We start from the raw sequence: 115343 nt of genomic DNA on the forward strand, positions 1-115343 counted from the left end.
GGCATATTGTAGCCGACACCGCCGTCTTCAAGCTGCTGGAGCACATACATCCGTTTCTGCGCCGAAGACACCGGGTAGGTATCTTGTGTTTGCGCAGGCTGAATCGCTTCATACGGGCTCTCTTCCAATTCCTGAATAACCGAAGCGAGCTCTTCCACCGTCGGCCGGGCGAAGATGTCCTGTAACGGCACCTGAACACCGAACTCCTTGGCGATGCGGGAGATGAGAGCCGTCGCTTTTAACGAATGGCCGCCCCGCTCAAAAAAGTGATCCCGGATGCCGACGGGGCCGTTTTTCAGCACCTCTTCCCAAAGGGCGCAAAGCTTCATTTCCGTGACGTTCCGCGGGGCTGTGTACGCCCGTCTGTCTGCCGCTCCGCCGGGAGCCGGCAGCGCGCGGCGGTCAAGCTTTCCGCTCGGCGTGACCGGCCACTCGGTCATCTCTATAAACTGAGCCGGCATCATGTAGGCCGGAAGGCGTGTTGCAAGCTCCGCCCGCACGTCATCGCTTTTTCGTCCTTCAATATAGGCGTAAAGTGCGGTTTCGCCGTGTTCGGTCCGGGCGGTGACTGCCGCCTCACGAATGCCGTCGATGCGCCGGATCGCCGCTTCGATCTCCCCCGGTTCAATCCGGTAGCCGCGGACTTTCACTTGTCCGTCTGAACGGCCGAGCCATTCGACAAGGCCGTCTTCTGTCCATCGTGCGATATCACCCGTCTGATACATGCGTTCTCCCGGATAAAACGGATCATCGAGAAAACGCTCCTCCGTCAGCTCAGGCCGGTTCAGATAGCCGCGGGCCACTCCTGTCCCTGCGATGTACAGCTCTCCTGCCACGCCCGCAGGCTGGATGGTTCCCCCGCTATCTAATACATACAGACGGGCACCAGGAACGGGTTTTCCGATCGGAAGCCGCGTCCGTCCGCTGTCCCGTTTTCGGTCACAGACGTAAAAGGCCGCATCGACCGTCGCTTCTGTCGGCCCGTAGCCGTGAATAAGCATGGTCTCAGGCAGAAGATCGGCAAACCGGGAAGCCGTAAGCGGGGAAAGAGCTTCCCCTCCGGCAAACACGCGTGTCAGTGTTCTGCCGAGGCGTGTTCTTGTTTCTGCAGGCTCAGTTTCCAGCGCGTCTAAAAAGCTGTTGACCATCGCCGGAATAAAATGTGCGGTCGTCACCTTTTCAGAAGAAAAAGCTTCAATCATCTGCACTGGATCTTTCTCCCAGCCGGCCGGAAGCAGATACACGGAGGCGCCGGATATCGTCCACCAAAACAATTGCCAGATGGAGGCGTCGAATGAAAAGGATGATTTCAGCACGATAATATCCTCTTCCGTTAACGGAAACTGCCCTTGCATCCCTGATAAAAAGGCGGCGGCTTGACGGTGTTCAACAGCCACTCCCTTCGGTGTTCCCGTCGAACCGGACGTATAAATGATATAAGCGAGCGAATCAGCATCCGCTTCGTCAGAGACAGCCCCTGTCTCCGCCTCACCTGTAAGGGCAGAAAGAGACACTTCTAGCGTTTCGCCGGAAAAACCGGGAACGGATAACCCCGACTGTTGAAGCAGGAGACAGGCGCCGCTGTCGTCAAGCATATAGTGCAGCCTGTCCTCCGGATATTCCGGGTCAAGCGGCACGTAGGCGCCGCCTGCTTTTAACACGGCAAGCACTGAAATCACCATCTCTGGCGAGCGTTCAGCGAGCACACCGATCATGCTTTCTTTGCGGACGCCTTTTTGTCGGAGCCGGACGGCAAGCCTGTCCGTGTACTGATCGAGCTCGGCGTACGTCAGCATACCGCCCGGAAAACGGAGCGCCGGACGATGCGGCGAAAGCGCGGCGCGGCGGGTAAACAGCCCGTGAAGCGTCGGGGCCGGCGGTTCAACCGCTTCTGTATGGTTAAATGCATCCATCATACTTCTGGCTTCACACGCATCCAGCAATGCGATCTCGGAAGCGCCGATTTCAGGGTCGGAAATGACTGAGTTCACCATATGCCGTAAAAATGTTTCAATATTCTTCATAAAAACACGATCGTATATACCGGTATCAAAGTTTAAGCGGATATAAAGAGAATTTCCCGGAATCACCTTTATGCTGCATCCGTAGTTTGTGACTTCTTCCATCGTGAAATCCTCTACCGCAAAATCAAATGAACCGGCCTGACTCACATTTTCAATTTCACGCTGGGCCGGCACATTTTCAAACACGATAATATGGTCAAACAGCGCTTGCTTCAGAGGGCTTTGCGCCTGAATGTCATACAGCGGATAATAGCTGTAAGCTTCTGCTTGCAGCGTCTCCTGCTGCAAATGCCTGACAAGCTCCAGAAAAGAAAATGAACCGCTTTTCACCCGTACGGGAATCGTATTAATAAACAGTCCCACCATTTTTTCCACGCCTGCGAGATCCGACGGCCGGCCGGAAATGACAGAACCGAAAACGGCATCATCACAGCGGCTGACACGCTGCAGCAAAATGCCCCACAGTGCCTGGAACACTGTATTCAGCGTTGCTCCAGCCCTTGCCGCAATGTTCTTCAGCTCATTTGTCTGCTCTTCAGAAATGGTGAAAACCGCCTGCTCAAGTTCGCCGTTTGGTTCCGCGGATTTTTTCGGAAGAGACGCCGATTGCTCAAGATCGGCAAGTCTCGTTTTCCAAAAAATCTCGGCTTCTTTACGATCCTGCTTCATGAGCCATTTAATATACTTCCCATATGGCTGAACAGGCTCGAGAGACGGAAGCCGTCCGTCTCCCAGAGATTGATAGATCATCAGAAATTCCTTCATGACAATTCCGAAGCACCAGCCATCCATGACAATATGATGATGGCTCCATATACAAACATAGCGTTCAGGCGCTTTTTTCAAAATGGAGACTCTCATGAGAGGATCTGATTGCAAATCAAAGCCTTTATCTTTATCTTCTTTTCTGAACCGGTCGGCATATTTGTCTTGCGCCTTCTCGTCCAAATGAGAAATATCATGAAACTGAACGCGGCTCGGCCTGTTTTTCAACACGACTTGGCGGGGCTTCGCCACATTCTTATGAATAAATGTCGTACGGAAAATATCGTATCGTTCAAAAACAGCATCTATACTTTTTTGGAATCGTTCCCGGTCAAGCTGTCCGCTGATCGTAAACACCGCTTGTTCGAAGTAGGCTCTTGAGTCATGATCCAACAGAGAATGAAAAAGCATGCCCTCCTGCATAAAAGACAAAGGATATATATCTTGTATTTCCGGTTGCTGCCCCATTGCGCCACTCCTTTTCTATAGTTTGTTGACGGCTCCCATAATGTCATTCAGATCTTCCAGCGTTAACTCCTCGTCACTGAAATCAGCGGCGCTCCATTCACGCTCCTCTTTGCCTGTGCAATGCGTGATGATCTGCTTGAGAAAGGTATGAAAATATCCCGTCAAAACTTCAATCGTTTCTTTTTGATACTGAAAACGGTTGTACACGACATGCATGCTGAGACATTCCGACGATACGGAGCCGCTGATATCAAGTGTGTACGGACGTTCCCAGTCTGGGCTGACTTCATTTCCCGCTTTTACGGGAGAAACACCGAAGCCGCTGGAACGGATTTCCCGGTCAAACTGTCCCAGATAGTTAAAACTGATTTCAGGAGAATCAGATTCAGTCTCTCCCCAGAGTTTGCTTATATATTTCAGCACCCCGTATCCCGCTCCTTTATGCGGTATGCGGCGCATCATGTCTTTTGTCCGCTTAATGTGATAGCCGAGACGCTCGCCGTCATCAGGCTGATCTTGAAAACTTGCGTCAACCAATACCGGATAAATTGACGTAAACCAGCCGATGGTTCTGCTGATATCAAGATGCTCCAGGTGCTCTTCCCTTCCGTGGCCTTCCATGCTGATTTTGAATGTCTCGTTTCCGGTCCATCTGTTCAGCGCTAGGCTTAACGCGGCAAGCAATAATTCGCCCGTCTCTGTTGTGTATGCTCTGTTTGCTTCCGTTAACAGCTGCTCAGTCTCCTGTTTTGTCAATGTAACGGTCATCACATCTGTATCTTTCAGAAGATTGGAAGAGGTGCGGGCATCTTTCGGAAGCGGTTTGACCGCCGCTTTTTCTCTTTCGGACCAGTAGTCTGCTTCCTGTAACAGCCGGCGGCTTTTTGCATAATCAGAGATTTGCTTTGCGTAAGTCTGATAGGAATCGGTTTTCGCCGGAAGCGCGGTTTCTTTTCCTTCGAGCGCCTGCCTGTAGCACGCGGTGAGATCTTCAAATAAAATCCTCCATGACACTCCGTCAATGACAAGGTGATGAATGGAAAGCAGCAGATGATCGCCATCAGCGGCATGAAATAAGCCGACAGCTACGAGCGGACCCGTCTCCAGCCGAATGGAAGTTTGAATACGGGCGGCCGCCTGTTCAATTGCGGCGTGCTCCTCTTGTAATGAACCTTTCTCTCTTACGTCATGCGTTTCAAACGTAAAGAGTTCTTCTTCAGAAAGGTTTTCTGCTCTGTTATATTGAATCACCGATCCGTTTTGTGTGCCGCATACCATCCGTAATGCGTCATGATGAACCGCGAGCTGTGCCAGCGCTTTTCTCATAGCAGATTCATTGATTCTGTCCGCACTGCGGAGCATAACGGACTGATTAAAATGATCATGCGGCAATGATTGCGAAAAGAACCAGTGCTGGATCGGCGTCAGCGGCACGTCTCCCGTGACGGGAGACTGATCAATCACGCGGCGGACTTTCCGGAGCCGCATCGACACTTCTCCCAGTGTCTGATGCTCGAACAGCTCGCGGACGGTCGTTTCATAGCCCTGCTGTTTCAGCCTCGAACATACTTGCAGCGCTTTAATCGAATCCCCGCCGAGATGGAAGAAATGAGCATTGGGGCCGAGTCCTTCAACACCTAAGAGTTCTTCCCAGATGTCAGCCATCATTTCTTCAGTTTCATTTCTCAGGCTGATATCATCTCCAAGGCTTTCATTTAATTCAGGCTGCGGGAGTGCCTTCTCGTCCAGCTTCCCATTCGCCGTCAAAGGCAGTTCATCAAGCTCTATCAAGCGGGCGGGAATCATATATTCCGGCAGAAAAGCTCTGAGAGAGGCCTGAATCTCTGCTTCTTTTATCTTTTCGCTCCCGTGTAGGACCGCGTATGCGTAAATGGAGTGCTGACCGTGCTGATCAGCACGAGTGATCACGGCGGCCTCTTTCACGAAGGAAAGCTCCTGCAGCGCTGATTTTATTTCTCCCAGCTCAATTCTGTGGCCTCTGACTTTTACTTGCGCATCTTTCCGCCCGACATATTCCAGCTCGCCATTTGAGAGTCTTTTGGCAATATCGCCCGTTCGGTAGAGCCGCATGCCGGTATTGTGCGGATTCGTGATGAACCGGGAGGCGGTTAAATCATCCCTGTTTACATATCCCCTCGCGACGCCTTCCCCGCCGATATAAAGCTCACCTGGAATTCCGATCGGCTGCGGATTCATATAGGCGTCCATGACAAAAGCATGAAGGGTTTCCAGCGGTCTGCCGATATTGCTTTTATTTCTCTCAATATCATCCATCTTCAGTTTTTTGCATGTGACGTGAACCGTGGTTTCCGTAATGCCGTACATATTAACAAGCTCCGTCTCCGGGTACTTCTCTTTCCAGCTTTTCAGCATGCCGGGCTGAAGCGCTTCTCCGCCGAAAATGACATATCGAAGCTTCAGCTTGTCCGTATGCCCGGCCTCTTCATGAATGAGTCCGGAAAAAGCCGTCGGCGTTTGATTCAGCACCGTTACGCCTTCACTTTGCAGCAGCTGCCGGTACAAATGCGGATCACGGGCAGTTTCTTTCGGCACGATAACTACCTTTCCGCCGTATAAGAGCGCGCCGAATATTTCCCAGACAGAAAAATCAAAGCAATAGGAGTGGAACAGCGTCCAAACGTCTCCAGAGCCGAAATCAAACGGCAGTCCTTTATGTGTGATAAGGCTGATGACATTGCGGTGTTCCGTCATAACGCCTTTCGGTTTTCCGGTTGTGCCCGATGTGTAAATCACGTAAGCCGGCTGTTCAGGCGTTATCATTTCTTTCGTTCTGTCTGCTGAAACGGATTCAGGCCTATCGATGTATAAAACCGGCAGCCCGTCCATTCCGGATATCCCAAGACCCGATTGCGTCAACAGAACACGCGCGCCGCTGTCAGTCAGCATAAATGAAATCCGCTCGTCCGGATAGTCAGGATCAATCGGCAGATAAGCTCCTCCCGCTTTTAAAATACCGAGAATCCCAATTAGCATATGCAGAGATCGTTCGGTCATAATTCCGACAATCTGTCCGGAGCGGATGCCGTTTTCCGACAGCATATCGGCGATTCGATCCGCCTTTTCATTGAGCTCGCGGTAGGTGAGACGCTCATCGGACATAACGGCTGCAATTTGATCCGGCATTTTTTCCGCCTGTGCTTCAAATAAACTGACGATCGTCTCATGCCTCGGATACTCAGCTGTTTGATTTTCCGCTTGAAGAAGCATCTGCCGCTCGTTTGTGTCCAGCAAATGAATGTCAGACAGCTTCTGCTCATCATCCGATGCGATTTGTCCTAAAAGCTCTTTAAAATGACCGGCCCACCGTTCGATCGTATCTTTTTCAAACAACGCGGTACTGTATTCAAAATGAAAATCCAGTGAGCCGTCCGGCTGTTCCTCGGCATGAAGCGTCAAGTCGAATTTTGAAATGTCATGTTTCACTGCATGTGAAGAAACGGATAAGCCCGGAAGGTTCACTTTGAAATCATCACTGTTTTGCAAAACGAGCATGGCATCAAACAGCGGATTGCGATTGACTTCCCGGTGTGTATCAAGCTTTTGGGCAAGTTCCTCAAACGGGAAGTCCTGATGTTCGGCTGCGCCGAGGGCAAGCATTTTCACCTCTTCTAAATAAGCGCGGAATGTCTTATCCCCTTTCGGCCTGCTTCTCATTGCCACGGTATTTACAAACATGCCGATGACCCCATCAAGCTCAGCGCGGCTTCTGCCGGCCGCAGGTGAACCGACGATAATGTCTTCCTGCCCGCTCAATTTAGAAAGGAACAAGGAGTAGCCTGCCAAAAGAATCATATACAGCGTCGAACCCGTCTCATCCATAAGCCGGCGCAAATTCTCCGCCGTTTCTTTTTGAAGGCGCGTTCGTACAACGGACCCGCTGAAATCAGGAAGCTGCGGGCGCTTTTTATCGAGCGGCAGATCAAGAACGGGAATGTTTTCCCCGATCGCATCCAGCCAATACCGCTCATGTCTTTTGAATTCTTCAGCGGCGAACCGCTCATGCTGCCAGACGGAAAAATCTTTGTACTGAAGTTTTAACGGCCGCAGCTCTTTTCCTCTGTACAAATCCGTCAATTCTTGAATCAGAACGCTCATTGACACACCGTCTGCGATAAGATGATGCATATCAAGCAGCAGAAAATGACGTTCTTCAGTGGCTTTGGCTAAAGTCACTCTCAAAAGCGGCGCTTTTTCCACGTCAAACGGTTTGACGAAAGTTTCCATCGCCTCTTGAAGAAGTGTCCCGGATGGCATGTGAATCTCTGTGAGATCGAGATCGACATGTGAATGTATTTGCTGCATCGGCTCCCCGTTTCGTAAAACAAATGATGTCCGTAACGCTTCATGCCTTTGTAACAGTGCTGAAAAGGCTTCGTGAAGACGATCCCGGTTGAGTCTGCCGCTCAGTTCCAGACAAGCGGGCATATGATAGCCCGTGCTGTCCGCCGCAAGCTGATGAAGGGCATAAAGCCTTTTTTGCGCAAAAGATAGCGGGTACAGGTCCTTTGCCTCCGCAGGCGTGATTTCTGCATATTCTCCTCTTTTCCTCTGTTCTAGGAAGCGGGCCATGCTCTCGATGGTCGGATGTTCAAAAACATGGCGGACGGCAAGTTCAATTTGCAGCCGTTTATGTATGTTTGAAACAAGCGACGCGGCTTTCAGCGACTGTCCGCCGATTTGGAAGAAATCATCTCTCATACTGATGTGTTCCCGTTTCAGCACTTCTTGCCAAATAGACAGCAGCTCAGTCTCAAGCATTGTGCGCGGAGCTTGATAATCACCGGTTCTCTCGGCTTCTTTCGGCTCAGGAAGTGCGGCCCGGTCAAGTTTTCCGCTCACAGACAGCGGCATTTCCGTCAATTTGGTAAAGCTTCCCGGGATCATATAAGCAGGTAATCTCCCGGCCAATTCGGCATGAGGATCAAATGTCACACCCGCGTTTTCCAGTACGACATAAGCTGCAAGCTCCTGTTCCCCGTCCGCCGTTCTGCGCACGGTGACTGCCGCCTCTTTTACCCCGGACAGACTTCTGAGTGCCGTTTCGATTTCTCCCAATTCAATTCTGTAACCTCTTACCTTCACCTGATCGTCAAAGCGTCCCATATATTCAATCGTTCCGTCCGGTAAAAATCGGGCTGCATCTCCCGTTCTGTACAGCCGTTCACCTTTACGAAACGGATGAGAGGTAAAGACTTTGTCCGTCAGCTCTTTTTGCTGAAAATATCCGTCCGCCAGACCTTTTCCGGAAATACACAGTTCACCGACGGCTCCGACCGGCTGCAGCCGATCTCCGTGCATCATATAGACAGAAGTGTTGGCAATCGGGCGCCCGATCGTAATCCGGCTGCTTTTTTGCAGGTTGCGCAGAATCGTCGTGGCCACACTGTTTTCCGTCGGGCCGTATTCATTCAGCAGCTCGGCATTCGGGCATATGTTGCGGCTCGCTTCCACGATATCAGGGGTGGCCGCTTCCCCGGCAAATGTCACCGCCCGAAGCGTCTGCGCATCCTTTTTCGTCAGCGAATCAAGCAGAACGCGATACAGAGACGGAACGATCAGAAGATGGCTCACTCCGTGGCGGGCGATTTTCTGTTTTATTGAAAGGACGTCTTTCGCATCATCTTCATCAGTTAACAGTACACAGGCGCCCGACAGAAGCGGAGTGAAAAGACTCGTTAATGACCCGTCAAATACGTATGAAAAAAGATGAAGCGCTATGTCTCCTCCTGTCATCCCGTATTCTTCACGCCGCCATTGCAATGTATTGCTGATCGCTTTGTGTTGTACAAGCACCCCTTTCGGCCGGCCTGTCGTTCCGGAGGTGTAAATGACATACGCCCAATTTCCGCTGTCAGACACCGGCGGAAGCGGTGCGGTCTGCTGGGAAACCGTTTCCTCCATGATGACGACGCTGCCCTTGAAATGGGGCGGAATGAGGGGGAGCAGGTCTTTTTCAGTCACGAGCAGTGAGGCTTCACTGTCTCTCAGTAAAAATGAAATCCGTTCAGGCGGAAATTCCGCATCAATCGGCATATAGGCGCTGCCCGACTTCCAAATTCCGAGCAGAGCAGCAACTGTACTCATTGATCGGCGCAGCATAACAGCGGTGATCTGATCGGAACGGGCGCCTTTTTCCCTTAACGCATGGGCAATCTGATTCGCCCGCTGATTTAATTTTTTGTAGCTCCAGCTTACCCCGTTATATCTCAACGCCTCTTGGTCAGGCGTTTTTGCCGCCTGTTCTTCAAACAGCCCATGAACGGTTGTCTCAGGGTACGGACGGTTCGTTTGGTTAAACGAATGAATCAGGGCTTCTTCCTCCGGAGGTACGAGACTGATGCTTGATAAAAGCCTGTCCGGATCTTCCGTTACACAGGAGATGACCTCCAGAATATGCCCTTTGATCCGTTTCATGTCTTCCCGATCGTAGATGCCCGCATTGTAGCTGAATTTCACATAAAACTCTTCTCCCGGAACGATGACGACGTTAAGATCGTAATTGGTTTCTTCCGCCATCGAAAAGTTTTCAAGTGAGAGCGCACTGCTTTCCGTTTGCTGCCAGCCGTTTACCGCAGCCTGCATCTGAACCGGATAATTTTCAAAGACAAGGATATGGTTCAAGAGATCTTTTTGCAGACCGCTCTCGTTTTGGATGTCATAAAGCGGATAATAGCTGTGCTCTTCCGCAGCGAGTGACTCTTTTTGCACCTTTTTGAGAAGAGAAGAAAAAGTCATATCCCCAGCCGCGCACACCCTTACCGGCACGGTATTGATAAACAGTCCGGCCATGGATTCAATGCCGGCGATAGCTGACGGCCTGCCGGAAACAACTGAACCGAAGACCGCATCTTCAGTGCCGTTGTAACGATGGAGAAGCAGACCCCAAATGCCCGTAAATATAGTATTCAGCGTGACCCCGATGCCTCGGGCAATGTCTGTCAGTTTTTGCACGGTTTCAGGCTCAAGGGAAAATTGAAAATGCTCAGATGCATAACCGTTTTGCGCCGGCTTATTCTTCGTTTGCGGAACGGAAACGGTTTCTCCGTAATCTTCCAAGCAGCGCGACCAGAACGCTGACGTCTCTTCTTTATTCCGGCTTCGGAGCCATTTGATATAAGTGCTGTAAGGAGCCGGACTGCCGAGGTTTACAGGCCGCCCGTTCCGGATCGCATAATACATGCTGAAGAAATCTTTCAGTACAAGGCCCAAGCTCCAGCCGTCCATCATAATGTGATGATGAGTCCAAACGCATGTATGGCGGTTTTCTCCCGTTTGAAAAAGAGTCAAGCGCATTAAGGGGCCTTTTTGCAGATCAAACCCCTTATGCCGGTCGTTTTCCTTAAATTCGTCAATGATGCTTTGCTGCCGTTCTTCCGAGTAGTCTGAAATGTTCTCAGTCTGTACGGCAGTGTCACGGCGTGAAAGGACAACCTGCTGCGGCCCTTCAAGGTCAGGCACTTCTTTTATGAAAATCGTTCTGAAAATATCATAACGGCTGACAAGCATATCCAGACTTTTTTGGAATGTATCAATGCATAAATCCCCGCTGACTGTAAACGAAATCTGCTCGACATATGCGTTTGATCCGGAATCCAGAAGCGAATGAAACAGCATGCCTTCCTGCATATATGATAAAGGGTAAATATCTTGAATTTCTGTCGCTTGTGTCACGAATGCCACACACCTTTTTATGAAATTAAAGTCCTTTTATGAGATCTTCAATGCTTGATAGTGCTTGAGCGGTCAATTCTGTATGGCTGTAATCCGTTAATGTTTTTTCCCGCTCTTTCTTGCCGGAACAATGGGCGATGATGTCCTCGAGGTGAGTATGGAAACGATTCATGAAGAACTCGATTGCCCCCGGTGCAAATACATCGGTATAAACGGCTTTTACCTCCAGTTGCCCGGCCGCCACCATCGCGTTAATATCCAGATCAAACTCGCGGATGCGCCCGGCTGCTATATCATGCTGCGGCTTGAACGGTGACATCTTCAGCGTCCCCTCAAGACCGTCAAACGCACCGAGATAGTTAAAGCTTATTTCTGGGTCTTTATAAAGAATGTTTCGCGAATATCTCAGCAGCCCGTAGCCGGTTCCGTGATGAGGAACCCGTCTCATCATGTCTTTTACCGTCTTTATGCGATGCGCGGTTTTTTCGCCTGAGCCGTCCGGCACTCTCATATCCAAAAGCACCGGGTAAACAGATGTAAACCAGCCTGCCGTTCTTGACATATCAATGTCAGGAATATGCCCTTGGCGTCCGTGTCCTTCAGTGCTGATAAGCATCTGTTCGGAACCCGTCCACTCATGAAGCGCCATTCCAAGCGCCGTTAAAAGCAATTCATGAACATCCGTTCCGTATGCCTGCTGTGTTTCCAACAGCAGCTGCTTCGTGACTTCGCTGCTTAATATCCACGATGCAGTGCGCGCGTTTTCCTGCAATCGTCCGGCGTTTTCATCAGTTATTTTCGGCAGCGGCGCTGTTTCACCAGACATCACGCTGTCCCAGTATGCGGCTTCCTCCAGCAATGCTTTGCTCTTGGAGATGTCAAAAAGCTCTTCAGCATACTTTATATAAGAATCGCTTTTCGGCGGCAGTTCGATTTGTTTGCCGTCCAATGCCTGCTGATAAGCTGTCTGCAGATCTTCAAGCAATATCCTCCATGACACGCCGTCCGTGATAAGGTGATGAATCGTGATAAGCAGATGGTCGGCTTCTTTCAGCCTGAACACTCCGAGATGAAGCAGAGGGCCTTGATCAAGGCGCATAGCCTGCTGTATTTCTTTTTCCTCAGCAGCTATCCGTTTTTCCGGCTGTGTTTCTTCTGAAAGATCTATGACGTTAAGCGTAAAGATTTCTTCATGCTGCTCTGTGATTCCGCGGTTATATTGAACAACTTCCCCATGCTCATTTTCAGTGAAAGTCATTCGCAGCGCATCATGATGTTCTGTCAGCGCGCAAACCGCCTGATACAGCGCATCTATTTCGAGGCTGTCTTCACTGCACAGCATGACTGATTGGTTATAATGAAGCTCAAACGCACCCGGCTTCTCAAAAAATCTCTGCTGGATCGGTGTCAGCGGAGCGCTTCCTTCTATCGGGCCCTGATCAGCCGTTGCAACAGCCGGCGTGAGGTGTTTCACGAGTTCTGCAATCGTCGGGAACTGAAACAAATCGCGGATCGACATGTTCCAGCCTTCTCCGGCGAGTCGGGCTGACACTTGAAGCGCCTTAATGGAATCTCCCCCAAGCTCAAAGAAAGAGTGATGAATTCCCGCTTTCTGAATATGAAGCACATCTTCCCAAATCCGGCATAGCATCGCCTGTTTTTCATCGCCGGGCGCGACAAATGCCTGTGATGAATGTATCTCTTCTGCCGGCAATGCCGATTTATCAAGTTTGCCGTTCAGTGTCAGGGGCATGCTGTCTAAACCGATAATATGAGACGGCATCATATAAGCCGGGAGCTCCTGCATAAGAGACTGGCGGAGTGATGAGATATCGGCCTCTTTAGGAACGATGTATGCCGCTAACCGGGCTTGTCCTTCGGCATCTTTCATCACGGTAACAGCCGCTTCTTTGACTTGCTCGTGTTTCAAAAGCACACTTTCTATTTCTCCCGTCTCAATTCTGTATCCCCTGATCTTCACCTGCTTATCAATCCGCCCTTTAAAACGAAGAGTTCCATCCGGCAGCCAGCAAGCCTGATCTCCGGTTCTGTAAAGTGTTTCTCCCGTTTGTAACGGGTCACTGAATGCGCCCTCTGTCAGCTCAGGCTGTCCCCAATATCCTTTGGCGACGCCGGCGCCTCCGATATACAGCTCTCCGAAAACGCCAATCGGCTGGACCTGTTTGTCTTTGTTTAAGACGTACATTTGCACATTCGGAAGCGGAACACCGATCGGCACATCATCTTCCCGCGGCTCTTCGCTCATTCCGGCTTCATAATACGAAGAATCAATTGTCGCTTCTGTTACACCGTAGCTGTTAATGATCCGCATTTCTTTCCCAAAGCGTTCATGAAGCGTATAAAAATCTTGCGACTTGATCATATCTGAACCAAGTACCAGTATTTTTACGCTTTGCAGCGCGAGTTTCCGGCGGTATATATATTCCATAAACGGAACAATCAGCGCGGGTGTCGACTCCATAAACGTGATACGGTGCTGATCAATGAGCCGATAAAGCTGCTGCGGCTCAAGCCGGACGTCATCCGGACAAATGACAAGCGTTCCCCCGTTTAGCAGGGCGCGTGCAAGATCCCCTGAAAATACATCAAATGAGAAACTCGCCATCTGCAGCACTCTGACCGGTATAAGATCAAGCTCATAAATCCTGCGCCATGCAAGTGCTGCATGCGTAAAGCTGCGATTTCTGACTTCGACTCCCTTCGGCGTTCCCGTTGTTCCCGAAGTATATATGATATATGCGGTATCATCCGGTGACGCTGCCGGCTGAATATTCTTTGCAGAAATATCGTATTGATCTTCATGATCAAGCTGAATGAGAAATAAATTGTGATCCGTCAGCTGTGAAGCAAGTTCTTTGTATTCTGACTGCACCATCAAGACGGATGCCGCGCTGTCTTTTAATAAATAGCGAATCCGTTCCTCAGGATAATGGGAGTCAACCGGTATATACGCCCCTCCCGATTTCATGACGGCAAGAACACTGACGATCGCTTCAATCGAACGGTTTGCCAATATGGCTGCTCTTTTTCCCGGACCGAATCCATTTTTCTGCAGTGTTCGGGCAAGACGGTTTGCCCGCTCATTGAGCTGCAAATAGCTGATCTGTTGTGCTCCTTCAATAACAGCGGTCTGATGAGGCGTTTCTTCTGCTTTCTCTTCAAACAGCTGGTGAAACAGTTTGTGTTTTTCCATGAATTCGGTTTGTGTGTTATTAAACTCAATCAGTAACTTTTGTTTTTCTTCTTCATCCAAAATGTCAGCTTTCGATAGTGTGACTTCCGGTTCGGCGGCAACATGGCGCAAGAGATTCAGTAAGTGGCCCATCCAGCGTTCAATCGTTTCTTTCATAAAAAGCTCGGTGCTGAATTCCATCTCAAAGCGGATGTTTCCGTCGGATTCAGCCGCTGATAAGGTCAGGTCAAAACTTGATACATCATGTTCGGTATGCTCTGATCGTGACGCCTTCAGACCGGCCAGATTTATCTCCTCTCGCTCCATATTCTGAAGAATAAACATCGCGTCAAACAGCGGATTGCGGCTCATGTCCCGCTGCACGCCGAGCCGTTCCACCAGCTCTTCAAACGGGTAGTCCTGATGTTCATACGCCTCAAGCGCCGCCTGGCGGACTTCCGCCAAATAATCGGTAAACCGTTTGTCTTCTTTCGGCTCCGTTCTGATGGCGAGCGTGTTGACGAACATGCCGAGAATCGGTTCAAGGTCTTTGTGCGGACGCCCGGCAATCGGCGAGCCGACGATGATGTCTTCCTGCCCGCTCAATCTCGCGAGCAGCGTATTGTACGCGGCGAGAAGAACCATATACAAAGTGGAGCCGTGATCCCGGGCGATGCGGTGAAGGCCGGATGCCGTTTCAGCGTCAAGCGTGCACGATACGCTGCCGCCCGCAAAGCTTCTGACAGCCGGACGGGGCTTGTCAGCCGGAAGCTCCAGCACCGGAAGCTCTCCTTCTAGCCGCTTCAGCCAATACGCTTCCTGCTTCTGATACCCTTCTTTCTCCTGAAACGACCGCTGCCAGACGGCATAGTCTTTATATTGAAGGCGCATCGGCGCAAGCGAACGGCCTGCGTACAGCTCGCCGAATTCTTTTATCAAGGTGTTGACGGACACACCGTCAGAAATAATATGATGCATATCCGTTAATAAAAGATGGTGTTCTTCCGATTCTTTCACGAGGGCCGCACGGAAGAGCGGCGCTTCCTCCAGACAAAACGGCCGGACGAATGCGTCAGCTGACTCGGCCTCATCGAGCTGAAACGGCACGCTGTCATGAATGCGCTGCACCGGTTCGCCGTCAGGCCCCGTTTCAAAGGACGTTCTGAGCGATTCATGCCGCTCCACAAGCTCCCGGAACGTCGCCTCCAGCCGGACACGGTCAAGCGGGCCCGTCAGTTCAAGCACAGCCGGCATATTGTAGCCGACACCGCCGTCTTCAAGCTGCTGGAGCACATACATCCGTTTCTGCGCCGAAGACACCGGATAAGTGTCCTGTGTTTTCGCCGGCTGAATCGCTTCATACGGGCTCTCTTCCAAGTCCTGAATAACCGAAGCGAGCTCTTCCACCGTCGGCCGGGCGAAGATGTCCTGTAACGGCACCTGAACACCGAACTCTTTGGCGATGCGGGAGACGAGAGCCGTCGCTTTTAACGAATGGCCGCCCCGCTCAAAAAAGTGATCCCGGATGCCGACGGGTCCGTTTTTCAGCACCTCTTCCCAAAGGGCGCAAAGCTTCATTTCCGTGACGTTCCGCGGTGCGGTGTACGCTTGTCTGCCTGCCGCTCCGTCAGGAGCCGGCAGCGCGCGGCGGTCAAGCTTTCCGCTCGGCGTGACCGGCCATTCGTTCATCTCTATAAACTGAGCCGGCATCATGTAGGCCGGAAGGCGTGCCGCGAGCTCCGCCCGCACGTCATCGCTTTTTCGTCCTTCAATATAGGCGTAAAGCGCGGTTTCACCGTGTTCGGTCCGGGCGGTGACCGCCGCCTCACGAATGCTGTCAATTCGCCGGATCGCCGCTTCGATTTCTCCCGGTTCAATCCGGTAGCCGCGAACTTTCACCTGTCCGTCTGACCGGCCGAGCCATTCGACAAGCCCGTCTTCAGTCCAGCGTGCGATATCGCCCGTCTGATACATGCGCTCTCCCGGATAAAACGGATCATCGAGAAAACGCTCCGCCGTCAGTTCAGGACGGTTCAAATAGCCCCGGGCCACGCCGGTCCCTGCGATGTACAGCTCTCCGGCAACGCCCGCAGGCTGGATGGTTCCCCCGCTATCTAATACATACAGACGGGCACCAGGAACGGGTTTTCCGATTGGAAGCCGCGTCCGTCCGCTGTCCCGTTTTCGATCACAGACGTAAAAGGCCGCATCGACCGTCGCTTCCGTCGGCCCGTAGCCGTGAATAAGCACGGTCTCCGGCAGAAGATCGGCAAACCGGGCAGCCGTAAGCGGGGAAAGAGCTTCGCCTCCGGCAAACACGCGTGTCAGCGTTCTGCCGAGGCGGGTTCTTGTTTCTGCAGGCTCTGTTTCCAGTGCGTCTAAAAAGCTGTTGACCATCGCCGGAATAAAATGTGCGGTCGTCACCTTTTCAGAAGAAAAAGCTTCAATCATCCGCACAGGATCTTTCTCCCAGCCGGCCGGAAGCAGGTACACGGAGGCGCCTGACATCGTCCACCAAAACAATTGCCAGATGGAGGCGTCGAATGAAAAGGATGATTTCAGCACGATAATATCCTCTTCCGTTAACGGAAACTGCCCTTGCATCCCTGATAAAAAGGCGGCGGCTTGACGGTGTTCCACAGCGACTCCCTTCGGTGTTCCCGTCGAACCGGACGTATAAATGATATAAGCGAGCGAATCAGCATCCGCTTCGTCAGAGACAGCCCCTGTCTCCGCCTCACCTGTAAGGGCAGAAAGAGACACTTCTAGCGTTTCACCGGAAAAACCGGAAACGGATAACCCCCGCTGTGCAAGCAGGAGACAAGCGCCGCTGTCCTCAAGCATATATCGCAGCCTGTCCTCAGGATAGTCAGGGTCAAGCGGCACGTAGGCGCCGCCCGCTTTTAACACGGCAAGCACTGAAACCACCATCTCCGGCGAGCGTTCAGCGAGCACACCGACCACGCTTTCTTTGCGGACGCCTTTTTGTCGGAGCCGAACAGCGAGTCTGTCTGTGTACCGGTCAAGCTCGGCGTACGTCAGCATACCGTCCGGAAAACGAAGCGCCGGACAATGCGGCGAAAGCGCGGCGCGGCGGGTAAACAGCCCGTGAAGAGTCGGAGCCGGCGGTTCAGCCGTTTCTGTACGGTTAAACGCAGTTAACACCCGTTTCTTTTCTTTTTCATCCGCCATATCAATATGCCGAATCAGCCGGTTTGGATTTCTAACGGCATTTTCAACGATCGTCAGCAAATGAGTTTGAATCCGTTTAATCGATGTTTCAGTAAATAAAGCGGATTGATAATCAAAATTCAGCTCAATCAACCCCGTATCTGTCCGCTCCTTAATTAAAATGGACAGCTCATTTGCCGTATGCCCGCTGAAAAACATCGCCGTTTCATAATCGAAGCCCTCCGCCTGATGCCACGCGAGAGGCTGGTATTGCATCGAAATCCCGATGATATTTTGCAGATCGTGATGAACCTGCCTTAATTCATTGACAAAAAGATTGTAAGGATATTTCTGGTGCCGCATAACAGACAGCTGCTCTTTTCCTACGCTGCGGACAAAGGACAGGAACTCCGCATCAGGATCTGCCGTCATTCTGATCGGCAGTGTGCTGACGAACATGCCGAGCATATCCTTTTCGAGCCTGGAGCCCCGGTTTCCGTAATAAGTGCCGATGGCAATATCTTTTTTAGCCGTCAGACGGCTGATGCATATGTATAACGAAGCCATAAACAGAGAGATGATGCTGATATTATTTTCTTTGCAAAAACGCCGGATAGATTGTTCTAAGGAGTGAGAAAGAGTGATTGTATCTCTGGAAGCCGCAGTGCTTTGTCTAAGATGAGAGGTTCGTTCCGCCAGTGAAAGGTGTTCCGGAACGGTTCGGTATGTTTCAGTCCAAAATGAACGGTCCTTTTGAAAACGGGAAGACTGTAAGTATTGCTGTTCTTTTTCCATGTAGCTGAGATAGGAAGGCCTGTGATGTTCAGCTAAATCCTCGCCCCGCATGATCTTTTGGTAGATATCAATGAGCTGGTTGCCGAGCAGGTTGAGCGAGATGCCGTCCATGATAATATGGTGAAATTTTGAATAAAGCCAAACTTCTTCGTCTGACATGACAAGCAGAGTAAATTGATACAGAGGTGAATGAAACAGCTTGAACGGAACACGGGTCTGCGTGTCAATCCATGCGTCCCGCTCTGAGTTATCAGTATGAGTAAAATCAACAGTCTCTAGAGAAATCGGCCGATGCCCGGCCAGATACAGCTGGGGTTCTGATCCGTCCCCTTCTGTCAGTTGAAACCTGAGCGAATCATTTTGCGAGATAGAAAAATCTAAAGCATGGCGCAGTACGTCAAAATCAATGTCCCCCCTGAATTTGACGCATGCCGCGAGATTGCAGATACTTGTGCCCGGTTCGAGCAGCTCGGTAAACCACACTCTTCTTTGTGCGTGAGTTAAAGAATAAACAGTGTTCTTCAATGGAATCCCTCCGCTTCAATTTAAGAGGATAAGAAAGTGAAATAATTACAATTAAATTTCGACAGCATATGACTAAATCATCCATATAAGCATTATTTTAAAACATATTTTAGAAATCACAATAAAAAATTAAATTTTCTCTAACATTTTTTAGAATATAGTATATATTCCTCACTTCATTTCTTCATTTCTATAATCTTTATACCATGTAAAACGGTATGTATGCACACTGCAAACTGGTTCTTAAACACTATAATAAGGAATAAAATGTATAATTAATTGCGCTTTTAAAAAGGTTTTTCCTCCTGAAAAGAAGTTTCATGTTAGAAAATGAAAAATCGGTGAACAAGTAAGAAAGTAGTATGTAAAAAAAAGGAAGTATATTGCGATATTACTTTTTGAAAAGATTGATTCATAATCGCAATATAATGTTTTACAGACATCAAAAAAAGCCGAACCCTCTAAGGATCCGGCCCTTCTTATTGATTTGCCAGCACGACTGCGATTTTGTCTTCAATGTCTTTGCCGTCATCTTCGTCAAGCAGCCCGTTTTGAAGCACGGAAAAAATAAGCGTATCTCCTGTTTTTGTGTCTGCATAGCCGGCAATCGAACTGACTGATGTTAGTGACCCGGTTTTCGCTTTAATTTTGCCCTCTGCCGGAGTATTCTTCAGCCGGTTCCGAAGAGTGCCTCCCGTCATTCTGTCGCTTGCACCGGCGACAGGGAGCGAACGAAGGAAAGCCGGGTACCACTTTTCTTTCTGAACCGCATACAAAAGCTCTCCGATTTGGCCGGCGGATACGCCGTTAATATGAGAAACGCCGGATCCGTCTCTTGCAATCAATTCATCCGGATTCAGCCCGAACGATTTGAGCTCCGATTTCATCACGTCCAAGCCCTTTTCCCAGCTGCCCTCCCCTTTTTTCACTTTTCCCATTTCCTTGATCAGAATTTCGGCGTGCCCGTTGTTGCTCAGTTTCATAAACGGGATCAATAATTCTGAAAGAGGCATGGACGTCCGTGATGTGACAAGCTGGGTGCGGTGCGGCATTCGCCCTGTTCTGATTTTCCCTTTTACAGTTATACCCTGTTTAGTAAGCGCTTGTTTCCATAAATCTAAAGCATAGGACGACGGGTCCCACACTGCCGCCCATTCTCTTGCCTTTGCCGAGCCGGCAGGTATGGTTCCCTTTATCGTAATCACATTGCCACCGTGCTCCCGTTCAACCGTCAATTCTTTCTTTTCATCAGAAGCGACGGTTTTCACTTCATTTTTCACACGAACGACGTCCGTATGGGGAGAAATCGAAATACGCGGCTTTTTACCGGGGTGTTTCGCCGGGGTGATTTCTGCAATCACCGTTCCGGTATCATAATCTTCATTTGGGGAAGCGGTAAGAGCTGATACTTGCGCGCCATAATATTGGCCTTCATCACTCCACGGAAGATCAACTGAATACCTGGTATCGTCATACCACGAATCATCCCCGACCAGATCTCCTTTAATGACATGGATGCCTCTGGCTTTGACTTGTTTAGCCATCTTCTCAAAATCAGAAGCCAATAGGGTCGGATCGCCTTTTCCCCTGAGATAAAGGTTTCCGCGCAGCTGTTTTCCTTTCACGGCGCCGTCTGCCCGTACTTCTGTCTTAAAGGTGTAATCTTCTCCGAGAACGGAAAGCGCCGCAGATGCCGTCAGCAGTTTCATCAATGATGCAGGCCTCAGCCGCATATCTTCCCGGCTGCCGAACAGCACCTCCCCTGTTTTTGCTGACCGGACACTGACGCCCGCTGAAGCCCCCTTTAAAGCGGGTTCTTCATCCAGAATGTGTTCCAGCTCTTTTTGCAAAGTATTTTTTTGTTCAGCCGCCTTAGCCGCATCATCAATATAAGGAACTTCGGCAATGATCAAAAGCAGAATCACCGCGCACAAGCGTTTCACATATGTTTTCAATGTTATCCCCGCCTCTTTCCTATTCTTCGTCATGCAAAATGGTGATCCTGGATGACGCAGCCGCTTCTTCGCCCGGTTTCAGAATCTGAAGCCCTGTCAGTGATGCAGGCTGATTCAGATTAAATGCATCTGTAACGGAAGTATAAGGCTCAAGACTGACAAACCCCTGCTTTCCGTCACCGTTATATACCACCCAATGCTTGAAAGACGTGTCCGCTTGATACAAAACGGATAATTGCTCATCCGGATGATAAATAACAGCTTCGTTATTGCCGCCATTCCGTCCGGAAGAAAGAAAAACATCGTCAAACTGTTTATTTTTCAAAGACATTCCATGACGGAACGCTTCTTTATCAGGAACATCCAATAAACGGCCCGTCGGTACGAAACGTTCATTTAATTCCCACATGCGGTCAGCCGTCAAAAATAGACGGGATCGCTCTTCATTGAAAACAAATGTGGAATGATAGCCTAGCCCCCAAGGAAAAGCCTCCGTTCCCTTATTCATAATCAGCGCCCGCTGCGTAAACACATTGTCTTTTAATGTATAGGTCATCCGGACAATGACATCGTGCGGAAATTGTTTATGAACACGGGGAATCTTTGAAAGATCAATTTCTGTTTCGACTGTCATTCCATCCCCCTCTTCTCTCGCTGCCGCCGCTTTCCAATGCTGATTGTGAAGAAAGCCGTGAATATGATTATGTTTATCCTCTTCGTTTATCTCGAATTGATACGCACGCCCGTCAAAACGAAACGTCCCGTCCGTAATCCGGTTCGGCGGGAATAAAACGGGAATGCCGTACAGCATGGGTTTTTTGAGGAATTCCTCCGCAGTTTCCGGTTCTCTCAGAAGCCGCATACCGGTTCTTTTATCCCGAAGCGATATGACATTTGATCCCCACTCCGGCACAATGATGCATTCAGCCTGATCAGTCTCCGCTTTTATGGCTGAAACTCCTAAATAAGTCGTATGTTCAATCGTCATAAGCACCTGCCCTTTCCTTGTTTTCTAGCATGTATAGGAATTCCATTTTCTAAACTCATTTTCCTTCTCTAAAAAAACATCGCCCGTATGAATTGAGCGATGTGCGGTAAAACCTTATTGAATCAGCCGGGTAATCTGTTTTTTCTTCCATACAAACCGGTAATATCCGTATTGCAGCAGCAGGCTGACGACAAAAGCCGCCGGATAACCGACCCAAATGCCGAGAATGCCGAGATTCGTATAATGAGAAAGAATAAAGGCCACAGGCACTTCAATTCCCCAAATCGCAAAAATGCTGATAATCGTCGGCCATAACACCGTACCGCTCGCCCGCATTGTTGCTGAAACAATCTGAGCGTGACCGAAAATCAAATAGCTCCAAAGGGTAATCATAATCAGATTGCGGGCAATGCGGAGTGTATCCTGATCTGTTAAAAACAAAGCCAGTATCTGCCGGGAGAAGGTGTAAATCAGCACAATCAAAACCCCGCCGATCAAATAATTCAGGCCGATCCCGACTTTGATGACCTGCTTCAGCCGGCCGAATTGATTAGCTCCTATGGATTGGGCGGCAAAAATTGAAACGGCGATACCGAGGCTTACCGCCGGCATCTGCACATAACTCGCCACTTGGTTGACAACCCCGTAAGCAGCCGTCGCGTTTGATCCGTAATGATTGACAAATGAAATGACCGCAATTTCAGAAAGTGACACGAGAATCATATTGATGCTCGACGGAATCCCGAGACGGAGTAAAAGCGCGAGCAGCTTTTTGTCCATTTTAAGAGAACGGAGCGCAGTCCGGTCAAATGCCAATGGATGTTTCCTTTTCCGCAAATAAACCATGAGTACGATAAATGTCACGATGTTTGAAATCACGGTTGCATACGCCGAACCGTAAATGCCGAACTTCGGAAGTCCGAAAAGCCCGAGAATCAATAAGGGCAAGAGCCCGATGTTTATGACTGTACTGACGATTAACGTATAAAACGGAGTCTTTGAATCTCCCGTTCCGCGTAAAAATGTCGTATACGCAAAATATAAAAACATCAGCGGCATTGCGCAAAACAAAATGCGCGCATATCTGACACTGATATCTATTACGTTTTCCGGCGTTCCCATCAGCCGCAGAATATCAAGCGTAAACACACTGCCGACAACTGCCAGAACAACACCGAGCATAAAGGTAAAAGTCAGTGTAGTGCCGACAATCGCCTTCATCCTCTCTTCGTTTTTCGCGCCGTATGCCTGACCGATCAGAATGGAACTTCCCGAACCGATTCCGATCGTAAAGGAGATCAGCAGAAAAAACAGCGGAAAAAAAGACGATACGGCAGCAAGCGCATCAACTCCGAGCCACCTTCCGACAAATACCATTCCGACCAATTGGCCGACAGATTGCAATACATTGCTTAAAAGCAGCGGCACTAAAAACAGTGACATCGATCGCCAGACAGACTGGCCGCGGCCTTCCGCTGTTTCTAAATGATCTTGTACTTCCATATGTAGGACTCCTTTTTTGATTTTCTTCCATTTTATTATTCAGCAGACAGCTTGTAAAAACCTTTTGTTCAATGAAACTCTTTATCTTTTTCTCACGTCTTACATGGAAATAAACCATAAAAATAAAAAGTCCGGAAAATATTTCTGAAAAGGTATTGTAATCTTACCGTAATTATTGTAACATTTGTAACATAAGAGAAAGAGATTGATTGAAGGAGAGATTATATCATGAAAAAATGGCTATTATTCCTCACTACTATTACATTGATTCTGTCATTGGGCACTGCGGCGACCGCAAAAAATGCATCTAATGACCTTACACAAAAACAAGCACTTCAGCTGGCCCTGTCAGCGAGAGAGCATTTCTGGAACACGATGAGCGGCGGTGCGCTTAAATCAAACGCAAACTGCACATCTGAACCGTTTGAATATCAAAATCTTCAATACGTATTTATGTGCAAAGACCTCGGAACAAAAGCGAAAGCCGTAAAATATCTGACACCCGCTTTTACAAAGCAAGCGATTGACAAAGGGCTCAAAGATTACCACTTCACTGTAAAAGACGGCAAATTGGCTGTTCCGGTCGGCGACGGAGATAACCTCCTGAATTGGAAAAAAGCAAAAATGACTCTTCTTTCTAAAAAAGGAAGCGTTCAAACATACCGCTTCACTGTACCGACTCTTGACGGTTCCCCGTCAGCAAAACGCGATGTAACATTCGTAAAAGAAAACAACGTTTGGAAAGTCAATCAATTTGATGCTGTCATATAAGAAAAAGCCCGCTTGCTTACAGCGGGCTTTTTTCACATCATTTCCACCAGGTTCTTGCAAAATATTAAACTCAAAAACCCCTTGTATAACAAGGGGTTTTCTGTTTTGCCGACATTATTAATCTGCGCCTATCTTATACAAAAAACGCTCTAGGAGAGATTCTAACTCCCGACCTGCAGTTTAGGAAACTGCTGCACTATCCGCTGTGCTACTAGAGCCTGCTTCTATTATAGTAACGCTGGCGGCCGTTTTTTTCAAGCCTACAGCCCTCCGAACACTTTATAGGCGGCTCTCGTCGTATCTTCATCTATTCCGATATAACGCATTGTAATAGACGGAGAAGAATGATTCAAAATCCTCTGCAGTTCAGCAATGTCTTTTGTCCTCTGATAAAAATGATACCCGAACGTCTTTCTAAGCGTATGCGTCCCGATTTCCTCCAATCCGCAAGCGGCTGCCGCTTCCTTTAATATTCTGTATGCCTGAATCCGGGAAATGGGCTTATTCGTCCGTTTCGATTTAAACAAATAGTCATCCTCTTTCATGTCTTTTGTATAAGCGTATATGTCGGCCTTTAAAGACTCCAGTATCAGAATTTTTCTTTTCTTTCTCGTTTTGCTTTCGGTTGCCCACACATGGTCTTTGTTCCTTACATCCCTCACGCGAAGCGGCAGAACATCAGAAATCCGCAGTGCGCTGTTCATGCCGAAAATAAACAAAAAATAATCACGATCACTTTTCTTCATTAAATACTGTTTGACTTCCTGGATCTTCTCCAAACTTCGGATCGGCTGTACGATATGCATCAAAAAACCCCTTATAATTAGTAAAGTAACATATTGAGCATTATGTTACTATTATAGCCGAAACCTGTTGAATGATAAAGGATAAAGGGCCTTATGTAACATAATATACATAGTGTTACATAAGGGGAATAAGGCATGCAGTTTCATCGAAGTCTTCAAAAACATCATTTTCGACCCGGTGGCGGGCTTTTAAATCAATAGATACTCACGGTATTAAAAAAGAAAAACAACGTCCTTAAAACGAAATCTGAGCATTCGTTTTTTTGTGAGCAACCGAAAAAAATGAAAAAAAAAGACACAATATGAAATTGTGTCCTAGTCTTCATCTTTTACATCAATGTCTTCAGGAAGCGGCTCATTTAAAAACTCTTGAATCATTTCCTTATATTTTTCCAGCTGTTCGAGATGGGTTTGAAATTGTTCCTTGTTGATTAAATATTGCTGTCCGTCATGGACGGCCCTTATTTTATTCGTCAAAACAAGATTGTGCACATATTCTTCAGGAAGACTGGTAAACTCAGCTGTCTCTTTGATTGTTAAATACATGGCTCACGTTCCTTTCATATGTCATGTGAGTGAATTCTGTTTTGTTTATTGTAGCTTATTTTTTGTCTTTATGCTTGTTTCACAGCTTTTTCTGTCCGGTTTCCCATTTAGCCTATTTGCGACTGATTACATTCACACAGAAACTCCGGCTTTTTGCGCACCGGACTATTCCGTTTGTCACTTGTGAAAACAGCACATTTTACTTACTCTATAATTGTAAGCGGAAAACAAAGGAGGCAGACTATGAAAAAGAAAAAGTTTATGAATCTCTGTTTTATCGTTCTGCTCAGTACTTTGCTCGCGGCCGGAAGCATCCCTTATCACGCTCAGGCTAAGAAACACCCGTTTTCCTATGACGACTACAAACAGGTAGATGTCGGCAAAGACGGCATGGTTGCCACCGCCCATCCTCTCGCTTCACAAATCGGTGCCGACGTGCTGAAAAAAGGCGGCAATGCAATTGACGCCGCGGTTGCCATTCAATTCGCATTAAACGTAACTGAGCCCATGATGTCGGGAATCGGCGGCGGCGGATTTATGATGGTTTATGATGCGAAGACAAAAGACACCACCATTATCGACAGCCGGGAACGCGCACCGGCAGGCGCAACACCGGATATGTTCCTTGACGAGAACGGCAAAGCCATTCCTTTCTCCGAACGCGTTACTAAAGGGACTGCAGTCGGTGTTCCGGGAACATTAAAAGGACTTGAAAAAGCGCTCGACAAATGGGGCACACGCTCCATGAAACAACTCATCACCCCTTCCATTAAACTTGCCTCAAAAGGCTTTCCGATCGATTCGGTTTTAGCTGATGCCATCTCAGATTATAAAGACAAATTATCACACACCGCTGCAAAAGACGTGTTTCTTCCGGACGGAGAACCTCTGAAAGAAGGAGACACACTCATCCAAAAAGACTTAGCCAAAACATTTACAGCTATTAAGTACAAAGGCACAAAAGCATTCTATGACGGTGCATTCTCCAAAAAGCTTGCGGAAACAGTGCAGGAATTCGGCGGCTCAATGACAGAAAAAGATATCAAAAACTTCAATGTGACGATTGACGAACCGATCTGGGGGAATTACCAGGGCTATCATATCGCAACTGCTCCTCCTCCAAGCTCGGGCGGTGTTTTCCTGTTGCAAATGCTGAACCTCCTGGATGATTTTAAGCTTTCTCAATATGATATCCGTTCTTGGCAAAAATATCAGCTTCTCGCAGAAACGATGCATTTGGCTTATGCTGACCGCGCCGCATTTGCCGGGGATCCAGAATTCGTCAACGTCCCTCTCAAAGGCCTCTTGAATCCAGATTATATCAATGCCCGCAGACAGCTGATAGATATTGATAAAGTCAATAAAAAACCGAAAGCCGGCGACCCTTGGGCCTATCAGGAAGGTTCTGCAAACTATAAACAAGTGAAGCAGCCGACTGACAAACAAGAAGGCCAAACGACTCACTTCACGGTAACTGACCGCTTCGGCAATGTCGTATCTTATACGACAACGATTGAACAGCTGTTCGGTTCCGGCATTATGGTTCCCGGATACGGCGTTGTGTTGAATAATGAGTTAACAGACTTCGATGCGGTACCTGGCGGCGCAAATGAAGTGCAGCCGAATAAACGTCCGCTCAGCAGCATGACTCCGACTATTTTATTCAAAAATAACGAACCTGTCCTGACTGTCGGCTCTCCCGGCGGAGCAACGATTATTTCTTCCGTCCTGCAAACGATCCTGAACAAAGTTGAGTACGGCATGGATCTGAAAGCGGCGGTCGAAGAGCCGAGAATTTACACAAACAGCATGACATCCTATCGATATGAAAAAGGAGTGCCGGAAGAAGCCCGCACAAAACTGAACGAAATGGGGCATAAATTCGGCAGCAGCCCGGTTGATATCGGTAATGTGCAAAGCATCCTGATCGACCGTGAAAACGGCACCTTCACCGGAGTTGCCGACTCAAGCCGAAACGGAGCCGCAATCGGCGTAAACTTGAAACAATATAAAAAATAACTAGACAAAAAGTCTCGTTTCTCAAGCTGAGAAATGAGGCTTTTGTTTATTCTGCACTGTATTCAGATGAGGGTTTTTCAGATGTTAACGAGGCAAGTGAAAGCACGCTGCACATCGCGATGACAACACCCGCTGATCCGATCCATGTCACTGACGCAAGAGACAGATGAGTGACAACAAGGCCCCCGATGCCCGCCCCGGCCGCCATAGCCAGCTGCATCACGGACTGGTTGAGGCCAAGTAATACACCCGATGATTCAGGCTCCATCGTTGCCAAATGATACTGCTGAGCAGGTCCTGATGACCAGGCGGCGAAGGACCAAAAAATAAGCACTGCCGCCGCTCCGAAAGCAGAATGTGTGACAAACGGCAATAACATGAGCATGATAGCATGAAGCGCCATTCCGCCGGTTAATGTCATACGCGCCCCCCATTTGTCTGCGCTGAAACCGCCTGCTTTAGAACCGGCAAGACTTGCAACACCGAAAATAAGCAGCAATGTACTCAGTATTCCGCTGCCGATATGAGTGACGTTCAGTAAATACGGAGAAAGGTACGTATACGCAACCGAATAGCCTCCGAGCCAAAAAAACGTAATGGCAAGCCCGACAGCCACCTTTCGTTTCTTCAAAAGAGAAAATTGCTGAATGAGCGGCACCGGTTTATCTCCTTTTATCTCAGACAACGCGAAACGTATAATAAGCATAGCAATGATTCCGATTGCCGCAATTCCGGCGAAAACCACCTTCCAGCCGAAAGCTTCAGACACGGTTCTTCCGATCGGAACACCGATAATGAGCGCCGCCGTAAACCCCATAATGACGGTTGCGAGAGAACTTGCCTGTTTTCCCGGGGGAGCGATTTTTGCTGCGATCGTAAGCGCGGTGACCACCACAGTTCCTGCTCCAAGCGCCATGATCACCCGGGCTGCCGCAAATAAGCCGTATCCCTGTACGAGAAATGAAATGATATTTCCGATTACAAACAATCCAAGAGCATAGATCATGAGCTTCCTTCTGTCCAGTTTTGCTGTAAGGGCCATCATGACAGGCGTTCCGATTGCATAAACAAGTGAAAAAATCGTAATCAGCTGCCCTGCTGCTGCCACAGTAACTCCCAAGGAACCTGCAATTTTATCAAGCATCCCGGATATCACATATTCAGACGTCCCCACTAAAAAGCTGATAATTGCCAAAATGTAAATCTTCCAGGTATTTTGCACCTGACACACTCCTTCATTGATGATTTATATAAAGATATATTGTGATATATCGATATAAATAATTGAACAAACAGAAACAAATCGCAATATGTCGATGTGTAGTCGGAAAAAGAAACTGAATCCCTCTTCTAAAGGATTCAGCCCTACATTTCGCGCTGAAAATAATCGGCCATCGCCTTTATCGCATCTTCATCTCTTTTATAATAGGTGTATTTGCCAATCCGTTTTGTTTGGATAAGGCCTGCCCGCTGAAGGATGGAAAGATATTGAGACGCCGTTGACTGTGTCATCTGGAGCTTATCGGTGATCTGGCTGACACATACTCCGATCTCATTCATATCAATGCCATCATGCGGTGCGAAGTGACGGTCCGGCTCTTTCAGCCATTGTAAAATCTCAAGCCGTGACTCATTAGACAACGCTTTAAAAACATCAATAGGTTTCATACGCTTTATTATATCGTGATTTTACGATATGTCAATGTTGTTTTTCTTGAATCTCTATTTTTTGTTTTGTCTCTCTTATGATCCGGGACATAAAATCACTCACATTCTCTTCAAATGTGTTTTCCCGCCCGTATTGCCTTACATGTACAGAATGATGGCGGCACTCTTGATCTCCCACAACCGCCATATACGGTATTTTTTTCATTTGTGCTTCTCTGATTTTATAGCCGAGTTTTTCATCACGCTGATCGAGCTCAGCCCGGATACCCGCTTTCTTTTTGAGAAAACCGGAACGAAAAAAAAATTGGCGTACACAGCTGTTCTGTTTTCTCATTTTCCGTTCGATAATGTTTTTAATCCATTCAGCAGTTCTTCAAACGCCGATGTCAAAAATAAATCACTCCTGTAGATGAATGATATATTCATATTCCGAAAATGTTCAGGAAGCTCATGAAGAAAAAGATTTTTCCTGTTTTGAAAATAACGGACGGCTGATGCAGGCAGAAAGGAGACCCCCATCCCCGCCTGCACCGCCCCAATAATGGCTTCCAACGTACCGAATTCAATGATTTTATGTGCGGGCACTGCCTCTTCTTTCAGTATGTTTTTTATTTTGCGGCGGTGCGAACAGCCCGCGGCAAAATACAGAATCGGCTCTCGCAGCAAGTCTTGCAAACTGCCTTCCCGCTTATTTGAAACCAAGACCAATTCTTCTTGAAATACAGCGACTTGCTCAAGATCTTCATATTCGACCGGTCCGTAAACAAAAGCGCCGTCCAGCTCATAGTGTAGAACGCGCTGCACTAAGGTATGTGTATCACCCGTTGACAGCGACAGCTGTACTTTCGGGTAGCGGCTGCAATACTCCGTGAAAAATTGAGGGAGATGGACGGCTGCCGCCGTTTCAAGAGAACCGATTCGAAGCGGGCCGTTCGGATCGCCTGCCTCTTGCGCTGTTTTTTGCGCCTTATGCAGCAATTGAAGGATTCTGTCTGCGTCTTTTAATAAGTTTTCACCTGCTGGCGTCAGCGTCATTCCCCGATTTGTGCGGTAAAAAAGCTGTGTTTGCAATTGCCGTTCCAGCTGCTGAATCCGGTTTGTCACATTTGATTGAACATAATGCAGGCTTTCTGCCGCCTTTGAAATACTTCCTTTGCGGGCGACAGCCTGAAAAATCTTTAAGTCTCCGCTTTCCATGTAAGGGCACCTTCTTGCTATGATTTTTATTGATAGCCGGCTATCAATTTTCATTTATTTACTGCAGCTGATACAGCCTGTAAAATTTTTCTCATCAATCATAAAGGAGAGAAGAATGATGAATGCCCTTATCATACACGAAAATGGCTTTGATTTCAGGCAGGCACCTGACAAAAGGCCGGGGAACGGCGAAGTAAAAATAAAGCTGAAAACAGCCGGATTAAACCATCGTGATTTGTTTTTAATGAAAAAACACGAAACCGGAAACCATGAATTTATTCTCGGTTCAGACGGCGCGGGAATCGTAACCGAAATAGGACACGGCGTCCGGTCTCATTTATTGAATGCAGAAGTCATCATCAACCCGGTGCTGAATTGGAAGACTGTTGAGGACGTACCAGCCGTCCCTGATATTTTAGGCGGTCCGAACGACGGAACATTTTCACCTTATGTCATCGTTCCTGCGGAAAATGCCGTTTTAAAACCCGAACACCTGACTTGGGAGGAAGCGGGCGTCCTGCCGTTATCAGCATTAACCGCTTATCGCGCCTTATTTACAAAAGGACAATTAAAAAAAGGCGAACACCTTATCCTTCCGGGCATCGGAAGCGGCGTGGCAACATACGCCTTATTCATGGCAAAAGCTATCGGAGCGACAGTCAGCGTCACCTCCCGCAGTGAAAACAAAAAACAAACCGCACTGTCATACGGTGCAGACCGGGCGATTGACAGCTACGGTGACTGGAATGAGGCGCTGAATGGCGAAAAAGCAGATATCATACTTGACGGTGTAGGCCCCGCCTTATTTCAACACTATCTTGACATTATTAAACCGAATGGCCGGATCGTAACATTCGGCGCCAGTTCAGGCGATCAGCTCGGATTTCCCATTCGCTCGCTGTTTTTTCCGCAGATTCATATTCTCGGTACATCAATGGGAAGCAATGAGGAATTCGCGGATATGCTGGAATTGATAAACCTCTGCGGCATCCGTCCCATTATCGACCGCATGTACCCTCTCGGTGAAGCAGCTGCCGCTTTTAACAGGATGCGGGAAGGACGGCAGTTCGGCAATATTGGCTTTCGTGTAGATGTCTAAAAAAAGGAGCGGACCTGTCCGTTTCCTTATTTGTTTATTAGCGTTTCCGCTTGAAATTCAAAATGTTGTTCTTCATCGATTAAAATCTGCCCGCAAATCGACTGCAGACACACAGAGCCCGTCACGTTTTTTAAGGCGTCATAATAAACGGCGGCGATGACTTCCGCCGTCAGCAGCACCGTGATCGACAGCTCAAGGCTTGCAAATCGTCTCAGTCTCCGGAAGAAAACAATCTCTCCGCTCTGTAAAACAAAATTCCATATTTATCTTCCATTTCCATATTTCCTTTATATGACCAATACAAGAAGAAGGAGGTTCCATTTCAATACGAAAAACCGGCTGTTCCCAGCCGGTTTTATAAATAAACCCCTTTATTTACGGTAAAACAGTGCTCCCCATTAAATAACTGTCGACTTCGCGCGCTGCTTCCCGGCCTTCATTAATCGCCCATACAATCAGGCTTTGGCCCCTTCTCGCATCCCCTGCGGCGAAAACACCGTCAACATTCGTTTTATAATCCCCATATGCCGCCTGAATTTTATGATTTGCCGAATCGACACCGAACTGTTTCAATAATGGCTGTTCTGTTCCTTCAAAACCGATGGCGATGAACACCAGCTGAGCAGGCCAGACTTTTTCTGTACCGGGCAGTTCATGAAATTCATACTTTCCGAATTCGTTTCTGACTTTTTCCATTTGGATGGTGTGGATCTCTTGTAAGCGGCCCTGCTTATCGGCCACCATTTTTGTCGTCTGAATTGAATATTCTCTCGGGTCTTTGCCGAACTTTGCCTGCGCTTCTTCATAGGCGTATTCAAGGGTAAAGACGTGCGGCTGTTCAGGCCACATATTGTCGTTCGTGCGCGTCTGAGGAAGTTTAGGATGTTTCCCGAACTGGTGCACGCTGCGCGCTTTTTGGCGCAGCGCGGTTGCCACGCAGTCAGCTCCTGTGTCTCCTCCGCCGATCACGATGACATCTTTCCCTTTAGCGTCTATAAATTGTTTGTCTTTGAAGTTGGAATCTAAATAGCTTTTCGTCGCCAGTGTTAAATAGTCCATCGCATAATGGACGCCTTTTGCTTCCCGGCCTTCAATCAGCAGATTACGCTGCTTTTGGGCGCCTGTGCACAAAATGACGGCATCAAATTGTTCTTTCAGCTCATCTGCCGTTATGTCAACGCCGATTTCGGTATTTGTCACAAAATCTATACCTTCCTGCGTCAAAAGCTTAATACGGCGTTCGACGACATTTTTCTCAAGCTTCATGCTCGGAATGCCGTACATCAGCAGGCCGCCGGCTCTGTCGGCACGCTCGTAGACCGTTACGGAATGACCGGCTTGATTCAGCTGATCAGCGCTTGCCAGACCTGCCGGGCCTGAACCGACGACAGCGACTTTTTTACCTGTGCGTTTCGCGGGAATTCTCGGCTGAATCCATCCATTTTCAAAACCTTTGTCAATGATCGTCCGCTCGATGTTTTTAATTGAAACAGCCGGATCTGAAATGGCCAGCGTACAAGATCCTTCACAAGGAGCGGGACAGACCCGCCCTGTGAATTCAGGAAAGTTATTCGTTTTCAGAAGGCGCTCCAAGGCTTCTTTCCAGCGCCCCCGATAGACGAGGTCATTCCACTCCGGTATCAGATTATAAATCGGGCAGCCGGAGGTAAAACCGTTGATATCAGCGCCGATTTGGCAAAACGGTGTGCCGCAATCCATACACCGCGCCCCCTGCCGCTTTGACGCTTCATCTGAAAATGGAGCCGAATACTCTTTCCAATCCTTTAAGCGAGTGAGAGGGTCCCGCTCAGCCGGTTTTTCTCGTTTTTCTTCCATGAATCCAGTTGGTTTCCCCATGTTCCTCTCCCCTTTCTTACTGTACTACCGCTTGTTTTTGATCTTTGGCAGGCGTTTGGAGGACCTTTGTATTGGCTTCAAAAGCATACATAATTGCGTCTTCTTCTGATAAACCCGCCGCTTTTTGTTCTTCGATGCTGAGGAGCATTTGTTTATAGTTTTTCGGAATGATTTTGATAAAGGTTTCTGCGGCTTTTTCCCAATTGTCCAGGAGATCTGCGGCTTTTTTGCTGTTTGTCAGCGCCGCATGCCGTTTGACCATTTCTTGCACTTCTTTGATCTCCGCCTCATCCGTCAGCTTTTCAAATGAAATCATTTCCATGTTGCATTTGCGTTTAAATGCTTTGGCATCTTCACTCAGGACGTATGCGATACCGCCTGACATTCCCGCCCCGAAGTTTTTGCCGACTTCGCCGAGGACGACAACCCGGCCGCCTGTCATGTATTCACAGCCGTGGTCTCCGATACCTTCTACAACGACATTGACTCCGCTGTTACGGACTGCAAAACGTTCACCGGCGCGCCCGTTAATGTACGCTTCCCCGCTTGTTGCTCCGTAAAATGCGACGTTCCCGATAATAACGTTATCGTGTGTTTCACAATTGAAGGCATCAGGCGCTTTCACGATGATTTTTCCGCCTGAAAGCCCTTTGCCTACGTAGTCATTTGAATCCCCGTTCAAATGAAGCGTCATCCCTTTAGGGACAAATGCTCCGAAACTCTGTCCGGCTGATCCGGTAAAATGAAGTCTGATCGTATCATCCGGCAGGCCTTCCGCTCCGTAGCGTTTAGAAATTTCACTTCCCGTCACGGTTCCGGCTACGCGATTTGTATTATTGATCTTGATTTCAGCTTCCGCTTCCTGACCGGCTTCAATTGCAGCCTGCACCGCCGGAAGAATAACCGTCATATCAAGCGACTCGTCGATTTTATGGTTTTGCGCCGTACGGAAAGTGCGTACGCCTTCAGGCTGGTACAGCAGTGTGGATAAATCAAGCTGGCCCGCTTTCCAATGCGCTTTCGCACGTTCACTGACATGAAGAACGTCTGTCCGTCCGATCATTTCATCAAGCGTCTTAAAGCCTAACTGCGCCATATATTCACGCACTTCTTCTGCGACAAACAGCATGTAATTTACGATATGGTCAGGATCGCCCATGAATTTTTTGCGTAGCTCCGGATTTTGCGTCGCGACACCTACAGGACATGTATCTAAATGGCAGGCGCGCATCATGACGCAGCCGAGAACGACAAGCGGCGCTGTAGCAAAGCCGAATTCCTCCGCACCGAGCAAGGCGGCCATCACGACATCTCGGCCTGTCATCAGCTTACCGTCCGTTTCCAATACTACGCGATCCCGTAAGCCGTTCAGCATCAGCGTTTGGTGAGCTTCTGCAAGACCAAGCTCCCACGGAAGACCGGTATGTTTAATACTCGTTTTCGGCGATGCGCCCGTTCCGCCATCGTAGCCGCTGATGACGATAACATCCGCAGTGCCTTTTGCCACACCGGCCGCAATCGTGCCGACACCGGCTTTTGACACGAGCTTGACGCTGATTCGCGCGCTTCGATTTGCATTTTTCAAATCATGGATCAGCTGCGCCAAATCTTCAATTGAATAAATATCATGGTGAGGAGGCGGTGAGATCAGCCCTACACCTGGTGTAGAACCGCGGACATCCGCGACCCACGGATATACTTTGTTCCCCGGAAGCTGACCGCCTTCTCCGGGCTTCGCCCCTTGCGCCATTTTGATCTGCAATTCATCCGCATTGACGAGATAATGGCTCTTTACGCCGAAACGGCCGGAAGCGATCTGTTTAATCGCACTTCTTCTGTCGTCGCCATTTTCATCCGGAACGAAACGTTTCGGATCCTCGCCGCCTTCTCCGCTGTTGCTTTTTCCGCCAAGCCTGTTCATCGCTATCGCTAAAGCCTCATGGGCTTCCTTGCTTAATGAACCGAACGACATCGCTCCTGTTTTAAAACGTTTCACGATGGACGCAGCTGATTCAACTTCCTCTAATTTTAAAGGCTTGCGGTCTTCTTTGAAGGCGAACAGATTGCGTAAAAATCCGATTCGTTCTTCATCCGCTGCTTGAGAATACTGCTTAAACAGGCTGTAATCATTTTTTCGGCAGGCCCATTGCAGCGTATGGATGGTTTTCGGGTTGAAAGCGTGGTGCTCTCCCCCGTTCCGCCATTGGAATTCACTTCCCGGATCAAGAGTTTGGCTGTAATCATCCTTGTACGCCGCTTGGTGGCGCTGTTTCGCTTCTTGCGCAATCGTCTCAATATCGATTCCGCCAAGCTGAGATGCAGTACCGGTAAAGTATTTGGCGATAACGTCTTCACCGATGCCGACCGCTTCAAAAATTTGGGCGCCCCTGTAACTTTGCACAGTTGAAATCCCCATTTTTGACATCACTTTCACGACGCCTTCTGTTACGCTCTTTCCGTATTTGCTGACAGCTTCTTCATACGGAATATCAAGCCGGCCTTCATCGATTTCCTGCTTATACGTAGCATAAGTCAAATACGGATTGACAGCATCGGCACCATACCCGATGAGAGCCGCAAAGTGATGAACTTCACGCGCTTCCCCGGATTCAACGATAATGCTTGCTTTTGTTCGCAGGCCTTGACGGATCAAATGCTGATGCAGCGCACTGACGGCCAAAAGCGGCGGAATCGGCGTCAATTCCCTACTCATTGCCCTGTCAGATAAAATTAACAGAGATACGCCTTCCTTGATCGCTTTTTCCGCTTGCTGAAACAAATCCTTCAGGCCTTTTTCCAGGTCATCGGAAAACAGCGTGCGGATGTTCTGGCTCTTAATGTCAGGGTGCACAAGTGTTTTCAGCGCATAAAACTGTTCGTTTGATAATACAGGAGTATACAATTTTATGCGGCGTGCATTTCTTTCACTCGGATGCAGCAGATCGCCTTCAGCTCCAAGCCATGTCACCGTAGAGGTCACAAGCTGCTCGCGGATCGCGTCAATCGGCGGGTTTGTGACTTGCGCAAACAGCTGTTTAAAGTAATGAAACAGTGATTGGGCGCGATCGGATAAAACGGCGAGCGGCGAATCATTTCCCATAGAGCCGAGCGGGTCCTTGCCTTCTTTAATAACAGGAATTAAATACTTCTGAATATCTTCATACGTATAGCCGAACGCTTTTTGACGGACGAGAAGATCATCGAATTGTTCCTCTTCCCGGATTTCCGGGTCAGGATTCACTTGAACCAATTCTTCTTCAAGCCATTTTTGATACGGGAATTCATTGGCTATTTCTGTTTTTACTTCTTCATCTGAAATAATCCGGCCTTCCTCTAAGTCAATGAGCAGCATTTTTCCGGGCTCCAGACGTTTTTTATGAAGAATGTTCTCCTGCTCCACTTCAATAACGCCGACCTCAGATGAGAAAATAATATGGTCATCTTTTGTCACATAGTAACGTGCCGGACGCAGGCCGTTACGGTCAAGGATGGCGCCGATCTGTTTTCCGTCCGTAAACGAAATGGCGGTCGGCCCGTCCCACGGCTCCATTAAAGAGCTGTGATATTCATAAAAAGCCCGTTTCGCTTTAGACATGTGAGTGTTTTCTGTCCATGGTTCCGGAATCAGCATCATTGCCGTATGTGCCGGTTTCCGCCCCGCCATCACGAAAAATTCAAACGCATTATCAAGAATGGATGAGTCACTGCCCTCAGCATTTAAAATCGGCAGCACTTTGTGAAGATCGTCTCCGAAGCTTTCTGAAACGAACTGCTGCTCCCTCGCTCTCATCCAATTGATGTTGCCCCGGAGCGTATTGATTTCTCCGTTATGAATCAGATAGCGGTTCGGATGGGCACGTTCCCAAGTAGGAAAGGTATTTGTGCTGAATCTTGAATGCACGAGTGAAAATGCAGATACAAAGGTTTCATCCTGCAAATCCAAATAAAAAGTGTCAACCTGCTCAGGCGTTAACAACCCTTTATAAACAATAGTCTGGCTTGACAAACTTGCGAAGTAAAAATCAAGCTGTTCTTGAACGCCCCAATTTTCCGCCTGCTTCCGGATGACATACAGTTTGCGTTCAAAAGCAAGGCTGTCTTTCAAATCGTTTGCGGCTCCGATAAATACTTGACGCACATACGGGCAAGTGCTTTGTGCCACTGTTCCGATTTTTCCGACATTTACAGGGACGGTTCTCCAGCCGAGAACAATCTGTCCTTCCTGCTCAATGAATGCATTCACCTGTTTTTCGATCTTTTTTCTTTCCTCTTCATTTTGCGAGAAAAAGACCATTCCTACCCCGTAACGGCCTTTTTCCGGCAGCTTCATTTCTCCGCACTCTTTCTTAAAAAAAGCATCAGGGATCTGAACCATCAGGCCGGCGCCGTCACCCGTATTCGGATCACTGCCCTGTCCTCCTCTGTGATCCAGCTGGCAAAGCATCTTCAGTCCTTTTTTGACAATGTCATGTGAAGGTTTCCCTTTTAAATGGGCATACAAGCCGATTCCGCATGCATCGTGCTCAAATTCCGGACGGTAGAGACCTTGTGCTTTCGGCATTTGATTGTAAGTCATAATTCCTCTCCCCCGATCAGTTTCCGTTAATTATCGGTCATAAAATCTGACAACTTTAAATTAATTGTAAGTTTTCAAAACAATATAAACAATATATAATTTAGATCAAATACATCTCAAAATGAGATAGATGGGTGTGAACGCAATGGAATTACGCCAGCTTCGGTATTTTATGGAGGTAGCAGAACGGGAACATGTGTCAGAAGCGGCTGATCATCTGCATGTCGCACAATCCGCCATCAGCCGGCAGATTGCAAATCTTGAAGAAGAGCTGAAAGTCACTTTATTTGAACGGGAAGGCAGAAATATTAAATTAACGCCGATCGGCAAACAATTTTTAGAACATGTTAAAACGGCGATGAAAGCAATTGATTATGCGAAGGAACAAATTGATGAATATCTTGATCCGAATCGCGGAACCGTCAAAATAGGATTTCCGACGAGCCTTGCAAGCCAGCTTTTGCCGACTGTGATTTCGGCATTTAAAGAGGAATACCCGAACGTTGAGTTTTTGCTCCGCCAGGGTTCTTATAAGTTTTTAATCGAAGCGGTAAGAAACAGAGATATAGATGCTGCGCTGCTCGGCCCCGTTCCCACGGAATTCCCCGACATAACAGGCAATATCTTATTCACGGAAAAGATTTACGCGCTTGTTCCGCTGCATCATCCGCTTGCCAAACAGAAAAATATTCATTTAATTGATCTGCGCGGCGACCAATTCGTTTTATTTCCCGAAGGGTTTATTCTCCGAAACATGGCGATTGACGCTTGCAGACAGGCCGGCTTTGCGCCGCTTGTATCGACGGAAGGCGAGGATTTAGATGCCATTAAAGGATTAGTCTCCGCGGGGATGGGAGTTACTTTATTACCTGAAAGCACCTTTGCAGAAACCACACCCCGGTTCACGGTCAAAATTCCGATTGAATTTCCTCAAGTGAAGCGCACCGTAGGCATTATTAAACCAAAAGGAAGAGAACTGGCTCCGTCTGCAAATGATTTCTATCATTTTGTCATTCAATTTTTCTCCAAACTTGAACAATATCAATAAAAAACAAACCCGAGCTTCAAAACGAAGCCTCGGGCTTTTTCATATTTTTATAGATCTTTCTCAGCCGATCGGAATGGATAGTTCAACGTGGCAGACAAACGCTTCCGGATCAATGACTGATTGATCGGTCTGTTTGTGCGGCGTTTCTTTAAATGTCTTCAGCTGGGCTGAGGAATAGTTGACGATGCCGAGTCCGAGCTCTTCTCCCTGCTGATCAAGCAGCCTGACAACCGCTCCGCTGCTGAATCTGCCCTTAATCTGTTCGATATCCTGCGGTGACAGTGCCATATTTCCGTTCGCGACATCGTTGCTGCTTTTCTTTTCCATCACAATTTCGCCTTCGGGGCCGGAATTAAATGCAAGCCATTGTTCTTTGTGGTTTAACGGCAGGGTTCCTTCCGCTTCAAAATAAGTTCCTTCAGCCGCCTCATCTACCGCTTGAAGCAGAATGTCCGGAATGTTAGCCTGCCCGAGAAAGCCTTTAATACCGGAGGCCATCACAATTTTAAAAGCATCCAGTTTCGAACGCATTCCGCCGGTTCCCATTTCACTCCCGGCATCTCCCGCGCTTGCTTCTATTTCCGGAGTGATGTCGCTTACATGTCTGATTCTTTTCGCTTTCGGGTTGCTGCGCGGATTATCATCATATAAACCGTCAATGTCTGATAAAATCACAAGCATGTCGGCATCAATTAAACCTGCCACCTTCGCTGCGAGTGTATCGTTATCTCCGAATTTCAGCCGGTTGACTGTGACCGTGTCATTTTCATTAATAATCGGAATAATGCCTCGTTCCAAAAGGACGTTCATCGTATTGCGCACATTATGGTAGCGGTATTCATCGGAAAAGTCGCTTCTTGTAATTAATATTTGTGATGCGACATAACCGTGCGCTAAAAACAGCTTTGAATAAGCCTCCATTAATAATCCCTGCCCGATGGAAGCAGAAGCCTGTTTTTCAGGGAGGCCTTCCGGTTTCTGAATAAATCCGAGCTTCCGATAACCTGCCGCCACTGCGCCGGAAGATATTAAAATCACTTCATAGCCGCTGTCTTTCAGCTGTGCGATTTGATCCACCAATGCTTCCAGCTTTCTTCTGCTGATTTCCCCGTGCAGGCTCGTCAATGAGCTGCTTCCGATTTTCACCGCGACTCTTTTGATCTTCGTCCGAGACGTCACTGTATCACTCCTGTTTCTTAACGATTATAGTGCTGCCGTTTTTTCAATTGTTTTGCTGATCTCAATAGAACGTTCGGTCGCATGTTTAATGGCTTTGGCAATGGCTTCTCCGCCGCCTTCTGACCTGAGCGCATCGAGGCCGGCTTCCGTCGTGCCGTTTGGAGAGGTGATGTTTTCCCGAAGCACATCCGGTTTTTCACCCGTTTCCATCAGCATTTTAGCAGCGCCCAATAACGTTTGCGCGCCGATTTTGCGGGACAGCCGTTTGTCTAAGCCGGCTTCTTCACCTGCTTTTTCAATAAACTCCATTAAATAATAGAAGTACGCCGGTCCGCTGCCTGCGATGCCGGTGAAAATGTCCATCTGATCTTCCTTGATCACGTACACTTCCCCGAGGCATTCCAAAAGGGATACCGCGGTTTTTGCTGAACCGTAAGAGACATGGTCTCCGAAAGCCGCAGCTGTTGCCGATTCGCCGATCATGCTGGATGTGTTCGGCATCACTCTTACAACTGGCTGACGGTCATGTAATGATTGTTGTATAAATGAGGTTGTTATGCCTGCCAGAACAGACAGGATGATTTGATGAGGTTGGATACGCCGTTTCAGCGTAGCAAGAGCGATTTCAGCATCCTTCGGTTTCATGGCTAAAATAAAGACATCAATGTCTTCGGTTTTCATGCTGTCAAAAGCAATGCCTTGAATTCCGTATTGATGTTCCAATTCAGCGAGTCGCTCTGTATTGCGGCGGTTTGTCACGCAGATGTTTTGATTGGGAATTTTTTTTGCGCGGACCATGCCTGATATCATTCCTTCAGCCATTGATCCTGCTCCGATAAAAGCAACTTTCTTTTGATCTAAGATCGGTAACATCTCCCTTGTTCGTATTTTGTTCGTATTTTTCACACGTTTTTTATGTTACCACTTCAGGAGTCGATGTCAAGTTTGAAGGTTTTATTGATATGTATTGTTCCGAGCCTGTTATTATGTATAATGAATCACAGAACAAACCTTTAGAGCCCGGGAGGCCGGGTGCGTTCCGGCCGGATTTAAAAATTATCTGAAATGGCTTTTTCTATCAGCTTTTTGCAGCGGTCAAGCTCTGTCTTCAGCTGTTTTTTGTAAAGCTTCGCAGCTTCATAGTCTTTAAATTGATAGAGAACGACTTCCTGGAGTTTGGCTCCCTCTTTTTTCACTTTTACTTGCTTTAAAATCCCGTCATCCAAAAGTTCGTGAAGTGAACGGTACACCTCGGTATGATTCGGCTTAAAACCGATGGGTTTAAATTCCGAACGCAGCACCTCGAGAAGCTTCAGTCCGTAAAGCCGTTCCTGCTCTGTCATTGTAATCATGTAAAGCTTTAAAAAGGCTCTTTGTTTCACTAAAAAACCGGTTGAACTTCTTTTTTCTTCTTTCAATATGTGCACACCCTTCCTTCCAACAAATTATTCCATGTACTAAATATTCTCTTTATATTCCGTTTTCCCTTTTATTGTTCGGACAGTTTGGTTTGTATTGATTTGTTTTTTGGAGGCGGGAAAAATAATCTTAGTGAACATTTGGTACATAGTTTATTTAGTTTAATTATAGCTTATATCGGTTTCTTTTTCACTCTTTTTTCTGCAAAAACGGATCTTTATGCCTATTTATTCGGGTTGCGAAAACAAAAAAAGACCCGTCACGAAGACAGGTCCCCTTTTGTTTAAGGATTAGTTGACCACAAACCGGCCGTTTTGATGAAAATGCGCGGATGTAATTTCAATTGAGCAACCATATATTCTGCAAGATCCTCAGGCTGCATGACTTTTTCCGGATTGCCGTCTGTCAGATTTAATTCAATAGACATGTCGCTTGCAACCGTGCTCGGAGTCATTGCGCTGACACGTATATTGTGTTTTCTGACTTCCTGCATGAGAGATTCGGTCAGACCGAGAACGGCAAATTTAGAAGCGCTGTACGCACTTGTCGCCGCGGCGCCTCTTTGGCCCGCCGTAGAAGAAATATTAATGATATCTCCTGATTTTCTCTCAATCATTTCAGGAAGAACGGCGCGTGTCACGTGGTATACACCCATTACATTAACTTGAATGATGTCTTCCCACTCTTCAGGCGTAAGATCCAAAAATCCGCCGAATTTGCTGATTCCGGCATTGTTAATCAGGATGTCAACCTCACCGAGTTCTTCTTTAATAGAGGAGACGGCTTGTTCAACCTCTTTTTGGTTTTTCACATCGGCAGCAGCGAATGATGCCTTTACACCAAGGGCTTTCACTTCTTCCGCAACCTTTTCGACATTTGCTTCTGTACGTCCGATTAAACCGATATTGACTCCTTCTTTTGCTAAAGCGATAGCGGCGGCGCGGCCGATTCCTCTGCCCGCACCCGTGATAAGAGCCGTTTTGTTTTGTAGGCTTTCCATGTCTTTCACCCTTTCTGAATGTCCTTATGTACGATTTCACATTATAAGCAGAAAAAAAACAATTAGCAAATAAAATGATTCAACACGATCCGTAAAGGGTATCAACTGAAAAAAAGGAGTGAAAAGCAGATGATCATCATTTTGTATATCAGTGCTGCCGTTGCGGCTGCCGCATTAATTTATGCAGCCGTATCCGCCGTGCATTTTAAAAGAAACACAGCGCCTGATATAAAGAAGATTAACGCCGCAACAGCGTCTATGCAGACGTCCGTTGAAGAAATCAAAACAGAAACCCGTTTGTTATCACAAAAGCAGAAAGAACTGCAGGAAGACTTTCTTACTAAAAAAACAGCCGTGCAAACGACGGCAGCCGAAGTTAAAGGAACGCCTCACGTCCTGAAAATGCTCTGGAACGCCGGTAAAAGCGGTTTATGAGCGTGCATGTCATCCGACGTTTTTGATGACACTAAGAGAAACTGGCGGATTCAAGGAGGCATAACATGATTTGCGATCGTGAGCGGCTTGCGCATTTTTTGCAGCAGCTCAAAGCATTATCATCTTCGGAAGGATTTACAAAATCGGATTTGCTGACTCCGGAGTTCCATTTAGCCAAGGACGGAGATCTGGATATGTATGATTCGCCTCATAATGAGTATATCAACCCACATGCTGCGGTTGTCATCTCCGGAATTACACCCGGTTTTTTTCAGATGCAGCGGGCTTACAAAAAAGCGGCACAGCTTTTAAAAAACGGCGAATCTCTTGAGGTGATAGCATATGAGACAAAAAAAGCGGCCGGACTTTCCGGTTCCATGAGGCAGCACATCATCGAAATGTTTAATGAATGCGGTCTGCCGGCCGCGCTTCACGTTGAGGATTCATCCCGGTTATTTGATTCAAAACGGGAGCTGCTTCATACGACATCCGTTATTAAACACCCTGTTTTTTATAAACAGAAAAACTATACGGGACACCGGCCGGCAATCAGCAGATCAGCTCTTCTCAGCCGTTACGCGCTGACATGTTTTCCGGATGAAATAGAAATGATGAAAAAGGACATTCTGCTTATCCCTCTCGGTAAAGCAGCAGAATCGGCCTGCCGCATGCTGAAGAAGAACGGCAGAATGGGCCATGCGGTCATTCTGGAAGGTTTCCCGCATCCGTCCGGAGCAAACGGACATCGTTTCAAACAATTTCACGAAAACCAACAATCGTTACGTGAACAAATTCAGCGGTTTGCCGGGTTTCTTCAGAAGCTGTAAAAAAACGCCCCGAATTTTCGGGGCGCTGCTGTTAAGAAGCGTATTCAGGCAATGCTTTATTGTGTTTTGCCGTTTTCTCTTCAGGTATTTTGATTTGATTTGTCAAGATTGCACTTACGAAATAGAGCGCTGCGAAAATCCATACAACGCCTTGTGCGCCGACAAGCCCGATGAACGCCCAGGCAAGCGCGGGGCCGACAAATGCCGACAGGCCCGCAGCCAGATTTAACACAGACATGGCGGCACCTTTATTGCTGCCGGCCGCCGTCGGCACGATAGCCCCGATCGGAACGAACCCGGCGAGGAGCCCTCCCCATATAAAACCGACTATGCTGACGAAAAGCAAGTTCCCATGTGATACAACAGGAGCATAATATAATAAAAGAGTAAAAATGCCGCAGCCCACTCCTCCGAACCACATGACGGTCTTTTTCCAGCCGAAGGCATCGCCGACTGCGCCGAATATTAAGTTAAAAACGATATTTCCGAGAAAGATCGTTCCCCAAATTTGAAGCCATACATTTGTAGAAATGCCGTGCTGCGCCATATGCATCGGGAGGAATACCGGAAATCCGTATGTTCCGATGCTGTTAATGATCCGAATGATCCCCCCAGAGAGCACGCGCGGATTTTCAGCAAGGATGGTGATTCCCTTCATTAATTCCTGCGCCTTTTCCCGCTTATCTGCCTTTTTCTTTTCAAAGCGGTCCCTATTTAAAATCAAAGCAAAAAACGCGCCGAGACATACCCAGAAAATTGAACTCCACAGCGTATTCAAATAGCCGAAGGATTTGATGGCCCAGCTTGAATACCAAGCACCGAATACAAACATCCCGCAGCAATATGCAATCCAGAACCAGCCGACCGCCGTACTGAGCCTGTTTTTCGGCGACCGGTAAATCACCCATGTCAAAAATGAATAGGCAAACAGCGGGTAACCCAGCCCTTTAATAAAATACGTGACATACATCACCGGCAAATTAAGATTCTCAAATCCGTATGCGATAAACGCGGCTGTTCCGATGACGTAAAACAACAGCCCCATAAACATCGTCCGCTTTGCGCCGAAGGCTTCGAGGCAGACCCCTGAAAACCACGACGCCACAGCAAGAGAAATACCGTAAACCGTAAACAAGGATGCTGATTGCTGTACCGTCAAGCCGTTTTCAACTAAAAACGGGCTGAGCCAGCCTTGTTCAAGGCCGTCCCCCATCATAAACAGCACGACCCCTAAAAATCCCCAGGCGAGCTGTTTTGGAATTCCTATTTTATTAAGCATTTTTGTTCCTCCTCAGCAATCTTTCATGTTGTCATCTCATCCCCAAGTCAGGCTTTCACCGCCGGCTGAAAATGAGTAAATAATTTTTGCGTATGTTTCCATTCTTCATATAGGAAGAGATCCGTCTGATCCGCTTCCGGCTCAATTATCTTTGTGCGGGTCGAAAGCTCTGCTTTCACACCGAGAGCTTCGTTGCAAATCATCACCGCTCCCATTGCGGATGCCTGGCTGAACCCCTCTCTCTTATAGATTTTCTTTTGAAGAAGGTTAGCAAGAAACTGCGTCAAAGCATCACTTTGGAAACCGCCGCCGCACACCTTCACATAATCTTGTGAAAAGGAAGCCGCCTCTGTTAACGCCTCATAGTTCCATTTGATTGAAAAAGCGATTTCCAGCAGTGCGGCTTTAACAAAATGGGCTCTGCTTAAGTTTTGGGACAGGGGAGCGTCAAATATAAATCCGCCTTTTGCCAGTGCGTTTTTCTCAGGCGATAAATAGGAGCCTAACGCAGAAATACAGGCATGATCATGTTTCGGCAGACTTGCGATTTCCCGTTCCATGACGCTGTAGGATTCATTCGGATAAAAAATGGATTTTAATTTTTGATAATTGAGTCCTGTTACACCCGGATTCGTTTCAAGAAGCCATTGACCTTCTTCTGTATGGCAATTCAGCCATGCATTCTCTAAACTTTCGGTTCCGGTCTCCGCTGTTATCTTTGTAATCGGCGTCGTTGTGCCGGATACGATGACGATATCTCCCGGCTTTGCATCTGCACTTTTGATGGCAAGCTGTGTGTCTCCCCCGCCTGCAATCACAGGCACTCTTTCAGAAAGACCGAGCACCGCCGCTTTCTTAAACGTTAACATTCCGACAACCGCCCCAGATCGGACGAGTGAAGGAAGAATGGCAGAAGGCACACCGAAGATGTTGCATAATTTCTCTGACCACGCCTTTTTCCTTACGTCAAACAGCAGTGTTTCAGCAGCCTGTGACGGTTCATAGCTTAAAATTCCGCTCAGCTCAAATGTCACCCAGTCACTGACGCTTGTGATGCACTTCACTTCTTTCCATAAAGACGGCTGTCTGGCTTTTAATCCGACAAGTTTCATGGCGGAAAATAAAGCGCTCGGAAGACGTCCGGTTTGCTGATGCACTTCTTCTTCTGCTTCAATCCCGCCTTCCCATTCACGCCCTCTGTTATCAATGTTGGGCAGACCGAGAAATGCCTTTTTATCTTTATTGATCAGAACGATTCCCTGCCTCTGGCTTGTTGAGGTGATTCCGATCAATGTAATATGAGGGCTCTTGGCAATAGCCTTTCTTGCCATAGCGCTGATTTGCATCCATAACCCTTCCGGTGAGAAATATCGTCCGTCCGGATAAAGCGGATCCGTCACATATTCAATGTCTTCCCTTTCAAGCGCGGTCACTTCGCCGCCGGCAGTCACGACCGCAACTCGCGCATTCCCCGTCCCGATGTCAAATACAAGGTAGCCTTTTTGTTCAGCCATTACAGCCTCCTCCTTCCGTTTCAAGTTCTCTTTTGTTATAAAGTTCACGTATTGAGCAGGTTTGATCTTGTTTCCATTTGAAAAGCGCTTCATTTAAAATCTTCACATGATGATCTTCCACTTCAAATGTTGCGCCCGCTAAATGGGGAGTCGCGAACACATTCGGCAAAGAGATCAAATCATAATCAGAAGATTCAGGCGGTTCATGATAAAACACGTCAAGGATCGCTCCCTTAATCCGCCGTTCTTTCAGCACCCGCAGCAGCTCTTCCCTGTCTGTAACCGCCGCTCTTGACGTATTGACAAAAACAGCTTCCTGTTTCATCAATTGAAAGTGCCGGGCGCCGATAAGGCCGATGGTTTCTTCTGTGCGCGGCAAGTGAACGGAAACAATATCACTTTCAGAAAATACCCGTTCAATCGTCGTTTTTTCATACTCCCGGTTTTCATGACGGACAAATGGATCATAGTAAAGCACCTTGCAATCAAAAGCGGCCAATAGCCGGGCGATTCTCTGTCCGACAGCACCGAAACCGATAAGGCCGACTGTTTTCCCCGTCAGCTCATTTCCTCTGAATTTGACGTAAGCCTGCAAATAATCACCATTCCACTTCCCGTCCTTCAGCCACTGATGGGAAGAATACGTATGACGCAAAAATGAAATCACATTTCCGATAAACATTTCAGCAACGGCCTGGGCATTGCGGGCCGGTGTAAAGAAAACGGGGATTTTTCTTTTAGTCGCCGCCGCAATATCCACATTAGACGGCATCCCTCTGCAGACACCGATAAAAGCGGAATCCGGCAATATGTCAATAACACGCTCAGACACCTCATCAAGTTCGGTAATAAGCCCCGACGCGTTTGTCTCTTGAATCATTCGGATTAATTCATCTTCCCGATAGGCCCGGCCGTGCTTCTTCCACGGCCGGTGCACAGTCCGGCCGAACAGCTCAGTCAGCTCCTTCAGCCCCTCGTCGTGATATGGCGCGGTAATTAAAACCGTCATGGTGCAAAACATCCTTTTCACATAAATTTTTTCATAAAAAAAATCTCTTTCCTCAAAGAAGGAAAGAGATTCATATACCGTCTTTATACGCTTGAAGCGCACAAATATGTATAGACCATTCTTTCCTATCTTTCAAGCATACGCTTGCTGGAATTGGCACATTAAATGTTGCCGAGGTTTCATAGGGCCAGTCCCTCCACCTCTCTGGATAGAAAATAAAATGATGAAATTGTCAGGCTGTTTAAAAGAATAAACTCATCATAGAAAAGTCTTTCCGTGATGTCAACACTTTTTTCTGAATTGACGTTCGATTTTGAAATGTTATAATGCTTACATTATAAACAAAGAGGAGAAATGGGCTATGAATTCTGCTGCAACACAGCCGAACGGGGTCTTTAAGTCGGTGTGCTCCCTAGACTGTCCCGATCAATGCGGCTTGCTTGTGACAAAAAAAGACGGAAAAATCATTAACATTCAGGGAGACCCCGATCACCCGGTCACATCAGGGAATATTTGCAACAAAGTCAGACACATGGCTGAGCGTATTTATGATGAGAAGCGCGTAACCGTTCCATTAAAACGGATCGGTAAAAAAGGTGAAGCCGCGTTTGCGCCTATTTCCTGGGAGGAAGCAATCAATACGATCAGTTCGCGCTGGAAAGAGCTTATTGCCGAAGAAGGAGCGGAAAGCATTCTTCCGTACAGCTTTTACGGCAATATGGGAAAACTGGCGGCAGAGGGAATGGACCGCCGTTTTTTCCATCGTCTCGGAGCGAGTCATCTCGAACGGACGATTTGCAGCAAAGCCGGATCTGAAGGTTATAACTATACAATGGGAGAAGGAGCGGGTACTGATCCGGAGGAGACCATACATGCAAAGCTCTTTATTTTTTGGGGGATCAATGCCGTCAGCACGAATATGCACCAAATCATGATTGCTCAAAAAGCCCGGAAAAAAGGGGCTAAAATTGTCGTTATCGATGTACATAAGAACCAAACCGGCCGGCTTGCCGATTGGTTTATTCCCATTCGCCCCGGCACAGATGCCGCACTCGCCCTCGGTATCATGCATGTCTTATTCGACGAAAACCTTCACGATGAAGCATTTCTCACAGAATACACCGAAGGCAGTGAAGAATTAAAAGCGCATGTTAAACACTATGATCCGGAAACGGTTTCTTCTATTACAGGCATTAAAGCCGACGATATCAGACGCCTTGCGAGAATGTACGGGGAAACCTCCCCTTCCCTTATCAGGATTGGAAACGGCATTCAGCACCATGACAATGGCGGAATGATCGTCCGCACCGTCGCCTGCCTTCCGGCTGTTACAGGACAGTGGCTCAACACCGGAGGAGGCGCAATCAAGCACAACAGCGCGGTATTAAACTATAACAGACAAGCGCTCCAGCGGCCTGATCTGCTTTACGGCCGGAAGCCGCGATCATTTAATATGAACAGGCTCGGAAGCGTTCTTTTAGAAACAAAACCGCCCGTGCGCTCCCTGTTTATTTACGGTACGAATCCCGCAGTGGTTGCGCCGGAAGCGAATAAAGTCAGAAAAGGCCTGCTGCGGGAGGATTTATTTACAGTCGTTCACGATTTATTTTTAACGGAAACCGCCAAATATGCGGATATCGTGCTCCCTGCTTCATCCGCTTTTGAAAACACGGATTTTTACACGTCTTACTGGCATCATTTTATTCAGCTGCAAAAACCGGTGATCGAACCCTACGGGGACAGCAAATCGAATACGGAAGTGTTCCGTCTGCTTGCCGGAGCAATGGGATTTACCGAGCAGGAGCTTCAGGATTCCGATGAAGAATTAATCAGACAGGCGCTGGACTTTCCCGACAATCCGTATATCGAGGATATTGATTACGAGGCGCTCTCACGCCATTCCTTTATGAAAGCCAAACGGAAAAAACCGCTTTTTCCGGGAAAGCTCAAGACACCGAGCGGAAGAATTGAATTATATTCGGAAAAGATGAAACAGGACGGTTATCCGGCGCTGCCGACACACATCCCTCTTGAGAGCGATGACGATTTTCCGCTTTTATTTGTCCCGGGACCGAATCATAATTTTTTAAATTCGACATTTTCAAATAACGAAAAACACGTAAAACTGGAAAAAGCGCCAAAACTTTTTATTCATACAGAAGATGCTGTACGCCGGAACATAGAAGACGGAGAAACCGTTAGAGTTTGGAATCACCGCGGAGAGTGCGAATTGACTGTTTCGGTCGGCGAACAGGTGCTTCCCGGCGTTGCGGTGAGCCAAGGTCTTTGGGCCGATATGGATGATAAAAAACAGCTCGTCAATTCACTCACGCCCGATCGGCTGGCGGATATGGGCGGAGGTGCTGTTTTCTTCTCCGGAAAGGTGCAGGTGGAAAAGCTCAGCAATCAAAACCGTCCGCAATAAACGCCCGGCGGTTTTGCTGAAGGCTGAATCCTTCGGCCGGCTTCACCGTATAAAAAATGATTACGTTTATTGGAGGTTTGGATATATGACATTCCGCATATCACGAGAAACGGAAAGCGGTATGTGCAGAAGACGGCATTAAGAGAATGGCTGACTTCCATGCTGGAAAAAGAATAACAGCTGCTATGAAAAGCGGGAAGAGTTTTTTCTCTTCCCGTTCATTAAGATTTGCCGCCCTGCCTCTCTTCAACCCCAAACATACGACAGATATCGTTCTTACGTAACGAAACATCCCCTTCTTTAGATTTCAAATAAAACCCTTTCTTATATAACCGTATGACTTCCTCATATGTAAGCTCATGACGAAGGAGCGCCATTAAACGCCCGTCTTTTTCATCTTGTTTATTGAACCATTCATACCGTTCTGACCAGTTCACTTTCTGCATGTCAAACACCTTCTCACTTTGAATTAAAGCCCTTTTCGCATTTATTATACTATTTCCCCTTTTGTAAACACTCCGACTGCCTGTGACATTTTTGAAAACAGCCGTACCCGTCCCTATTAGTCACCATGTTGACTTATTTCCCTTTGTGATGTATATTGTAATTGTCAACATGGTGACAATTTAGTTGGGAGATAATTTATGGATATTAAATTACTAATGAAGGAACTGCATTTTATGCAACAAAGTTACGCATCATTATTTTCGGTTGTCAATAAGGTGCAGACTCGGGGGGACGAATACTTAGAAATGTTAACTTCCCGACAGCATATGGCTCTTATTGCTATTGCCCATTTACCGACGGAAGATGCCACACTTATGAATATCGCTAAAAAGCTGGGCACAACAAAACAAACCGCTAACAAATTAATTTCAAGCCTCGCGAAAAAAGGATATGTTCACACGGTGCCAAGCAAACTGGATAAACGTGCAATCAATATTGAGATTACCCCTGAAGGAAAAAAAGCGTTAATTTCCTGTTCAGAAAGATCCACCTATTTTTTAGCGGATATGTTTCATGAGTTCACAACTGAAGAAGTTGAAACATTCTGGAGGCTATTGCAAAAACTTTATCGTTTTGATGGTGAAGAACAGGACGGTTTTGAAGAAAAAGCACATTTAAAAGTAGAAGACCAGGCACAATCCATCTCAGATGACTATGAAGAAAAAATCATGGCTGAATTTTCAAAACGGAGATATGGGAGTGCAGACGATGAATAATATGCTTTATCGAAAAGTAAAAGAAACAGAGGATAAGATGAAGGAAAAATGCTATGAGCTGAAAGATAAAATTGATCAATTTATTTCTCATGCTAAATATAAAATTCATAGCAACCGTAAACTGGACCGAGCCGGCAATTATATATCAATTGCCATTGGACTCTTTATCCTAACTGCCTCATGGCTGACCGGAACACAATGGCTGCTTTGGATAGGCGCGGCGAGTATTTTGAGTAATGCCTGTTTGCTCATTATAAAGCCTGTTAAAAATTGAAAATCTGAAAAAAGCTCTCTAAAAGAGAGCTTTCTTTTATTAATCGTCCCAGTCTTCATCTCCTTCCCGTTACTTTAAGTACATTTATTCACAAAGTAATCTTTTTTACAGGTCATTTAGTGGTAGCCCAGGAAAATGCGAATTTACAACGTTAATCAAATTCAAACATAAAAAGTCGAATTCCCTGTCCTTTAAGGAAAACGACTTCTTCAAGTAAATCCCCATTAACCTTTTTTGGGGACGATTTGTAATCTCTGCGCAGTGAAATTATACCTGTGCTAGCCCGCCATCTACGAACAATTCAACACCCGTCAAGTAACTGCTTTCGTCTGAAGCAAGGAAAGATACAGCGTTTGCTACTTCTTCAGGTGTCCCAACTTTTCCAGCTGGAACAGTATTTCTGCTATTTTCCATTACTTCTTCAAGTGCATCACCAAAAAGCTCATCGTAGGCAGGTGTAAGAATAGCTCCTGGACTAACCACATTTACACGGATTTCAGTATCTTTTAGGTCAAGAATCCAGTTGCGAACTAGTGCTCTTAATGCTGCTTTAGATGCTCCATATACACTAAACGCTGGGTTGCCAATTGATCCAGCAGTAGAGCCCGTTACAATAATAGAACCTACTTTGTCCGGGAATAGTGATAACGCTTTTTGAACAGTAAAGATGGTTCCTTTAACGTTAATGCCGAACGTTCTATCAACCTGCTCTTCAGTAATTTCACCTAATGGAAGGAAGCTGCCGGTGCCCGCATTAGCAAAAAGAATGTCCAACTTACCTTTTTCCTGCTTTATCATGTCATATAGTTTGTCTAAGTCTTCAAGCTTAGAAATATCACCTTGAACACCGGTTACGTTCTTGCCAATTTGGTTAACAGCTTTATCAAGTTCGTTTTATCTACGTCCCGTGATATAAACATATGCACCTTCGTTTACAAATTTTTGTGCTGCAGCAAGACCAATCCCACTTGTTCCACCCGTTACAAGCGCTATTTTACCTTCAAATTTACCCATACTTAACACTCCTTTAGAATTAATTTTATTTTATGTCTAGTACCTTTAAGTACTTGAAGAACAACTTACAAGATATAGTATCCTTCAGTAAGCACATTATCGGAAGTACCCACTTTTTTGTGATATAGTAACTAAAAAGTAATAAATGTGGAATGGAGAGCTTTAGACATGAAAAAATTCAGCTGTGGGTTTGAAGTGACAAAGGAAGTTATTGGCGGAAAATGGAAAGGTCTTGTATTATACTTTTTAATGAATGGACCAAAGAGAACGAGTGAATTAAAACGCATTATCCCAAATATAACTCAGAAAATGCTGATTCAAACACTTAGAGAGCTTGAAGCCAGTGGACTTGTGAGCAGAAAGATGTATAATCAAGTACCGCCGAAGGTTGAATATTCATCCACTGAACTTGGAGAATCTCTTAAACCTATCTTGCAGGAGCTCTGTCAATGGGGAGGCCATTATGCGGAGCAAGAGTATGCAGAAGGTGAATATGAAATTGTACAGCCAGAACAACTAAGTTAGGATTGATGCAGCTGCTGAAGTAAATGCTAAACAACTTCAATACCATCACCTGACAGATGAAGAACAGTCAGAAATAAATGAGATATTCAATTTTGAAAGTGAAGTTCTAATAAGAAGTGTCATGGACTATATTCAGGAGAACTTTGATGAAATTCAAAAAAGAGCTGTTTCAAATGTTAAAGAGAAGGTTCAGAAACTTAGCAAAAAGATAAATGAAGACATCAGTAATAACATTTAATGCCTATATGGTCTCTTCGCATGCATTTTTTACACAAAAAGACCCGGATTTTAATTCCAGGTCACACTTCAGGTCACAATTTGCTCAAATTCCCTCTTGCATTTCTCGAACTGCTTTATTCAAGATCATAAAATTTCAAACGAAACCTTACACGAAGGAATCGGGGATCGGCAAAACAAAGCCAGATATAACATATATTAAAAAATCTCTTGCATTTCCACACCCGGCATGCTATATTCATATAGCGATGAGCTGAATTGTGTAAGCCGATGCACATGCCCTTGCGGCACACACGAATGTGGCGTGTGGTGTATCGCCTCAATACGCAAAAGACGTTTGCTTCTGCAAACGTCTTTTTTTATTATCCGATTTTCGTTCCGTTCGGTACTGTCTGCTCTGGCGTAAGCAGGACAACGTCTCCTTTTTCCGGGATGCCGCCGAGAACGAGAACTTCCGACTTAAATCCGGCGATCCGCCGCGGCGGAAAGTTGACAATAGCGGTAACCTGCCTGCCCGTCAGATCATCCGGTTCGTACCGTTTTGTAATCTGGGCGCTTGATTGTTTCATGCCGATCTCTTCGCCGAAATCTATTGTCATCTTAATGGCCGGCACCTTTGCTTCCGGGAATACTTCCGCTTTTACGATCGTTCCTATTCTGAGATCGAGCTTGATAAAATCTTCGATGACTGCCATATCAAAAACTCCTTTTTTACAATCATGATATCAAAAAAAGACGCAGTTTATTTAACCGATTTTCAGGATTATTTATCAGATTGAAAGGTGTTTCGGAAGACGCGCGGCGTTATTCCCTTATGTCTGACAAACCATCTGGTAAAGGAAGACAAATTTTGAAAGCCGACCTCCTGGCTGATGTCTGTCAGCCGGCATTTTGTTTCAATAAGCATTTGTTCCGCTTTCTTCATACGGAGCTCAGCAATATAAGCTTGCGGGCTTTTCCCCGTCTGCTTTTTAAACCAGTCGGAATAATACGCCGGGTGGTAATGTTCCATTGCGGCAAGCTCTTTAATTGTAAAAGTCTTTGAGAGATTTCGGCGGATATACGCAATTGAATCATTCGTACGGTTTTCTTGTATCTTTTCAGCAATATATTCTGCAAGCAGACTCAATGAATGAGCCGACTGCTGCTTTGTCTCTTCTGTCAGCAAAAACCGAATCGATGTCCAAAAAGGATCAAGCTTATTCAGAACGCCGGGGTCAAATGGACCTTTGAAAAAATATGCCGGTATGTCGAGAACGAGACATTCGTTTCGCTCCAAAGAACGGAACCGATGTTCATGCCCGGGCGGAATATACAGCATTTGATCAGGTTTTAATCTGATTTCACGCCTTTCTGTCTCCAAGTCAAGCTGTCCTTCGAGCGGAAAGAGCATTTGGCAGTATGTGTGTGCATGAGAATCAAAAATATGTGAATAGGTGCGCCGCTCACAGATGATATGTTGTAATGAATCCATTTGTCCCTCCTTTTACATGATGCGTTTTTTTATTTAGTTTACATAATAATATTATTGTTCCCTCATCTGTAAACCTCTTAGGAAAGCAACAACTGCAAACTTCCGGCTTTCTTTAATTGATTCGGTTAATTCAAATGCACTCTGTTTTCTCAACACGGCAAATCCGTGAAGAAGGCTCCTCAGTCCTCTCGCAGCATGAATCGCAGTGTCAGACTGTGCATAACCGTTAGCTGTCAGCTGCTTGACAACAAGCTCTACAAGCAGGCTTGACAGATTCTCAATCCGGCCGTCTTTTATCTTTTGAAATGTTGCGTCATATAATCCGGGATTGGCTTCTGCGAAATTGATATAGGCATCGGCAAGAGCGAGCAAAGCAGTTTCACCCGTCAGTCCTTCTGAAGAGGCCGCCATTTTTTCATATAACATAGTTAAACCGGAGACAGCCAGCTCTGTTTTAATTCCTTGAAGGCCATTGACAAAATTATAAAGGGAAGGCGGTTTTACGTTTAAGGACTTTGCAACGGCCGCAAGCGTCACTTCGTTCAGCCCTTTATCGTCAGCGATACCTGCTGCGGCTCTCAATATCATGTCAAGGCTCATCCCGACTCTCGGTGACATTATGATCGGCCTCCCGGCAGGCTTCGTTCGGCTTCCTCAGCAGCCTCAGCCATCATTTCAACGGGATTGCAGAGAACATTTCCATGTCCGGCGGCCAGACTGCTTGGTTGATGAGCGATAAGCGTTCTTGCTGTTTTTACAGCTTCTTCTTTATTCCACGTAGCAAAAGCCGGAAACGGAAATTTCCATTTCAGCTTCCCTGAAACAGCAAGGCCGCCCCGTACTTGAAAGGCATCTCCGACGATCAGCATATCATTTCTCATATCTTTAAAAGCAAGGCTTCCCGGCGTATGACCGGGAGCGGGAATGACAAGTAAAGATCCGATCCGCTCGCCGCCTTTCAGCAGGCGATCAGGTTCAGTCTGAACATTTTTCGGCACTCCCCCCTTTATCGGCATTTGTGCTTCATGCTCAAATAAAGAAGTGTCACCTTTCAGCAAGAAAGAATCCCGCTCAGAAATACAGACGGAAGCATCCGGAAATTCCGCAGCTAATGAGTCAAGCGAACCGATGTGATCCCCGTGCGCGTGGGTGAGTAATATGTCATTCAGCGGCTTCCCAAGCTTCCGCAATGCTTGTTTGATTCCTTTATGACTGTTAGGCAGTCCGGCGTCAATCAGGGTTACTCCTTCTTCTTCTTCAACCAAATAACAATTCACCGGGAAAAGCGCTGGAAAAAAAGTCAGCTGCCAAACCCTTCCGTATTGTAAGATTCTCATCAACATCCCCCTAAAACTAATATCATTAGTTTTATTATAACTAATGCCGTTAGTTTATCAAGCGTTTTCTGTCTAAATCCTGAAAAAGGCGCGGGCGCTTCTCTCATGCCAAAAAAAGAAACGCGCATACTGTGATAAAAGATGCTTTCAGCCTGCGAATAAATCAGACTACTAAAACCAGCCGGATAAGCATACACTACTCAACGGAGGGGGAGTTCCACATCATGCATATCACACTTCAAAGCATCTGCCCTGTCTTAATGATTGCCTTTTTTCTGTATAAAAAGGTGAAACGGTCCGTCGGCTTTCAGCCTTTGAAACCCCGCTGGCTTTACACAAGAATGATTTTATTTTCATTGCTGGCCGCCGCTCTGGCGTTTTTCAGCATCACACACCCGGCTTTATACGGGTATCTTATATTCGGCACTTTTTGCGGCTGGCTTCTGGTCCTGTTTGCCAAACGGAACATTTCTTTTGAAGAACGCCGCGGAAAAATGTATTTTCGCACTCACCTGTGGATTGAACTTATTCTATTAACGTTATTCCTATCGAGATTTATTTATCGCGTTATTGAAATATACCGGGTCACAGCGGACTTTACCCATCCGGAGGCATACAGCCAAACGGTCGGGGCCGATCCGCTGACCATCAGTATCTTTTATTTCATCGCAGTTTATTACAGCGGCTTCTCTTTTTATGTTTTAAAAACGAGCAGAGACCAAACCAATAACAGTCAGTACGGCTGACATCCCTGTCTAAAAAGCAGGGATGTTTTTTAATCGTGCCGCGTATGGTGAATCATTTGCTGAAGCACATCTAACACATGTTCATCCTCAGGTGAATAATAGATGGATGTTCCTTCTCTGCGTGATTTGACGAGGCGCAGATTTTTAAGAAAACGCAGCTGATGAGAAACGGTAGACTGCAGCAAATTCAGCTTTTCTGCGATATCATTTACCGCATGTTCACCCTGTGACAGCAAATGGAGAATTCTGATTCTGGTCGGATCAGACAGCGCCTTAAAAGTCTGGGCAACCAAAAATAAAGTTTCCTCATCTAAATCGACAGCGGGGTCATTCGTGTTTCCGGATTCGTGAAATTCAGTCATATACCTCACCCTTCTTTTCTCAAGTAGCCCAATTATACCAAATGTCATTTGATGCAGATACATCCTGCGCCTGACAAAAGAACCGTTATTTTAAATTTATGTTTCAAATACGGGTTTCCGCTTGGTTTCGCGCATTCATCTGTGTCATAATGAAAAAGTCATAATGCTCCTGAAATTGAGGGTGAAACACAGTGGAGAAAAAGAAAAAAGGCTGTTTCGCTGCCGCGGGTCTTATGATGATATGTGTTTTTGTCATGGTTTCCTTCTTCCTCATTCTGTTATTTTCAAATAATGAATGGCTCAAAAGTCTTCCGTTTGATGTCAAACCGATCGTGCTTGAACGGCTGACAGATTACAAACCGCTTGTTGAAGACGAGCTGGATGAAAAAGGACTCACCAAATATACATCGCTTGTACTCGGCATGATATATCAGGAGTCAAAAGGAAGAGGAAATGATCCCATGCAGTCTTCAGAATCTCTGGGTTTAAAGCGAAATGAGATTAAAAACCCTCAAACCAGTATCAAACAGGGAATCAAACAATTCACTCTCATGTACCAAACAGGCAAGAAAAAAGGCGTAGACTTGGATACGATTATACAAAGCTACAACATGGGAGCCGGCTATATTGATTTTGTGGCTGAACATGGAGGATCGCATACTGAGGAACTGGCAAAACAATACTCCGAGCAGCAGGTCAAAAAGAATCCGAAACTTTACACTTGCGGAGGGAACAAAGACAATTTCCGTTATCCCTACTGCTATGGTGATTACACGTACGCAGAAAAAGTAAAAGCAAAAACAAAAACCGTTGAACAATCCTTAAATGTAACAACACTTGAAACGCTTGAAGAGTAAAAGGCGCCCTGATGAGGCGCCTTTTTCCATCAATAGAAAAAAGCCGCGCAGAGCACGGCTTTTTTTAATAATACGGTGAGATCATTAAGTATACAATGACACCCGTCAGACTGACATACAGCCAGAGCGGCATCGTCCATCTCGCGATTTTTTTGTGGCGCTCCACTTGCATGCTGAATCCTCTGATCAGCGTAAACAGCGCAAGCGGCACGATAACGGCGGAAAGACAGATGTGCGTAATCAAAATAAAGAAATAAATCCCCCGAATGATGCCGTGGCCGCCGAATAAAGTATTCTCAGCTATCGAGTGGTACACGACATAGCAGATCAAAAACAGCAGAGTCGTCGTAAACGCCGCCAAAATAAAGCGTTTATGCGCTTGAATATTTTTTTGCTTAATCATAAAGAGCGCTGCCAGCAAAAAGATAAAAGTAAAGCTGTTAAAAATAGCATTTAACATCGGCAGAATATGAATATTGGCAATGCTGACCTGTCCCGATTTCGGCATAAAAAACAGCACCGCAATTAACCCGTTGATCAAAACGGTCAATGTCAGCACGATACCGGTATAACTTTTAGGTTTGTTTTCTGTCTGATTCATCTTATGACCTCTCTCAATTTTACTGACTATCCAAATGGTATGAGAATTCAGCTTTGATGTCAACGGTTTCGTCCGCTTCGTCAGAAATTAGACAAACTTAAGCCCTAAAAAGACCGGGTGTTTGAGACCCGGCCTTTCGTCATATTATGCTTCCTTCAACAGTTCTTCTATCACTTTATGTTCGTTTTCATTCAACAGATTTTTTGGAATGATCCGATCTATCGGTTTATTCATATGCTGATCGAGAATATCGGCTGTTTCTTTGTCCCCTGCGATTACGAGACGCTCCCATTGGTGTGAAGCGGCCTTTTGATCAAGGTTTGAAGCCAATCGTTTATACAGCCTGTTTTGGTTTTCTTCGACATGGGCTTTGGCAGCGTCTTCCTCCATCGATGCGGAGCTTCCGCTTACATCCTGCGGTTTCCACGATTCATTGATGACGTCGTATTGATAATGCTCCACCCCTTCAATTTTTCCGAGTACGGTTTCTATGATCTTCACTTCATTCTGCTGGGTGAGAATAAAAGCCGTGCTCGGAAATTGTTCACGGAGAAGTTCTAATTGATCAAGGACAGCCGTTTCTTCCCAATAAAATCGTGTTTCGACAGGCACCTGCAATTCAATCGTCTCCCAGATGCCGCCTTCTCCCGATGCAAAAAATACGAGACTTCGCGGCATCTCTTTACCAAGCCCATCGATATATTGATAGACACGTTCCATGATGCGGACGAGAGATTTTTCTTCTTCCGGATCACTTACAGACAGATACTCTTTTAATCTACGAAAACCGGTTTTCAAGGCGATTTTCCACTCTCCCCCCTGCTGATCCGGATTTCTCATATCCGTATTTACATATAAGGAAAGCATTTTATCAGGAGATTCCGTCATTACGTACTTCAATTTGCCGATGAGTGAGTCAATTGCCATTATAGATTCCTCCTTTTTCCGCTGCTCACTGTTCCTTTCCCTATCCGCACCGCCTTAAAAACGTCAATCCACATATAAACGGCAGACTTTTCTAAAAAAGTTTTTGTAAAACCCATTTACAAACCAAGACATCATTTACTACAATGGATACTTGTGTTTGACTAAGACTTTTACGCTGTGAAAGGAGTATGATTTTGTTTACTGCAGAAGAAAGAGATCAGAAAGAGCTGGAAAAAGAGCTTCATAAACTTGAATTTCAGATTTTCAGAATGCGGGAAAATCTGATAGATGTATCAAAAGACGCGCGAGTGCTTGGTATTGATCAATCGAACAATGACGATTGGATCATTGTTTCCTCGATTGATGATGGCCAAACATGTAAGATTATGCTGACTGATTGTGAATCAGCCTACCGGGGAAGAGGCTGTTTTTCACTGATCGCTTCTTATTATGACAATGCCATTCATATCGGGGATATTAAAGGCCCGCCGAACCACGGCTACGGCTCGATCTGCATGAAATTTTTAAAACATATCGCCAGAGAGCAGAATATCCCGAAAGTGACGGGCGATATCGCTAAGCGTGATTGGGATCATGTCGACCGGCTCGTTCATTTTTATGAAAAACATCAATTTGATGTCTGGATTGACAATGATACGCAATCAGGCGGCATTAAATGGGTCGACCTGTAAAAAATGATAGATAAACCCTCGTTAATATGGTGTAATAGATTAAACCATTTAAGGAGGGTTTTTTTGTATCCGGAAAAATTGAAAAAAGGCGACGGCATTCGTATTGTGTCTCCGGCCACAAGCATGTCCGCTATGTCAGATGAAAATATAAATGCCGCGAAGACAAAATTGGAGGAGCTGGGCTTTTGTGTCTCTTTTTCAGAGAATGCGAAAGAAATAAATGAATTTCATTCATCATCGATTGAATCGCGTGTACGGGATCTGCACGAAGCTTTCGCTGATCCTGACATCAAAGCGATTTTGACGACACTCGGCGGGTTCCAATCAAATCAGCTGCTCCGCTATCTTGATTATGAAAACATCAAGCGGCATCCGAAAATCCTTTGCGGCTATTCAGATATTACCGCCCTCGGCCATGCCATATATCAAAAAACCGGCCTTATTACATATTCCGGTCCCCATTTTTCTTCATTTGCCATGAAAAAAGGGCTGGACTATACGATTGACTCTTTCTTGGCCTGCTGTGCTTCTGACAACCCGTATGAGGTAAAACCTTCATCCGAGTGGAGTGATGATAAATGGTATTTGAACCAGGAGGACAGACGTTTTTATCGGAATCCGGGACCGTTCGTTATTCAACCCGGATATGCGGAAGGAACACTGATCGGAGGAAATCTATGCACGCTGAATCTTCTGCAGGGCACGGAATACTTTCCGGAGATGGAACAAGTGATTCTGTTTATAGAAGATGATCATATGTCGGACATTCATATGTTTGACCGGGATTTGCAGTCACTCATCCATCTTCCCGCTTTTTCAGCCGTGAAGGGAATTGTCATCGGACGTTTCCAGCATGCTTCAAATGTGTCTGAGGAGGCTCTGCGTGCCGTCATCCGTACAAAAGAAGAACTGTCATCCATGCCTGTTATCGCAAATGCTGATTTCGGCCATACCTCCCCTTTGATGACATTCCCGATCGGAGGAACATGCAGGATAGAAGCCGGCTCAGAAGGCGGACGGATATGGATTGATCGGCATTAATACATAAAGACGGGAAAACCGCCCCGTCTTTTTATTTTGACGCCTTATGCCGCGGCGTGCGCGGAGCGATCATAATTCGTCCGCCAGCCGCTGCCGTCACCCATACGGAAGCTCCTTCATAAAAACGGCTGATCTCTTCATTATATACGGCGTGTGTCAGTTCACGTTTATCATGCGTTCCGTCTTGGTTTTTTACGTTTAAAATAAGTACAAGCTCGTGTCTGCCATTCTTCATCACGCCAGTACGTCTCACCTTTTCAATAACGGCTGGCCTTCCTCTCCCTCTGTCAAGCGCCTGAAACAGCCTGACAGCAGGCATAGACAGTCCGATTACGAGCACCATGGCAAAAGCGGTGCATATACCTGCTTGAAACACCGGTGATTCTGTGATGGCATTCCATAAACATATAAATTCCGGCTCCATCAGATTCATACATCCCTTCAGATTCCGTTTTCACATCCATTCCTTATTATATTAGAGAAACGCTTTTTCTTTTTCCGCATATAACGATTATATACAGTCAAAAAAGGGAAGAAAAAAAGAACACAAAGCATTTCGCCTTGTGTTCTTCATCTCTATATGAAACTAGTCTAATACTTTAACATTTACTGTTCTGACGCCCCAGTTGTTAGCGTCACTTTTCTTTGCAACAAATACATCAATTTTATTTCCTTTAATTGCGCCGCCTGTATCTGCTGCTGTTGCCACTCCGTAACCTTCAACATAAACCTTAGAGCCAAGCGGAATGACACTAGGGTCTACCGCGATGACTTTTGCATCAGGGTTTTTGTTTAAGTCAACACCGGTTGCCGTTACACCGGAAATGCCGCCGTCGTTAGCAGAGTAAGCAGTTGCAGTCATTGTCAGCTGCTTTTTAGGCTCTTGTTGGTTTGTATTTGATTGAACAGGCTGCTGTTTTGCTTCGACAGCCTTCGCTTCTTGTTTAGGTTGTTGTTGTTCTTGAACAGGTTCTTGTTTAGGCTGCTCGTTTTTGACAGCTTCTTGTTTCGGCTGTTCTGTCTCAGCAGCTGGTTTTTGTTCAGTTTGCGGCTGGCTGGCTTCTTGAGCCGGCTGTGCAGCCTGAGCCTGACCTTTCACATTTAACGTTGTGCCTGCGTAAATTATATCTGATTGCAAGTTATTCAAGCTTTTCAGATTGCCGACTGATGTTCCGAATTTCTGAGCAATTTTCCAGAGGCTGTCGCCCTGCTTCACTGTGTACTGCCCAGATGTGGTTGTTTCTACTGAAGAAATAGTCAGTTTCTCTCCTTCAATGATTAAATCAGAAGATAACTGATTCCATTCTTTTAAGTCCTTTAGGTTCACTCCGTTTTTTTGCGAGATCCCCCAGAGCGTGTCACCCTTTTGCACCGTGATTTCTTTAGCAGAAGCGTGAGCTCCAAATGCAGTTGTTGAAATTGCTGCAACTGCGACAAAGGACATAATCGTCTTCTTCATAAGTAAATCCTCCCTTGTTAGCTTTTTATTGGCGGCTAACAGGTGATATCGTAACATATGAAAATGTCAGTTCAATAACAAAACGATTTGAATTAGATTACAGTTCCTTTACATGAAACATTTCTCTCGCTTGGTAAGTCTTGCTGAAACCTTGATACAGCAAGGGTTTTCAAGCTTCTGATTTTTCCGGCGCCAATGAAAAACACAATGTGCAAATTTCTAAAAAAACTTTTTTTCACTCTGTTTCTCTTACATAATTTCGGATTTCTTCTAAAAAAACCGCTCCGTATTTCAATCTTTTTTGTTCCCCGACCCCTTTTACGGAAAGAAGATCCTGATCTGTTTTCGGAAGTTTCGCCGACATTTCTTTTAACGTCTGATCTGAGAACACGACAAATGGAGGCACACCCTGTTCAGCTGCAATCTCTTTGCGGAGACGCCGGAGAAGCTCAAATAATTCATCATTTTCGGTAACGGCGGCGGCCTGTAAGGCTTCTTTTCTCGCGACTGCGCTTTTTCCAAGCAGAACGTCCCTGCCTTTTTGGGTGACCATAAGCGTCGGAAATGTGCCGTCCGCCATTCTGATATATTCATCTGAAATAAGGAATTCGATAAAATCACTGATTTCCGCTGCGGATTGATGCTTCATAATGCCGTAAGTGGACAGGCTGCTGAAGCCGTTTTCCAGCACTTTTTTATTTTTAGACCCGCTAAGCACCTGCGCCACCATCGTTTTTCCGAAACGCTCATTCATTCTGATGATGCATGACAATACCATCTGCGCTTCTTTTGTGACGTCATGGGCGGTCCTTGTATCAGTGCAATTGCCGCATGCTTCGCAAGCTTCCGCCTCATTCTCGCCGAAATACTTCAGAATAAACCGCTGCAGGCAATCTTCCGTATGACAGTAATCCACCATCTGTCTCAGTTTTTTGAGATCCTGCTTTTGTTTTTCTTCTCCGGCGGCCGATTGGTCTATTAAAAAACGCTGCACCATAATATCCTGCGGCGAAAACAAGAGCACACACTCGCTGTTAAGGCCGTCGCGCCCGGCCCGTCCGGCTTCCTGGTAATAGCTCTCCATATCTTTCGGGATCTGCGCGTGTAAAACAAACCTGATGTTGCTCTTATCGATTCCCATTCCGAAAGCGGACGTAGCTACCATCACTTGTATCTGATCGTTAAGAAACCGCTCCTGCTGGTCTTTTCTGTCATCATCCGCCAATCCGCCGTGATAACGGCCGGCATTGATGCCGCTGCGTTTTAATTTCTCATATAAACGGTCGGTTTCTTTTCTTGTCGCTGTATATATAATGCCGGCTTCGTGTTTATTTTTTTCGAGGTACCGCTCGATAAACCGGTCTTTGTTTTCGCCCTTTACTACTTTAAACGTTAAATTCTCTCTGGCAAAACCGGTATATACAGTTTGTTCTTTCTTAATATGAAGCTGCTTACAGATGTCATCATGAACCTCAGGCGTAGCCGTCGCCGTTAATGCGATGATGACGGGCGGTTCTTTTAATTCATTAAAAAGGATTTCGATATTCCGGTAACTCGGCCTGAAATCATGTCCCCATTGCGATATACAGTGAGCTTCGTCAATGGCGACAAGAGGAACCGTAATATTCTGCAGGATGTGAATGAATTCAGAAGAAGTCAAACGCTCCGGTGTGATGTAAAAGAGCCGGTAAGCCCCTTGTTTCAAACCGGTCAGACGCTCATGAATGTCACGGCTTGTCTGGGTGCTGTTAATATAAGCTGCCGCGATACCCGCTTCTTCAAGCGCGTCCACTTGATCTTTCATTAAAGAAATAAGAGGGGAAATAACGATTGTGGTTCCTTCAAACAGCAGTGCGGGAATCTGATAGCAGATTGATTTTCCGCCCCCCGTCGGCATAATGCAGACCGTGTTTTTTCTCTCCTCTGCAACTGATTGTATCGCCTGCTTTTGGCCCGCGCGAAGACTGTCGTAGCCAAAATAATGCGCCAGAAGGGATTGGGCTTTATCCAGCATATGTTGTAAAACCTCACTTTGTCTTTGATTCTTTCATTTTATCATAATGATAAAGTACGCTGCCCAAGGGCAATTCAAAATAAAAAGCCATCTCCGCAAGGGAAATGGCTTTCGCTACGTATGCCGTACGCAAGTAAGAAAGTTTTAAACCACCACTCCTCAAAGTGGGTGTTTGCAGAAGCGTTCCTGTCGTCCTCTGCAATGGAGGCATGACATTCCGGCTTCGATATAAAACTCCCTATTACAGCTTAAAGGTTAAAACTTAATTAACAATACGAACAATGTAGCTTCTCTTATATCCTACACCATCAGTCGTATTTTGGCAAGAGGGTTAATTCTTTTACAGAAAACCTTTTTTCTTTGTAAAAAATGCTTTATTCTACATAAAAATTGTTTTTTCGACAAAATATCAATATATCAATATAAGATCAGATCGAAAGCTTCCGCCAGTTTCTTCTATAATAGAAAAAACTCTCACACCCTGTAGGGGCGCAAGAGTTATGGCAATTAGAATTTTGCAGCCAGATCTTTCGCTTCTTGCAGTCCTTTTTCAATGATCGCTTGAGCGTTATCCGGTGCAGCATTATGGCCTTCAACGACAACAGTGTGAAGATCTTGGACACCCCAGAAACCGAGAACGGTTTTCATGAAGTTTAATGACATTTCAAGAGATGCCATCGGTCCTTCAGAATATACGCCGCCGCGTGCGTTTAAGAGCGCTACTTTTTTATCTCCCATCAGACCTTTAGGGCCTTCAGGCGTGTATGTGAAAGTAACCCCTGCGCGAGACAGGTAATCAACATAAGTATGAAGCACAGCAGGCACTGTGAAGTTCCAAAGCGGGAATGCAAACACGACTTTGTCAGCTTTGACGAATTGATTTAAGTAAATGTCAGCAGTTGACGCTTGTTTTTTCTCTTCGTCTGTCATTTCAATTCCTTTTGAAGCTTTGAATGTTCCGTTAATCATATCTCTTCCGAGGTAAGGAAGGTTTTCTTTATGAAGATCAAGTTCGATCACTTCATCATTCGGATTGTTTTCTTTATAAGCAGCCAGAAACGCTTCGTATAATTTTACGGACACGCCTTCTTCAGCCGTACGGTCACTTGATTTTACAAATAATACTTGAGACATTCTAAATTCCTCCCGGTAATCTTTTAATATTTACTTACAAATAGTATGTTACTTTCTTTTTTATATAAAGTCAATGATTTTATTTCGATTCTGAGATTTTTTATGGAATAAAAAAACAGGTACATATGAATGTACCTGCTGCTATTATTGTGAATCCTGCTCGCGATCCAGGATTTCGTAAGTTTGTGAGCTTTTTTGATCAACGGTTTCTTTATTTGAGAGGTCTTTCACCTGCTCGTGAAATTCCCTTTCATATGACGGAGCGTCTGTTTTCACATCCCCTTCTGTTTCTCGCTGCGCTTCGACGGTCATTCTGGCGTACGGAACGGCTTCAAGTCTTTCATAAGGAATTTCTTTTCCCGTTTTCTCACAAATCCCGTATGTTCCTTTATCCATTCGTTCAAGCGCGGCGTTCACCTCATCTAAAAGATTCTGATCGACACCGTCCAGCGTCTGATTCGTGACCCTGTCCAAATAAATGCTTCCGTGATCAGCTAAGTGATTATCTACTCCGTTCGACAATTCTCCTGTGTCTTCGCTCATTGAATGTTTTTCTTTTGATTCTCCCTGAAGACTTTCCTTTAAATCGATTAATTTATGATAAAGGCTGTCCTGCTGTTCTTTTGATAATGACATATTCATCATCTCCTTTTTCGTCTGTATTCTTCGCTGCATCTGTTAATACATACCCTCGAAAAAGGAGGATGAAACAATGGGGGTCAATGCTTTCTCCCCCTGATGGTGACATTGGGTGTCTGCTGCTTTGTCTGTCTTTTTTCTTTCGCAGCATCATTTTGCGGGTTGTCCCGACTTTCTTCAGCGCAGGCTTGTTTGAGCCTGTGCTCCGGTGTATGGTAAGTGGCGCCGATATTCAGCATACCGCTCAGCTCTTCTATACTCAGCTGTTCAAAATCAATATTGTATTCAATCTTGTCCACTTTGACGTGCTCAATATGGACATATGTTTTTTCTCCTTCAACCGTTTGTGGCTCAAAATGACACTTATCCTGAAGCTCATCAAGCTGTTGTTCCACTTTCTTAAGCCGGTCTAATTCTTCTTCACACACTTTTTTGAAAATCTCTTTCATTATTTTTTTCAAAGAAAATCACTTCTTTCCCCGTCACTCTTGGAAAGTTCTATGCGTCCCGCATTGCGAATATATAAACATGATATACAAAAAGGAGGCGAATCATGATGTTTTTTCCATCCGTTATCAACTTTGAGTATATAAAAATGAACGGAATCAGCGGCGGAGCGGCTTTTAACACCGGCTCTTCCGTTATGGTGAGAAACACAGCAGCCAATAAAAGAAATGAAGGGTACGGTGAACAAAACGGTGATTGCACCGTTGTCGCCATCCCTATCATGAGTATCGATGATTCAGATCTGATAGATGGCACAGCGAACAAGATCAGCCTTCGATAATGATCTGGCTTGCATCCCCCAGATGTTTAGCAATCGATATATATAAAATCCCGTCTTTGAATACCGCCTGCATTCCCTTCGTACCATGAGCGGAATGCGGAAGATCGAGTTTTTTTTCAAAATCGCCGTATTTTCCGGTCTTCTGTTTAAAATCCTGTTCATTGAAAAAGGATTTTCTCGTGCCTTTTACGACAATATATTCTCCATAGGACAAAAGCTGAACATCTTGTTTCCGGTAGCCGGGCAGATACAGCAAAAATTGGAGCTCATCATGGGTTTCCACAATATCTATAAGAGGAAAAGCATCCTCATTTCTTCTCATTTGCCCATCTCCCTGTTGAAAGGGAAAATGAGAATGGCCGTTTTGAAATGATTTCAGTTGTTCATCATCAAAAACGTTTTTCCAAAAGTCGCCGCCGGACATGTTTTGCGCCATTTCCATCCATTGCTTCATCTTATCGAAATCCATTTTTATCGCCCCCTGTCTAAGCATACGGTCATAACAGCCGGCATACACCTGTATTAAAGGAGGTTTGCCTGTGGTTCAACCAACTCCATATATCAATATTAATATTTTCATGTTGAAAATTAATTCCTTTGAAAATGCTTCAGCGGTGAATGTCGGACAAAATTTACTGGCGGAATGGCAGAATTCTGATAAAAAGAATCAGGGATACGGACAGAACTTCGGAGATGCAAGCGGCTTCATCGGCACGAACGGCAAAGTGGATGACCGGGATCAAATTGATTCTCCATCTGCCTTTGAGTCTGCATGCGATAAAATCCCTGCCGGAAAAGGAGGCCCATTATGATGTTTTCGCCGGTTTTGGTAAATGTAGGGGGCTTTAAAGTGAATGCGGTCGACCGGGGCTCTTCCATTACGATCGGCCCGTATCAGCAAATCGATTATTTTTTATCCAATAAGATCAACTACGGATTCGGTGAAGAAAATGGTGATTTGGCGCCGATTTATATCCCCATCAGTTCTATCGCTGATCCGGATCTCATTGATTCGAACTCCGGAAAAACAAGCATTATATAATAAAAAGGCCATCCGCATGCATTCGGATGGCTTTTATGTGATATTTAACTGCATAAGTATTTTGTTAAGATGGCTTGAACCTCAGTCAAGTCCGTTTCTTTTGCAAATTCCAATTCGAAAGTTTTTCCCCTTGTCATTAATACAAGCCCGGTATCGGGATCAAACATCCCCGCTTCTTGAATGGCGAAGCTTTCAATTGTTTTATATGGAAGAAATACGCGCACTTTCTTTTTGGAGAACATTTTATTATCAAAGAAAATCACTCGTTTATTCGTAAAGCATATTTGGTCAACCCGCAGTTTATAAATCGTTTCGATCCGTTCTCCCTCAACGAGCAAAGCCTCCAGCTTTTTTGTGTCGGTTGATCTGCTGACAGAAAAAATTCCCAATGAAGAACCCCACTTTCTGCTTCTATACTATTGTTTTATTACAATCATAAAAAAATAAGTTCTTTATCCCTATATAAGAATACGACATAGACGGCATTTAAACCATTACGAACAGATTACATTTTTAGAACGTTCATCAAAAAAGCCCTTCGCGAAAGGTGCCGCTGTTATGAAGTAATACGCTTCAGCGGAAGAAAAGGTTTCAAGAAAACGGTATTTTTTTCGAAAAGTCAGTTTTTTATTTTCGCCATAAAAAACCGCGGCTTCTCCAATGCCGCGGTTTCAACAAAACATCAACGATCCGTATCTTCAATTGTTCCTTCTTTATAGGTATCTGATATTTGTTCCATCGTCGTGTCGGTGCCTTCTTCAGGTTGCACTTGCTGAAGCTGATCTGATGTTTTATTTTGTTTGTCTTGCTCTGTTTTTTTCATTTTGCAGCCACCCTTTATATGTAGTCTTTTTTAGTATGGCTCAGGCGAAATGAATTCATTCAGCCTTAAACTTCTTCAAAATACTCTTTGTAGAAGCCTCCGACTTTGTTTGTATTGTCTGCAACAAAAATGAATTCTTCTGTTTCATTTTTGACTTCATACTCTTTACCCGGCGTCAGCACATTTTTGACAATGTATTTTTTCGCATCTGTATGTACGCATTTGACCTTTTTGACGCTTTCTTTTGTCTGCCAATTATTATGAATCATTATAAAACTCCTTTTCTTAATCGATAAGCTTATTGTAGCCGTTTTTTCTTGTGAATTGCAATAACGGTTATCGATTGATTTTACCGGGGGTGTTATTATAGAATGACTGTATGCGCTTACTTTGCGCGGACATCAAGATGCTCAAAACAGACCATAAAAAAATTTCGGGAGGTTTGTTACGAATGAGTTCTTTAACGATGCAGATCACAAAAAGGCTGGAAACATTTTTACAGGGCACGAAGAAACTTTATATTGACGGAAAATTTGTTCCGAGCGCTTCAGGATCAACATTTGTCACACCGAATCCGGCAACCGGAGAAACGCTGATGACGCTTTACGAGGCACAGTCAGAAGACATTGACAGTGCAGTGAAAGCGGCACGCAAAGCCTTTGATCACGGCGAATGGCGCACTATGCCGGCCGCTTCCAGAAGCAGGCTGATGTATAAGCTTGCCGATTTAATGGAAGAGCACAAAACGGAACTCGCGCAGCTTGAAACACTTGATAACGGAAAACCGATTAATGAAACGACAAATGGGGATATCCCGCTCGCAATTGAGCATATGCGTTATTATGCCGGGTGGTCTACAAAGATAACCGGACAAACAATTCCGGTCGCCGGCTCATATTTTAATTACACCCGCCATGAGCCTGTCGGCGTCGTGGGGCAGATCATCCCTTGGAACTTTCCGCTCCTTATGGCGATGTGGAAAATGGGCGCCGCCCTTGCCACAGGCTGCACAATCGTTTTGAAACCGGCGGAGCAGACACCGCTGACCGCCCTCTATTTAGCGGAATTAATAGATCAGGCGGGCTTCCCTGACGGCGTCATCAATATTGTCCCAGGGTTCGGCGAGACGGCCGGGGAAGCGCTGACCAACCATGACGATGTCGATAAACTCGCTTTTACCGGCTCTACAGAAATCGGCAAAAAAATCATGGAAAAAGCCGCAAAAAAAATTAAACGCGTAACACTGGAGCTTGGCGGAAAGTCACCTAACATCATTTTGCCTGACGCCAATTTGAAGAAAGCCATTCCGGGCGCTTTAAACGGGGTCATGTTTAATCAGGGGCAGGTATGCTGCGCAGGCTCCCGGGTCTTCATTCACAAAGACAAATATGATGAGGTCGTCAGCGAAATGGTTTCATATGCGAAATCGCTTCAGCAAGGCGCCGGCCTTCACCAAGATACACAAATCGGCCCGCTCGTCAGTCAGGAACAGCATGAGCGCGTGCTTTCATATATTGAAAAAGGAAAAGCGGAAGGAGCCAAAGCTGTCGCGGGCGGCAGCTGCCCGTTTGAAGAAGGGTATTTTGTCTCCCCGACTGTATTTGCGGATGTGGATGACAGCATGACCATCGCAAAAGAAGAAATTTTCGGCCCGGTCTTAGCCGCCATTCCGTATGATACGGTTGATGCAGTCATTGAGCGGGCGAACCGCTCGGAATACGGCCTTGCAGCCGGACTTTGGACTGAAAATGTGAAAAACGCCCATTACATTGCTGACCGTCTCCAAGCCGGCACCGTTTGGGTCAACTGCTACAATGTTTTCGATGCGGCATCTCCTTTCGGCGGCTATAAGCAATCCGGCCTCGGGCGGGAAATGGGCTCTTACGCGCTGAATAATTATACAGAAGTGAAAAGCGTCTGGATCAACCTGGAAGATTAAATCAAACAAGAAACTGCTGCCTGTCGGCAGTTTCTTTCTTTTGTCATGCTGTCTTTTACATATGAATATATATGCTTCTGAAGGAGTTGAGCGAGTGTGAGCACAATTCATGAAAACGTCAGAAGCCGCCAAAAGAAAACCATCTCCCTATTAAGAGAAACGCAAAATGCGGACGGCTCATGGTCATTTTGTTTTGAAGGTCCGATTTTGACAAACGCCTTTCTGATCCTCCTTCTCACTTCTCTTGGAGACAATGATAAAGAACTGATCGCTGAGCTTGCAGAAGGCATTCGCGCTAAACAGCGCCCGGACGGAACTTTTGCCAACTATCCTGATGACCGGAAAGGAAATGTGACCGCTACTGTACAGGGCTATGCCGGCTTGCTGGCTTCCGGTTTATATAGCCGTTCTGAGGCGCATATGATTCAGGCCGAACGCTTTATCATCTCAAATGGCGGCTTGCGCAACGTACACTTCATGACAAAGTGGATGCTTGCGGCAAACGGCCTATATCCATGGCCCGCGCTGCATCTGCCATTATCTTTCTTAGTCATTCCCCCATCCTTCCCGCTGCATTTTTACCAGTTCAGTACATACGCTCGTATTCATTTTGTACCGATGGCCGTGACGCTTAACAAAAGATTTTCGCTGAAAAATCCCAACGTTCCGTCTCTCGCGCATTTAGATCGGCATATGACTAAAAATCCGTTTACATGGCTTCGTTCCGATCAGGATGAGAACAGAGATCTCTCTTCTCTTTTCGCGCACTGGAAGCGGCTTTTGCAGATTCCTGCCGCTTTTCACCAGCTCGGTCTGCGTACGGCCAAAACGTATATGCTTGACCGGATTGAAGAAGACGGCACATTATACAGCTATGCGAGTGCCACTATTTTTATGGTGTACGGCCTGCTCGCTCTCGGTGTATCGCGCCACTCCCCCGTTATCAGAAAAGCGCTTGCCGGCACGAAAGCTTTGCTCACGTCTTGCGGCGATATACCGTACCTGGAAAACTCAACGTCGACCGTTTGGGATACGGCGCTTCTCAGCTATGCGCTTATGAAAAGCGGCATCTCAGATAACGATCAAATGATAACCGGCGCCGCCCGGTTTCTGCGTGAACGGCAGCAGACGAAAGTCGCTGATTGGGCCGTTCACAACCCGCATGCTGAACCGGGAGGATGGGGTTTTTCAAACATTAATACAAATAATCCTGATTGTGATGACACAGCCGCAGTGCTCAAAGCCATTCCGCGAAAACGTTATCCCGCCTCATGGGAACGCGGACTGAGCTGGCTTTTGTCCATGCAAAACAGTGACGGCGGCTTCTCTGCTTTTGAGAAAAATGTCAATCATCCGCTGGTCCGCCTGCTGCCGCTGGAATCGGCTGAGGAAGCTGCCATCGATCCTTCAACAAGCGACTTAACCGGACGGGTGCTGCACTGTTTAGGAGAAGCGGGGCTTTCTTCTGATCACCCTCAGATTGAAAAGGCCGTCCAATGGCTGATCCGCCATCAAGAAGAGGACGGATCGTGGTACGGCAGATGGGGTGTCTGCTATATTTACGGCACATGGGCAGCGCTGACAGGGATGAAGGCTTGCGGCGTGAGCCAAAACCACCCGGCCGTGAAAAAAGCGATCCGCTGGCTGAAGTCCATTCAAAACGAGGACGGAAGCTGGGGAGAATCCTGTAAAAGCGCAGAAGTCAAAACCTATGTTCCGCTTTCTTACGGGACGCTTGTACAGACAGCTTGGGCGGCCGAAGCTTTGCTGCAATACGAAAAACCTCATCATCAAGCCGTCACAAAAGGCATATCCTTTCTTATTGAAAACCGGCATTACGAAGGAGACGCTTTCAGCTATCCGACCGGAATCGGCCTGCCGAAACAGTTTTACATCAAGTATCACAGCTACCCGTATGTGTTTTCTTTGCTTGCGCTCAGCACTTTTATGAAAGTGAGTGAAAAGGAGGAAGAAAAATGAAACGGCACGCTTATCAAACCGAAATGCTGAATTGGTGTGAAACCTTGAAGGAACAAGTCATACAGCAAGGTCGGTTCGATCGCTTCGCGGCACAAATCGACCGGATTTTTCACACCCTTCAGGATGATGGATTAACGGAGGCGGAATGGTACGAACAGGCATCAGCACTTTACCGGGACATTACCGAACCGGATGAGCCGGATGAGCGCAGAGCCTATGTGCCGATCGGCAAGCATGTCCTCCCTAAACTGCCATACAGTTATTCCGCACTGGAACCGTATATTTCAAGAGAGATTATGAAACTCCATCATACAAAACACCATCAGAGCTATGTTGACGGTCTGAATAAAGCAGAACTGGAGCTCAAAAAAGCGAGACAAACGAAACAGTACGACTTAGTGGCGCATTGGGAGCGGCAATTGGCGTTTCACGGTGCCGGCCATTATTTGCACAGTATTTTCTGGTTTTCCATGAATCCAAACGGAAAAAGACGGCCGACGGGTGCACTCTTTCAAATGATTGATGTGTCATTCGGAAGCTATTCTGCTTTTAAAGAGCAATTTTCTCAAGCGGCGAAAAAAGTCGAAGGAGTCGGCTGGGCTATCCTAGTCTGGGCGCCGCGCGCCGGGCGGCTGGAGATTTTGGCCGCTGAGAAGCATCAGCTCTACAGCCAGTGGGACGTCATTCCTTTGCTTCCGCTGGATGTGTGGGAACACGCTTATTATTTACAATATAAAAACGACCGTGCGGCTTACGTGGATCAATGGTGGAATGTCGTTGATTGGCGGGAGGCGGAGAAACGGTTCGAACAAGCGCACCGCGTGATATGGCCGCTTTATTAAAAAAGCCCCCGTCTTGAACGGGGGGCCTGCTTCTTTTGGTCTAAAAAATACCAAGCACGTGCAGAAAAACGATAATAATGGCTACAGGAGCCACATAACGGATTAATAGGAGCCAGACTGCAAACCATTTTCGTTTTATACCGGAACCGCTTTTCAGTTCGTCAAACAGCATCTGTTTCGAAATTTTCAGCGGTACGAAAACGGCAATTAAAAGCGCGCCCAACGGCATTAAGACATTGCTGACCAGAAAATCAGCAGCGTCAAAAATACTTCGGTGAAAAATAGAAACATCACTCAAAATTCCGTACGACAGCGCCGAAGGGACCCCGACAATAAATATAGCAAGTCCCCCGATCCATGCATACCGCTTCCGTTTTGCCGAATCGCCTTTTGACAAAACAGCAACTAAAATTTCAAGCATTGAAAAAGCCGATGTCAGCGTCGCAAATAAAAACAGCAGCAAAAAGGCGAGTAAAAACACGATGCCCAACGGCATTTGGTTAAAGACGGTCGGCAGCACGTTAAATAAAAGCTGCGGACCTTGGTCCGGCTTGAGGCCGAATGCAAACACCGCCGGAAAAATCGCCACTCCCGCCATCACGGCAACAAGGACATTTAATACCGTCACCGATACGGCGGATTGAACAATATTTTCTTCTTTTTCTAAATATGCGCTGTATGTAACCATTACGGACACTCCGACGCTTAACGAGAAAAATGATTGTCCCATCGCATATAAAACGGTATTGGCATCCATCGCGCCAAAATCAGGCATGAAGAAAAATTTTAATCCCTTCGCTGCATCATGCAGCGTAACGGAGCGGATCATTAAAAGAATAAACAGAATAAACAGAGCCGGCATCAGCACCTGGCTTACCTTTTCGATGCCGCTGCTCACCCCTTTTGCCACAACTAAAATCGTCAGCACGATAAACAGCAGCTGACCGAAAACCGCTGCATAAGGGTTGGAAATGGTATCGATAAATAACGTATCAAATCCCGAAGAAAGCGATAAACCGCCTGTAAAGCCTTTTATAATGTAGATTAATATCCATCCCCCCACTACGCTGTAGAAGGATAATAGAATAAAACACGTAATGATTCCGAGATATCCGATCCAGTGCCACTTTTTCCCCGGCGCCAGCGCCTTATAGGATTCAACGGCGTTTTTTTGTGTTTTTCTGCCGATAATAAATTCAGCAAGCAAAAGCGGCAGTCCGATTAAAACAGTAAATAAAATAAAAACAAGCAGAAAAGCGCCGCCTCCGCTGGTTCCCGCTACGTAAGGGAACTTCCATATTGCGCCGAGCCCGATTGCAGAGCCGGCCGTAGCTAAAATAAATCCCAGCTTAGATGACCATTGATTAGCTTCTTTCACTTCAGCACTCCCAATTCATTTCAGTATAAAAATCAATTGTAAGAATATATGTCTGAATAGTCAAGATGATATTAGTTTACATAATAATTTTATCGAAAACTAATATTTAATATTGAATTATTCAGAATATTATTTATAATGGAGTACAGAAAAGTCAGTCATATTTTCTGACTGATTGATTGGATATAAAAGGAGCTGTGTTTATGGAATGGCTGAAAAAAATAAGCGGGTTTGCGGGCCAAACCTTTGGCTTGTGGGTTATCGTCTTTGCCGGTTTGGGATTCGCCTGCCCTGATTTGTTTACTTGGATCAGTTCTTATATGACGATTTTCCTTGGTATTATTATGTTTGGGATGGGGCTTACTCTTCAAACAGACGATTTTAAAGAATTAATCAGAAAGCCTTGGCATGTCGTGATCGGAGTCGCTGCCCAGTTTACGATTATGCCGCTTACGGCTTTCTGTTTATCAATCGGGCTCCGCCTCCCCGCAGAAATCGCCGCGGGCGTCATTCTGGTCGGATGCTGTCCGGGCGGTACGGCATCAAATGTCATGACGTTTTTGGCGAAAGGCAATACGGCACTTTCTGTTGCGGTCACCACGATCTCAACATTGCTTGCTCCTATTGTAACGCCGGCACTTATTATGCTGTTTGCGAAAGAGTGGCTTCCCGTTTCTTTCGGTTCACTGTTTGTTTCCATTATGCAAGCCGTGCTTTTGCCGATCGTCCTCGGGGTGATTGTGAAGCTGTTCTTCAAAAAACAGGTCGGACAAGCCGTGCACGCGCTTCCTCTTGTATCGGTAATCGGCATCGTAGCGATTGTATCCTCTGTCGTCAGTGTAAATCGTGAGCATCTGCTTCAATCCGGACTGCTGATTGTGTCTGTCGTCATCTTACATAACGGAGTCGGATATTTGTTAGGATTCCTGACTGCAAAGCTGTTCAGAATGGATTATGCTTCACAAAAAGCGATTGCGATAGAAGTCGGGATGCAAAACTCCGGACTGGGCGCAGCACTTGCGACAGCGCATTTCTCCCCTTTGTCAGCCGTGCCGAGCGCAATTTTCAGCATATGGCACAATCTGTCGGGGTCTGTTCTTGCCACCTACTGGTCTAAGAAAAAAGAGAAAAACAGCGCCGAAGAAGAAACGGCAAAGATTCCGTTTTCATAACTGAACAAGGATAGGCTGCTGCAGCTCCTATCCTTGTTTATTCTGCAGATCACGAAACAGGCGCAAAAGCGCTTTTTTTACATCCCCCTGAAATAAACCTCCATGATAACAAATCAATTGGCGGATATCGTAATCGAGCAGCCGCTGCACAGAACGGACCGCATCATCCATATGTAACGTATAGCCAGGATTAGCAAGGTTCAGCTTTCCGTCTTCAATGACGACCGCATCACCTGTGACCATTGTTTTTTCGGCAGGCAGATAAAGACTGATATGGCCGGGTGTATGACCCGGCGTGGCTACAATCCGAATGCCTCCGCACCAAGGCAGCAGCTCACCGTCAGTAACTGTCCGGTGAACTGGAGCCGATTCGACTGATTGAAGCGAGCGGATGAACTGTTTTGCATAAGGCTTTGCATCCTCTGGCAATGAACTAAACGTTGATTCAGCCTGCTCAAGCCGTAAAGATTTTTTAGAGCCGTCAATATACGGCGCTTCACGCTCATGTACTGTCACGCTGATATCCGGGTGCAAACGGTGTAATGCAGCGAGTGAGCCGATATGATCTATATCGTGATGCGTTACAATGATTTTTGTCAATGAATGAAGCGACATTCCATGCCGGGCAGCAGCATGTTGAAGATGGTTTGTAAAACCGGGATATCCGCAGTCTATTAATATCGTGTCATGTTCGTCTTGCAGAAGAACCGGAGTGATTGAATGCAATTCTTCATTATATTCAAATTCGATCTCAAGCGGATAACAGCTTTTCATATAAATTCTCCCCTTCGCTCAATAAAAAAAGTACACTGCTTGTAAGGGCAGTGTACTTTTTGTCTGTCTCAAATTATCCTTCCAGCAGCAGCTGTTCCGGATCTTCAAGCAGGTTTTTAATGGTGACAAGGAACCCGACCGCTTCTTTACCATCTACAATTCTGTGATCATATGATAAAGCGATGTACATCATCGGACGGTTTTCAGAGCGCTCCGCATCAATTGCTACTGGGCGCAGCTGAATTTTGTGCATGCCTAAGATCCCAACCTGAGGGCTGTTTAGGATCGGTGTTGACATAAGCGATCCGAATGTACCTCCGTTTGTGATCGTGAAGGAGCCTCCTTGCAGCTCACCTAATGTTAATTTATTGTTTCGCGCTTTCTTCGCAAGTTCGCCGATCTCTCTTTCAATGCCGGCAAACGTCAGGCGGTCAGCGTCACGCACGACTGGGACGACAAGCCCTTCTTCAGCCGCGACAGCGATACCGATGTCATAGAATTTTTTCACGATCAGCTCATCGCCTTGAATTTCAGCGTTAAGGAGCGGGAATTTTTTCAAAGCAGCCACGACGGCTTTTGTAAAGAACGACATGAAACCGAGTTTTACATCGTTTTGCTCAAGGAATTGGTCTTTACGGCGTTTTCTTAGATTCATAACAGCCGTCATATCAACTTCGTTAAATGTTGTCAGCATCGCAGAAGTCTGCTGCACTTCAACCAATCGTTTCGCGATCGTCTGTCTGCGGCGGGACATTTTTTGCACTTCGACAGGTTTGTCAAAGCTTTGCTGTGTTTTTTGAGCCTGCTGTTTCGGCTGTGCCGCAGGTTTTGAAGCCGGTTTTTCATAAGCTTCCACATCTTGTTTGCGCACGCGGCCAAGCGGGTCCCCCGTCGGAATTTGTGATAGATCAATTCCTTTTTCCCTTGCCAGCTTGCGTGCAGCCGGAGACGCTACCGTTCTGGATTTCGCTTCTGATTGTGCTTCCTGGCTGACTTCTTGTGCAGCAGGTTCAGCTTTTGCTTCCTCTTTCGTTTGTTCATTGGCTGGAGCACTTTCTGAAGGGGCGGGTGCAGAACTTTCGCCAGCGCCTTCTGTAATGGTACCGATAATTTCTCCTACTTGGACGGTATCACCCGAATCTTTCAATACCTCTTTTAGAACACCCGATTCTTCTGCTGTCAATTCAACATTTACTTTGTCCGTCTCCAGTTCAAGCAAGTACTCACCCTGTTCTACATAATCACCGGGCTGCTTTAACCATTGGGCTATCGTTCCTTCTGAGATTGATTCTGCTAATTCAGGTACCTTAATTTCCGCCATTTTTACATTTCCCCCTTAGTTTTTGCGAGTCAAGCTATCAGATACAATGCGTTCCTGTTCTTTTTTGTGGACTGTCGGATCTCCTTCTGCGGGACTGGATCGTCTTCTTCGGCCGATGTATTGGACATTTACTCCTTTTGGCGCAATTTCCGTCAGATACGGGCTGATATAACTCCATGCCCCCATGTTCTGCGGCTCTTCCTGAACCCAAACGATCTCTTGCAGGTTCGGCAGTTTGGCGAAAAGCTCCTTCGTATCTTTTGCCGGGAACGGATACAGCTGTTCGATTCTGGCAATATGAAGCCAATCTTTATCGCCTTCCATTTTGTTGAAGTGATCGCTGATATCAATTGACACTTTTCCGCTTGATAATACGACGCGAGTCACTTTTTCGTAAGCATGGGAAAGACCGGACTGCTCATAGACAGGCTTGAATCGGCTTTCGCTCAGTTCCTGCACTTCAGATACCGTATTCGGGTTGCGCAGCAGGCTCTTCGGCGTCATGATCACAAGCGGGCGGATTTCCTCACGAAGCAGCATTTTCGCTTGTCTTCTTAAAATGTGGAAATACTGAGCCGCACTTGTCAGGTTGGCCACTGTCCAGTTGTTTTCCGCCGCCAGCTGCAGGAACCGCTCGACGCGGCCGCTGGAGTGTTCAGGGCCCTGCCCTTCGTAACCGTGAGGCAGCAGCATGACCAGCCCTGATTTTTGTCCCCATTTTGCCCGTCCTGCAGATATGAATTGATCAAAATAGACTTGAGCCGCATTGGCAAAGTCTCCGTACTGCGCCTCCCACAACACAAGCGTTTCAGGCGAATACACGTTGTATCCATATTCAAAGCCGAGAACCGATCCTTCAGAGAGCGGGCTGTTATGCACCGTAAATGAAGAAGCGCAGTCGTCTAAGTGATGGAGAGCAACAAATTCTTCTCCTGTTTCGCTGTCATGCAGCACAAGGTTTCTTTGAGCGAACGTTCCGCGCTCTGAATCCTGCCCGGTCAGCCGGATCGGCGTGCCGTCTTTCAAAATGGAAGCAAACGCAAGCGATTCAGCCAATGACCATTCAACTTTACGGTCATCATCAAACGCTTTTGCACGTCTTTCCAGGATTCTTTTCAGCTTGCCGAACACGTTAAAGGATTCCGGCCAGTTGATAAGTTCGCCGTTCAGCTTGCGGAGAACATCAAAATCAATGGCTGTGTCAACGTCTGGAAAACCGTTGGACACCGGCTCCGGCAATTCAATTTCCCGTACGGCGTCTTCTTTTTTGGCGGGCACCTTTTTATAGGCGTCTTCAATTCGTTTTGTCACTGCCATTTCGATGTTTTGCGCTTTTTCCTCGCTGATCAGTCCTTCACTTACGAGTTTTTCCGCAAAGATCCGCTTGACAGTCGGGTGTTTTCTGACGGCATCATACAGCATCGGCTGTGTCGTTGACGGCTCATCCATTTCATTGTGGCCATATCGTCTGTACCCGATTAAATCGATTAAGAAATCTTTATTGAACCGCTTCCGGTATTCAACCGCAAATTTAACGGCTGACAGGCATGCTTCCGGATCATCCGCGTTGACGTGAACGATCGGAATTTCATAGCCCTTCGCCAAATCACTGGCATATTTTGTGGATCGTGATTCATCGCTTTCAGTTGTAAAGCCGATCATATTATTGGCGATGATATGAATGGCCCCGCCGACCTGATAGCCTTTCAGAGAGCTTAAGTTCAGCGTCTCGGCGACAATGCCTTCTCCCGGGAACGCTGCGTCACCGTGAATTAAAATGGCGAGCGATTTTGTTTCATCTTGAACCGGGTACCCCTTTTGCGTTCTTGTTTCCTGTGCCGCCCGCGTGCTTCCTTCAACAATCGGATTGATGAATTCCAAGTGGCTCGGGTTATTTGCAAGCGTAATCCGCGCGCTTTTGGTTTCAGCATCCTGAAGCTGTCTGTCTGCACCGAGGTGATATTTGACATCGCCCGTCCAGCCGTAGCTGATGCCGGTAGATCCTTCAGATGGCACAAGGTCTTTATTCGGCGCGTGCTGGAATTCTGAGAAAATAATTTCATACGGTTTGCCGAGCACATGCGCAAGCACATTTAAACGGCCTCTGTGCGCCATCCCGATATTGACATTGGTTGTGCCCGCTTTCACAGACTGGGCGATAATGTCGTCAAGAACCGGCACAAGCGCGTCTAATCCCTCAATTGAGAAACGCTTCTGACCGACGAATGTCCGGTGTAAAAATTGTTCAAATCCTTCTACTTCCGTCAGTCTTTCTAAAACGGCTGACAGTTTTTCCGGTGAATTTTTCCGGAACAGTTCTCCGGACTCGACCATTTTTGTAATCCATGCGCGCTCTTCGAAATCATGCACATGGTCAAACTCGAAAGAGATGGTTCTTTTATAGGTATTGCGTAAATGCTGGATGGCTTCTAAGCCGTTTGTTATATTGGCAGGTGCGTCTTTACAGATGACAGACGCGGGTATTGCTTTCATTTCTTCTTCTGTAAGCCCGTACTCGGATAACGGAAAGAGCTCGCTCTTTTTCGGATCCTTTCTGAGCGGATTGACGGAAGCGTTCAGATGGCCATAGGTTCGAATATCTTCTGCAAGTTTAACTGCTGCTGCGATCTTTTGAATCAGATCTGCGGTGACGCGTCCCTGTTCCTTTGTTTCCGATGCCTCTTTTATTTGGCTTGGCGGAGCGCCGAGTTCGTCAAACATGTCTTTCAGATCCGGATCAATGCTGTCTGGATCTTCAGCATATTGGTCGTACAGCTCCAGTGCGTAGCCGAGGTTCGGTCCGTAAAAATCTTCCCAATTCATTCTTTGTTTCATATTATTTTGAAACATTTGAATATTACCCCCAACCTAGATAATCAAGTGATCAATTCACTATCTTGAAATAACTTTTGAACGCTGTGCCCAAAATTATGTAATAAAAACGCTTCCAAGGATATTTTACCACTGATTGCGTTTGGATTCTACCTTGATTGTTCACAAAATAGTAAAAAAAACAGATCAATACCGAAAAAATTAAATCATTTTAAAATAAAAAGCGAAAAAGCATAGGAAAAAGCCTATCCTATGCTTTTATGAAGCAGTTTTTTCAAGAGCGGATACAGCACATCGGGCAGCTGATCGACATCCGGAACAAAAATACTGTACTTTCCGTACATATCCTGAATGGTTTTCATCTGGGATTCTTCTATCGCAGTATTGGACAGAAAAACATTTATGACTTCTATCCCTTTTTTTCTCGCTTCGATGACAGCCTCGCTCGTATCGACGATGCCGTTTTGTTCGTATCCGAATGCTGCCGGCTCTCCGTCTGAAAACACGATTAAAAATTTTTGCGCCTCACTCCGCCGCATCAGCTGTTTCGTCATTTGTCTGATGGCGTATCCGTCTCTGTTATCTTCTTCAGGCGCAAGCTGCATGATTAGCGGACCCGCAGCCTGCAGCAGCGACTCTTCAAACGGAATGACGGTATTGAAGAAATTCGGCTGGCTCGTTTCGGTCGCTTCGTTTGTATCCTCCCAAAAACCGACGATTTGGTGAGGGACGGACACTGATTTCAAGGCTTCATGAAAAAGAACGATCCCTCTTTTTGTTTCATCCATTTTGTCAAACATGCTGGCCGAACAATCAACAAGCAATGTAAAAACGGCGTCAATGTCTGAGGACGGGTCCTGCTTTTTATAGAAAAGGCGCGGGTTACGTTCCGTAAAATAGCGGATCAGTTTGCGATTCAGCCGGCCTGCGTGAAGGTCGGTCCGCGGGAGCGTTTTTTTGTGCTCAAGCGTTTTTTGTATCATCTGCTTCAGGCTTTTTTGATATGATTCTATCGTTTTTGCCTGTTCTTTATAAGACTGCTCCTCTTCAGGAGACGCTTTATGAGGCGTTTGATAAACCGGGAAGGCAAATTTGTTTTCTTTTCCGTCAGCCAGCCCGGCGCCCTCATGTTCATCCTGAATGGATTCAAGCGCTTCCAGTTTGGAGTAATCCTCTCTTTTCGTCTGACGTGAGGAACCTTGAACGGAGCCGAGCGCCTGGTCACCGTCATCGCCTTCTCTGGCCGCGTCTTTCCCAAGATCTGATTTCGCGCCGTGCTCAATATCAAATTGAAGGAAGCTTTTTGACGGCGCTTCGGTTTCCCGGTGCCACGTATTCATTTTCTCTTCAAGGATTTCTTCATCTCCGTCGGAAGACTCAGGGAGCGTGAGATCGTCACTTAACGAAGGCGCTTTTTTTACGCTTTCGAATAAAGGCTCTTCAGCCGCTTTTTCGTAATCAAGTTCCGGCAGAAAAAAGTATGTGTTCAGCATATCTTTCTCAAGCACTTCATCAAGGCCTTCCATGAGGTCTTCCGTTATTGTTGCGATTTGTTCAGTAGAATCCGCCTCATACACCCGGATGAGCTGACGTTCAATATACGGTATCATCATATCAATATTTTCATGCATGGAAGGAATGCCTTCAAGCGGAGACTCAGCCGTCAGCTTGACAAACATCGCGCAATACAAAGCGTCGGTAAAAATGCTCCGTTCTAAATTCAGTGTCAGCTGCGTCGTGAAATATTTCCTGTACATCTCTCTCCGCTTCTGAAAAACACGTTTCGTTCCCGGCCGTACTTTTTTGATCAGCTCTTCAATTCTGATATCCTCAAGCAGCATAAACAGCTGCTTGGCAAAGCTTTGGCGGGTGAAGTGCCGGTGAACGTCATTTAAAAACCCCGCAAATACCCGAAATGAGCTGCTGCGTGTTCCGACAGCGCGCAAATAGACATCGCTTTTCAGGCCGGCTTCCATATCCCCGGCTGATCGGTCTTTCCAAAAGTGGCTCATGTAAATTTTCTTTTCAAAGGGATTGTAGTAAGACTGCACGCCGTATTCCACTTCAACTTCACTGCTTCTGGTCAGTGTTTTGGCAAGATCAGTCAGCATCATGAACAAAAACGAATCAATCGTGCTGTCGTTAAATTTGATAAACTTCATTGTATATCCCTCATTCGAACAGCGTTTCTGCAATATTTCTGACAGCGGCTTTTTCCCTGTCATCGTCAAGTTTTTCCACGATGCCTCTTTCAATCGCCCGTTTCGGCGGGATGTACGCAGCCAAGTCGCACGTATCAATGAGAGCCCTGATGGACGCCGCTTCTTCTGACACTTGTCCGTTATGCGCTTGTGCGATTAAATCAGAAGACAACGTCATAAAGCGCTCAATTAATTTCTCATCTTTTAAGACAGACTGAGAGGTCAGCACCTGCTTCAGGAGGCTTCCTTTAATATACGGAACATCAATGATGACAAAACGGTTTTTAAGGGCTTCGTTCAGCGGAACGGTGCCGACGTAGCCTTCATTAATCGCGGCGATAACACCGAATCCTTCGCTTGCCTTAATCACTTCTCCTGTAAAGGGATTTGTCATCATTTTTCTGTAATCAAGCACGCCGTTAAGAATCGGAAGGGTTTCAGGCTTTGCCATATTGATTTCGTCAATGTATAAAAAATGTCCCTCGTTCATTGCGGTTGTTACAGGTCCGGGAACGAATTCAATTGTCGCCTGCCCCTGTTCATTTTCAATCGTTTTATAGCCGACAAGCGCTTCTGCATCGAGGTCTACGGAGCAGTTGACGCTGTGCATCGGTTTATGAAAATAGTTCGAAAGCGTTTCCGCCAATTTTGTTTTCCCCGAACCCGTCGGTCCTTTTAATAAGATATTTTTTCCCATTGTCAAAGCGATGACGGCATCGAATACAATCGCTTTATCTTCGGCCTCATAGCCTGATGATCCGATTAAATCCCGGAATTCTTGGGAAACGGGATGATTTTGATAAGCCTGCAGTTTGTTTTGTATATCTTCCGGAAGTGATAGGTGCTGTAATTCTGAAGTCATAGGTGATGTTTCCTTTCCATTTGTATTCCATAACCGAGTATACTAAAAAAGCCCTTGTATACTCAATACAAAAGGGCTCATTCCCTGCGGGCGCTTTTTTTCAGGGGAGCGCAGGCGATTCTGGCTCCGGAATTTCCGCTCGGGTTTGTTAAATAATCGTCCGTATGTTCATGAATGACGAACGCGCTTCCGTCCCGGTCGAGCAGGCTGAGTCTGCTCCCTTCTTTTAATGAAGTTTGCGGCGCGTTCATAATGACATCCACTTTACCGTCAGCCCCCACTTCAAGATTGGGGAGATCCCCGGCGTGATGACCCATCGGATTGTTGAAGCCGTGTTCTTTGTTCAAAGGGTTGAACGGACCGCCGGCTGATTCGAAATCAGGTGCCTGACATGTCCCTTTTTCATAAATATGAAATCCGAGAGAAGCGCCGGGCGGCAGATGTCCCGCTGATATATGAATGTCTGACCCTTCATCATCAGATTCCCTCACTTCGATATATCCGATCGTTTTTCCGTTTTGATTGATGAGTCCGGCATGCTCACGGTATGCAGATGCTTCCAATGCGCGGCTTTCCCCATGTTTTTTGGGCGGAACAGGAGCGGGTCTCCCCCCGCAGCCGCAAAGCGTAATTGATGCGAGCATGAGAAAAAGCAAGAGACGATTCATGCTTCCTCCCCCTTATTTTTTTACCCATCAGTCTTGTCAAAACGTGAAAATGGTAAACAAAAAAAGCCCCGAAAGGCTTTTTTTTAAAAATAACTGCGCGCTCCTAAATAAGCTTTTTTCCAATATGGATTGCTTAAGTTTGAAATTTCAACCCCGGAGGAGCTTGCGTGAATAAAGTCTCCTCCGCCTAAATACATTCCCATATGAGAAGGGCCCGCTTTATATGTCGTAAAGAAGACAAAGTCGCCTGCTGACGGCTGGCTGATATGTTTCATCGTATTCCAATATCCGGCCGTGCTCAGACGGGAAACAGAGCTTACCTTATTTAAAAGGTAATAGATGTAACCGCTGCAATCGAAGCCCGCAGGCGTATTGCCTCCCCAGCGGTAAGGCACGCCGACATGTTTTTTCGCCTCGCCTATCATTCTGTCAATCTTTGACCCTGTCACCGGAGGTTCGGGAGTATTTGGCTTGTTTGGCTTTGCCGGTTTGTTATCCGGCTGACGCACAGGATCTTCTGTTTTTCCCGTTCCGTTAATCACCAGAACCTGTCCGATTTGAAGCACATCAGTTGTCAGTTTATTTTTTTCTCTGATGAGCTGAGCGGTGATGCCGAACCGATTAGCAATTTTCCAGAGAGAATCGCCTGCTTTTACTTTGTAAGTGGATGGCTTCTCAGAAGGATTTGAATGAGATGGCGGTGTTGTGCCGCTGTTTCCGTTATGTGAAGAACCTTTGATCTTTAATACTTGATTCGGATACAGCATGTCTGATGTTAATTGATTCAGCTTTTTCAGTTCGGCGATGGTGATGCCGGTTTGATTGGCGATTTTCCACAGCGAGTCACCCGGCTTCACAGTGTAAGTCCCTGATGCGCCTTTATCAGGCTTTGTCTGTCTGCCGCCTCCGTCCGTGCCGCCGGCAGACCCTTTAATTTTCAGTTTTTGGCCCGGATAGATGACATCTGAACTCAAACGGTTCAGGCTTCTCAGTTCAGAAACGCTCATTCGGTATTTTTTTGCGATCACCCATAATGAGTCTCCGTATGTAACTGTGTAGGCACCCGTGCTTGGTTTTCCCTTTTGCCCCGTTTTATGTGTGCCGCTGCCGTCGGGAATGTGCAGCCGCTGTCCTGGGTGGAGTATCGTTGATTTCAGTTTATTTTCCGCCTGCAGAGCTGAAATACTTGTATGATATTTCCGGGAAAGCTTCCAAAGAGAGTCGCCGCTTTTTACTTGAATGGTTTTTGCTTCAGCGGGATGCACGGCGAAGGTTGAAGTCATTACTGCAGATACAGCCAGTCCGGCTGCGATTTTTTTCTTCATATAACGAAAAACCTCCTATTTATCATTGCTGAAAGGGACGTCCCTTTTCTTTGGACGCCGCCTGTTATGCAGGATTCATTCAGAAGTCGACATTAATTCCGATTCATTTGGTCTTAGATCATCACCAATGCCACACATTTTACATAAATTGAGAACATTTCACAAAAGACTTTGGAATCATTTTCATAACATGGCTTTTTTCCGCGACATTCCACCTTTCTTGTCTGTTTTTCATACAATTCTCTTTACGGCGTGAAAAATCCTCCCGAAAAACAATCAAAAAAAGCCCGCTTCCTTTAAAGGAAGCGGGTGACGGCTGATTACAGAACCCGGGTCTCGGCAGTTTTCACGTCTTCTGCTATCAATTCCGCTGCACGCTGTGCTCCGCCGGCCGCTTTCAGGGATTCTCCGATTTCAGAAGCTTTTGTCTGATATTCAGGATTTTCGCTCAATTCTTTTATTGCTTCAGTGAGCAGTTCCGCTGTTACATCTTCTTTTTTAAACATCTTGCCCGCGCCCGTGTTTTCCACTTGGCTTCCGACGGCGAACTGATCTGCGCCCATCGGAATGACGATCATCGGAGTTTTGTAGTAAAGCCCTTCGCTCGTACTGTTCATTCCGCCGTGAGTGATAAATAAGTCCGCTCTCTTCAGGATCTCAAGCTGCGGAACATAAGGCTTTACAATAACATTCTCAGGAATTTCATCAAGCTCCGCCGGATCAAGATGTTTGCCGATTGACATGACGGCTTTTCCGTTAAAGTTTCTGACCGCTTTTAAGCATTTATTAAACAATTCCTTCTGATTGTTAAAAATCGTGCCCATTGAAATAAACAGGACTTTTTCTCCTTCAAGCTGGTCAAACGGGAAATCTTGAGCCGCCGGCCTTTCAGTTATGGACGAACCGACAAAGAGATAAGAATCGCCAAACTCTTCTTCTTTCGGCTGAAACGCTCTTGAAGTAAATACGATGGTTTTTCTGCCGTCATTTGAGAAAATATCATACGGCGTTTTAATGTCTGCGCTGAATTCTTCATTGAGCCGGCTGACCGCTTCGGTATAAGCCGGATAATGAGATGATTCCTCTGATACAAGGTTTGTATTTGAAAACACTTCTTTAATAAATGCTTCATTCATTGCAAATGTCGTGCAAAGTGAATATGCCGGCAGTTTCAGCTTATTTCTCACAAGCCTTCCTGCCAGAAAATGATGATCATACAGGATGTAGTCATAGGACTCATCTTTTACTTCCTCAAGAATACGGAGTGCAGCTTTTTTGGAAGTCTCAATCATTAACAGTAAAAACTCGGTAGCATCCCGCTGTTCATCACCCGTTGCGTTTTTTCCGAATTCATCTTTTCGGAAATCTTCATATTCACGGAATTCCGCTCCGCTTGACGCGATTTTGTGCTCATATTCCTTCACGCCGTAATATACGACATGTTCCCCTTTTGCCTTCAGTTCTTTTACGACGCCTAAAGACGGATTGATATGGCCTTCTCCCGGAAAGCCGATCATCAATACATTTGCCATCTTTCCACTCCCTATTCTTTTAAATTTTATGTATATTTAAACGATAACACCAATACAGAAAAAGGTAAAGATGTTCACCTTATTAATATTAAATGGGTACAATATTCCCATTTTCTTATTATTTCGCATGAAGCGCCCGCGGTGAAACAAGCGGATACAGTCCGCCGTCTTTAGCAAAAGACATTTTTCCCGTTTCTTCTGAAACAACGAGCACGAGTGCATCAGTCACGGCCGAAAGTCCCATCGCGGCCCTGTGGCGCGTCCCGTATTTGAGATCGACATGTTTTGTTGTGAGCGGAAGCACATTGGCTGCTGATACAACCCGGTTTTCTCTGACCAATACGGCTCCGTCATGAAGCGGATTGCCGGGATAAAAAATACTCTCAATTAAAGCTGAACTGATCTCGGCATGCAGGCTGGTCCCTTTTTGTATCATTCCGTCCAGCGGATCTGCACGTTCAATCACAATCAGCGCTCCGTGCTTTTCTTCCGCCAGATGCTGCACGGCCCTCGCCAGCTCTGTATAGGAAGGCGTAAAATGTTCGATATATGACTGCAGGTAAAACGACGAAGCGACAGCCTGCATTTCCTGAAACGTATGTCCCAGTTCATCTAATTCGCAAAGAAGGCATTGGTCTTTTTCATCCAATGTCCGCAGTATCATTCCGGCATCCTCCGTAATTTGTTTCAAATACGTTTGAACGGCAGCGGTAAACGCGCTTTCCGTCATTTGAGTGTGGCGCATGTCACATCATCTCCTTTCCCTTATTTTCTGCATCGCGCGCATGGATATGCGCCGCTGTGTACACCATAATCATGAAAGGAGGCGCACATCATATGGAATTCGCACGGCTGATGCAATATATCTGCACCTTTTTAGGGGTCATTTCACTTTCATTCATTTATGCCAAGATGTTTAAAAAGCCGAAACCGGACAAAAAAGAGTAGGCCGGCTTTCATTGCTTTTTATACATAAAATGTTATAATTTCTCTCGTTAAAATAAAGAAACGGGGAACCTAAATTGAGAGAAACGAACACGATCGGCCAAAAGGTCAGACAGCTGTTACATATCTTCATTCCGATTTTAATCACGCAGGCGGGCCTTTCCCTGATCACCTTTTTGGATACGGTGATGTCAGGGAAAGTGAGCGCCGCCGATTTAGCCGGTGTTGCAATCGGTTCAAGCCTGTGGACGCCGGTGTATACGGGCCTTGCAGGAATATTAATGGCCGTTACGCCCGTTGTTTCGCAGCTGTTTGGAGCCGGCAGACGAAAGGAAGTGCCGTTTTCCGTCATCCAGGCCGTTTATGTAGCGGCCATTCTCAGTGCGGCGGTTATCCTGATCGGCTTTTTCACCGTTGATATGATCTTGGGACATTTGGGCCTGGAACCTCGTGTCCGGACGATCGCCAAACACTTTTTAGGCTTTTTATCCCTCGGTATTTTTCCTTTGTTTGTGTACGCCGTTTTGCGCTCGTTTATTGACGCACTCGGCAAAACGCGAGTCACGATGCTTATTACGCTTTGCTCATTGCCTATTAATTTTGTTTTAAATTATGTATTTATTTTCGGGAAATTCAACATGCCGGCATTGGGCGGAGTCGGTGCAGGGCTCGCTTCCGCCCTGACTTACTGGTGTATTTGCGCCATCAGCTTTTTTATCGTCTTCAGATTTGAGCCGTTTGCCGGGTACTCTGTATTTCGGAAACTGTACCGTTTTTCTCCGTCTGAATGCAGAAAACTTTTGAAAATCGGTTTACCAATCGGTTTTGCGGTATTTTTTGAAACGAGCATTTTTGCGGCTGTCACACTTCTAATGAGCCATTTCCGGACGGTGACAATTGCAGCCCACCAGGCGGCAATGAATTTTGCTTCCCTCTTGTATATGCTGCCGCTCAGCGTATCTATGGCCATGACGATTTTAGTCGGCTTTGAAGCAGGGGCAAAGCGCTACAGGGATGCCCGGTCATACAGCTATATCGGCATTGTGATGGCCCTTTGTTTTTCTATATGCACGGCGGCTTTCATTTTACTGTTCAGGCCGCAAATCGCCGGAATGTATACATCAGATCCGGAGGTGCTCTTGTTGACGCAGCACTTTTTAATCTATGCGCTGTTTTTCCAGCTTTCTGATGCCGTAGCAGCTCCGATACAAGGCGCCCTGAGAGGATATAAGGATGTCAACTATACACTCGGTGCGGCTTTTGTTTCGTATTGGATTATCGGGCTTCCGCTCGGTTACGCAGTCGGCACTTACACGAGCCTCGGGGCATACGGCTACTGGATCGGGTTAATTGCAGGACTTGCCGCAGGAGCTGTCGGTTTATTCTTCAGACTGATGAAGCTGCAAAAGCGTTATGTGAAAAAAATGATGATTTTATAAAGGAGGAGCAGCAATGCCAAAACATAAACTGCTGTACGATTATTTAACCGAACGGGCGGAGGACATCAGTCAGACATGGTTTGATACCCTTCATGATACGGATCCTGATTCTGTTTATGCTTCTACTGACCCGGCTGTTCTCACAAATCTGAAAAAACAAAATCTGGCGTTTAATTATCAACTCAATCGGATTTTTTCTGAAGAGAAGGAAGTATATACAGCGGCATTGGAAAAGTGGGCGTTTGAAGCCGCACGGGATAAAGAACATTTAAAAACTCCCATCCATTACATCATTCGCGAGTTTATCAGAGTTCGTGATTTGTATGTCGGCCATGTAAAGCAGTTTACCAGACTTCATTCAGACACCGTGACAGAAGAAGATGCCGAAGATATATTCCATACGCTGATTAAATCGTTTGATGTGGTCATTCATATTTTCATAGAGGAAATGTATAAAAACACAAACATTCAGCTTGAAGCGCAAAAAGAATTGATTACCGAGCTGAGCTCGCCGGTCATTGTGCTTTTTGACAATGTCGGACTGCTGCCTCTGATCGGGGATATTGACACGGCAAGAGCCAAAATGATTTTGGAGAATACGCTGCACCAGTGTTCAGAGAAGCGCATCACGCAGCTGTACATTGATTTATCAGGCGTAGCCATGGTTGATACGATGGTTGCCCAACAGCTTTTCACCTTAATTGAATCACTCGGAATGCTCGGCGTGAAAGCGACATTATCCGGAATCCGCCCTGAAATCGCCCAAACCGCGGTACAGCTCGGACTGAGTTTTTCAAATTTATCAATACGGTCTTCGCTTGCGGAAGCGATCGCTTCCGATCTGACACAAAAAAAGGGATAAGGCATTTCAGCCTTATCCCTTTTTTTATCAGTCTTTCCACGGATATGTCCAATACACTTCTTCTTCAAACCATGTCTGAAGAACCGGCTCGTTATTTTTAATTTTTTCTTCCAGCTCTCTCAGCATGCCTTCCGTTTGGGTGCGGTGCGCTTTTAAGGCATTCATTTTAATATCGGCAACCTCTTTAATATCAAGAATGACATCAGGCTTGCCGACGGCTTCCTCCCTGTTGCGGGTGATTGCCATGCAAAGCGTGCGCGGGCGGTCCTCTTTTTTCTTTCTGTAAAGCGCTCTGATGACCGCTTCGCCGCATGCATCATGATCCGGATGGACGCCGTGCTCCGGATAGAATGTGACAATCAGACTCGGTTTTACATCGTCGATAATCTCTTCCATCATATCCGCGAGCCACTCGTCATCTTCAAATTCAAGTGTTTTATCACGAAGCCCGAGCATTCTCAGGTCAGTAATGTCCATTGCTTTACATGCGTCAATTAGCTCTTGCTTTCTTAACAGCGGCAGTGTTTCACGGTTCGCGAAAAAGGGATCTCCCATGTTCCGGCCCATTTCGCCAAGCGTTGCGCATGCATACGTAACGGGAATATTTTTTTGTCTGTGTAAAGCAATCAGTCCTGCCACTCCGTATGATTCATCATCAGGGTGAGGCAGGATGACGAGTACATGTTCTTTCATGATTTTCACCCTTTTCTTTAAACTGTAAACGGCTTTTCGCTGATTTGAAGCGAAATCGCCAATTTTCCGCCCGGCAGATGCCCCGCCATTAACAGACGGTCTTCTTCATCTACTGTATACTCAGTCAAACCTTCTGCGTAAATCCAGCCCTCTTCTGTTTTCAAACCGACGCGGTACGGGCCGTTTCCTTTGATTTTCGCCTGATGGTACGTCACTTTTGCATTGCGTATATAGGCTACAACCGTCATGTTTTTCTCATTCAGATGCGCTGAATAAGAACCGGTCGTTGTTTCCAAATGGATATATACAGGACGATCGGCATATCGCTCTAAAGAAGTTTGCACATCTTCTTTTATGATCGCTTTCATAGCTGCTCCCCTCTTTCTTCTTTTAAAAATTGCAAACGCTTCGTATGTAGTTCAACCAATTCATATTTCTCAATCGGCCGCAGCCGGGAATCTACAATTCGCTGCACCGCCAGAGCAAACTTTTCCTCGGGTGACTTCCGGAGCCTCGGATGTGTTCTTTGATCAAGCAGTTCAAGATCAATCGCCTTCTCCGCTTCTTCAAGGGTTGAAGCCGGGAGAGTGCGGTTATTCCACAGTGCCTGATAGGCTTTTGCTATGTCTTTATCAGTGCCCATTGTACAGCTCCTTTACATACTCGTAATGATTATACATAATTTAAGCTATCGCTGGAAAGCGAAAGGCTTAGCGGCTTTTTATCGGCCGCTTCCATTTTATCTGTGAAAAGGTAAACAAAAGCAATGCTGCCCATATACAAATGAAGGTAAACGCTTTTTGCCCGGAAAACGGTTCATGATACACAAACACGCCGAGCATAAGGGTAATGGTCGGCGCTATATATTGCAAAATGCCGACTTGATACAGGGGCAGACGCTTTGCCCCCTCTGCAAACAATAACAGCGGCAGGGCCGTAAATACGCCTGCGAAAAATAGGAGCGCCCATGTTCCTGCCCCCAAGGAGCCAAAAGTGCTCCCGTCAGCTGTAAATCCTAAATAAATAAGTGCAGCCGGGGTAATCAAAAGCGTCTCCAGCGTCAGCCCGATCGTGCTGGACATGCGGGTTCTTTTTTTACATAAGCCGTACAGGCCGAAGCTGAATGCAAGCAGCAATGCGATATAAGGAACCGCGCCATATTGAAACGCAGATATGAGCACGGCCGCCCCGGCAATAGAAACGGCTGCTGTTTGCATCTTGTTAAGCTTTTCTTTTAAGAATAGGATGCCCAAAAGAACGGAAACGAGCGGATTAATGTAGTACCCGAGACTTGCTTCAAGCAAAAAGCCGTGATTGACGGCCCATATGTACACAAACCAATTAACGGAAATTAAAACGGAAGCGAAAAAAAGCGCCAGCAGGCCCCCTTCCGATTTCAAAAGACGCAGTTCACGCCATCCGGTTTTCCACTTCTTAAGCACAGTTAAAAGCACACACATGAAAACAAATGACCATAAAATCCGGTGAGCTAAAATGTCCAATGCGGGTATTTGTTCAAGAAGTTTCCAATAGACCGGAAACAGCCCCCACATGACGAAAGAACAAGCGGTATAAATGATTCCTTTTCTTACGTTATTCCCTTGCACGGCCTTCCCCTTCCTTTCTGTAAACAGATTATATTATATCACGGGAAGCTTCCGGCGGGCATATACTATGTTGTCCGTTAAGAAAGGGTGAGATGCCGTGTTTGATTGGAACAGATATTTTCCCTTCCAAAATCAGTTCTCTAAAGAAACGTTTAAAAATGCTGATCCGAAAGATGTCGAGACATATGTCAACCGAGTGATGGAAAGCGTATTCGGCGCCGGTTATGCCGGACAGTTCCCTTTTCGCGACCCGATGTCCAAAAAGACCGATCCGGTCGAAGCGGAACCGCCCAAGCCGGAAATTGACCTGTTTGAAACATCCGATCATGTTTTTGCGAAAATTCCCGCCGAACAAGAGGAACTCGACCGTATCAGGATTAAGCATACGTCACACAGCCTCGTTGTAGAGAACAGCAGCCTGGGAGAAGGAAAAAAAGAAATCGTACTTCCGAGCCTCGTCAAACGGAAAGGAACAAAAGCAGTCTATAAAGACGGGATGATTGAAGTTATGTTTTCAAAACAGGAAGACTACAATCTATCGGAAGTGGAGATTTTAAGATAAAAAAACGGCCCGCGCGATGCAGGCCGTTTTTTCTTAATAAAATGGCGGATAACCGCCGGCTCCCGGCCCGAAACCGCCGTATGGGACGCCTCCGTATCCGTAACCGGCAAACCCGTACGGATAACGGGGTCTTGTAAAACCTGTGGCAATCACGCCTCCGAGAAGACCGCCTAAAAATCCGCCGAATAAAGGAGCGCCGAACAAAAAAGGACTTCTCGCCGGAAATCCGGCAGGACCGAAATTCCCGCGATACAATGCATGACGAGGGTACATGTTTTTCCTCCTTTATGTCTGCCTATTCTTAAGCGTATTCATAAAATGAGGGAATTGATTGGGCGGTTGTAACAACTTGTGCCTCTCTCTGATATTGCATTAAGATGTAAACATTTTGGTTATAATTTGATTATATTTTGATTAACTGTTATACTTTTTTTACAAGTTGCGACATTATAAAACCATCAGGGGGAATAAAATATGCCATTACTTCGTTTTGACGTTATTGAAGGCCGGGATGACGCAGCATTAAAAAAATTACTGGATACCGCCCATTACGCCATGGTTAAAGCTTTTGACGTCCCAGTAACGGACCGTTATCAGATCGTTCACCAGCATCGGCCTCATGAGCTTATCATAGAAGATACCGGGCTCGGTTTCAAAAGAAGCAAAGATCTTGTCATCATCAGCATTGTCAGCAAAGCGCGCACCGAACATCAGAAAGAAACGTTATATCAACTGATGGCTGATCAGCTTAAAACAGAATGCGGCATATCACCCGAGGACGTCATGATTTCCATTACAGAAAACGGGAACGCCGATTGGAGCTTCGGGCTTGGTGAGGCTCAGTTTTTAACCGGGAAACTGTAAAAGGCCTCCCCGCTTGTTCTGAATGATTGCAAACTGAATAAAAGAGGGATGTATGTTGGTTAGTGAGTTGTATCCTTGTTTGATATGCGGATTTAAAGGATTAGAGACAAATCCCGTTTATAACGGCGAATATCAAAAAACATTTGATATTTGCCCCTGCTGCGGGTTTGAATTCGGCTACAGTGAGGACCATGACGTAAGCTTAGGGTTTATTGTAACGCCTGATCATTTAATTGAAGCGGCATTTCAGTTATACCGGAAACAGTGGATTGAGGGAGGAATGAAACTATTTTCTCCAAACGATGTTCCGGCGGAATGTAAAAATGATCATTTCCTTACATTCGATGCTTTATTAAAGCAATTAAAAGGCTTGAACCTCAATCTGAACAATTTTGATATTAATGGTTTTTATGACGATTAAACATTATCATTAAGAAAAGGCTGCCTTGGGCAGCCTTTATTATTCATCACATGTGTCGTTGGCAGATCCCCCGGGCTCGCAAAAACTGTCTGCCCATTTTTGCATTTCCTGAAAAACGGCTTGCAGGGCCATGCCTTTATCAGTCAGTTTATAAATGACTTTGACAGGTGTTTCAGGCAGCACCTGACGCTCGACGATTTCATTTTGTTCCAGCTCTTTGAGCCGCTCCGCGAGCATTTTTTGGCTGATTGTCGGTATCGTTTCGGTCATATCTTTAAATCGTTTCGGCCCGTCCATCAGTACATGGATAATGAGGCCGTTCCAGCGCTTTCCCAAAAGAGAAAAAGCGGATTCCATTTTAGGACACATTGTATATCCCACGTGAGTTCATCCCTTCATCTATGAATTGACAAGTTTTTTGTGATCCATTAAAATTAGTTTTCGAGTTACATTTAGTAAGCTTCTAACTTTTCTATTATGATAACACGTTTATCCGAAGGAGGAAACATGATGACATCCGTATTAGACGTTTTAAAGGAACGCGCATCTGTTAAAGAATACGATAAAGACGCGGTCATTACAAAAGAGGAATTGACAGAACTCCTTGAAATCACAACGCAAGCGCCTTCCGCCTGGAACCTTCAGCATTGGCATTTTCAAGTCTTTCACAGTGATGAAGCAAAAGCTGCCCTGCTTCCGGTTGCTTTTAATCAAAAACAGATTATTGATTCATCAGCAGTTATTGCCGTATTAGGCGACTTAAAAGCAAATGAAAATGGTGAAGAAGTTTATGCTGAACTGGCTGAGCAAGGCAATATCACAGAAGAGATTAAACAAACGCTTTTAGGCCAGATTAACGGTGCATACCAAAATGATCAGTTTGCCCGCGATTCAGCATTTTTAAACGCTTCTTTAGCAGCGATGCAGCTGATGCTTGCCGCTAAAGCAAAAGGCTACGACACTTGCGCGATCGGCGGATTCAATAAAGAGCAATTCGTTAAAGAATTCGACGTGAGCGAGCGTTTCGTGCCCGTCATGCTGATTTCAATCGGTAAAGCCGTTAAGCCGGCGCATAAAAGCAACCGGCTGCCTGTATCTAAAGTCTCAACTTGGCTGTAAGATGAAAGAAACCCTTAGTCCGCTTAAGCAGACTAAGGGTTTTTTATAGGAATCGCTCACTGTACCAGGCTCGTGCCTGCTCGGCTTCCTGCTGTGTGAGCTGATGACCGCCCTCCTGCCATTCAAGAGCAACGGATGCATGAGCATCTGTCAGATACTGATAAAGCTCCTCCGATTCTTCTTTTGTACATAGGGGATCGCGTTTTCCCGCACCGATAAACACAGGCAGCCCTTCCATATCAGGCAGCTTCACTCCGCGTATCGGCACCATCGGATGATGCAGAACCGCTCCTTTCAGTACATCTTTATAATGAAACAAAAGACTTGCTGCAATATTGGCGCCGTTTGAATAGCCGGCAGCAATCACGTTTTCTCTGCTGAACCCGTACATTTGCGCCGCTTCATCAATAAAATTCTTTAATTCTTCCGTCCGTTCAATTAAATCTTTCTCGTCAAATACGCCTTCTTTCAGCCGCTTAAAAAAACGGGGCATGCCGTTTTCCGACACTGATCCTCTGACCCCCAGCAGACTTGCGTTCGGATCGATAAAACGTCCGAGCGACAGAAGATCATGTTCATTTCCTCCCGTTCCGTGCAAAAGCAGCAGAACATTTTCTGACGTTCCCTGTTCAAACTCATGTTTCATCATCATTCTCCTTTCTCCATTTTGGGCAGAACAGCTGTAATCTGACTGCGATGCTCTTCCAGCCATTCCGGAAGCTTCAGCTCTGTTCCGAGATTTTCAAAGGATTCATCCGTCATAAAGCCCGGTTCATCGGTTGCCATTTCAAATAAAATGCCGCCGCTTTCTCTGAAATAGATTGAAGTAAAGTATGACCTGTCAAGAATGTCAGATGAAGCAAGATGAGAATCAGCAAGAATGTCCTTCCACTCCGCCTGCTCTTTTTCGCTCGTGCGGAAAGCGACATGATGAACTGTCCCGTAACCGCCGGCACCTGCTTCTTTCGGCGCAAGGTCAACATCTATAATATGTCCGATCCGCGCCTCCGATTGCAGCCTGACAATCTGATTTTCTTCTCCTGTCTTTGAATAACCGAAGCGTTCTATGAGAAATTGAATGGTTGCTTCAGGACGGTACGAGTACAGAAGAACACCTCTCATGCCTGTGATCGCTTCTTTTTCAGTAATGCCCGGAGGAGTCCATTCACTCTGTCCGCTTCTTTCATCTTCCATTATGGCAAGCGGCAGGTCTTCTGTATCATTAAAGAGAAGGACTTGTTCAGACAGCATGATCTGTTCTTTTACAGACAAGCCGTTTTCTTCAAGCCGGCGCTTCCAAAACGCGAGTGCTCCTTTCGGCACGGAGAAATAGATTCTTCCGGCCTGCCCTTTTCCCACGGTTCCCGGGCGGCTTCCCTGAAAAGGAAAAAATGTAATGATCGTGCCCGGCTCTCCGTTTTGGTTGCCGAAATAAAAGTGATAAGTGGCCGGGTCGTCAAAATTAACGGTTTTTTTAACAAGCCGCAAACCCAGCACTTCAGTATAAAACCTAAGATTTTCAGCAGGATCTTTTGCAAATGCGGTAACATGGTGCAATCCTTGTGTATTCAATGTATTCACTCCTAAATATCTTGAGTTCGAGATATTAACTATTCTAATTTAATATGAATGAAGATGCAACTAAAGTGTTTCAGTTAAAAAAGTAATAGAATTCTTTTTTTTCTGAAAAATATCTTGTGATCTTATCTGACACCTGCTATGATAAGGAGCATTATCAAGTTTCAGGAGGAAAGTAAATGGTCAGAAAAGCACTAATTTTCGTTCTCATCTTAATCCCTTTCAGCCAGCTGGCCCTGCTGTCAGTCGCTAATCGGGTTCATCCGATCATTATCGGGCTGCCTTTTTTTCATTTCTGGCTGCTTTTATGGATCGCAGTCACTCCATTATGTTCGTTTCTTATTTATAGGCTGCAGAAGAAACAAGGAGGACTGGACTGATGCCCGCAAATATAACAGCATTGATCATTACAGCCGTCATCGTTTTAACCGTTGTCTGTATCGGCTTTATAGCCGGAAGAGACAAATCATCACGTACTTCTGTTGAGGAATGGTCTGTCGGCGGCAGACGGTTCGGGGGGCTCCTCGTCTGGTTTTTAGTCGGCGCGGATCTCTATACGGCTTATACGTTTTTAGGCTTGACAAGCACAGCCTACACAGGGGGAAGCGTTGCTTTTTTTGCAATCCCGTATTCTGTTTTGGCGTATTTTATCGCTTATTTCTTTCTGCCGAAGCTGTGGAAAGTGGCAAAAATTCACAAATTAACGACGCTTGCCGATTATGCCCGTGAGCGTTTTGACAGTAAACTTTTGGCCAGCCTTGTCGCCATTGTCGGCGTTCTTATGCTCATTCCTTATATTTGTCTCCAGCTGAGCGGGATTCAAGATACGCTTCAGGTGGCCGGAACGGGTGTCATTAATGTCAATATGGTCGTCATCATCTCTTTTATTCTTGTAGCGCTGTATACTTTTTTCAGCGGAATTAAAGGGCCGACGTTTACGGCGATTATTAAAGACATTCTGGTGTGGGTGATTATGCTGTTTATGGTCGTCTCACTCCCGCTGATCCATTTTCACGGCTGGACGCCGATGATTCACACTTTGGCTGAAAAAGCGCCGCAAATGCTGACGATTCCGGACTCGGGGCCGAAAGGAATTCCTTGGTTTATCACCGCTTCCATCGTATCTGCGCTGGCGCTCTTTATGTGGGCGCATGCGGCAACCGGCGTATTTACGGCAAAAAGCGCAGATGCCGTCCGCAAAAACAGCATGTTTCTGCCGCTTTATAATATTGTTTTGATTCTTGTTATCTTTCTCGGCTTTATCGCGTTTCTTGTCCTGCCGGAAGATACCAATCCGCGGCTCGCTTTATTGAAGCTGATTCAAACGTCTTACGGCGGAGTCGCGCAGGGCTTTGCTTACTCCACGATCGCCCTTGCGTCATTGATTCCCTGCTCTATCATGGCCATCGGAGCATCAAACTTATTTGCGAATAACTTATATCGGGATTTGATTCACCCGAATGTGTCACCAAGCAAGCTGACGATGATCACCCGTTCAATGGTATTTGTCGTCATCGGGCTCGCGCTTTTATTCGGCATGCTGTTCCCGACTGCGCTCGTTACCCTTCAGCTTCTCGGTGTTTCCGGCATGGTTCAGATCTTTCCGGCTATCGCCGTCAGTCTGTTTTGGAAGAATCAAACGAAAGAAGCGACAATTATCGGTCTTCTCGTCGGTCTTCTCGTGACATTCACGGTAAATATCACCCAATCCGCCCACGGTATATATGAAGGGTTTTGGGGTTTGACCGCTAACATGGCTGCCGTTATTATCCTTAACCCGTTTTTTGTAAAAAAAGCGGCTTCAAACGCCGTCAAAGACGGTTTATTCAATAAAGCGCCTACTGATAAACTGAACCAAAAAGGCGCTTAACAGAAAGAAGCCGGCACGTAAATGTGCCGGTTTTTTACTTTTTGTGCTGCCATTTGTAGGTGGCGACGGTTTTTGCCGGGATGACGGCTTCAAACTGCCGATTTTCTGAAACGACATGGAATTTTTGTTCTGAAGATGTCTGGTTGATTACGACTGTCACAATGGATTGATCAGGATTAAGGAACGATACATTCGAGACTGTGTTTTTGGAGCCGTAATTACTTTCTATCCGCTTTGCTCCCCGGTCGATAAATTTTGAAAAGTTGCCTGTCATATGAAAGATCGGGATATTCCAATAGCGGTCAGGGTTTTTAGCATCCTGAATAAACAGCGTCGGGTCTGGGGTGCCTATCCAATGATGCGTCTTAATTTGACTGTCGAGCATCGTCACCCACGCATTGTAGCTCGACGCGCCGTTGCGGAAATACTGTGCGATCCGATCCGCCCCTGCCGTCCCCCAGACAGACCGCTCCGTTAAGTGAATAGATTGATCAGGATATCTCTTTCCGATTTCCGACATGACAGAAAGGTCACCGTCATAATCGTGAAAAGCGATGCCGTCTGCCGCCCGGTTTCCTTTTTTATCATCTAAAATCGGCGGAATATAGTTCCACGCCCCGCTCGCATTGTGATCATAAATCCAAATTTTCGTGTCAATTATGTGTTTTTTCAATTCTTTTTTCACGGCTATCGCCAGTTTGCGCTGCTGAGACGGCGGCATGTACATGCTCGGATAGTCGATTTCCAGCAATGGTTCATTTTGAAGGGTCATCGCATAAATCGGAATTCCCTGCTTTTCGTACGCCTCAATAAATTTGCGGAAGTAAACGGCCAGTGCGCCGATATATTTATCTTTCAGCTTTCCCCGCTTGAGGTTTTCATTCGTTTTCATCCAAGCCGGCGGGCTCCACGGTGAGGCAATGATTTTCAGTTCCGGATTTATCGCCAGCGCTTCCTTGATGGTTGCTGTAATGTGTAAATCAATATCCTTTTGGATCGAGAAATGACGGAGCTTAGGATCTCTTTGGCCTTCAGGCATATCGTCATACGTATAAAATTCCTGTGCCGTAAAATCAGATGTCCCGATCGTTATGCGCATAACGTCCATGCCGATACCATCTTTGGGATCAACCAATTTTTTCAGCACTTCTTTTCTTTTTGCGGGTGTCATTTTTGATAAATTATGGATTGTGGATTCTTCCAGGGACGATCCTACGCCCAACACACTTTGATAGCGGCGCGACGGATCAATATACACGGCGGCGGAGTCAGAAGCCTTCTTTTTTGTCCATGTAAGCGGTGTTTGTTCGTCTAAGGCGTATTTCACTTCCAGCGGCCCGTCATACCACGTACGGGAAGCCGGATCTTTTTCAGAACTGAACCACACCCTTACTTTGTTTTTGTCTGAAGCCTTCCGATCAGCAGCATACACTTCGGTTTGCATGCTGCTTGATATAAAAAAGAAAAACATAAGAAAAACCAGGGTCATGTGCAGACTTTTTTTAAAAAACATGAACCACCATCCCTTTCCTTATTTTTATAAGCGATTCTAAATGAAAAGCCGGACAGTCACCTCCTTCCCGCTTAAATGAATACGCTTTCAAAATCACTGATAAAGAGCCGGCTTCACACAACGGTGAAGCCTTCCCTTTTTACACCTTTAGGATACATATGCGCCGTTTGATTCAATCACTTTTTTATACCATTCAAATGAGTCTTTCTTAAGCCGCTTCATTGAACCGTTGCCTTCATTATCCCGATCAACATAAATCATGCCGTAGCGTTTTTTCATTTCTCCGGTTGTAAATGACACGATATCAATAATTCCCCATGGGGTATAGCCCATTACATCCACACCATCATATGTGACTGCTTTTTCCAAAGCTTTTATATGTGACGATAAATATTCAATTCTTGAAGCGTCATGAATTGAACCGTCCTCTTCTAATGTGTCAATGGCGCCGAATCCGTTTTCCACGATAAATAATGGAATCTGGTAGCGGTCGTATAAGCGGTTTAATGTGTACCGTAAACCGGTCGGGTCAATCGCCCAGCCCCAATCACTCGCTGTAATATAAGGATTTTCCACGCCGTTTGGCAATCCTCCGTTTACGACATCCCCGGTATTATCGTTTATCACGTCACTTTTTACGGTAGTGGACATGTAATAGCTGAATCCGAGGTAGTCCACTCGGCCGTTTTTCAAAATCTCTTCATCACCGTCTTCAAAGTGTATCTGATAGCCTTCTCTTTCAAACTCTTTTAACGCATAGCTTGGATAATATCCGCGAACCTGCACGTCCGGGAAGAAAAAACGCTGTCTCATCGTTTCTTCAGCCAGCATCACATCATCGGGGTGAGATGAGTACGGGTAAATCGGGACATGTGATACCATCGCGCCGATCCTGAACTCGGGATTGATTTCTCTTCCCTTCGAAACTGCCAATGCGCTTGCCAGCAGTTCGTGATGGCCGGCCTGATACATGACTTCTTTTGCGTTTTCGTTTTCTTTAACGGCGACGCCCGAGTTCGTCCATAAAAAGATCGGATTATTCACATCCATCTTATTATTGATTTCGTTAAACGTCATCCAATATTTCACCTTATGTTTATAGCGTTCAAAACACACTTCAGCGAATTTCACAAAAAATCCGACTGTTTTTCTGTTTCTGAAACCGCCGTATTCCCTCGCCAAATGCAGCGGCATCTCAAAATGTGACAGCGTGATTACCGGTTCAATCCCATGTTTCAGCAATTCATCAAACACCCGGTCGTAAAAAGCCAATCCTTCCTCATTGGGCTCGGCTTCATCACCTTTAGGAAAAATTCTGCTCCAGCCGATGGACGTTCTTAAACATTTCAGGCCCAGCTCGCTGAATAATGCGATGTCCTCTTTATAACGATGATAAAAATCGATCGCTTCATGATTCGGATAAAATTCCCGCTCTTCAATTGTATCTGTTATTTTCCGGGGCACACCATGCGCGCCTGCCGTCATGACGTCCACTACACTCGGCCCCTTGCCGCCTTTATTCCATCCCCCTTCAAATTGGTGGGCGGCCAGAGCGCCTCCCCATAAAAAATCTTTTGGCAATGTCCCCATCGTTTATATCCTCCTTTATTTGACTGCCGCTTGCATGCCGAATAAATGCACTGCAGCAGCTTCAAGCACCGCTTCGCAAGTGTAGAAGAATTCCTGCCTTCATTTTCACATTATACGTTTACATTATAATTGTACCGGTATAATTTATCAATACATAAACAATTATAGTTAATTACGAAATGGCTTTTAAAAACGATTATGCTATAATTCTGAAAGAAGCGGGACAATAAATGAATGAGGAATGTATATGTTAAAATACCAGCAAATCGCGTTAGATATTGAAAAATACATAGAAGAACATCAGCTGCAGCAAGGGGATAAACTGCCTGTGCTTCAAACCTTAATGACCCGGTTTAACGTGAGCAAAAGCACGATCACCAAGTCCTTAGATTTATTAGAAAAAAAGGGGATTGTGTTTCAAGTGAGGGGAAGCGGCATTTTTGTCAGACGGAATAAAAGAAAAGGGTATATCAGCCTGCTTTCTAATCAGGGATTTAAAGAATCACTTGAAGATTTTAATGTCACTTCCAAATTATTAGCGCTGGAAGTGAGAAAACCCACGCCTGAGGCTGCCCAAAATCTGAATATGCCGCCTGACGGCGACGTGTATTATGTCAAGCGAATCCGATATATTGACGGGCTGACATTGTGTATCGAAGAGTCATTTTACAACAAATCGATTATTACGTATTTGAATAAAGAGATCGTGGCAGAATCAATATTTGATTATATTAGAGAAGGTCTCGGGTTAAAGCGCGGTTTTTCAGATTTATATCTGTACGCGGGGATGTTAAATGAGGAAGAAGCGGAGTACTTAGGTCTGTTTACAGGAGCGCCTAAGCTTTGCGTTGAAACGATTTTTCATTTAACAAACGGCCAGCCGTTTGACTTCTCAAAAGTCACCTATCACTATGAGCAATCACAGTTTTTCATTCAGGCGAACAGCCACCTTTTTGAACAGGAAACGACATAAGGCGGGCTTTTCGCAAACAAAAAACACCCCATGCGCGAGCGGCGCATCGGGTGTTTTTTACTATTTCATATTCTTATTTAATGTTTCAACGGCTTTTTTCATTTGTGTATCGTTGTCCGCAAGCTGTTTTTGCAGATCCGTCATCAATTTTGCCGTTGTGTCTCCTGTTAAAATGCCTGTTTGTTTCAGTTTCTCTTTTGCTTGGAATTGTTTGACTGCTTGTTCAAATGCTTTATCATACGTGCCGTTTACATTCACGCTGTACCCCAGCGCTTTCAGCATTTTTTGCGCATTGGTGACGGTCGTTCCGGAATCCCCGTATTTGTATGTTTTTTTCGCATCTAAATACGGCAGGTTCGCATATTCAGGAAGCTTAACCTGATATTGCGGTTTGATTCCTTTTTTATGAATCCACTCTCCGTCCGCTGTCAGCCATTTTGCGATTGTCAGTTTAACGGTAGAACCGTCGCTGTAATCTTTTGCCGTCTGCACGGTTCCTTTTCCGAACGTTTTCTCGCCGATCAGCGGAATTCCGGATGATTCATGCAGCGCAGCCGACATGATTTCCGCGGCGCTCGCGGTGCCGTCATTGACGAGGACGACTGTCGGTTTTGTCACTTTGCGCTCTTTCGTCGCTTTCATGACTTCTTTCGTGCCGTCTTTGTATTCGACCTGCATGATATTTTTCCCTTTATCGATAAACATATTGCTCATTTTGATGGCTTCATCCATCAGGCCGCCCGGGTTGCCCCTTAAATCGAGAATGTATCCTTTCGCTCCTTGTTTTTCGAGGCTGTCAATGGCTGAATTCAGCTCTTTTGCCGTCGATTCGGAGAAGGATGTGATTTGGATTTCGCCGATGTCTCCTTTTTTCATTTCAGAATACACCGTTTCAACCGGGATGGTGTCACGTTTGATCGACAGGTTCAGATCGCCGACACCCGCTCTGTGCAGCACAAGCTTGACGTTTGTTCCCTTTTTGCCGCGGATTAATGCGACGGCTTCGTTTACATTAAGGCCTTTAACGCTTTTGCCGTTGACCTTCAAGATCTGGTCATTCGGTTTAACCCCCGCTTTTGCCGCGGGTGACCCTTTAATCGGCGATACGATCAGGATGCTGCCGTCCTTTTCTTCCACTTGTGCGCCGATGCCTTCAAACGAAGCGGAAATTGTTTCTTCAAACGACTTTCCTTCCTGAGGATCCATATAAGAAGAATACGGATCATCCAGGGAACTGATCATGCCTTTTATCGCTCCGTCTACTAATTTGCTGTCATCTGTTTTTTGATAGTAATCACTTTTAATCTGCTCATAGGCTTTATTGAATTTCTCAAATTTGCTGTTCGTCAAAGCAGCCGAGCCTTGCCCGAAAATGGTCGTATTGCCCGTGATAAACAGCGTAAGCGCCGAGGCTGCGACCGCAGTGATCAATATAATAAAAAACAGTTTAAATTGCCGCTTCAAGAAAACACCACCTTTTTATTCTTACATTATTATCATAGACGAACGCTCATTCGTCAACTTCAAACGTGAGGCGCCCTTCTTTCCCGTTTACCCAAACCTATGCTTTTCTCTCAACATATGCTGAGGAAAAAAGGAGGATTCGGCCTTTGAGCAAATATTTAGAAATGCTGTCCTTATTCGGAGTCGGAGGGGCTCACCCGGGCGGGCTCGCTTTTTCCAAAGCCGTTCTCACAAAAGCGGCTCCTCCTCCTGGCGAACCGATTCTTGACGCCGGCTGCGGAACGGGACAGACGGCCGCTTATCTCGGCCACCTGCTGTATCCCGTCACCTGTGTGGATAAGGATCCCCTTATGCTTGAAAAAGCAGCAAAACGATTTGCCGCTGAAGGCTTAACCATTCCGGGCTATTTGGCGGAGCTTGAGCGGCTTCCGTTTGCTGAAAATCAATTTTCCGCCGTTCTTTCCGAATCAGTTCTCACCTTTTCAAATCTTGATTCATCGCTGTCTGAAATCCTGCGGGTCCTTAAACCCGGGGGCATGCTGATCGGCATTGAAGCTGCTTTACAAAAGCCCATGCCGGAAAACGCCATCACGCAGATAAAAGACTTCTACGGTTTTACCGTATTGCAGGATGAAACGGCATGGAAACAGAGATTGCTTCAGCAAGGCTTTCAGAAAGCGGATTTCATTCCCGCTGTCTATGAAAACAATGCGCAGGAGCCGACTACAGAAATGGATTTATCGCCCGTTATTCAGCCGGTTCACTACGATACGCTGACGGCTCATTACGAGCTTATGCAGACGTACCGTGAATATATGGGACACTGCGCTTTTGTCGCTTACAAGTAAAACGGCAATTGTCCTCCTGTTTTCGTCCAACCTTTTTACCGCACTCTATCATAAGCTGACATAGAAAGATAGGTTGGATAGGAGGAGAAAAGATGCAAAACTATTATCATCTTTGCCGGCAGCACCAAGGAAAAGTAGCAAGGATTACAGAACGAAACGGCAGAGTCCACGTCGGAAGAATCGTACGGGTGACTAACAGCAAAGTGTATATCACCCCTGTCGGCGGCCGTCACAGAGGGTACGGATTCGGTTATTGGGGAGGAGGCTGGGGAGGCTGGGGAGCAGCCTACGGTATCGGCCTTGGTTTCATTACCGGATTTGCGCTTGGAGGTCTGCTCTTCTGGTAATAAAAAAAGCCCGCTTTCTATTTTTCAAGCGGGCTTCTTCTCATTACACTTTCTTTACTTCATTAAAATATTCTTCAAGCGTTAATTGATGGTCATGGATGGCTTTTGCCGCTTTTTTGCCTACATAGCGTAAATGCCATGGTTCATACTCATACTTTGTAACATTTTCTTTGCCTTTAGGATAGCGGATGATAAAGCCGTATTCATACGCATGGTCTTTCACCCATTTGCCGTCCGCCGTGTTTCCGAACGCTTCATTCAGCTCATATCCGTTGCTTTTGCTGGAAATGTCCATGGCAAGCCCCGTCTGGTGTTCGCTTTGCCCCGGATATGCGACGGCTTCTTTCGCCTTTTTTTCACCTTTCAGACTGACTTCATTATCGAAAATAACTTTCTGTCTGTCATAAGAGCGGTATCCTGAAACGGCAACCAGGTCATAACCTTCTTTTTTCCCGGCGCTGAATAGTTCCGCCAAAGCATCGGCGGCAGGTTTGCGGATATATCGTTTCTCGATCTTCTCAGTAAAAGAAAATTCGACTTTCGGGATCACGAGATCATTCGGTTTATAATCTCCCGGCAGCGTATATGTCTTATTCACGAGCGCAAGTGTATTTGTCGGGTTTTGAATGGTCTCAAGCCCGTTCACTTCTTTAATATCATTAAAATATTTGCTCTCCAATACAAAATCGCTGTTTTCTGTCTTCGTTGTTTTTTTGCTTGATGTGTCATCTGATTGTTTTGTTTCAGCTGCTGTTTTTGTGTCCTTATGGCTGTCGCCGCCTGAAATGCTGCAGCCGGTGCCCACGATTGCGGTTACGCTGAGAGCGGCAGCGAGCGAGAACCATTTAGTGGATTTCTTCATTTTACCCTTACCTTTCTTTTTTTGAATCAGGGCGGTGCATAAAGAAGAGGGCTGCTTTAATCAGCATAACCCTCATCTCAAGTTTACGATACAGTATGCAGCGCCAGTTTAATCATATCATGAAAAGTCGTTTGACGCTCTTCTGCCGTTGTTTCTTCTCCCGTTAATACGTGATCGCTTACAGTCAGGATAGACAGCGCTTTTTTGCCGTATTTAGCGGCAAGCGTATATAAAGCAGTCGTTTCCATCTCTACGCCGAGGACGCCGTATCTGGCAAGCTTTTCGATTTGGGAGTCTTCATTGTAAAACTGATCGGCGGTGAATACGCTTCCGACCGCTACGGGAAGATTGTTTTTTTGCGCTTCCTGGTACGCTTTATGAAGCAGTTCGAAGTCTGCGCAAGGAGCATAATCTACACTGCCGAAGGCGACACGGTTCATCTGTGAATCCGTTGAAGACGTCATCGCCAAAATCACGTCACGCACCTTCACGTCATTACGGATTGCTCCGCATGAGCCGACTCTGATTAAGTTTTGAACATCATAGCTTTGAATCAGTTCATTCACATAAATAGAGATAGACGGAACACCCATGCCGGTGCCTTGGACTGATACTTTTTTGCCGTTATATGTACCCGTAAATCCGTACATTCCTCTGACTTCATTATAGCATTCAACATTTTCAAGATACGTTTCCGCAATAAATTTCGCTCGGAGCGGATCTCCCGGCAAAAGCACTGTATCCGCAATTTGGCCTTTTTCTGCGTTTATATGTACACTCATTTCCTTTTCCTCCTGCCTATTCAAACTCCCACCCATTGTACACTGAATAACGGTAAGAGACAATCATCAGCATGATCAGGGCGATCTTGGGCAGAATATGCGGGATGACAGCCTAAAGAAAAAGGAGTGAACATAATGGGCAAAAAACAGCGCAACCGGGTGACCGGCCAGAAAAAGAACAATCACGTGCCCGTTTCAGACGTCATTGCAGCTGATGAAGCGCATGGAAAAGAGCATTCCGCCGCTAAACGGAAGCCTTAACACTGTCTTTCCCAGACAATACGGAAGCCGGCTGAAGATTCAGCCGGCCCCGTCTTACCTCGGCTGGACGAGCAGCCGGTTAATTTTGCTCCATCCCGCAGGGTTAAGCCTGTAATAGGTCTTTCCTTTTCTTCCTTCGTCTATGAGTATGACGTCTCCAGTCGCTATGAATCTGGCTTGATAGTCGTTTGGGACCGTATCAGGCACATTAAAAACAGAAAATGCCCTTTCCAGTGCGTCTTGATGATTGTCAGCGGCCAGCTCTGTCCGATAGACGACCCTGTATCCCTTTTTCTCGCCGTAGCGGGGTGTTTGAAAAATCGTCACATCATAGGCACAAGTCTTTTTTTTAAACACGGGCAGCGATAACAGCATCAAGATCCCTCCCTCTTATTTCTTAATAGTATTAGCGTTTTTTCTCAATTTTCCTGTCTCTATTTTTGTCGAAACGGATGATACTTTTCGTCAAAGAGCGCAAAAAGCGAAACGAGGCAAAGTCCGAGACTGAATCCGGCAAGGACATCCGTCGGAAAATGCGCGCCCAAATAAATTCTGCTGAATCCGATCAGAATGACGAGAACTCCGGTAAAGACGGTGACGGCCCTCTTTCTTTTCGTGAAAAACGGAACATGCTTGATCAAAAAGTAAGCGATGACGGGATACATCACTGCCGAATTCATGGAGTGACCGCTCGGAAAACTGTATGAGGTTTCATGGACGAGCGGTTCAAAAGCAGGTCTGGCTCTTTCAATCAATTCTTTTATTTTTATGTTTACAATCCGTTCAATGAGAAAAAGAAGCGGCAAAAAAACAACATCCGGCGTTTTTTTGTACATATACAGAGCTGCGCCTGTCAAAAGAAGAAGCGGCAAAAGCACCGCGGTCGTGCCGAGCTCCGTTATCCATAACATCAATTCATTCAGCCAGACAGACCTGATCCTGACAGCCGCTTCTATCACACGCTCATCAAAAGCCCGGACCGCTTCTATCCGGATCGCTGCTGCGAGCAAAATAAACAATGTGAAAAGACTTGCTGGCTTGTACAACGTTTTCCCCCCATGTTTCATTCTCCCGAGCTGATTGAAAAAACCGAAGCTTTTTCACTTCGGTTCCGCAGTTTCAGTCTTCATCAAGCTCTTCGTCTATCATACATTTTTCTAATAAATAATCAAAGGTGATGTCGGCTATTTCGAAGATTTCCTCTTCACTCGGTATGTACCCGCGCATAGCAAGCTGACTGTAAAAATAATCAGCTATTTCTTCTGTGTCAATCACAAGATCTATTTCTTTCATGCAAACACCGCCTCCTTTTTTATGTTTTATGAAAAAACCGTTCAAATTATACCCGAAAGTTCTAAACGTTTTGTCCGCTCATATACTTTTAAAAAACAAGCCCCGGAGGGAGAAAAGATGATGACGAAAATGATGGCTTTATTGGACGGAGATGGATTTGATATCGTATTGGAAAAAGTGCTGAAAGGAATGTCGTTTGTCATCTTTGCCGGCTGTCTGCCCTGGTTTTTATATGTCACCGTCCGTTTTTTTGCCGGCTAGCTGAAATGCTCCCGCAGGCTTTCCAGCACAAAATTCATCATATCTTTATATTCTTCGTCACCGAACAAATGATAAAGAATCTTATAATCGTTATAAATATCAAGCAGCTCATCTACAATCGATACCGCCAGCACATGCAGGGCATCGGGATCATCAGCATCGCCTTCAAACTGAAGAAGAGCAGATGTGACGGTATCCTCGCCGATCTCATGAGATGCTTCCCCAACATAGTGGACAAACAGCAGCTGATGCACAAACTGATCCATTTCATATTTTCTCAGAACCAGCGTGAGATCCTCTTCCTCCGTTTCAAGCCACTCTCCGTCTTTCAGCCGAGTCAGCTCATAAATAATATCCTCCCAGCCATCCTCTAAATATCTCCAAATTTCAGTTCTGTGACCGATAACTCGGAATAATTCCTTTCCGTAGTCCTTTACATATACGACATCGCCGATCAGAAATTCATATTCAATATCTAATTTTTCCATATCGACGATCACGCCCTCATAATCTTTATAAAGCTGGATGGACGATTCAAAATAAAGCACTTCATTATGATTGACTTCATAAAGATAATGTTTATCAATTTGATGAACCTTCGTAATGGTGCCGACGGTTCCGTACATCACGACGACCACGATGTCTCCCACTTGAAATTTCGGTTTATCTGGCTTCATGCTGTCTCCCCCTTGCCGCGGACTGTCATACGCTATCGTATGCCGGCCGCCATCATTTCGCATGGGCATGAAAACCACAGGAAATATCTATTTCTGCACCTGTTCAAAAAGACAAAATCCCCAACATGCTTGTGCGTTTTTTCACTTACCGTAACAGAAGCGTCTGATGGCATTGCGCTCTCGATCGAATGAGCAGTAACAAAAAGCGCCTGTTTTGAATGAGTTTTTGTTTATTTCTCCATGACGCAAAGATAAATACCCGGCCCGAAGGCATGTTGACAATATCACCGACGTGATGTTCAAGATTTGCCGTGAAACACATCATCGAAGGTGTATGGATATCCAATTCCGGCTGCATATTCGTAATGGCTTGTTTATCATGAAGAACCAAACTCGTTTCGGCTTTCAATGAAGCCACAACTTCAATCCGCTTCAACCTTGTCACATAAAATCCCCTTTTCCGTCCAAACGTCAGTGCTTCACCATAGATCATTTGATTCCTCTCACTTCATTTAAATGTTTGATGATTTCTCCGTGAAAAGAGGCTCCTTACACGGAACCCCGCCGGCAGCAGGTCTGATCCGGTGAACTCTGCAGCTATACATTCTATTGCCTTATGATCCGTGCCGTCAGGAAGATTTGTTTACGTGCTGATCAAAACGGACGGCATTGCGGGATTTGATCATACGGCACCTCATAAGCGAGTGATTTCAACAGAAAAAAACCGCACAATGTGCGGTTTTTCGTCAGGCGTGATGCACCTCGGTCTCATATTTTTCCCAAGCTTCATCAAATGTCGACATCGTTTCTAAATAGTCGGCGCTCAGTTCTAAATAAGAACTGAGCTCGTGATAATCGCTTGACGTTTTCGGAAAGCCGTGATCTTCGTATGCCTGATTCGCAAACCGGCTGATTGCGTCCTGCGGTTTGGGATGCCTGTATTTCATCAAATAGTGATAAAAGGATTTCATGGGTTTCCCCTCCTGATGACTGTCTTTTGTTGTACTATTATACAATTCAAGTGTGAAATTACAACAAAAGAAGACTAGGAGAAGTCAAAATAATTCCGTTTCAAGATCCGTTCTGTCCTCATCAGCTCTTGATATGTGAGTGTTTCCGGTAATTTTTTTGCATTGACTAAAAAAAGCTGATTTTCGATTTCCGCTATGACCGCTTCCTCCTGATACGTCATGCCGCAGGAGGAACAGGCGAATGCGGGTGTTTCTGTAATTTCTATGGCTCTCGTACCGTCAGGAAGCTCCCAGTACACAGCCGCCTGACAAGCTGACGCCTTCTGATTGCCGCACCACTCGCATGGCTTCACGGCGACTCACCTCCGACTTCCGATCCTGCTTTTTGCTCTTTCTTTTGCTGTGCAATAAATTTCTTTTCTTTCAATTCATCTCTCTTTTCCCTGCGGTCTTTCAGCGTTTCATGATCAGGGTTTGATGTAAACGTTTTCCTTCTGTCGATTCTCGATACATTTTCCGGTGTGAACGAAACCTCTTTGTCCGCGAAAATGGCGCTCAGTCCGACCGGCTCGCGTTTGGCCATTGTTCCCGGAAAAACAGATTCAAAATAGTCGTCGGCTTGATTCGGGATATAGTTTTCCGGCTCGGGATAAGATGTAATCACCCCTTCGAAGTTTCTGATCACTACTTTCTCCGGACTTTGGGAGAGCAAGTAGTTCGGCTGCAGGGCGATTTTACCGCCTCCGCCCGGGGCGTCGACGACAAAGGTCGGCACGGCAAAGCCTGTTGTGTGGCCTCTCAGCCCTTCAATGATTTCCAATCCTTTTGAAACAGGCGCTCTGAAATGGCCGATTCCCTCTGACAAATCACATTGATAAATATAGTACGGACGCACGCGGATTTTCACTAAATCATGCATGAGTTTTTTCATAATCGGCACCGAATCGTTAATGCCTGCTAAAATAACGGCCTGGTTACCGACCGGAACACCTGCGTTAACGAGCTTTTCACACGCCGCAACCGATTCTTCCGTCAGTTCGATGCTCGTATTAAAATGAGTGTTCAGCCAGACCGGATGATATTTTTTCAAAATCTGACAAAGGTTATCCGTTATCCGCTGCGGAAATACGACGGGCGCTCTCGTTCCGATCCTGATAATTTCAAGGTGGGGAATGTCACGCAGTTTTTTCAAAATATATTCCAGAATCTGATCGTTGATTAAAAGCCCGTCTCCGCCGGAAATCAGGCAGTCACGGATTTCCGGCGTTTCCTGAATGTAAGCGATTGCCGCATCGAGCTGTTTTTTCGGCACCCCCATTCCGATCTGTCCGGAAAAACGCCTTCTGGTGCAGTATCGGCAATACATCGAGCATTGATTTGTCACCAGAAAAAGAACGCGGTCGGGATAGCGGTGCGTAAGACCGGGAACCGGTGAATCTTCATCTTCAAACAGCGGATCTTCAAGGTCATATTTCGTTTTGTGCATTTCTTCTGACAGCGGCACGGACTGCATGCGGATCGGACATCTCGGGTTATCGGGATCCATTAAAGAAGCATAATAAGGCGTAATGTTCAGGGGAATGGTTTTTACAGACATCCTGACGCCTTCTTCTTCCTCTTCGGTCAAATGAATGACTTTTTTCAGGTCATCGACGGTTCTTACAGTATGGGTGAGCTGCCACAGCCAATCATTCCACTTGTCTTCCGGCACATCTTTCCACAATTCAATCTCCTTCCAATGACGCTTCGGCTGAAACCATTTGTTTGTCAAACGAATTCCTCCTTATGAATGGCCAAACGTAAAGTCTTGCACCATATATTCATATTTTCGAGCCCTTCTGAAATGCGGCAGTTGTTCACAAGCCTGCCTCTGTAGCCGTATCCCGCATGATACAAAACGGCGTTCATCCCGTAAGACGCTGCACGGGCCAAGGAAAAAAGATGAATGATTCCCCGGCCAGCGAGTTCCTGCTCCAACGCTTTAAACAAGTGTGCCGTTACGGAGTTCCCCCTGTAATCTGACAGAACCGCGCAATCGGTCATTTCAGCGTGCCCCAATACCGGATTGATATCTGCGCTTGCCGCCCCAATGAGACGATCCTGATCGAATGCGGCATAATAGATGGTGTTTTCTTTCATTGTTTTTTTAATATAAAGGGGATTAAAGACAGGAGTCGGATAGGTAAGAAAAACATGTTTATATAAGTGCGTTAAACGGTCCGCATCATCTTCGTCCGCTTTTCTGAACATCAGCGTGCTTTCTGTTTGAGTCAGTCCCCGCCGCGGTGTCTCATATAAACAGTCAACAGTCGAATCTTCTGATACATATGAATCTGACCGTCTCCGTTCCTCTGATAAATAGCGCACCATCACAACAGCCTCATGCCCGTTGTAATACCCGTCTATGACACCCTCAACAATAAAAAGATGCTTGACAAATTCCGGCTCATCGCCGCGCTTGGCAAAGAAAATCACCTTTTGGGCTCCTTCTTGCTTTGCTTCTGCCAAAACGGCCGGTATAAGCGCCGTGATCTGTCCGTCATAGCGAATGACTCTGAGCCGCTCATTGAAACGGTCTGCATCAATCTCGGCCGCTCCGCTTTCAGCCCTCAGTTCCTTTATCAGCTCCGTCACCCCCATCTGCCACCCCGCACCATTCCATGATAAAAAGAGAAATGATTTTGACGGCATCGATTAACGCCCGGACTTCAATGTATTCATTCGCCTGATGCGCCGCCTTGACTTCCCCCGGACCGAAGACGATGACCGGCGTCTGTCCCGCGTGCTGCAAAAGCCCTCCGTCCGTTCCCCACGGGGACGCTTCACGAACCGGTTTTGCCCCTTTCATTTTCTCAAAAGAAGATTCCAGAGCGGAAATCAGCGGATGCTCATCCGGGAGATCATTCGGAAGCCACTGAGCCCCAAACCATTCTATTTCCGCGGGGTGGTGTTTAAACCATTCATCCCGGTACTCCAAATCTTTCAGCCAGCTTGCCAGCTCTTCTTTTACTGCTTCGGGCGTTTCATCCGGCGCTATTCCGCACCTGCCTTCTATCACCACACGGTCAGCTACCGATGATGGCCACGTTCCCCCTTGGACGGTGCCGATATTAATGGGAACCGGAATCGGAACGTCCCGATAAAGCGGGTCTGTGATACGGGCGTTGCGGACGTGTTCAAGCTCTTTAAGGGCTGTGATGACATGCAGGCTTTTTTCAATGGCGCTCACCCCTTCATAGCGGGTGCCGCCGTGTGCGGACAATCCCCTTACCGTAATGCGGAACCACATAGAACCTTGCTGCTTAACAAACAGCTTTAAATTAGTCGGTTCGGGAATAAGCGCCCCGTCAGCCTTGTAGCCCCTCATAACAGCCGCCAGTGTTCCCGCGCCGCCGCACTCTTCATCTACGACACTTTGAAACAGAACATCTCCTTTTAACGTAATCCCGCAGGCTTCAAGCGCTTCTAACGCAAACAAGAGGGCTGTATTGCCGCCTTTCATATCCGTTGAACCGCGTCCGTAAACTTTGCCGTCCTTTTCAACAGCGGTAAACGGTTCATACGTCCATGCGGCGGGATTTCCTTCCGGGACAACATCAATATGTCCGTTCAGTATCAGTGATCTTCCGCCCCCGGCCCCTTTCTTTACGGCTGTGATATTCGGGCTTTCATGGAAGTCTTCGCGTTCCGATACAAAATAAGGATGCTCTTTCAACTGTTTGACACTCGGCTC

The 115343-nt window shown here is 46.1% G+C and carries 106 protein-coding genes, 1 tRNA gene, 1 other RNA gene, 2 pseudogenes and 1 riboswitch (1 of these 111 running past the window's edge); of the genes and pseudogenes, 34 read left to right on the top strand and 76 right to left on the bottom strand.

Going from position 1 to position 115343, the window contains the following annotated elements:
* The 6 genes from ACWJJS_RS10390 to ACWJJS_RS10415 form a co-directional block, all read right to left on the bottom strand.
* Nucleotides 1-3257: non-ribosomal peptide synthetase (locus ACWJJS_RS10390; RefSeq protein WP_454023555.1), on the bottom strand; the 3257-nt coding region annotated here is incomplete at its 3' end.
* Nucleotides 3258-3272: 15 nt separating this feature from the next.
* Nucleotides 3273-10970, bottom strand: a complete 7698-nt coding sequence (locus tag ACWJJS_RS10395; RefSeq protein ID WP_454023556.1) for an amino acid adenylation domain-containing protein — start codon at nucleotides 10968-10970, stop codon at nucleotides 3273-3275.
* A gap of 25 nt (nucleotides 10971-10995) precedes the next feature.
* Nucleotides 10996-18654 (bottom strand): amino acid adenylation domain-containing protein, encoded by a 7659-nt coding sequence (locus ACWJJS_RS10400; RefSeq protein ID WP_454023557.1) that lies wholly within the window; start codon nucleotides 18652-18654, stop codon nucleotides 10996-10998.
* A gap of 479 nt (nucleotides 18655-19133) precedes the next feature.
* Nucleotides 19134-20609, bottom strand: coding sequence for a D-alanyl-D-alanine carboxypeptidase/D-alanyl-D-alanine endopeptidase (dacB, locus tag ACWJJS_RS10405; RefSeq protein WP_454023558.1), 1476 nt, complete (start codon nucleotides 20607-20609; stop codon nucleotides 19134-19136).
* A 19-nt stretch (nucleotides 20610-20628) separates the two neighbouring features.
* Complete coding sequence (locus ACWJJS_RS10410; protein WP_156734926.1) at nucleotides 20629-21597, bottom strand: aldose 1-epimerase; 969 nt, start codon at nucleotides 21595-21597, stop codon at nucleotides 20629-20631.
* A gap of 114 nt (nucleotides 21598-21711) precedes the next feature.
* Nucleotides 21712-23100 carry an MATE family efflux transporter gene (locus ACWJJS_RS10415; protein WP_454023559.1) on the bottom strand — a complete coding sequence of 463 codons (1389 nt, stop codon included), beginning with the start codon at nucleotides 23098-23100 and terminating at the stop codon, nucleotides 21712-21714.
* A gap of 228 nt (nucleotides 23101-23328) precedes the next feature.
* On the opposite strand from ACWJJS_RS10415, the gene ACWJJS_RS10420 reads away from it, so the two are divergent.
* Nucleotides 23329-23871, top strand: a complete 543-nt coding sequence (locus ACWJJS_RS10420) for an IseA DL-endopeptidase inhibitor family protein (RefSeq protein ID WP_015417595.1) — start codon at nucleotides 23329-23331, stop codon at nucleotides 23869-23871.
* A 145-nt stretch (nucleotides 23872-24016) separates the two neighbouring features.
* Here the strand turns inward: ACWJJS_RS10420 and ACWJJS_RS10425 are convergent.
* The 3 genes from ACWJJS_RS10425 to ACWJJS_RS10435 form a co-directional block, all read right to left on the bottom strand.
* Nucleotides 24017-24089 (bottom strand) — tRNA-Arg (locus tag ACWJJS_RS10425).
* A 42-nt stretch (nucleotides 24090-24131) separates the two neighbouring features.
* Complete coding sequence (locus ACWJJS_RS10430; RefSeq protein ID WP_003153850.1) at nucleotides 24132-24677, bottom strand: site-specific integrase; 546 nt, start codon at nucleotides 24675-24677, stop codon at nucleotides 24132-24134.
* A 315-nt stretch (nucleotides 24678-24992) separates the two neighbouring features.
* A complete protein-coding gene (locus ACWJJS_RS10435) occupies nucleotides 24993-25223 on the bottom strand; it encodes an excisionase family DNA-binding protein (protein WP_003153848.1) in 231 nt (76 codons plus the stop codon).
* A gap of 243 nt (nucleotides 25224-25466) precedes the next feature.
* On the opposite strand from ACWJJS_RS10435, the gene ggt reads away from it, so the two are divergent.
* Nucleotides 25467-27242, top strand: coding sequence for a gamma-glutamyltransferase (ggt, locus tag ACWJJS_RS10440; RefSeq protein ID WP_326360864.1), 1776 nt, complete (start codon nucleotides 25467-25469; stop codon nucleotides 27240-27242).
* Nucleotides 27243-27288: 46 nt separating this feature from the next.
* On the opposite strand, the gene ACWJJS_RS10445 is transcribed toward ggt, so the two are convergent.
* The 4 genes and pseudogenes from ACWJJS_RS10445 to ACWJJS_RS10460 all read right to left on the bottom strand — a co-directional run bounded on the left by ACWJJS_RS10445 (nucleotide 27289) and on the right by ACWJJS_RS10460 (nucleotide 30107).
* The gene (locus tag ACWJJS_RS10445) at nucleotides 27289-28464 is read right to left on the bottom strand and encodes an MFS transporter (protein ID WP_326360866.1); all 1176 of its coding nucleotides are present in this window, start codon (nucleotides 28462-28464) and stop codon (nucleotides 27289-27291) included.
* Between the two features lie 143 nt (nucleotides 28465-28607).
* A complete protein-coding gene (locus tag ACWJJS_RS10450) occupies nucleotides 28608-28910 on the bottom strand; it encodes an ArsR/SmtB family transcription factor (protein WP_003153841.1) in 303 nt (100 codons plus the stop codon).
* Between the two features lie 31 nt (nucleotides 28911-28941).
* A pseudogene (locus ACWJJS_RS10455) lies at nucleotides 28942-29187 on the bottom strand (His/Gly/Thr/Pro-type tRNA ligase C-terminal domain-containing protein); the annotation flags it as partial.
* A 53-nt stretch (nucleotides 29188-29240) separates the two neighbouring features.
* Nucleotides 29241-30107 carry a LysR family transcriptional regulator gene (locus ACWJJS_RS10460; RefSeq protein ID WP_102422274.1) on the bottom strand — a complete coding sequence of 289 codons (867 nt, stop codon included), beginning with the start codon at nucleotides 30105-30107 and terminating at the stop codon, nucleotides 29241-29243.
* A 118-nt stretch (nucleotides 30108-30225) separates the two neighbouring features.
* Between ACWJJS_RS10460 and ACWJJS_RS10465 the strand changes: the two genes are divergently transcribed.
* Nucleotides 30226-31206, top strand: a complete 981-nt coding sequence (locus ACWJJS_RS10465) for a zinc-binding dehydrogenase (RefSeq protein WP_369614731.1) — start codon at nucleotides 30226-30228, stop codon at nucleotides 31204-31206.
* A gap of 26 nt (nucleotides 31207-31232) precedes the next feature.
* Here ACWJJS_RS10465 and ACWJJS_RS10470 read toward each other — a convergent pair whose 3' ends face one another.
* From ACWJJS_RS10470 to gltB, 3 genes are all read right to left on the bottom strand, one after another.
* A complete protein-coding gene (locus tag ACWJJS_RS10470) occupies nucleotides 31233-31385 on the bottom strand; it encodes a hypothetical protein (RefSeq protein WP_153986667.1) in 153 nt (50 codons plus the stop codon).
* A gap of 196 nt (nucleotides 31386-31581) precedes the next feature.
* On the bottom strand, nucleotides 31582-33063 hold the full coding sequence (gltD, locus tag ACWJJS_RS10475; protein WP_003153838.1) for a glutamate synthase small subunit: 1482 nt from the start codon (nucleotides 33061-33063) through the stop codon (nucleotides 31582-31584).
* A gap of 16 nt (nucleotides 33064-33079) precedes the next feature.
* Nucleotides 33080-37639 (bottom strand): glutamate synthase large subunit, encoded by a 4560-nt coding sequence (gene gltB, locus ACWJJS_RS10480; RefSeq protein ID WP_454023560.1) that lies wholly within the window; start codon nucleotides 37637-37639, stop codon nucleotides 33080-33082.
* 145 nt (nucleotides 37640-37784) lie between these two features.
* Here gltB and ACWJJS_RS10485 point away from each other — a divergent pair, with 145 nt between their 5' ends.
* Nucleotides 37785-38687 (top strand): LysR family transcriptional regulator, encoded by a 903-nt coding sequence (locus ACWJJS_RS10485; RefSeq protein WP_003153836.1) that lies wholly within the window; start codon nucleotides 37785-37787, stop codon nucleotides 38685-38687.
* A gap of 60 nt (nucleotides 38688-38747) precedes the next feature.
* On the opposite strand, the gene proB is transcribed toward ACWJJS_RS10485, so the two are convergent.
* The 4 genes from proB to ACWJJS_RS10505 form a co-directional block, all read right to left on the bottom strand.
* Nucleotides 38748-39866, bottom strand: a complete 1119-nt coding sequence (proB, locus tag ACWJJS_RS10490) for a glutamate 5-kinase (RefSeq protein ID WP_176283360.1) — start codon at nucleotides 39864-39866, stop codon at nucleotides 38748-38750.
* A gap of 24 nt (nucleotides 39867-39890) precedes the next feature.
* Complete coding sequence (gene proC, locus ACWJJS_RS10495; protein WP_014418088.1) at nucleotides 39891-40739, bottom strand: pyrroline-5-carboxylate reductase; 849 nt, start codon at nucleotides 40737-40739, stop codon at nucleotides 39891-39893.
* Between the two features lie 176 nt (nucleotides 40740-40915).
* Entirely contained in the window at nucleotides 40916-41284 is a 369-nt protein-coding gene (gene rtp / locus ACWJJS_RS10500) for a replication termination protein (protein WP_003153833.1), read from the bottom strand.
* 284 nt (nucleotides 41285-41568) lie between these two features.
* Nucleotides 41569-42285: a 3-ketoacyl-ACP reductase gene (locus ACWJJS_RS10505; protein ID WP_015417604.1), complete on the bottom strand. Its 717-nt coding sequence runs from the start codon at nucleotides 42283-42285 to the stop codon at nucleotides 41569-41571.
* Nucleotides 42286-42414: 129 nt separating this feature from the next.
* Between ACWJJS_RS10505 and ACWJJS_RS10510 the strand changes: the two genes are divergently transcribed.
* Together ACWJJS_RS10510 and ACWJJS_RS10515 are read left to right on the top strand one after the other, a co-directional pair.
* The gene (locus ACWJJS_RS10510) at nucleotides 42415-42720 is read left to right on the top strand and encodes a DUF948 domain-containing protein (protein ID WP_003153826.1); all 306 of its coding nucleotides are present in this window, start codon (nucleotides 42415-42417) and stop codon (nucleotides 42718-42720) included.
* Nucleotides 42721-42785: 65 nt separating this feature from the next.
* Nucleotides 42786-43547: a hypothetical protein gene (locus ACWJJS_RS10515; RefSeq protein WP_454023561.1), complete on the top strand. Its 762-nt coding sequence runs from the start codon at nucleotides 42786-42788 to the stop codon at nucleotides 43545-43547.
* A 31-nt stretch (nucleotides 43548-43578) separates the two neighbouring features.
* On the opposite strand, the gene ACWJJS_RS10520 is transcribed toward ACWJJS_RS10515, so the two are convergent.
* The 3 genes from ACWJJS_RS10520 to ACWJJS_RS10530 are packed head-to-tail and all read right to left on the bottom strand — an operon-like array spanning nucleotide 43579 to nucleotide 47349.
* Nucleotides 43579-44826: an RbtT/DalT/CsbX family MFS transporter gene (locus ACWJJS_RS10520; RefSeq protein WP_014305179.1), complete on the bottom strand. Its 1248-nt coding sequence runs from the start codon at nucleotides 44824-44826 to the stop codon at nucleotides 43579-43581.
* A 47-nt stretch (nucleotides 44827-44873) separates the two neighbouring features.
* Entirely contained in the window at nucleotides 44874-46340 is a 1467-nt protein-coding gene (locus ACWJJS_RS10525; protein WP_454023562.1) for an FGGY-family carbohydrate kinase, read from the bottom strand.
* Nucleotides 46333-47349 (bottom strand): 2-hydroxyacid dehydrogenase, encoded by a 1017-nt coding sequence (locus ACWJJS_RS10530; RefSeq protein WP_094247881.1) that lies wholly within the window; start codon nucleotides 47347-47349, stop codon nucleotides 46333-46335. The genes ACWJJS_RS10525 and ACWJJS_RS10530 overlap by 8 nt, the downstream gene beginning before the upstream one ends.
* 122 nt (nucleotides 47350-47471) lie before the next feature.
* Nucleotides 47472-47564, bottom strand: a riboswitch (SAM riboswitch).
* A 146-nt stretch (nucleotides 47565-47710) separates the two neighbouring features.
* Between ACWJJS_RS10530 and ACWJJS_RS10535 the strand changes: the two genes are divergently transcribed.
* Complete coding sequence (locus ACWJJS_RS10535; protein ID WP_416405587.1) at nucleotides 47711-49774, top strand: molybdopterin oxidoreductase family protein; 2064 nt, start codon at nucleotides 47711-47713, stop codon at nucleotides 49772-49774.
* 221 nt (nucleotides 49775-49995) lie between these two features.
* On the opposite strand, the gene ACWJJS_RS10540 is transcribed toward ACWJJS_RS10535, so the two are convergent.
* Nucleotides 49996-50220 carry a hypothetical protein gene (locus tag ACWJJS_RS10540; RefSeq protein ID WP_031379048.1) on the bottom strand — a complete coding sequence of 75 codons (225 nt, stop codon included), beginning with the start codon at nucleotides 50218-50220 and terminating at the stop codon, nucleotides 49996-49998.
* A gap of 198 nt (nucleotides 50221-50418) precedes the next feature.
* Here ACWJJS_RS10540 and ACWJJS_RS10545 point away from each other — a divergent pair, with 198 nt between their 5' ends.
* Both ACWJJS_RS10545 and ACWJJS_RS10550 read left to right on the top strand, forming a co-directional pair.
* Nucleotides 50419-50997 carry a MarR family winged helix-turn-helix transcriptional regulator gene (locus ACWJJS_RS10545; protein WP_454023563.1) on the top strand — a complete coding sequence of 193 codons (579 nt, stop codon included), beginning with the start codon at nucleotides 50419-50421 and terminating at the stop codon, nucleotides 50995-50997.
* The gene (locus ACWJJS_RS10550; RefSeq protein WP_070081957.1) at nucleotides 50990-51271 is read left to right on the top strand and encodes a hypothetical protein; all 282 of its coding nucleotides are present in this window, start codon (nucleotides 50990-50992) and stop codon (nucleotides 51269-51271) included. The genes ACWJJS_RS10545 and ACWJJS_RS10550 overlap by 8 nt, the downstream gene beginning before the upstream one ends.
* Before the next feature lie 267 nt (nucleotides 51272-51538).
* Here the strand turns inward: ACWJJS_RS10550 and ACWJJS_RS10555 are convergent.
* Nucleotides 51539-52285, bottom strand: a pseudogene (locus ACWJJS_RS10555) (SDR family NAD(P)-dependent oxidoreductase).
* Between the two features lie 168 nt (nucleotides 52286-52453).
* On the opposite strand from ACWJJS_RS10555, the gene ACWJJS_RS10560 reads away from it, so the two are divergent.
* A complete protein-coding gene (locus ACWJJS_RS10560; protein WP_014417586.1) occupies nucleotides 52454-52810 on the top strand; it encodes a winged helix-turn-helix transcriptional regulator in 357 nt (118 codons plus the stop codon).
* A gap of 599 nt (nucleotides 52811-53409) precedes the next feature.
* On the opposite strand, the gene csaA is transcribed toward ACWJJS_RS10560, so the two are convergent.
* The 4 genes from csaA to ACWJJS_RS10580 all read right to left on the bottom strand — a co-directional run bounded on the left by csaA (nucleotide 53410) and on the right by ACWJJS_RS10580 (nucleotide 55858).
* Entirely contained in the window at nucleotides 53410-53742 is a 333-nt protein-coding gene (gene csaA, locus ACWJJS_RS10565) for a chaperone CsaA (protein WP_025852277.1), read from the bottom strand.
* Nucleotides 53743-53810: 68 nt separating this feature from the next.
* Nucleotides 53811-54521: an AraC family transcriptional regulator gene (locus tag ACWJJS_RS10570; RefSeq protein ID WP_101563093.1), complete on the bottom strand. Its 711-nt coding sequence runs from the start codon at nucleotides 54519-54521 to the stop codon at nucleotides 53811-53813.
* Between the two features lie 51 nt (nucleotides 54522-54572).
* Entirely contained in the window at nucleotides 54573-55139 is a 567-nt protein-coding gene (locus ACWJJS_RS10575; RefSeq protein ID WP_031379043.1) for a TetR/AcrR family transcriptional regulator, read from the bottom strand.
* Nucleotides 55139-55858, bottom strand: a complete 720-nt coding sequence (locus tag ACWJJS_RS10580; RefSeq protein ID WP_167860203.1) for an MBL fold metallo-hydrolase — start codon at nucleotides 55856-55858, stop codon at nucleotides 55139-55141. The genes ACWJJS_RS10575 and ACWJJS_RS10580 overlap by 1 nt, the downstream gene beginning before the upstream one ends.
* Nucleotides 55859-56082: 224 nt before the next feature.
* On the opposite strand from ACWJJS_RS10580, the gene ACWJJS_RS10585 reads away from it, so the two are divergent.
* Nucleotides 56083-56604, top strand: a complete 522-nt coding sequence (locus tag ACWJJS_RS10585) for a hypothetical protein (protein ID WP_025852285.1) — start codon at nucleotides 56083-56085, stop codon at nucleotides 56602-56604.
* A gap of 29 nt (nucleotides 56605-56633) precedes the next feature.
* On the opposite strand, the gene czrA is transcribed toward ACWJJS_RS10585, so the two are convergent.
* Complete coding sequence (gene czrA / locus ACWJJS_RS10590) at nucleotides 56634-56966, bottom strand: Zn(II)-responsive metalloregulatory transcriptional repressor CzrA (protein ID WP_007407993.1); 333 nt, start codon at nucleotides 56964-56966, stop codon at nucleotides 56634-56636.
* A gap of 191 nt (nucleotides 56967-57157) precedes the next feature.
* Here czrA and ACWJJS_RS10595 point away from each other — a divergent pair, with 191 nt between their 5' ends.
* Nucleotides 57158-57823: a lysozyme family protein gene (locus ACWJJS_RS10595; RefSeq protein ID WP_003153802.1), complete on the top strand. Its 666-nt coding sequence runs from the start codon at nucleotides 57158-57160 to the stop codon at nucleotides 57821-57823.
* 64 nt (nucleotides 57824-57887) lie between these two features.
* On the opposite strand, the gene ACWJJS_RS10600 is transcribed toward ACWJJS_RS10595, so the two are convergent.
* Complete coding sequence (locus ACWJJS_RS10600) at nucleotides 57888-58424, bottom strand: DUF420 domain-containing protein (protein ID WP_003153801.1); 537 nt, start codon at nucleotides 58422-58424, stop codon at nucleotides 57888-57890.
* A gap of 144 nt (nucleotides 58425-58568) precedes the next feature.
* Nucleotides 58569-59351 (bottom strand): VLRF1 family aeRF1-type release factor, encoded by a 783-nt coding sequence (locus ACWJJS_RS10605; RefSeq protein ID WP_172614750.1) that lies wholly within the window; start codon nucleotides 59349-59351, stop codon nucleotides 58569-58571.
* A 188-nt stretch (nucleotides 59352-59539) separates the two neighbouring features.
* On the opposite strand from ACWJJS_RS10605, the gene ACWJJS_RS10610 reads away from it, so the two are divergent.
* On the top strand, nucleotides 59540-60043 hold the full coding sequence (locus ACWJJS_RS10610; RefSeq protein WP_014305189.1) for an N-acetyltransferase: 504 nt from the start codon (nucleotides 59540-59542) through the stop codon (nucleotides 60041-60043).
* Between the two features lie 63 nt (nucleotides 60044-60106).
* Nucleotides 60107-61084, top strand: coding sequence for a S66 family peptidase (locus ACWJJS_RS10615; RefSeq protein ID WP_367069039.1), 978 nt, complete (start codon nucleotides 60107-60109; stop codon nucleotides 61082-61084).
* A gap of 31 nt (nucleotides 61085-61115) precedes the next feature.
* On the opposite strand, the gene ACWJJS_RS10620 is transcribed toward ACWJJS_RS10615, so the two are convergent.
* From ACWJJS_RS10620 to gerPC, 7 genes are all read right to left on the bottom strand, one after another.
* The gene (locus ACWJJS_RS10620; protein ID WP_167860608.1) at nucleotides 61116-61508 is read right to left on the bottom strand and encodes a hypothetical protein; all 393 of its coding nucleotides are present in this window, start codon (nucleotides 61506-61508) and stop codon (nucleotides 61116-61118) included.
* A 162-nt stretch (nucleotides 61509-61670) separates the two neighbouring features.
* Nucleotides 61671-62543 carry a 3D domain-containing protein gene (locus ACWJJS_RS10625; protein WP_003153795.1) on the bottom strand — a complete coding sequence of 291 codons (873 nt, stop codon included), beginning with the start codon at nucleotides 62541-62543 and terminating at the stop codon, nucleotides 61671-61673.
* A gap of 235 nt (nucleotides 62544-62778) precedes the next feature.
* The gene (recQ, locus tag ACWJJS_RS10630; protein ID WP_003153793.1) at nucleotides 62779-64557 is read right to left on the bottom strand and encodes a DNA helicase RecQ; all 1779 of its coding nucleotides are present in this window, start codon (nucleotides 64555-64557) and stop codon (nucleotides 62779-62781) included.
* A gap of 107 nt (nucleotides 64558-64664) precedes the next feature.
* A non-coding RNA gene (gene ssrS, locus ACWJJS_RS10635) (6S RNA) lies at nucleotides 64665-64850 on the bottom strand.
* Between the two features lie 214 nt (nucleotides 64851-65064).
* Entirely contained in the window at nucleotides 65065-65691 is a 627-nt protein-coding gene (locus ACWJJS_RS10640; RefSeq protein ID WP_003153791.1) for an FMN-dependent NADH-azoreductase, read from the bottom strand.
* Between the two features lie 144 nt (nucleotides 65692-65835).
* A complete protein-coding gene (locus ACWJJS_RS10645) occupies nucleotides 65836-66327 on the bottom strand; it encodes a TraR/DksA family transcriptional regulator (protein WP_104843522.1) in 492 nt (163 codons plus the stop codon).
* An 83-nt stretch (nucleotides 66328-66410) separates the two neighbouring features.
* The gene (gene gerPC, locus ACWJJS_RS10650) at nucleotides 66411-66791 is read right to left on the bottom strand and encodes a spore germination protein GerPC (protein ID WP_077722450.1); all 381 of its coding nucleotides are present in this window, start codon (nucleotides 66789-66791) and stop codon (nucleotides 66411-66413) included.
* A 92-nt stretch (nucleotides 66792-66883) separates the two neighbouring features.
* Between gerPC and ACWJJS_RS10655 the strand changes: the two genes are divergently transcribed.
* A complete protein-coding gene (locus ACWJJS_RS10655; protein ID WP_014305194.1) occupies nucleotides 66884-67117 on the top strand; it encodes a hypothetical protein in 234 nt (77 codons plus the stop codon).
* Here the strand turns inward: ACWJJS_RS10655 and ACWJJS_RS10660 are convergent.
* On the bottom strand, nucleotides 67104-67586 hold the full coding sequence (locus ACWJJS_RS10660) for an Hsp20/alpha crystallin family protein (RefSeq protein WP_031379036.1): 483 nt from the start codon (nucleotides 67584-67586) through the stop codon (nucleotides 67104-67106). The two genes, ACWJJS_RS10655 and ACWJJS_RS10660, sit on opposite strands and share 14 nt — an antisense overlap.
* A gap of 70 nt (nucleotides 67587-67656) precedes the next feature.
* On the opposite strand from ACWJJS_RS10660, the gene ACWJJS_RS10665 reads away from it, so the two are divergent.
* The gene (locus tag ACWJJS_RS10665; RefSeq protein WP_014418114.1) at nucleotides 67657-67929 is read left to right on the top strand and encodes a hypothetical protein; all 273 of its coding nucleotides are present in this window, start codon (nucleotides 67657-67659) and stop codon (nucleotides 67927-67929) included.
* The gene (locus tag ACWJJS_RS10670; protein ID WP_003153785.1) at nucleotides 67926-68159 is read left to right on the top strand and encodes a hypothetical protein; all 234 of its coding nucleotides are present in this window, start codon (nucleotides 67926-67928) and stop codon (nucleotides 68157-68159) included. The genes ACWJJS_RS10665 and ACWJJS_RS10670 overlap by 4 nt, the downstream gene beginning before the upstream one ends.
* A gap of 44 nt (nucleotides 68160-68203) precedes the next feature.
* Here ACWJJS_RS10670 and ACWJJS_RS10675 read toward each other — a convergent pair whose 3' ends face one another.
* The 3 genes from ACWJJS_RS10675 to ACWJJS_RS10685 form a co-directional block, all read right to left on the bottom strand.
* A complete protein-coding gene (locus ACWJJS_RS10675) occupies nucleotides 68204-68548 on the bottom strand; it encodes a PH domain-containing protein (protein WP_003153783.1) in 345 nt (114 codons plus the stop codon).
* Nucleotides 68549-68841: 293 nt separating this feature from the next.
* Entirely contained in the window at nucleotides 68842-68982 is a 141-nt protein-coding gene (locus ACWJJS_RS10680; protein ID WP_003153781.1) for a DUF4025 domain-containing protein, read from the bottom strand.
* 65 nt (nucleotides 68983-69047) lie between these two features.
* Nucleotides 69048-69251: a DUF6501 family protein gene (locus ACWJJS_RS10685; protein ID WP_003153779.1), complete on the bottom strand. Its 204-nt coding sequence runs from the start codon at nucleotides 69249-69251 to the stop codon at nucleotides 69048-69050.
* 182 nt (nucleotides 69252-69433) lie between these two features.
* Here ACWJJS_RS10685 and ACWJJS_RS10690 point away from each other — a divergent pair, with 182 nt between their 5' ends.
* The 3 genes from ACWJJS_RS10690 to ACWJJS_RS10700 all read left to right on the top strand — a co-directional run bounded on the left by ACWJJS_RS10690 (nucleotide 69434) and on the right by ACWJJS_RS10700 (nucleotide 73743).
* Nucleotides 69434-70921: an aldehyde dehydrogenase family protein gene (locus ACWJJS_RS10690; RefSeq protein ID WP_454023564.1), complete on the top strand. Its 1488-nt coding sequence runs from the start codon at nucleotides 69434-69436 to the stop codon at nucleotides 70919-70921.
* 96 nt (nucleotides 70922-71017) lie between these two features.
* Nucleotides 71018-72901 (top strand): terpene cyclase/mutase family protein, encoded by a 1884-nt coding sequence (locus ACWJJS_RS10695; protein ID WP_176283371.1) that lies wholly within the window; start codon nucleotides 71018-71020, stop codon nucleotides 72899-72901.
* Complete coding sequence (locus ACWJJS_RS10700; protein WP_070081967.1) at nucleotides 72898-73743, top strand: superoxide dismutase; 846 nt, start codon at nucleotides 72898-72900, stop codon at nucleotides 73741-73743. Before ACWJJS_RS10695 ends, ACWJJS_RS10700 begins: the two co-directional genes overlap by 4 nt.
* Before the next feature lie 40 nt (nucleotides 73744-73783).
* Here ACWJJS_RS10700 and ACWJJS_RS10705 read toward each other — a convergent pair whose 3' ends face one another.
* A complete protein-coding gene (locus ACWJJS_RS10705; protein ID WP_454023565.1) occupies nucleotides 73784-75121 on the bottom strand; it encodes a sodium-dependent transporter in 1338 nt (445 codons plus the stop codon).
* A gap of 203 nt (nucleotides 75122-75324) precedes the next feature.
* On the opposite strand from ACWJJS_RS10705, the gene ACWJJS_RS10710 reads away from it, so the two are divergent.
* On the top strand, nucleotides 75325-76293 hold the full coding sequence (locus ACWJJS_RS10710; RefSeq protein ID WP_173612986.1) for a bile acid:sodium symporter family transporter: 969 nt from the start codon (nucleotides 75325-75327) through the stop codon (nucleotides 76291-76293).
* 27 nt (nucleotides 76294-76320) lie between these two features.
* Here ACWJJS_RS10710 and ACWJJS_RS10715 read toward each other — a convergent pair whose 3' ends face one another.
* The 9 genes from ACWJJS_RS10715 to cdaS form a co-directional block, all read right to left on the bottom strand.
* Nucleotides 76321-77067, bottom strand: coding sequence for an MBL fold metallo-hydrolase (locus ACWJJS_RS10715; RefSeq protein WP_064107644.1), 747 nt, complete (start codon nucleotides 77065-77067; stop codon nucleotides 76321-76323).
* Nucleotides 77068-77140: 73 nt separating this feature from the next.
* A complete protein-coding gene (gene odhB, locus ACWJJS_RS10720) occupies nucleotides 77141-78388 on the bottom strand; it encodes a 2-oxoglutarate dehydrogenase complex dihydrolipoyllysine-residue succinyltransferase (RefSeq protein ID WP_003153764.1) in 1248 nt (415 codons plus the stop codon).
* 15 nt (nucleotides 78389-78403) lie between these two features.
* A complete protein-coding gene (gene sucA / locus ACWJJS_RS10725) occupies nucleotides 78404-81238 on the bottom strand; it encodes a 2-oxoglutarate dehydrogenase E1 component (protein WP_015388115.1) in 2835 nt (944 codons plus the stop codon).
* 227 nt (nucleotides 81239-81465) lie between these two features.
* Entirely contained in the window at nucleotides 81466-83382 is a 1917-nt protein-coding gene (locus tag ACWJJS_RS10730; protein WP_454023566.1) for a vWA domain-containing protein, read from the bottom strand.
* 10 nt (nucleotides 83383-83392) lie between these two features.
* Nucleotides 83393-84283, bottom strand: coding sequence for an AAA family ATPase (locus ACWJJS_RS10735; protein ID WP_003153758.1), 891 nt, complete (start codon nucleotides 84281-84283; stop codon nucleotides 83393-83395).
* A 77-nt stretch (nucleotides 84284-84360) separates the two neighbouring features.
* Entirely contained in the window at nucleotides 84361-84951 is a 591-nt protein-coding gene (locus ACWJJS_RS10740; protein WP_454023567.1) for a superoxide dismutase family protein, read from the bottom strand.
* An 83-nt stretch (nucleotides 84952-85034) separates the two neighbouring features.
* Nucleotides 85035-86276 carry a LysM peptidoglycan-binding domain-containing protein gene (locus ACWJJS_RS10745; RefSeq protein WP_454023568.1) on the bottom strand — a complete coding sequence of 414 codons (1242 nt, stop codon included), beginning with the start codon at nucleotides 86274-86276 and terminating at the stop codon, nucleotides 85035-85037.
* A gap of 320 nt (nucleotides 86277-86596) precedes the next feature.
* Nucleotides 86597-87808: a macrolide family glycosyltransferase gene (locus tag ACWJJS_RS10750; protein WP_454023569.1), complete on the bottom strand. Its 1212-nt coding sequence runs from the start codon at nucleotides 87806-87808 to the stop codon at nucleotides 86597-86599.
* A 118-nt stretch (nucleotides 87809-87926) separates the two neighbouring features.
* Nucleotides 87927-88553 carry a sporulation-specific diadenylate cyclase CdaS gene (cdaS, locus tag ACWJJS_RS10755; RefSeq protein ID WP_025852338.1) on the bottom strand — a complete coding sequence of 209 codons (627 nt, stop codon included), beginning with the start codon at nucleotides 88551-88553 and terminating at the stop codon, nucleotides 87927-87929.
* A 277-nt stretch (nucleotides 88554-88830) separates the two neighbouring features.
* Here cdaS and ACWJJS_RS10760 point away from each other — a divergent pair, with 277 nt between their 5' ends.
* Both ACWJJS_RS10760 and ACWJJS_RS10765 read left to right on the top strand, forming a co-directional pair.
* Nucleotides 88831-90192: an MATE family efflux transporter gene (locus ACWJJS_RS10760; RefSeq protein WP_454023570.1), complete on the top strand. Its 1362-nt coding sequence runs from the start codon at nucleotides 88831-88833 to the stop codon at nucleotides 90190-90192.
* Between the two features lie 13 nt (nucleotides 90193-90205).
* Nucleotides 90206-91054: an STAS domain-containing protein gene (locus ACWJJS_RS10765; protein ID WP_070081972.1), complete on the top strand. Its 849-nt coding sequence runs from the start codon at nucleotides 90206-90208 to the stop codon at nucleotides 91052-91054.
* A 27-nt stretch (nucleotides 91055-91081) separates the two neighbouring features.
* Here the strand turns inward: ACWJJS_RS10765 and bshB2 are convergent, their stop codons facing one another.
* The 4 genes from bshB2 to rarD form a co-directional block, all read right to left on the bottom strand.
* Complete coding sequence (gene bshB2 / locus ACWJJS_RS10770; RefSeq protein WP_070081973.1) at nucleotides 91082-91747, bottom strand: bacillithiol biosynthesis deacetylase BshB2; 666 nt, start codon at nucleotides 91745-91747, stop codon at nucleotides 91082-91084.
* A 17-nt stretch (nucleotides 91748-91764) separates the two neighbouring features.
* Entirely contained in the window at nucleotides 91765-92115 is a 351-nt protein-coding gene (locus ACWJJS_RS10775; protein WP_003153743.1) for a YojF family protein, read from the bottom strand.
* A complete protein-coding gene (locus tag ACWJJS_RS10780) occupies nucleotides 92112-92390 on the bottom strand; it encodes a hypothetical protein (protein ID WP_003153742.1) in 279 nt (92 codons plus the stop codon). Before ACWJJS_RS10780 ends, ACWJJS_RS10775 begins: the two co-directional genes overlap by 4 nt.
* Nucleotides 92391-92457: 67 nt before the next feature.
* Complete coding sequence (gene rarD, locus ACWJJS_RS10785; protein WP_094246838.1) at nucleotides 92458-93354, bottom strand: EamA family transporter RarD; 897 nt, start codon at nucleotides 93352-93354, stop codon at nucleotides 92458-92460.
* A 97-nt stretch (nucleotides 93355-93451) separates the two neighbouring features.
* Between rarD and ACWJJS_RS10790 the strand changes: the two genes are divergently transcribed.
* Nucleotides 93452-93916 (top strand): hypothetical protein, encoded by a 465-nt coding sequence (locus ACWJJS_RS10790; protein WP_014305207.1) that lies wholly within the window; start codon nucleotides 93452-93454, stop codon nucleotides 93914-93916.
* A 33-nt stretch (nucleotides 93917-93949) separates the two neighbouring features.
* Here ACWJJS_RS10790 and ACWJJS_RS10795 read toward each other — a convergent pair whose 3' ends face one another.
* A complete protein-coding gene (locus tag ACWJJS_RS10795; RefSeq protein ID WP_003153736.1) occupies nucleotides 93950-94189 on the bottom strand; it encodes a hypothetical protein in 240 nt (79 codons plus the stop codon).
* Between the two features lie 201 nt (nucleotides 94190-94390).
* Between ACWJJS_RS10795 and ACWJJS_RS10800 the strand changes: the two genes are divergently transcribed.
* A complete protein-coding gene (locus tag ACWJJS_RS10800; protein WP_003153733.1) occupies nucleotides 94391-94780 on the top strand; it encodes a tautomerase family protein in 390 nt (129 codons plus the stop codon).
* Between the two features lie 52 nt (nucleotides 94781-94832).
* Nucleotides 94833-95201, top strand: a complete 369-nt coding sequence (locus ACWJJS_RS10805; protein ID WP_102422256.1) for a hypothetical protein — start codon at nucleotides 94833-94835, stop codon at nucleotides 95199-95201.
* 39 nt (nucleotides 95202-95240) lie between these two features.
* On the opposite strand, the gene ACWJJS_RS10810 is transcribed toward ACWJJS_RS10805, so the two are convergent.
* Complete coding sequence (locus ACWJJS_RS10810; protein ID WP_003153729.1) at nucleotides 95241-95582, bottom strand: winged helix-turn-helix transcriptional regulator; 342 nt, start codon at nucleotides 95580-95582, stop codon at nucleotides 95241-95243.
* A gap of 129 nt (nucleotides 95583-95711) precedes the next feature.
* Between ACWJJS_RS10810 and ACWJJS_RS10815 the strand changes: the two genes are divergently transcribed.
* Complete coding sequence (locus tag ACWJJS_RS10815; RefSeq protein WP_031379019.1) at nucleotides 95712-96320, top strand: nitroreductase family protein; 609 nt, start codon at nucleotides 95712-95714, stop codon at nucleotides 96318-96320.
* Between the two features lie 43 nt (nucleotides 96321-96363).
* Here ACWJJS_RS10815 and ACWJJS_RS10820 read toward each other — a convergent pair whose 3' ends face one another.
* Entirely contained in the window at nucleotides 96364-96966 is a 603-nt protein-coding gene (locus ACWJJS_RS10820; RefSeq protein ID WP_454023571.1) for an alpha/beta hydrolase, read from the bottom strand.
* 2 nt (nucleotides 96967-96968) lie between these two features.
* Nucleotides 96969-97892, bottom strand: a complete 924-nt coding sequence (locus ACWJJS_RS10825) for a ring-cleaving dioxygenase (protein WP_102422255.1) — start codon at nucleotides 97890-97892, stop codon at nucleotides 96969-96971.
* 185 nt (nucleotides 97893-98077) lie between these two features.
* On the opposite strand from ACWJJS_RS10825, the gene ACWJJS_RS10830 reads away from it, so the two are divergent.
* Nucleotides 98078-98278, top strand: coding sequence for a DUF3311 domain-containing protein (locus tag ACWJJS_RS10830; protein ID WP_003153716.1), 201 nt, complete (start codon nucleotides 98078-98080; stop codon nucleotides 98276-98278).
* Entirely contained in the window at nucleotides 98278-99768 is a 1491-nt protein-coding gene (locus ACWJJS_RS10835) for a sodium:solute symporter family protein (protein ID WP_094246835.1), read from the top strand. Before ACWJJS_RS10830 ends, ACWJJS_RS10835 begins: the two co-directional genes overlap by 1 nt.
* Nucleotides 99769-99802: 34 nt before the next feature.
* On the opposite strand, the gene ACWJJS_RS10840 is transcribed toward ACWJJS_RS10835, so the two are convergent.
* Nucleotides 99803-101281, bottom strand: coding sequence for a glycoside hydrolase family 30 protein (locus tag ACWJJS_RS10840; protein ID WP_454023572.1), 1479 nt, complete (start codon nucleotides 101279-101281; stop codon nucleotides 99803-99805).
* Nucleotides 101282-101428: 147 nt separating this feature from the next.
* Nucleotides 101429-102871: a 6-phospho-beta-glucosidase BglA gene (bglA, locus tag ACWJJS_RS10845; RefSeq protein ID WP_077722468.1), complete on the bottom strand. Its 1443-nt coding sequence runs from the start codon at nucleotides 102869-102871 to the stop codon at nucleotides 101429-101431.
* Between the two features lie 247 nt (nucleotides 102872-103118).
* Here bglA and ACWJJS_RS10850 point away from each other — a divergent pair, with 247 nt between their 5' ends.
* Nucleotides 103119-103844 (top strand): GntR family transcriptional regulator, encoded by a 726-nt coding sequence (locus ACWJJS_RS10850; RefSeq protein ID WP_071391727.1) that lies wholly within the window; start codon nucleotides 103119-103121, stop codon nucleotides 103842-103844.
* A 60-nt stretch (nucleotides 103845-103904) separates the two neighbouring features.
* Here ACWJJS_RS10850 and ctpA read toward each other — a convergent pair whose 3' ends face one another.
* Nucleotides 103905-105308 (bottom strand): carboxy-terminal processing protease CtpA, encoded by a 1404-nt coding sequence (ctpA, locus tag ACWJJS_RS10855; protein WP_014305214.1) that lies wholly within the window; start codon nucleotides 105306-105308, stop codon nucleotides 103905-103907.
* A gap of 146 nt (nucleotides 105309-105454) precedes the next feature.
* Here ctpA and ACWJJS_RS10860 point away from each other — a divergent pair, with 146 nt between their 5' ends.
* Nucleotides 105455-106156 (top strand): class I SAM-dependent methyltransferase, encoded by a 702-nt coding sequence (locus ACWJJS_RS10860; RefSeq protein ID WP_007407947.1) that lies wholly within the window; start codon nucleotides 105455-105457, stop codon nucleotides 106154-106156.
* 92 nt (nucleotides 106157-106248) lie between these two features.
* Nucleotides 106249-106503, top strand: a complete 255-nt coding sequence (locus ACWJJS_RS10865) for a hypothetical protein (protein ID WP_003153704.1) — start codon at nucleotides 106249-106251, stop codon at nucleotides 106501-106503.
* 43 nt (nucleotides 106504-106546) lie between these two features.
* Here ACWJJS_RS10865 and ACWJJS_RS10870 read toward each other — a convergent pair whose 3' ends face one another.
* Together ACWJJS_RS10870 and deoD are read right to left on the bottom strand one after the other, a co-directional pair.
* Nucleotides 106547-107365, bottom strand: a complete 819-nt coding sequence (locus ACWJJS_RS10870; RefSeq protein WP_003153703.1) for a M15 family metallopeptidase — start codon at nucleotides 107363-107365, stop codon at nucleotides 106547-106549.
* A gap of 83 nt (nucleotides 107366-107448) precedes the next feature.
* Nucleotides 107449-108147 (bottom strand): purine-nucleoside phosphorylase, encoded by a 699-nt coding sequence (gene deoD, locus ACWJJS_RS10875; protein WP_003153702.1) that lies wholly within the window; start codon nucleotides 108145-108147, stop codon nucleotides 107449-107451.
* 135 nt (nucleotides 108148-108282) lie between these two features.
* On the opposite strand from deoD, the gene ACWJJS_RS10880 reads away from it, so the two are divergent.
* Entirely contained in the window at nucleotides 108283-108408 is a 126-nt protein-coding gene (locus ACWJJS_RS10880) for a hypothetical protein (RefSeq protein ID WP_003153701.1), read from the top strand.
* 54 nt (nucleotides 108409-108462) lie between these two features.
* On the opposite strand, the gene ACWJJS_RS10885 is transcribed toward ACWJJS_RS10880, so the two are convergent.
* The 3 genes from ACWJJS_RS10885 to ACWJJS_RS10895 all read right to left on the bottom strand — a co-directional run bounded on the left by ACWJJS_RS10885 (nucleotide 108463) and on the right by ACWJJS_RS10895 (nucleotide 109701).
* A complete protein-coding gene (locus tag ACWJJS_RS10885) occupies nucleotides 108463-108783 on the bottom strand; it encodes a YodL domain-containing protein (RefSeq protein WP_003153700.1) in 321 nt (106 codons plus the stop codon).
* Nucleotides 108784-108842: 59 nt separating this feature from the next.
* Complete coding sequence (locus ACWJJS_RS10890) at nucleotides 108843-109454, bottom strand: phosphatase PAP2 family protein (RefSeq protein WP_077722470.1); 612 nt, start codon at nucleotides 109452-109454, stop codon at nucleotides 108843-108845.
* Nucleotides 109455-109527: 73 nt separating this feature from the next.
* Nucleotides 109528-109701 (bottom strand): YozD family protein, encoded by a 174-nt coding sequence (locus tag ACWJJS_RS10895; protein WP_003153696.1) that lies wholly within the window; start codon nucleotides 109699-109701, stop codon nucleotides 109528-109530.
* A gap of 117 nt (nucleotides 109702-109818) precedes the next feature.
* Between ACWJJS_RS10895 and ACWJJS_RS10900 the strand changes: the two genes are divergently transcribed.
* The gene (locus ACWJJS_RS10900) at nucleotides 109819-109962 is read left to right on the top strand and encodes a hypothetical protein (RefSeq protein ID WP_012117771.1); all 144 of its coding nucleotides are present in this window, start codon (nucleotides 109819-109821) and stop codon (nucleotides 109960-109962) included.
* Here the strand turns inward: ACWJJS_RS10900 and ACWJJS_RS10905 are convergent.
* The 7 genes from ACWJJS_RS10905 to ACWJJS_RS10935 all read right to left on the bottom strand — a co-directional run.
* Nucleotides 109959-110639 carry a hypothetical protein gene (locus ACWJJS_RS10905; protein ID WP_077722471.1) on the bottom strand — a complete coding sequence of 227 codons (681 nt, stop codon included), beginning with the start codon at nucleotides 110637-110639 and terminating at the stop codon, nucleotides 109959-109961. The genes ACWJJS_RS10900 and ACWJJS_RS10905 overlap by 4 nt on opposite strands.
* 145 nt (nucleotides 110640-110784) lie before the next feature.
* Nucleotides 110785-111132: a VOC family protein gene (locus tag ACWJJS_RS10910; RefSeq protein ID WP_229154187.1), complete on the bottom strand. Its 348-nt coding sequence runs from the start codon at nucleotides 111130-111132 to the stop codon at nucleotides 110785-110787.
* 253 nt (nucleotides 111133-111385) lie between these two features.
* Entirely contained in the window at nucleotides 111386-111610 is a 225-nt protein-coding gene (locus ACWJJS_RS10915) for a YozE family protein (protein ID WP_016936640.1), read from the bottom strand.
* Nucleotides 111611-111684: 74 nt separating this feature from the next.
* Nucleotides 111685-111963, bottom strand: a complete 279-nt coding sequence (locus tag ACWJJS_RS10920) for a YokU family protein (RefSeq protein WP_077722472.1) — start codon at nucleotides 111961-111963, stop codon at nucleotides 111685-111687.
* Entirely contained in the window at nucleotides 111960-113381 is a 1422-nt protein-coding gene (gene kamA, locus ACWJJS_RS10925; protein ID WP_176283382.1) for a lysine 2,3-aminomutase, read from the bottom strand. The genes ACWJJS_RS10920 and kamA overlap by 4 nt, the downstream gene beginning before the upstream one ends.
* Nucleotides 113378-114250, bottom strand: coding sequence for a putative beta-lysine N-acetyltransferase (gene ablB, locus ACWJJS_RS10930; protein WP_229154189.1), 873 nt, complete (start codon nucleotides 114248-114250; stop codon nucleotides 113378-113380). Before ablB ends, kamA begins: the two co-directional genes overlap by 4 nt.
* Nucleotides 114213-115343, bottom strand: the 3' portion of a protein-coding gene (locus ACWJJS_RS10935) for a peptidase (protein ID WP_003153675.1). It continues 171 nt past the right edge of the window; 1131 of the gene's 1302 nt are visible here — the last part of the coding sequence; its start codon lies off the right edge, out of view; the stop codon is at nucleotides 114213-114215. Before ACWJJS_RS10935 ends, ablB begins: the two co-directional genes overlap by 38 nt.

Source organism: Bacillus sp. JK106 (assembly GCF_053663355.1).

Excerpts from the sequence above, each read along its gene's own strand:
- ACWJJS_RS10465 (WP_369614731.1), top strand. The coding sequence starts at position 30,226 with ATGAATGCCCTTATCATACACGAAAATGGCTTTGATTTCAGGCAGGCA.
- sucA (WP_015388115.1), bottom strand. The coding sequence starts at position 81,238 with ATGTTTCAAAATAATATGAAACAAAGAATGAATTGGGAAGATTTTTAC.
- ACWJJS_RS10645 (WP_104843522.1), bottom strand. The coding sequence starts at position 66,327 with ATGTCATTATCAAAAGAACAGCAGGACAGCCTTTATCATAAATTAATC.
- czrA (WP_007407993.1), bottom strand. The coding sequence starts at position 56,966 with ATGACTGAATTTCACGAATCCGGAAACACGAATGACCCCGCTGTCGAT.
- ACWJJS_RS10620 (WP_167860608.1), bottom strand. The coding sequence starts at position 61,508 with ATGGAGCCGGAATTTATATGTTTATGGAATGCCATCACAGAATCACCG.
- ACWJJS_RS10915 (WP_016936640.1), bottom strand. The coding sequence starts at position 111,610 with ATGAAATCCTTTTATCACTATTTGATGAAATACAGGCATCCCAAACCG.
- gltB (WP_454023560.1), bottom strand. The coding sequence starts at position 37,639 with ATGACTTACAATCAAATGCCGAAAGCACAAGGTCTCTACCGTCCGGAA.
- ACWJJS_RS10510 (WP_003153826.1), top strand. The coding sequence starts at position 42,415 with ATGATCATCATTTTGTATATCAGTGCTGCCGTTGCGGCTGCCGCATTA.
- ACWJJS_RS10885 (WP_003153700.1), bottom strand. The coding sequence starts at position 108,783 with ATGCTGTTATCGCTGCCCGTGTTTAAAAAAAAGACTTGTGCCTATGAT.
- ACWJJS_RS10910 (WP_229154187.1), bottom strand. The coding sequence starts at position 111,132 with ATGATCTATGGTGAAGCACTGACGTTTGGACGGAAAAGGGGATTTTAT.
- ACWJJS_RS10670 (WP_003153785.1), top strand. The coding sequence starts at position 67,926 with ATGATGTTTTCGCCGGTTTTGGTAAATGTAGGGGGCTTTAAAGTGAAT.
- ACWJJS_RS10745 (WP_454023568.1), bottom strand. The coding sequence starts at position 86,276 with ATGAAGAAAAAAATCGCAGCCGGACTGGCTGTATCTGCAGTAATGACT.
- ACWJJS_RS10900 (WP_012117771.1), top strand. The coding sequence starts at position 109,819 with ATGATGACGAAAATGATGGCTTTATTGGACGGAGATGGATTTGATATC.
- ACWJJS_RS10560 (WP_014417586.1), top strand. The coding sequence starts at position 52,454 with ATGAAAAAATTCAGCTGTGGGTTTGAAGTGACAAAGGAAGTTATTGGC.
- ACWJJS_RS10585 (WP_025852285.1), top strand. The coding sequence starts at position 56,083 with ATGCATATCACACTTCAAAGCATCTGCCCTGTCTTAATGATTGCCTTT.
- ACWJJS_RS10710 (WP_173612986.1), top strand. The coding sequence starts at position 75,325 with ATGGAATGGCTGAAAAAAATAAGCGGGTTTGCGGGCCAAACCTTTGGC.
- ACWJJS_RS10410 (WP_156734926.1), bottom strand. The coding sequence starts at position 21,597 with ATGACGATTGAACATACGACTTATTTAGGAGTTTCAGCCATAAAAGCG.
- ACWJJS_RS10740 (WP_454023567.1), bottom strand. The coding sequence starts at position 84,951 with ATGAATCGTCTCTTGCTTTTTCTCATGCTCGCATCAATTACGCTTTGC.
- ACWJJS_RS10485 (WP_003153836.1), top strand. The coding sequence starts at position 37,785 with ATGGAATTACGCCAGCTTCGGTATTTTATGGAGGTAGCAGAACGGGAA.
- ACWJJS_RS10430 (WP_003153850.1), bottom strand. The coding sequence starts at position 24,677 with ATGCATATCGTACAGCCGATCCGAAGTTTGGAGAAGATCCAGGAAGTC.
- ACWJJS_RS10835 (WP_094246835.1), top strand. The coding sequence starts at position 98,278 with ATGCCCGCAAATATAACAGCATTGATCATTACAGCCGTCATCGTTTTA.
- ACWJJS_RS10700 (WP_070081967.1), top strand. The coding sequence starts at position 72,898 with ATGAAACGGCACGCTTATCAAACCGAAATGCTGAATTGGTGTGAAACC.
- ACWJJS_RS10575 (WP_031379043.1), bottom strand. The coding sequence starts at position 55,139 with ATGTCACCGAGAGTCGGGATGAGCCTTGACATGATATTGAGAGCCGCA.
- odhB (WP_003153764.1), bottom strand. The coding sequence starts at position 78,388 with ATGGCGGAAATTAAGGTACCTGAATTAGCAGAATCAATCTCAGAAGGA.
- ACWJJS_RS10550 (WP_070081957.1), top strand. The coding sequence starts at position 50,990 with ATGAATAATATGCTTTATCGAAAAGTAAAAGAAACAGAGGATAAGATG.
- ACWJJS_RS10895 (WP_003153696.1), bottom strand. The coding sequence starts at position 109,701 with ATGAAAGAAATAGATCTTGTGATTGACACAGAAGAAATAGCTGATTAT.
- ACWJJS_RS10865 (WP_003153704.1), top strand. The coding sequence starts at position 106,249 with ATGCAAAACTATTATCATCTTTGCCGGCAGCACCAAGGAAAAGTAGCA.
- ACWJJS_RS10450 (WP_003153841.1), bottom strand. The coding sequence starts at position 28,910 with ATGAAACCTATTGATGTTTTTAAAGCGTTGTCTAATGAGTCACGGCTT.
- ACWJJS_RS10420 (WP_015417595.1), top strand. The coding sequence starts at position 23,329 with ATGAAAAAATGGCTATTATTCCTCACTACTATTACATTGATTCTGTCA.
- ACWJJS_RS10545 (WP_454023563.1), top strand. The coding sequence starts at position 50,419 with ATGGATATTAAATTACTAATGAAGGAACTGCATTTTATGCAACAAAGT.
- ACWJJS_RS10515 (WP_454023561.1), top strand. The coding sequence starts at position 42,786 with ATGATTTGCGATCGTGAGCGGCTTGCGCATTTTTTGCAGCAGCTCAAA.
- ACWJJS_RS10780 (WP_003153742.1), bottom strand. The coding sequence starts at position 92,390 with ATGGGCACTGATAAAGACATAGCAAAAGCCTATCAGGCACTGTGGAAT.
- ACWJJS_RS10535 (WP_416405587.1), top strand. The coding sequence starts at position 47,711 with ATGAATTCTGCTGCAACACAGCCGAACGGGGTCTTTAAGTCGGTGTGC.
- ACWJJS_RS10605 (WP_172614750.1), bottom strand. The coding sequence starts at position 59,351 with ATGGCAATTGACTCACTCATCGGCAAATTGAAGTACGTAATGACGGAA.
- ACWJJS_RS10690 (WP_454023564.1), top strand. The coding sequence starts at position 69,434 with ATGAGTTCTTTAACGATGCAGATCACAAAAAGGCTGGAAACATTTTTA.
- ACWJJS_RS10505 (WP_015417604.1), bottom strand. The coding sequence starts at position 42,285 with ATGGAAAGCCTACAAAACAAAACGGCTCTTATCACGGGTGCGGGCAGA.
- ACWJJS_RS10525 (WP_454023562.1), bottom strand. The coding sequence starts at position 46,340 with ATGGCTGAACAAAAAGGCTACCTTGTATTTGACATCGGGACGGGGAAT.
- ACWJJS_RS10715 (WP_064107644.1), bottom strand. The coding sequence starts at position 77,067 with ATGAAAAGCTGTTATCCGCTTGAGATCGAATTTGAATATAATGAAGAA.
- proC (WP_014418088.1), bottom strand. The coding sequence starts at position 40,739 with ATGTTACCGATCTTAGATCAAAAGAAAGTTGCTTTTATCGGAGCAGGA.
- cdaS (WP_025852338.1), bottom strand. The coding sequence starts at position 88,553 with ATGCGCCACACTCAAATGACGGAAAGCGCGTTTACCGCTGCCGTTCAA.
- deoD (WP_003153702.1), bottom strand. The coding sequence starts at position 108,147 with ATGAGTGTACATATAAACGCAGAAAAAGGCCAAATTGCGGATACAGTG.
- ACWJJS_RS10735 (WP_003153758.1), bottom strand. The coding sequence starts at position 84,283 with ATGACTTCAGAATTACAGCACCTATCACTTCCGGAAGATATACAAAAC.
- recQ (WP_003153793.1), bottom strand. The coding sequence starts at position 64,557 with ATGCTGGATAAAGCCCAATCCCTTCTGGCGCATTATTTTGGCTACGAC.
- ACWJJS_RS10580 (WP_167860203.1), bottom strand. The coding sequence starts at position 55,858 with ATGAGAATCTTACAATACGGAAGGGTTTGGCAGCTGACTTTTTTTCCA.
- ACWJJS_RS10805 (WP_102422256.1), top strand. The coding sequence starts at position 94,833 with ATGTTGGTTAGTGAGTTGTATCCTTGTTTGATATGCGGATTTAAAGGA.
- ACWJJS_RS10640 (WP_003153791.1), bottom strand. The coding sequence starts at position 65,691 with ATGTCTCAAGTATTATTTGTAAAATCAAGTGACCGTACGGCTGAAGAA.
- ACWJJS_RS10435 (WP_003153848.1), bottom strand. The coding sequence starts at position 25,223 with ATGTATTTAACAATCAAAGAGACAGCTGAGTTTACCAGTCTTCCTGAA.
- ACWJJS_RS10625 (WP_003153795.1), bottom strand. The coding sequence starts at position 62,543 with ATGAAGAAGACGATTATGTCCTTTGTCGCAGTTGCAGCAATTTCAACA.
- ACWJJS_RS10850 (WP_071391727.1), top strand. The coding sequence starts at position 103,119 with ATGTTAAAATACCAGCAAATCGCGTTAGATATTGAAAAATACATAGAA.
- ggt (WP_326360864.1), top strand. The coding sequence starts at position 25,467 with ATGAAAAAGAAAAAGTTTATGAATCTCTGTTTTATCGTTCTGCTCAGT.
- ACWJJS_RS10750 (WP_454023569.1), bottom strand. The coding sequence starts at position 87,808 with ATGGCAAATGTATTGATGATCGGCTTTCCGGGAGAAGGCCATATCAAT.
- bshB2 (WP_070081973.1), bottom strand. The coding sequence starts at position 91,747 with ATGAAAGAACATGTACTCGTCATCCTGCCTCACCCTGATGATGAATCA.
- ACWJJS_RS10460 (WP_102422274.1), bottom strand. The coding sequence starts at position 30,107 with ATGGAAAGCGGAGACTTAAAGATTTTTCAGGCTGTCGCCCGCAAAGGA.
- ACWJJS_RS10815 (WP_031379019.1), top strand. The coding sequence starts at position 95,712 with ATGACATCCGTATTAGACGTTTTAAAGGAACGCGCATCTGTTAAAGAA.
- bglA (WP_077722468.1), bottom strand. The coding sequence starts at position 102,871 with ATGGGGACATTGCCAAAAGATTTTTTATGGGGAGGCGCTCTGGCCGCC.
- ACWJJS_RS10685 (WP_003153779.1), bottom strand. The coding sequence starts at position 69,251 with ATGATTCATAATAATTGGCAGACAAAAGAAAGCGTCAAAAAGGTCAAA.
- ACWJJS_RS10870 (WP_003153703.1), bottom strand. The coding sequence starts at position 107,365 with ATGAAGAAATCCACTAAATGGTTCTCGCTCGCTGCCGCTCTCAGCGTA.
- ACWJJS_RS10600 (WP_003153801.1), bottom strand. The coding sequence starts at position 58,424 with ATGAATCAGACAGAAAACAAACCTAAAAGTTATACCGGTATCGTGCTG.
- ACWJJS_RS10830 (WP_003153716.1), top strand. The coding sequence starts at position 98,078 with ATGGTCAGAAAAGCACTAATTTTCGTTCTCATCTTAATCCCTTTCAGC.
- ACWJJS_RS10820 (WP_454023571.1), bottom strand. The coding sequence starts at position 96,966 with ATGAAACATGAGTTTGAACAGGGAACGTCAGAAAATGTTCTGCTGCTT.
- ACWJJS_RS10540 (WP_031379048.1), bottom strand. The coding sequence starts at position 50,220 with ATGCAGAAAGTGAACTGGTCAGAACGGTATGAATGGTTCAATAAACAA.
- ACWJJS_RS10730 (WP_454023566.1), bottom strand. The coding sequence starts at position 83,382 with ATGAAGTTTATCAAATTTAACGACAGCACGATTGATTCGTTTTTGTTC.
- ablB (WP_229154189.1), bottom strand. The coding sequence starts at position 114,250 with ATGGGGGTGACGGAGCTGATAAAGGAACTGAGGGCTGAAAGCGGAGCG.
- ACWJJS_RS10800 (WP_003153733.1), top strand. The coding sequence starts at position 94,391 with ATGCCATTACTTCGTTTTGACGTTATTGAAGGCCGGGATGACGCAGCA.
- ACWJJS_RS10880 (WP_003153701.1), top strand. The coding sequence starts at position 108,283 with ATGGGCAAAAAACAGCGCAACCGGGTGACCGGCCAGAAAAAGAACAAT.
- ACWJJS_RS10775 (WP_003153743.1), bottom strand. The coding sequence starts at position 92,115 with ATGAAAGCGATCATAAAAGAAGATGTGCAAACTTCTTTAGAGCGATAT.
- ACWJJS_RS10610 (WP_014305189.1), top strand. The coding sequence starts at position 59,540 with ATGATTTTGTTTACTGCAGAAGAAAGAGATCAGAAAGAGCTGGAAAAA.
- ACWJJS_RS10840 (WP_454023572.1), bottom strand. The coding sequence starts at position 101,281 with ATGTTTTTTAAAAAAAGTCTGCACATGACCCTGGTTTTTCTTATGTTT.
- ACWJJS_RS10415 (WP_454023559.1), bottom strand. The coding sequence starts at position 23,100 with ATGGAAGTACAAGATCATTTAGAAACAGCGGAAGGCCGCGGCCAGTCT.
- ACWJJS_RS10520 (WP_014305179.1), bottom strand. The coding sequence starts at position 44,826 with ATGCTTAATAAAATAGGAATTCCAAAACAGCTCGCCTGGGGATTTTTA.
- ACWJJS_RS10905 (WP_077722471.1), bottom strand. The coding sequence starts at position 110,639 with ATGAAGCCAGATAAACCGAAATTTCAAGTGGGAGACATCGTGGTCGTC.
- csaA (WP_025852277.1), bottom strand. The coding sequence starts at position 53,742 with ATGGCAGTCATCGAAGATTTTATCAAGCTCGATCTCAGAATAGGAACG.
- ACWJJS_RS10530 (WP_094247881.1), bottom strand. The coding sequence starts at position 47,349 with ATGACGGTTTTAATTACCGCGCCATATCACGACGAGGGGCTGAAGGAG.
- ACWJJS_RS10765 (WP_070081972.1), top strand. The coding sequence starts at position 90,206 with ATGCCAAAACATAAACTGCTGTACGATTATTTAACCGAACGGGCGGAG.
- ACWJJS_RS10570 (WP_101563093.1), bottom strand. The coding sequence starts at position 54,521 with ATGGATTCATTACAACATATCATCTGTGAGCGGCGCACCTATTCACAT.
- ACWJJS_RS10655 (WP_014305194.1), top strand. The coding sequence starts at position 66,884 with ATGATGTTTTTTCCATCCGTTATCAACTTTGAGTATATAAAAATGAAC.
- gltD (WP_003153838.1), bottom strand. The coding sequence starts at position 33,063 with ATGGGGAAACCAACTGGATTCATGGAAGAAAAACGAGAAAAACCGGCT.
- ACWJJS_RS10795 (WP_003153736.1), bottom strand. The coding sequence starts at position 94,189 with ATGTACCCTCGTCATGCATTGTATCGCGGGAATTTCGGTCCTGCCGGA.
- ACWJJS_RS10660 (WP_031379036.1), bottom strand. The coding sequence starts at position 67,586 with ATGGATTTCGATAAGATGAAGCAATGGATGGAAATGGCGCAAAACATG.
- ACWJJS_RS10680 (WP_003153781.1), bottom strand. The coding sequence starts at position 68,982 with ATGAAAAAAACAGAGCAAGACAAACAAAATAAAACATCAGATCAGCTT.